The organism is Alteromonas genovensis (assembly GCF_010500895.1).
Taxonomy (GTDB): Bacteria; Pseudomonadota; Gammaproteobacteria; order Enterobacterales; family Alteromonadaceae; genus Alteromonas; species Alteromonas genovensis.
The window spans coordinates 1-115,343 of the sequence record NZ_JAAAWO010000003.1; the positions used below are offsets into that span (position 1 = coordinate 1).

The window sequence follows — 115,343 nt, forward strand, 5'->3', positions numbered from 1 at the left end:
CAACGACCTCAAGGTATTCGAGTATGTGATGACCTGCCTTGATGAACTCAGTCGGCCCGACGCCGATATCGAGCAACTACTACCATGGCAATTTGCTAAGCGCTAGGTGAGATTGCCGGACGGATACGATTAACGTTCAAACTTACTATACCCGACGTCGCGATATTCGGCTTCAACGAACAAGCAGCAAGTTTGTTCAGGTGAAACGTGAAGTCACGAAGGTTGAATCCTACACCGAAGCAATGGGTGGCGACCTCCTCCTGAAATTGGGAAACGCTCAACTTAGCGTGCCAACCAATATTAACCCTCACTGGGTTGCTACTGTGATGAAGGCATTGGCCGAATGAAGATGTTCGTAGAGCCTGCCGACATTTACCTGTACATGGATATCGTCGACATCCGCAAATCGATTAATGGCTTAATTGTCGTGGTTGAGCAGGATATGAACCTGAAACCGTTTCGCGATGCGCTGTTCGTCTTCTGCAACAAAAAGCGCGATAAGGTCAAAATACTCTATTGGGATAAAACGGGCTTCGCACTCTGGTATAAACGCCTCGAAAAACATCGCTTTAAATGGCCTGTCGATGCGAACTTAAAACAGATGCATATGAGTGAACAGCAGCTACAATGGCTGTTATCGGGCTACGATGTCATAGGGCATCAGCCGTTGCACTACAACGCATCCGGCTTATAACCTGTGATCATAAGTAGCGATTAACGATCACGAAATAGTCTTAATAATGTAAGGTAATCAGCAGCTTAATACGGGATAATAGCGGTATGAACGAGAAAGAATACCAATCCCGCATCGCTGAACTTGAAGCTCTTCTTGAAGAGAAGAGCGCGCGGATTGCCTATTTAGAAGAACAGTTCCGTGTTGCCCAGCACAAGCAGTTCGGAAAAAGTACCGAAGGCCACCCTGGGCAAGGTGAGTTGTTTAACGAAGCGGAAGAACTGGTTGTTGAATCTGAAACAGCCGAAGAAACGATTAGCTATACCCGCAAAAAGCCCACACGTAAACCGCTACCTAAAGACCTGCCTCGTGAAGTTATCGTTCACGATATTAGCGACGAAGAAAAAATCTGTGGCTGTTGTGCGGGCGAATTACATCGCATTGGTGAAGATAAGTTAGAGAAGCTTCAGTTTATTCCTGCACAGGTTAAAGTGATAGAGCATGTTCGCCCTAAATATGCGTGCCGTACCTGTGAAAAGGACGGTATCAACAACACGATTAAAAAAGCGCCCGTACCTCACAGCGTGATTCCAAAAGGCTACGCAACGCCAAGCTTGTTAAGTCAAATCATCACCAGCAAATATCAGTATGGGTTACCGCTTTATCGACAAGAAGCGATGTTCAAACAGCACGGTATTGAATTAAGCCGTAAGACGATGGCGGACTGGATAATCCGCTGTGCTGAGTTGTTTAAACCGCTTTACGAGCAGCTTTATCAATACCTGTTAAAGCAACCTGTTATAACGGCAGATGAAACCACGCTAAAAGTGGTTGAGTTGAAAAAGCGAACAGCTATATGTGGTTGTACGCCAGTGGCGCTGATTCACCTAGCGGTAATATCACCGATACAGCGACATCCAATATCGTGTTGTACGACTACCACAATAGTCGGGCTGGGCAATGCGCAGTAGACTTCCTGCAAGGCTATAGCGGCTACCTGCAAGTGGATGGCTATCAAGGCTACGAGCAAACGCAAGCCACACTCATTGGTTGTTGGGCACATGCACGCCGTAAGTTTATCGAAGCCAAAAAAGGTGCAGGAAAGAAAGGCAGTGGCAAAGCAGATTGGGCGCTCAATCACATCCAAAAACTCTACCGCATCGAAACACAGCTAAAAGATAAAACGGTGGAAACGCGCTATCTCACCAGACAAGAAAAAAGCCTGCCGCTACTTAGTCAGCTTTATACTTGGCTAACCAAATCAGCACAACAAGTGTTACCCAAAACAAAACTGGGTGAGGCGATACAATACTGCTTGAACCAATGGGAAAAGCTGGCACGTTATACCCTTGATGGGCTACTGAGTATTGACAATAATCGCGCTGAGCGCGCGATTAAACCGTTCGTCATAGGCAGAAAAAACTGGCTGTTTAGCCAAACTGCCACAGGCGCAAACGCCAGTGCCGTGCTCTACAGTGTTATCGAAACTGCAAAAGCCAACGACCTCAATGTGTTCAAGTATGCGATGACTTGTCTTGATGAACTGAGCAAGCCTAACGTCGATGTTGAGCAACTGCTACCATGGCAGTTTGCTAAGCGCTAGGTGGAATTGCCGGACGCTTACCTTTAAAGAACATCGATTGCAGCTCTTTTAACTGACGAACTGTATGTGTAAAGAAGAAAATAAATGAAATTGTTACATACGCTGCTAGACCTACTAAGATGCTCGCAAATAATATTAATAGTTGGGCACCGAAATAATCTTCGAAAGAGGACTTCAGTAAAGCAACAATGGTAAACATTCCCAAAGCGCTTAAGAAAGAGGGTATTAACGAATAAAATAACTTTTTAATATCTATATAAATGTGCTTTCTTAGTATAGCCAACCTAATCGGGGTAGCTAAAAAATTCCCGATAACGAGACTATAAAGCATTACTGTAATACCGAACCAGATTGTGCAGCTAGCGATTATCACATTACAGAATATATTAACTAGCACTATATTAAACGCATCTTTTGTCTTAGCTTGCGAAATCAACAAATTCGGTATAAAGTTCGCAACCACCAATGGAAATATACTAAATGCAGAAATTGCCATATAAGTTGCGCTTTGTTCAAATTTCTCACCAAACGCTATCACAACAAAGGGGTCGGCAATTGCTGCCAGCCCCATAAAAATAGGTGTAATTATTGTCGAGGCAATTGTTACCAATTTAATAAATAAGCCCCCGATATCTGAATCTCTCCCAACTCTCGAAAAGCTAGGCACAATCATCGAATTAATCGAACTAGTAGTAACTTGATTTATCACATCCCCACCTTTATGAGCAGCTGCAAGAAGGGCGAAACTCACTGGGCCTAACGCAATCCCAGTCAAAAGGTTACTTGCTTTTTTACCTAAAAATCGCAAAACAACCATCCAGAATAGCGGAAGGCAAAATGTAATAAGCTCCTTAAAGTCATCTTTATTAATATTAAAAGAAGGCTTGTATTTAGAAACATAGAGTAAAAAGAGATATTGAAAAGCATTATTGGCGAGTTTTCCAAATATTAAAGCCCAAATTCCGTAGCCTATCTCAGCTAATATTATTATAATAAGCGCGGAAAAAACCGAAGCAGTGAGCTTTGCTAAGCCCATTTTCTTATTTTCAAACTCTCTTAATAGCTTTCCTGTGACAACAACTTGTAAGCTTGTGATTAAGGTAATTGGTGCTAGGCTTGCAATAACATAGGCAGCCAATTCTGAATATGTGTAATAAGCTATAGGCGCTCCGACAACTAATAATGCGCCAGAAACAGTCAATCCCATTAAGAATACGAAGGTCATCGTACTTGCGGCATACTTTGTTTCCCACTTTTCTCTTTGAACTAAATTTTGATTCACGCCCGCATTAACTAACGTATTAGCAAATTCAACAAAAAGAAAACAAAAGCCTGCTAGCCCAAACTCTTCTAATGTAAGTATTCTAGCCAAGTACGCATAAACAAAAAAATCTGTAAGATTAATGCCAGTACGCGTTAATGATATCCATATGCTACCTTTCGTAGCTTTTTTCTTAATAGACATTAATTTTGAGATCCATAATAAGATTCAGAACTGTAGTAAGATAACTTCGAATTTAAAGCTAAGGCAATTATTCTCTATTTGTTTCTTTACCAAGCTGTAATTTAATAAACTCTGAAACACTTGTATAAAATATTAAAAGTAACAGCCAAATTAATTTAAATTTGTGGCTAAAAGATATATCTGAACAATAGAGAGTTTTCTTGGTTCTTCCTAAAAGCATTTTTACTAGACCTACGCAAAACCTAAGCTTCCGTTTAGTTCCCCCAGTAGATAATTCTGCATCCCAAGTCCCACCGACCACTCGCTTACGCTTGATTAAAAGCTCTTTTTTATTTCGAGAGGGGTGAAGTACTTCAGCATCTTCACAGTAAACAACGCCTCCACCAGCCCTAACTACTCGCTGGCTAAATTCGACGTCGCCGCCAGATTTGAGCTTTTCGTTAAACCCTGTAAATTTATCGAGAAGGGCTTTAGAGCAAAAAAAGTTCGCTGTAATACATTTTCCTTTAACGGCATTTTCATCTTGTTTCATCGAAAAATTATTTTCGAAATCGAGAGCGCTTTGCTCTGTTAACTTATCATTAGCTGAAAAGAATGCGACTTTTCCAGCGATAATAGTGTCGCCTCTGTGCTCTGCCCATTTTGCCGATAAGCTTGACAGCCAGTTTGTTGATACTAAACAATCAGAATCCGTAAATGCTATAAAGTCCCCTCTGGCAACTTTAAGACCTGCATTTCTTGCAGCATAAGATCCAGGTTTGGCGCATTTAATTAGTTGCATTGTCGGTAGGGTGACTTTTTTTAGCCTGCTTGATAGGTAATCATAAGTTCCGTCAGAAGAGCAATTGTCGACAATAATAACCTCATAGTCTGAAGTTGGATGAGACAATGTTATTAGTTTGTCAATACATTGACCTACTCTATTTAAATCGTTGTACACAGGAACAATTATACTTATAGAGGGGAACCGTGATGGCATATCACTGTTTAAATTCATTTTATACTCACTTGAATAGTATCTTCGCCTTTTTCCCAATTATGGAGTTGCACCAATATTTTCTTAACAATTTTAACCTTACGCGTAATGTGAAAAATCATGGCTTAGGTTTTTAGTCAGAGTAAGTTACATAAAAGGTAGTTTTGTATCAAATATGATAAAAAGCTATACACTTCATTTGATATACACTATTCAAATATATAACCACCTCACTAATCAAACTTAAATTAACATTGGCTTTTTTAATACCTTCCTTCTAAGTGCTCTAAAAAAAAAACTTATCGTCGCTCTAACACCTGCAAGTTTTACTGACAAAAATAACCACTTTATTTTATTTCTTTTATGTTTTAGTGAAAAAAGCACTTGCTCACTCACACGCTTTTTAAACCAGTAATCGCCTAAAAACTCCTTGTGCTTGTATGCAGAAGCTAGCCTAGGATAAATATCTTTTGGGGATAGTTTACGTACTTTAGCTCCAATTCCATCTTCATTTTGAAAGCGATATAAAAACAGTGCTTCCGGAATGTTCTTAAAATCCATTCCTTCTGTGAATAACCTCACAAACATATCCCAGTCTTGTCCATTGGGTAGAGTTTCATCAAATTGCAGCTTTTCTACAACTTTCCTGCGGCAACTAAACCCAGACATTCCACAATATGTATTTCCTCTTACCAATGATGTTTTCGTTACTTCTACATCACTGTTAATAACAACAACATTTTCATTTCCTAGCTGCCTAAAACCAGTAACCACTGAATCAGCCCCATCTTGATACTGACGATAAATTTCACTTAAATAGTTAGGCAACCAAATATCGTCATCATCAAGGAAGGCAATGATTCCACCAGAACACTCACGAATACCAATGTTTCTAGCTCTGTTAGCGCCACTTCTTTCTTTCAAAAGAATATGTCTAGCATTTACCTTTTTTATTGTATCTAAAACTAGATTATATGAAATATCAGAGCAGTCATTGACTATAACGACTTCTTTTGGTTTGAATGTTTGCGCTGCTATACCTTCTAACGCTTCCTTTAAGAAAGCCGGTCGATTGCACGTAGTTATTACAACTGAAATGTCCAAATAGATTCCCTTCTAAGATCATGGAATAAATATATTAACTCACGTTATGATACCAAACTTTCAGCATGACCGAACGTTGTTGTGGCTATACTTCCCCAGTCATACTTATTTAAAAATTCTTCTCTATCTAGACTTAGGTTTAGACTCAGTAAGGTAGATAATTTGACTGAGAGCTCTTGAACATTGCCTACTCTGAAGTAGCTGTCGCTTGGTGCTTCTATGTCAATATTGGGTGAAATATCGCTCAACAACACATTACTACCAGCACTTATCGCCTCTAACGCTACAATTGGAAGACCCTCATGGTACGATGGTAAAACAAAAACCGAAGCATGCTGGTACAATGCTTTTAATTCGTCTCCTGAGCGCCTGCCGGCAAATATAATGTTTGCACTTGCAGAACGTTTTAAACTTTTCGAATAGTCATCTTCATGGTCTGCATCACCAACAATTACCAATTTTGGTGAAACATTAGATTGCTTGTAAGCTTCTACAAGGTCGTGAAAACCCTTTTCGGGAACTAGCCTACCAACAGTTAAAATATAACTATTTGCGCTAATATCTAAATCTTTTGGTAGGTAGTCGGGCGTTATTTTTCCTGTAAGCGTGGGTAGCATACCATTAGGTACAAAACTAATTTTATCTGAATGTTTGGGAAAGCTATGTTTAAGCTGTTCACTCAAGCTTCGCCCCACTACCAACACTCTATTTCCGTAGGTGATCCCCATCTTTTCGCCAAACCTTAGTACCTTTTTAGCGAATGGACTCCATTTTTGCCTGTCATAGTCCGCACCATGATGAGTAACCATTACCTTCATTCCAAGTAATCGTGCTAATGGCGTAAATAGTGCGGGTCCTATCGCATGCAAATGTACAATATCTGGTTTTACAAAAAGTCTGGCATAAATAATAGCGATGAAAGTATGCAAGAAAGTTTCTAACAATTTATGCCTTAACGCCCAAACACTAATAACTTCTACACCTTCATATTCAAATCGTTTTTGACTTACATAAGGCGAGCGCGCTAAAACCGTAACTTCTGCGCCTTGCCTTACCATTTTAGGGTAAAGCTGTTGGCAATGAGACTCTATCCCTCCCATAACATCTGGAATACCGCGTAGACCTATTGCGCATATCTTCATAAAACTAATCCGTTGTTAATAGTGCTAATTGACTTCTAAAACTGTACCGCGCTTTTGCTGGCGCGGTATTACCCAACGAAACGCCTATCAAAATTGCGAAAAATATTAGCCCTTCTATATTCCATAAAGGCATTGTTGCTAAATTCATTGTTAGAAAGCCAATCAAAGATAATGGCAAAATTTTTGACAAGCGTTTGTCTTGTACACCAGCAGTAATAATCAAAGAATACGAACATAGAAACAGAAATGACAGCAGCCCTATGTATCCATATTCATAAAAATAAGAAACAAAGGTGTTATGGGCGTAATGTTTGAAAACACCGTTCCACGCTTCTGGCCCATAGCCCACCAATTGCCTAAGTAAGTCTGAATTTGTAAGCGCATCTATATATTGGCTCCACAAATATACTCTTGAAGACATAATGTCTTTTTCCGCTTCAGTAAAATACGAAGGTGCTTTAAATATAAGGTCCAAATTCGACGCTAACATGCCAACGTCAGCAAATCTTTCTCTCATCGTAAAAGAAAGTGCCATAAATACAAAAATAAGAAACATAGCCACCACTGTAAGAACCGGGGCTTTTTGTGATGGCTTCAAACGCTGTTCAACCAGCGAATAGTAGAAAATTGCAGCAATGGGTAGAATTGTTAAAACCGCAGTCCGATAATTAACGAGTATAAGTAGTAGAGCCGCTAACGTAAAAAGTGAGGTTCTAAATTTAATAGCACTTCTTTCAGTTAATCCAAGCACAAATATAAAGCTAACGATTATCATAGAAAATGCAGCTTCATGATTATATCCACCAATATAGCTCGCTGATCCGTCATTTTCCGTAGCTTTTACTTCGCCAAGCAAAATTGACAATATCTGCATCATAACGGGCATAAAAAAGCACACTAATAGCTTTTTAAGAGTCTCATTGTGTCCTTGCGCTCTAACTGACAGAAATATTGCACCAGTTAAAACGAGGAAATAACACCATTTAACTAAAACATTAATGGTGCCTGGAATCTCCATGTTCACAAAACCACTTATAGCAATAGCCAAAAATAGAAAGTAGAAAGGAAGCAGTTTACGCAAAGTGAAAACTGTAAACGGCAAAAAGAAAAGCCCTAAACCAGCAACAGATATGCTCGAGAGCGCATTTATCGAAAAACCTGCTACAAGCGAGGGGTAGGTAATAGTGTGAAACGCGGACAAAAAGAATCGTAGCCATATAGCACAAATAGCGAAAGCCAGGTACTTGTTACAGTTCCCCGTTACAGTGCGATACACCATAATCAAACTTATAAGGCCAACGATTACCTTCAATCCTTCAAACATACTTATTTGCAAACCTCTTCGATAATGGCTATAACTTTGTGTTGGAAGGCATTGTAAGAGAATTGCTTTGCACAGCTTTTGCTTTTTGCGGCATAAGAAAGCCGAACAGTTTCATCACTGAATGAGCTTAACGCACTTGCAACGCCTTCAGCGTTATTCAACTCACATAGGATACCGTTTTTTTCCTCACTAGCACCAGAAACATAATAAGGGTATTGTTCAGCAATGATTTCAGCTGGGCCCGACTCACAATTGGTAGCAACTACCGGCTTATCTAAACACATAGCTTCCACTATGGCATTGGGGAACCCTTCTGCATTACTGGTTGAAACAAAGTATTCTGCCTTGGCAACGTAGGGGTAAGGGTTTGGTTTGAAACCTAAAAAATGCACCCTATCTGCAATGCCCAAAGTTTTAGCTAGCGCTTTAAGCATGGCCTCTTCTTCGCCCACACCCAGAATAACTAAGTCTTCAACAATATCGGCTTTGGCATAAGCGTTTAGCAACAGTGAAAAGTTTTTGTTTTTAACTAACCGCCCCACTCCAATAATGTATGGCGCTTTAGGAGTGTCGTTTACTGGTTCGCTTGCAAGTTCGTGAAGTTGAGCAATGTCATAAGGGTTATATAAAAGGGAAACTTTTGATTCTGGTACTGCATAGTTTTTAACTAAATCGGCTTTTACACCTTCAGATACCGCCACAACGCTATTTGCACGTTTGTACAAAAGCTTAACAAGAAGTCGACTGATAGCATCTTTCAAACCACCGGATAAGTGGCTGGTGGTATTTACTCGCTCACTTATAATGGCGCTATAGCCTAACGATTTAGCAAGGGCGACATTTAAAAAGTTACTCCGAGTTAAAAAGCTAAAACAATATGCTGGCTTAATTCTGTTTAAAAGCGGCTTTAACTGTTTATAGCCCTTAACTAAACTGCCCTGTGAATTGAGCACGGTTTTGGTCAAATACGATGGGCACGTTTGAGACTCCGGTAAACTATCTAACAGGATAAGGTGCACAGGGGTTTTATTCGCCGCAAAGTAATTCTCTAAGATGAAAAGAAGTTTCACCATTACTCTCTCAGCGCCGCCGCCCTCTAACGAATTTATAATAAATACAGCAGGGCGTGCTGATTGTTCCATGAAACATCCTTTTCTAGGTTAAATAACTACAAACCGCATTTATTCTAACAGTCTGTATATGAATTGGTAATAAAATTACCAATATCATGAAAAGCCTTTCAAACTTGAACTTCAGTAATTATAAAAAAATACTACTTAGCGCTTGTTGCATGTAAGTCAAATTATTAGTCCATACAACAGTACACAAATCGTGAATACACATATCGTGCCAGTAATTGATGCAGATAAATCTGTTCATTTTGTGTAAAGATCTTTCAAGTTCAGTACAACTTTGTAATGATAAGCGCTTAACCAAGAGCAAAAGTGTATATCAAAAGAATTACGCATTTTTGACATCAACTTTCGTTGCACAAAGTAAGTACGTTTTGCACCAAAAAGACTACACACTCAATGCTTTTATCCATTTAGATAAAACTAAACATCGCGTTTGTGGTGTGTTTAGTCGTGCGCTTCCTATTGTTGCTACGCTGTACTGTCTTAGCACTTTTCCTTCGTTAATTGCGCAGCAAGCCAATGTATTTACTTCTGATGTGTATAAGCGCATTAGCAATGTGTACGGTAAGGATGCATCACACACTGTTGCCGATTGGCGTCAGCTTATTAACGAGCTTCAATCTGAAGATTTAGATGAGAAGCTCTATTCAATAAATCGCTTTTTTAACAGATTCGATTTTGTTGATGACATTGTACATTGGAAAGAAAAAGATTACTGGGCAACGCCTATAGAACTTATAGGTACGGGTGCCGGCGATTGCGAAGATTACGTAATAGCAAAATACTTCTCTCTTATCGAGCTAGGAGTACCCGAAAATAAATTACGCCTTATGTATGTTACTGCTCTAGAGCTAGGTCAACCGCATATGGTGCTTGCCTTTTATGAAACTCCCACTTCTATACCTTTGGTGTTAGACAATATTAGTAGACGTATACTTCCTGCCAATAAACGTCGCGATCTTGCCCCTATTTATAGCTTTAACGGTAATGGGTTGTGGGCAGCAAAAGCAATGGGAACAGGAAAAAAACTAAGAAGCGGTGGCCCCATGAAAATGTGGGACGACATGGTAGAACGGCTAGATACCGTAATGAACGGAGATAAAAAATAACAATGAAATTATCTACCCAACTGAGCACTAGTTTGCTCGTGTTTTTAATATTTGTTTTTGCTGGATCGTTTGTTATTAACGTAAAGCTTACGCGAGAGTATGTTAATGAACAATTAGCTACCCATGCTCAAGATACGGCAACTTCGCTAGGGCTTTCCATCACCCCTTATTTAGCTGAGCCAAACGGTATGGCCATCGCTGAAACAATGGTTAATGCAATTTTCGACAGAGGTTTTTATCAGTACATAACAGTTACCGATATGAAAGGCAACATGCTGATTGAGCGCAGAAACCCAAACACCGTCAGCACGGTACCTAAATGGTTTACCGAGATAGTCAATGTGAACCCTCCTAGTGAGAAAACAGAGTTAAACGACGGTTGGACGCTTGCAGGAGAGCTGATGGTGCAAAGCCACCCAGGTCTTGCAAACGAAACACTCTGGGAAAGTGTAAAACAAAGCGCGTTTATGTTTTTTGCTGCCTTTGTTTTAGCCTATATTGTTCTAATTTTTATTATTAGTGCTATTACTAAGCCACTAAGTACCGTTGTCGCCAAAATTAATGATATTCAAAACCAAAAGTTCTCTCAGATAAATTATACCCCCTTTACTAAAGAACTGAGTTTTATCACTACCGCTGTAAACAAACTGTCACTCTCTGTTGAAGCAATGTTTAAAGAGCTCACTCAAAAAGTTGAGCATTTTAAAGCGCAAGCTTATGAAGATAGCCTAACCGGCTTTTCTAACAGAAGTGCTTTTACAAGGCATATGAATGCACTTCTAAGCAGTACCGTAAATAGTGACGAGGGTTATATTATTATTGCCCGACTAGCCCATTTAAATACGATCAATACCACGCTAGGTGCTCAAGAAGGTGATGTGTATGTATCTGAAGTAGCAGCTGCGTTAAGGAAGACGACTAACGATTTCCCTGAAAAATCCTTTCTATTTCGCGTTTCCGGCGCCGACTTTGTGATTATTACCGAAGCGATTTCACAGGATGAATGCGAACGACGGTTACAACTTTTAAGCGACACCTTTAGTAAGGCCACTCCGCTAAAAGATGGTTCCAAAGCCGTATGGATGGGCGTTACTAAATTTAATGATGAACAGTCTTTTTCACAGATAATGGAAAATGCAGACAGCGCGCTTATGGCTGCAACTAAGCAAGAAAGTGGATGGCAGTTTGCTTCTAAGCTTACTTTCATACACAGTAATACGGCGTGGCGTGAACGTTTAAATAATGTTTTAGAACTAAAATATGCCGACATCTTGATTCAACCCATTATGAACCTGCAAGATAACAGCCCGAGTTATTTTGAGGCCTTTGCTCGCTTTAAAGATAAAGACACCGGAAGCATTATTCCTATGTCGCAGCTTATTCCAGCATCTGAACGCCTTAATCTCATTCCCGAGGTTGATAAGTTGGTCGTAAGCTTAGTACTTCAAAAGCTTTCTGGAACACCTCGTAATATTGCCATTAATATTGCAAATGCTTCACTAGCGAACCAAAACTTTAGAGACTGGCTGGTTGATACGTTGGGGCAACACTCGGAACTATGTGAAAGATTGGTATTTGAAATAGAAGACTCCGCCCTAATTCACCACAAAGCACAGGCGATTAGTTTCGCGAAAGCACTGATTGGTATGAAATGTCGAGTAACTATTGAACACTTTGGTGACAATCTTGCATCACTTGCAGGGTTACGGGCCATTCAGCCTCACTTTGTAAAAATTTCTGGCAAGCTGACAAAGGGAATTCATACCGACAATGATAACTTGTTATTCGTAAGTAGCCTTTTAAGCGTCGCTCGTAGTTTGCATATTTCTGTTATTGCCGAGCTTGTTGAGAATGAAGCTGAATCGGTGGCACTATCGGCAGCCGATGTTCAGTTTCAGCAAGGTTACTATTTTGCCAAACCTACTTTATGGCGAATATGAAAAAGAAAATTAGCAGCAGGCTTAGTGCAATTCATGTACAATAATCAGCTAAGAACGTCAGTTTTTATCGACAGACAAAAATATTAAGGAGTTTTTATGCGAAACAGTGCTTTATTGTCTCTATTTGTGAGCGCACTTTTACTATTGTCGCCTATTTCGCATGCGCAAGAGTCTTCTGTCGCGCCTGGAACTAAGGTAAGAGGATTGCTTGTAAGCGAAGTGGAAGCTGGAAAAGAATTAAGTGCCGCTTCTAGCGAAGTGAGTAGTACCGTACTCAGTGAGGGATTGTATTTTGATGCTACAGGTCGCACGTATTTAGAACAAAACAGGTCGTCTTATGAAAGTATGGTTACCTTGTTGAATGAGAATGCGTCTGGATTTGAAATTACGATAGCGGGCCTAGAAACAATGCCTGAAATACCGGCTCAAGTTGTTACCATTGCCATGATCTTCTTTCCAGAGAGTGCGGATGAAATTTACAGCATTGCATCGCAAATGGGCATGCTGAGCGAAGATGATGCATTACTGGCAGCAATTAACGCGGGAATAGATCCAACGACTCTGACAGCCACTGCTGCAGGTGCGAATGGAAATGATTTTTCCCCTCTTGGTGTTGGTACGGGCGCAGCGGGCGCCGGTGGTGGCGACACTACTGTCTCAGCAAACTGATATAATTAAAGGTGTAATTGAGGCTAAGTAGTCGTTGATAAGTCAGCCCTTTCCGAAAACCGAAAAGTTTCTTTTCGGTTTTCTTTTATTCACGCTTTTTTGGTTGCCTCTTTCTCTGGGAGGAAACCGCCCGTGGGCATGGTCGTTAATGCAGGTGTCTTTTTTCCTGCAGGGGGCATTGCTTGTTCTTACTCAGCCACATTTTTTTCAAAGTTTGTATGCAAAATATAAGTGGTTCATTTTCCTTTGGCTTGGCTTTTTAGCCTGCCAGCTCATCAACACTATTCCACTTCCCCACGCGTTTATTGAATTTTTGCGACCTGAGAGACTTGCTGAGTTGGCTAATGCACCAAAAGGTAGTAAATGGATTGCGTTAAGCTTTGATGTTGGTCAAAGCCAAATTACCTTAATGAAATCTTTTGCCTACTGTGTATTATTTTTTCTTTCTCTATCCCTTATTAACTCACCTCAAAGACTTAAGTTTACGTTAATAACAATTAGCGCCGCAGGTATATGCCAAGGAATCTACGGAAGCTTAGAGGTGCTTTCTGGTATTAAGCAAAGCATTATATTTGAGTTACCAGTAACGCACATTGCCACAGGAAGCTTCGTTTATAAAAACCACTACGCCAACTACTTACTATTAACTTTAAGTGCGGCCATAGGCTACTTGATCGCAACTATGCATATTACTAAAACTGGAACAAAGAGAGAGCGCCTTAGAAGACTTATAAAGTTTTGGCTGAGCAACAAAGTTCTGTTTCGTATTGGCATTATTGTAATGGTATTAGCGTTGGTTATGTCTCGCTCTCGCATGGGGAATAGTGCATTCTTTTTCAGCATGACCCTAACCGCAACCTTGGGTTTGATATATTTTAAACCACGGCAAAAAAGTTATATTACTCTCTTTGTCAGCATGCTAATTATCGACATATTAATTGTAAGTAGTTTATTTGGCTTAAAGCAGGTTCAACAACGTTTAGAGCAAACCAGTTTCACTCAAGAAAGTAGAGATGAGGTTATTGCAGATGCTTTGCCTTTATTAGGTGAGCACCCATTGCTGGGTTTCGGTGGCGGAACTTTTTATACAATTTATCCACACGTTCAAAATCAAACTATTCAGCATTTTTACGACCATGCCCACAATGAATACCTACAGTTTAGCCTTGAGTTTGGGCTTGTTGGGGCACTACTGCTGGCCTTGCTGGTAATTTTATGTGCCAAAAGTAGCATAAGTGCAATTCGCCGGCGGAGGCACCCACTCCCAAGAGGTGTAGCATTTGCAAGTTTCATGGCAATTTTGGGAATGGCTCTGCATGCTACAGTAGATTTCCCGCTGCAGGCGTCGGCTAATGCAGCGTTATTTATAGTTCTCTTGTCATTAGGCGTTATTAGCAACACTATATCTATGCGCTTTCAACACAATAAAGTTTAATTGATACCAATGCAGCTTGTCTCATTGTTTACTGATAGCGTTATCATCTAAAGGATTTTTTGTGGTTCTTAAAATTAAACACCCAGTCGAAGAAGAGCCAAACGTACAGCACATGCTGGACCGAATGCCTAAAAAGGTAGCTCAGTCGTTTTCTAACGAACAACTTACTCATTTAAACACAGTGTTAGCAGGTAGACGCTGGGGGAGTCATAAGGTTGATTTGAGGGGCACTGTAGGCCTTTTCAAAAGCAGATACTATTTTGTATTGCTGGCAGGCAGAGACAAGCGCGATTTATCGAGAACTGAAATGCGCATGGGCAGGCTTGCCATGGCTGCAGCAGTAACTTTGTTTATAAGCACTTCGTTATTACTAGGGTTAGTTTTGCTTTATATTCTTAAAAGCTGGCTTGGCATAAACTTGTTTGAAGACTTTTCACTCGGGTTGTGGGATTTCTTGAAGTCTTTAAAGTAAATGTGAGTGCAGCGTTACCACTCGCCTGATACTTAACATCTAATACTTTAGAAAAAGTGCCGTAAGCGTTAACCGCCCTCAGAAACTAGCCATAACTAACGCAGTTTGAGATTTGCTTTCTTACTGGATAACTTGATGACTTGAGCCATCTACATACCGTTTTTTCTAACGAGTATTTCTCAATGCTCTGTAACACTCTCTCTCGGCTTAATGGATTTTGTAAACCACGATCTAAATGTTTTGCTAGCATGTCTTTTATTTTTACATAGTGAATGCTTTTAGCTTGAAACATACTGAGGCCAAATTCAGCTATAAAGCTATGCAGCAAGGCATCTTGAGGCCCAACTTTTTGAGCGTTAGCCAAATATGAATAAAATTCAGTATCTAGCTGGTTTAACTTCCATTTTGAGGAAGCAAGTCCAACCCAGCTTGCCGACCACTTGGGTCTTAAAATCAGGCTATTGTGATAACTTGCCATTGCGCTCTCTAAAAATTGGTTGCTTTCATTTTTTCTATCTATGAACGCCAACCACTCATACACTTGCCCACGCATTTGAAGGTAAAGTGCATTATTTGGGAAGTACTTTATTGCAGTTTCAATTTTCGTTAACGCTAAGTGTGCTTTATCTATGCTTGCTCTACTTGGCTGCTCTTGCCATTGCTCTACACTGTTTTTAACGTTGTAATATGCGTTTCCTGCAATAAAGAATTGCCCGCTCCAAAATACGCCCCAAAATAGCAAACCAATTAACGAGAACTTAATAATATTGATGGATAAGGCTTTATTATGCATGATTGACATTTATTACTTCGCTGAGCCAACGATGGCACCCGGCGTTTTTACAAACAGATGTTCTGCATAATCTTCGTCAAACTTGGATACTAACTCGAACGCCTCTTTCATATCGTTTGGACGTCTCAATGTGTCATGAGTATCGGAAGCGACAACGTGAAACGCCCTTTCTCTCAATAGAGTGGTTGCAAATTGTTGAATATTTTCGCCGAACCTACCCGTTAGCGCTCCGGCAGTGGCCTGAAATTTACAACCTAAACGCTGAAGCCATAGAAACTTGTGCTGCTCGCTTAATAATTCCCTATTTCTTTCTGGGTGAGCTATCAGTGGTTGAACATTGTTTTTAAGCAGCCATTTCACAAGTAAATCTAAGCCCTGTGGTAGATGACTATGAGGCATTTCAAGAAGGAGTATTCGCTTATCATCAAGCGTACCTAAAAATGGCAGCTCATTTTGTTTATGCCAGATTGGAATTAACTCATTTACCCGAACCTCTGCGGCAAATGAGAGAGTAATAGGAATATTGTGAAGAACCACATTTTGCTCAAACGTTTTGAAAGTGCTTTCAATAGATGCGTAGGTATTGTCGAAATACCCTTTATGCATGTGAGGTGTGCACACCATATGGGTAACGCCGTTATCCACGGCTTGCCTAGCCATTTCTAGGGCAATATCTAAAGACCTGGCACCATCGTCGATGCCAGGAAGTATATGACTATGAAGGTCTATCAAATAATACTGTTAGCTATTTTTATGACTGGTATATCCGTATTGGTCATAAAAACCTGCATACCTTTGTGCTACATCAGATTTGCGTAAGTCTACTTGATTTAGTACCACTCCATCAAGACGATGACCCACTTGTAAGAACCTTGATAGTCCTGTGTTGATCACTTTCTCGCTTGTGCTGTCGGCTCTCACAACGTAGATAACAGAGTCACAAGAGTTGGCAACTACCATAGAATCACTAACGGCCTGCGTTGGTGCTGTATCGATAACTACGTACCTGTATTGGGTTTTAAGCTCTTCTATAAGTGCTTCAAACCCTTTATCAGACAACAGCTCCTGTGGGTTTGACGGAATAGTGCCCGCAGAAAGAATGTCTATCTTCGACTCTTCATCTCTTATCAAACATTCTTCAAACGTATGAGTTTTCAAAATGAGATTAGCAACGCCTGGCTGGTAGTTAGGAACATTAAACTGCTTCCCAACAGTAGGGCGACGCAAATCAGCATCAATTAATATAGTCTTATCTAACTGCCCTAATGCAAAAGCTAAGTTTATCGAAACCGTAGTTTTACCTTCTTTTGGCACACTGGAGGTTACCATTATAGCCTGTTGCTCTTTGTCTAAATTGAGCAAAGATAAACTGGTACGCAATGTTCTAACCGACTCAGCAAATTGATGTTTCTTCCCATCAAAGAAAGAGCGTATCGGCAAATCTGTTTTTTTCTTGTGCGGCAGCCATGGAATAAGCCCCAACATTCGCTGGCCTAATTTTCGCTCTACATCTTCTACTGAGCGAATACCGCTATTAAGCGTTTCCATTACAATGGCTAAAAACACCCCAAAACCTATACTAAACACAAAAGCAGCACCAATAAGGAGCTTTTTGTTTGGCTTTGACGGTACGTAATTTGGCATAGCTGTATCGAGCACCCTCGCGTTCGCCGACTCAAAACCGCCTAACTCGTCAGTTTCTTTCAATCGCGTAAAGAAGGAGTTATAGAGCTGTTGGTTAATATCGACTTCTCGTTGCAAACCTTTACGCTGAGTGTCTAAAGTGGATAGAGCGCGATATTCTGACTTTGCTTTTTCAACTTCTTGTTGTAGTTGTTTTACGCGTTCTTCAGATACTTCATACTGCGTAGTAATACTTGTTATCAAATCGCTAATTTGGCTATTGAGGGTTTCTTTAACTGAGGAAAGTTCTGCGTTTGCCGCAATCATTTTAGGGTGCTTAGGGCCATACACTTTACTAAGCTCATTAACCCGAGTCATTGCCCGAGCCTCATCTCTGCGAACGCCTTGGATAGTAGGGTGATTGAGTACTTCGGGTAGTTTAGACACGTCATCAAGTGACGTATCATTACGAGTTTGGCGATAGATGACACCATTTAATTTTAACGCAGTTTGTGCATCTAACAGCTGGCTACTTAAGCGTTCTAATTCATCAGCAGCTAAGCCAACTACGCCGTCAATATTTACCACCTGATTTTGCTCATAGAATTTTTCAAGGTTACGCTCTGCAGCGTCTAATTTATCCTTTAGACCCTCTAGGCTCTCTGTCAAAAACGACGTAGCTTTCGCTGTCATATCAAGCTTAGCTTGTAAATAGTTTTCGATATAAACATCAGCAATAGTATTGGCTATTTCAGCAGAAAGCGTTGGAGATTCAGTTGTAACTGAAATTTCCATTACCTGAGTATTTTCTACCATGGATATCGTAACGGCTCTCATCAGGATTGAGACTGCCTTACGCTTTTTCCTAGCCAAAATTTCGGCTTCTGTAAGTACGACAGCCTCTTCTTGAGGAAGAAATGGTAAGAACTCTGATGCAAGGGATTTAAGGCTATCAATCATCCCTGGCCCTTCATCGGCGGGCATGAAGTCAGCGTTATTGTAAAGTGAAATACTTTCTACCGTTCGCTCTGCAATTTGACGAGAACGCAATATTTCATATTGCGTTTGCATATAGTCTTTGCGCTTTGTGTCTAAGCCATAAACTTCTTCTATTGAAACTATATTGGCTTTTTCAGACTCGACCAGAATAGTTGTGGCCGACGTGTACATTGGCGTCATACGTAATACTAATAGTGCTACCAGAACGGTGAAAGCAATTGCCAATGAAACAATTCTAAATGCGTAACGCTTTATAATTCCGAAATAATGAGCGATATCAATGGTTTCATCTTCGAACACATTATTATTCAGCTCTTCCCTGTTGTTAACTGCCATTTTTTATTCCCAAAAAACTACTCAATTAGAAAAAGCGTTGGTTTATAGTGATGATGTCACCAGGCTGTATCATGTCACTTACCGTAACTGTAAATTCGAAAGTTTGACCATCTTTTTCTCTTACAATAGTAATTTTGTCTCTAGCCGCTCTCTCGGTATAGCCTCCAGCGAGTGCCGCTGCTTTGTTGACCGACAGCCCTGGCTGATAAGGGTATCCCCCAGGCCTTTTCACTTCACCATCAATGAAAAAAGGGCGATACTCTATAATTGATACAGACACAGAAGGATTGATTAAGTAGTCACCCAATAATCCGTCGTAGATGAGTTGCTCTACTTCAGCAGCCGTCATTCCAACAAGCTTAATCTCACCTAGGAATGGATAGTTTATGGTACCCACATCTGGCAACCTTACTTCCATCGACAAATCGTCTTGTCCGAACACACTTATACTTACTCTGTCCCCTGAGCCAAGCTGATACTGGCTCATACTTAAATTACCTTGCTGCGCTGCCAATGAGGAACACATTAAAGCAAAAAAGATAAAAGAGAACATCGTTACTAAATGACGTTTCACAGCGTTACCTCAGCAGAAATTCCAACTACATTTCTATCGTACCCTATTAAAGCACGATTACTATCCCGGTCATCTAGTTGATAAAATAAAGAAAAACTCAACCAGCGTCTTGCATCATAATTTAGAGATGCAGAGTATCGCATTAGTTCATCATCTCGGTTAGCGACAACGCTATCTGTAAGCACATACTCATCGGTTAATTTAGATACTGTGAACGAACTGCTCAAACGCTGAAGCCACTCGTGGTTCCACGAAGCGGAATAGTCTCTACCCCGAATGAAGTTACCTTCACCATTGGTTTCGCGAGTATCTGCACTTGTTGTAAATCTGAATGTGGAATAAGACACTGGTTGCCATTCAACACCCACTTCCCAGTCTGTGCCGTAAAAGGTGTTTCTAGTCTCAGCTTTAAAATCTTTTTCTTTATACCCTACTTTCGCAAAACCCGTAGTTGCCGCAGTACTTTCCCAAGTTAAACCAACAAGCACACGTGTTTCATCACTGTCTCTTGTTGTAATACCTAATTGATTATCGTATCTAATAAAGGATTGAGTTACATCTAAGACAATATTGGTTGCAGACCCAACTCGGTAGGCCAATTCAGCGCCTACTCTATTTTTAGCGCGGTCGCGGATTAAATAAGCTTGCTCACTTCTATCGTAATCAAGTGTTTGTCTACCAGCCTTAAGGGTAATCATGCCGTCAGAGGTAACCGCACCATAAGAATAATCTGCTCCTATTGCAGTGCTTTTATACCTATCTGGAGTTGCAATATTATTCCCGAGCCCTAGTGAGAAACCAGTGCCCCGGTCTTCGTGACCATCTTCATATTGCGCTATAGCATTCACGCGATGACGACTGTTAAGTTCAAAATCGCCAGAGGCTTCAAGGAAATGATCAGTGTAGTCGTCAGCACTACTTGAAAAATAAACGCCGCGCTCAAGGCGATAGCCAATTTGCACTGGATTCCCGTCGAGTTCAGTTGCCGCTATAAGTTCAGGAGAGAATATTGACCGCCAACTATAGATTTCTGGTAAGTCATCACGTGCGTACGCAACGTTATCAACATAGCTTATTGAAGAATTTAGGATAGGAATAATATCAAACTGCCCTACTTCTATGCGGCCCGCTTCCTGCGCGTAAACATTCATTGGTACTGTGGCGCAAATCGCCGACACTACTGCTATGTTTCGTGTCCATTTCAACATTTCATTTCCTCTGATTTCGACTCAACTGATTCATTTTTGTGCAAAGCACGAATTTCGTTGCCTTTTAAAGCCGCAAACGCCGTAGAAAAGGGCCTTACATCGTTCACAACTATTTCATTAGCGTAAGTGATGCAAGCTGCACGCCCATTTATCACTTTAAACTTAAATAAAATATCCTTGAGTGCTTTAACCCCGTCGCGTGGCAAATTCATTTTGCTTTATATCTAGGGTTTCAATCTCATTTTAAAAACCAGCTTTAACTTGCGCGCCATGCTATCTCATTTGTGACATAGATGGAAAGAATTAAGAAGTAAAGAAGTCGTTATTGAGTAATTTTACAATAAATTTTGTAATAAAATTACATGAAAGTTATAATAAATATTAAACAAGTACAGTGTATAAAACTATTCATCTTTTCCCTATTCATCATTTCAATTGTTTAATCCGATTTTTCTTTTTTTCGATAGTTACAATTAAAGGCCCAGTTTTTGCTTTAAATAATATTGCAGAGCCTTTCCTTAACATAATTTCTCTTGCAGTTAGCAAGCGCCTTTGATTTCAACTAAGCATTCCGAGATATTTAAAAATGGATAATAAAGTAGACCCAAACAAAGCGATTAAATCTCACCCAGTGGAGTCATCGAGTAGCGGCGGCCTAGTGGTAAGAAACCAAAGTGGGTTTTCTACGTTTTACAGACTGATCGACCTCTCAATCGTTACTTTCTTCTATTATGCTAGCGCTTATTTTTATGGAGTCACTGTAGACGCGACCAGTCTTCTACTGCTATTCATCAATGTAGTCTGTTTCCAAATTTCAGCAGAAGGTGTTGAGCTTTACCGCTCTTGGCGTGGACACAGAACACCAGAGATGCTGCGAGCGGCGGCCATTACGTGGGCAATTACTATATTTGCAACGCTCACGTTAGGGTATTTTTTCGTTTCAAATATTAGTCTTCCAGCTCCAGCCATTTTACTTTGGTTCGCTTCATCTTTTATTGCTCTCATCATATGGCGATATGTAATGCGAAAGTTTTTGTTCAGGATTAGAAAAAGTGGTCTTAACTCGAGACGTTCGATCATTATCGGCGCCACACCACTAGGTGCGAATGTCGCTTTACAGATACAGAAAAACGAACACTTGGGTATTCGGTTCAACGGAATTTTCGACGATAGAGGAAGCGACCGCCTTCCCCATGAGCTGCAAAATACGGTACTAGGTAAAATTGACAATGCCATTGAAATGGCAAAACGCAACGAAGTAGACTATATCTACATTGCATTGCCAATGAGTGCCGAAAACCGCATACGTACTATTTTAGAACAGTGCAGCGATACCACAGCGAACGTTTATGTTATTCCAAACTTCTTTATGTACAACTTACTCAATGCACGCTGGCAAACCGTAGGCAATGTGCAAGCATTGAGTGTTTACGACACGCCTTTTCAAGGCGCGAGTGATGTACTTAAACGCATTGAAGACGTGGTGCTGAGCATTGCTATTCTTACACTAATTTCAATCCCTATGCTTTGCATTGCCGCAGCAGTGAAAATGACGTCTAAAGGCTCTGTTATTTTTAAACAAAAACGCTATGGGTTAGATGGTAAGCAAATTACTGTTTATAAGTTTCGGTCGATGACAACTCAAGATAACGGAGCGGTAGTAAAACAAGCGACAAAGAATGACGTCCGTTTAACAAAGATTGGTGGTTTTTTGCGACGCACCTCGCTCGATGAGCTACCTCAGTTTATCAATGTTTTACAGGGGAGGATGTCTATTGTCGGTCCCCGTCCTCATGCTGTGGCTCATAATGAAGAATACCGAAAAATAATTACAGGCTACATGCTGCGTCATAAAGTTAAACCAGGCATTACTGGTTGGGCACAAGTAAACGGTTTACGTGGCGAAACAGAAACCACTAACAAAATGGTTCAGCGGGTTGAATACGACCTAGATTACATTCACCGCTGGTCTATTTGGTTCGACATGAAAATTGTATTTATGACTGTGTTTAACGGTTTCCTAAATAAAAACGCTTACTAGCTAGTGGGCTGTATTTAGCGCAGAGAGGTAATTTCTGCGCTTTATTCTCTTCACTCTTTCTTAGAGTAGAGTATTTTATTGTAGTGCAGTCTCGTAACTTCTCTGGTTCAAATCTTGTTCATAGCTAATCCCGCTTAAATTTGCTCCTTGTAGGCTTATACAAGCCTCGAATATGAGTCATGCGTAAAGCCGACCTCCCACTACAAAAAATTAGTTTTTATAAACTATTCAGTGCCGTAATTTTTCTATCACCACTAAATTGAATTATGCATATGAGATGGTTGGCGTGACCAAGTTGTGTATTGATAGAAGTGAAACACACTAAAGAATTAGCAACAAACCATTGGGAAACGTCTACAGAACGTTCCGAAGATATGTTTGCAGTTGATGACCTTTTGCGTCAAAAGCTGAATATTAGGAAATCTGGAATTTGAGTGTATTAGAGTTTGGGTCTGCTAGAGCTTGGGGATATTGGAGTTTTGGTGTGCTGGAGTTTAGGTTTACTATATTTTAAGTTTACTGGAGCTTAGGTGCACTGAAGTTAAGGTGTTTTAGAGTTCAGGAGTTTACAACAGTAACTAACCTGTGAAGCCTTCCAACTTCTACAGAATATTCTTGTAGAAAAGAAAAAGGCGAGCATCCTGCTCGCCTTTCCCCGAAAGAACTTAAACTTAATTAGTTAATAATTAAGCTAATGCGCCTTTAGCCGCTTCGACTAATGCGCTAAAAGCTGATTTGTCATGAACTGCGATGTCGGCAAGGATCTTACGATCGATTTCAACAGACGCTTTCTTCAAACCGTTAATGAAACGGCTGTATGACAAACCATTTTGACGTGACGCAGCATTAATACGTGCAATCCATAACTGACGGAATTGACGTTTACGCTGACGACGGTCGCGGTAAGCATATTGACCAGCTTTAGTTACAGCTTGTACCGCTACGCGATAAACTCGTGAACGAGCGCCATAATACCCTTTTGCCTGCTTGAGGACTTTTTTGTGACGAGCACGTGCAATCGTGCCGCGTTTTACTCTAGCCATTCTTTAGTCTCCTAAGTCTTAAACGTACGGCAACATGCGCTGAACTAATTTAGTATCAGAATCATGAACCAATTTTTTGCCACGTAACTGGCGTTTACGCTTAGTACTCTTCTTAGTCAGAATGTGACGTAAGTGAGACTGCTTGCTTTTAAAGCGACCAGAGCCCGTTTTCTTGAAACGCTTGGCGGCACCGCTTACAGATTTCATTTTAGGCATTGCTAAAACTCCGCATTGTTTTGTATCGACATGTTCAGCGTGCAGACGCTTAATTGTCGGTTAATGTTTGCAGCAAGGTGTTTCAGGGTGCAGATTCCTGAAAACTTTAGACCATTACTACTTCTTAGTTGGGGCTAGCACCATAATCATCTGGCGGCCTTCCACGCGACGTGGAAAAGATTCGCAGTTTGCTATCTCTTCTAAATCGGTTTTAACGCGATTTAGAAGGTCTATACCGATGTCTTGGTGCGCCATTTCACGTCCGCGGAAACGGATTGTGACTTTGGCTTTATCACCACCTTCGAGAAAGCGACGCAGGTTGCGCAGTTTTACCTGGTAATCGCCTTCATCAGTGCCAGGGCGAAATTTAATCTCCTTGACCTGAATTTGCTTTTGTTTTTTCTTCTGCTCTTTCTGAGCTTTACTCTTTTCGAAGACGAACTTGCCATAGTCCATAACTTTACAGACTGGCGGCTCAGCATTCGGACTGATTTCTACAAGATCTAAGGTAGCTTCTTCCGCTAGCTGCGTTGCTTCAGCGAGTGAAACTACGCCAACCTGTTCTCCGTCTTTGCCAATTAAACGTACTTCTTTGGCTTTAATCTCATCGTTAATGCGGGCTTTGTCGCCCTGAGCCTTATTGTTAGCGCCTTTAATGTGGTATTCCTCCAAACATTTAATTCTTTCGTTTGTTTTTGTGATGCCGTATTCAGCATAGAATTTGAGTCAAAAACAAACTCCGGTGTGCATTATACACAAATTTTGCTCAACTACTTAATGGTCTTTGCCATAACTTCTTGTTGAGACATGGCAATAAAGTCTTCCAGGCTCATTTTGCCTAGGTCATCGCCGCGACGTGAGCGTACTGCTACTTCGCCCGATTCCATTTCTTTATCGCCTACTACTAGCATATATGGGATACGCTTAAGCGTGTGCTCTCGGATTTTAAAGCCAATCTTCTCATTTCTCAAGTCAGACTTTGCTCTAAACCCTAAATCGTGCAGTTTTTTTACACAATCTTTCGCATAATCTGCCTGTTTGTCAGTAATATTCATTACTACCACCTGTTGTGGTGCTAACCATAACGGGTAAAAACCGGCAAACTCTTCGGTAAGTATACCGATGAAACGCTCTAACGAACCCAAAATCGCTCTGTGGATCATTACAGGTACTTTTCGTTCGCCATCTTCAGCAACGTAAGTAGACCCTAAACGACCAGGCATAGAGAAATCGAGCTGCACAGTACCACATTGCCATGCTCTGTCTAGACAATCGTGCAAAGTAAATTCAATTTTAGGGCCGTAGAACGCACCTTCGCCCGGTTGATATTCAAATTCAATATCATTGGCTTTTAGTGCTTCAGCTAGTGCTGCCTCCGACTTATCCCAAATTTCATCAGCTCCTACTCGCTTTTCAGGTCGAGTAGACAATTTCACTGCCACTTTGTCGAAGCCAAATGCTGCGTAGGTCTCATACACCATTCTTATACAGCCGCTAACCTCTTCTAAGATCTGCTCTTCTGTACAAAAAATATGGGCATCGTCTTGGGTAAACCCACGAACTCGCATTAAGCCGTGCAGTGCGCCTGATGGCTCGTTGCGGTGGCAACAACCAAATTCAGCCATACGCAGCGGCAAATCGCGATACGACTTAAGGCCTTGGTTAAATATTTGAACGTGACCTGGGCAGTTCATCGGTTTAACCGCGTACTCGCGCTTTTCCGACTCAGTAGTAAACATGTTTTCTGCGTACTTGTCCCAGTGTCCACTTTTTTCCCACAAGCTGCGGTCCATCATTAATGGGCCTTTCACTTCGTCGTAGTTGTATTGGCGAAGTTTTGTGCGAATGAAACTTTCTAACTCGGTGTATATAGACCAACCGTCATTGTGCCAAAACACCATACCTGGCGCTTCTTCTTGCCAATGGAATAAGTTTAGTGCTTTACCAATTTTACGGTGGTCGCGCTTTTCAGCTTCTTCAAGTCGTTGTAAGTACGACTTCAATTGTTTTTTGTCTGCCCATGCTGTGCCGTAAATACGCTGCAGCATTTTGTTATCGCTGTCGCCGCGCCAGTAGGCACCAGCTACTTTCATCAGCTTAAAGTGATGGCAAAACTTCATATTTGGTACATGAGGGCCACGGCACATGTCGGTATATTCTTCGTGAATATACAGTGCTGGGCGGTCATCCTTGCTGATGTTTTCATCAAGAATTTCAATTTTGTAGTCTTCACCACGCTCTGCAAAAGCATCGCGAGCCTCTTGCCAACTTACTTTGTTTTTTACAACGTTGTAGTTTGTTTTGGCAAGCTCTAGCATACGCTTTTCAAGCTTGGCTAAATCTTCCTGAGTCAGGCTTTCTTCCATATCAACATCGTAGTAAAACCCGTTGTCGATAATAGGTCCAATGGCCATTTTCGTGTTTGGCCATAGCTGCTTAATGGCGTGGCCTAACAGGTGAGCACAGCTGTGGCGCAGAATATCTAGGCCATCGTCGTCTTTTGCGGTAATAATTTGAAGTTGTGCGTCAGCATCTATCATGTCAACTGCGTCAACAAGCTCGCCGTTTACTTTTCCGGCAATCGTTGCTTTGGCTAAACCAGGGCCAATGTCGTTTGCAACGTCAAGTACAGAAACAGGGTTGTCGAAAGCACGTTGGCTTCCATCAGGAAGGGTAATTACAGGCATGAATGTTCCTTTACAGTGGTGACGCCTACTCTGCGCCACTTGCATATTTAAAGTTTGAGCGTGGAATACGCTATTCGTATTTCTCCAACGTTCGTGTTTATCCCGCTTGCACCATCAATTTTACGCCAGGCTATGTCACTCACAAACCGCAGCGTCAAAAGAGTAAAGCAAAGTACAAAAATTATGCACAACGTTGAATTATTAATATGATTTCGATTGGCGATTATAACGAGTGTATGCACAACTTCAATGATGAAAACAGGTTTCATCAACTAATTGACATTCAATCGCTTAATTTAAGTGCTTCTCCGTAAAGACTCTTGCCATTAACCGTGCATTTTTTGTGATTTGCTCCATACTTTAACTCTGTTCAAAATATAACCACAGGTGTGTTATGTGGCATTTCATCAGCGAACATATTTCTGAAGCAACAGGTCAATTTTTTAATTGCCAGCGCGCAGAGCCCGTAACAGGTGGCCATACTCACGCATGTTTTATTATCAAGGATGAACGCCATCGATACTTTGTCAAAACACGGCTGTACGATGATACACAGCAGCTATTTCATGAGGCTGAAGGGTTAGAAGCGCTTTCACAAACCAACACAATTTTGGTGCCCAAGGTTATTTGCCACGGAGTTACCAAAAACGAAACACCCAATATGGAATATTTAGTGTTATGCCACTGCCGTTTTGTTACGCCTGATTTGAACAGCTATTTTGTGTTGGGAGAAAAACTTGCGCAGCTGCATAGCGTAAATGCACATACAAGCTATGGCTGGCCACACGATAATTTTATTGGTTTAAGTGTTCAAACTAATGGGCGCGCGGCGTCTTGGGCTGATTTTTTTGCTGAACAGCGACTAGGAAGCATGTTTGAGCGCTTGATTGCCAGCAATGTATGGCAAAAAAGTGATGGCAACGCCGATGATATTGTTGAATACGCTCGCAATGTGCTTAGCTTACACCAGCCCCCCCCTTCACTACTGCATGGAGACTTATGGCAGGGTAATGTAGGCTTTACTGCGAAAGGCCCGGTAATATACGACCCTGCTGTTTATGTGGGTGATGCAGAAACAGATCTGGCTATGGCAGAGTTGTTTGGTGGCTTCCCCGATATTTTTTTTAAAGGCTATAACAATACCTCCCCCATTGAAAAAAATTACATTCAAAGAAAACCAATCTATCAGCTTTACCATATTTTAAACCACGGGTTATTATTCGGCGCTCATTATATCGTTCAAGCAAAAGACATTATTAGCGATATTCAGCGTACGAAATACGCATAGCGTAAATACAAAAGTGAGTTTTTATGGAAGACAACGGCCTTGATGCGTTTGCAGCCAACAATGTTAACAAGGAAAGCGTAACGCCTGTTGTATTGGTAACCGGCGCTGCAAAACGCATCGGCGCGACAATAGCTCGTCGACTTCACGCAAGTGGATATGCAGTCATCATTCATTTCTCAACATCTTCAAATGAGGCAAATGCCTTAGTTAACGAACTCAATCAATCTCGCGAAAATTCTGCTGCCTGCCTTCAGGGCGATCTATGCGACAAAGACAGCGTACAAAGTTTAGCTGAGCAGTCAGTGGCTATCTGGGGTCGTTTAGATTTGCTGGTTAACAATGCATCGAGTTTTTATCCCACGCCCCTTGGCGAAATTACTGAAGAAGACTGGTCTTCATTAGTGGGTAGCAATGTGAAAGGCCCCTTATTTTTGTCTCAAGCATTAACACCAGCACTGACAAACAGTAAAGGCAGCGTTATCAATATGATAGATATACACATTGATAGGCCGCTGCCTAAACACAGTGTGTACCTATTGGCAAAGGCTGGGTTGGCATCACTCACGCGCTCTATGGCGATAGATCTTGCACCAAATGTGCGGGTAAATGGTATTGCGCCCGGCGCTATACTGTGGCCAGAGCGGGAGATGAACGAACAAGATAAAAAGCGTTTACTCGACAGCGTTCCACTTCGCCAACTTGGAAACCCAGAAGATATTGCAGAAACGCTGATGTTTCTTGTTTCTGCGCCTTATATAACAGGGCAAATTATCTATGTAGATGGCGGCCGAAGCCTTTATACCAGCGCTGAAATATAAAGCGAAAGAGCTCAATTAAAAGGAGACGCCCAATCTATGATGAAGTTTCAACTTTTTACAAGCGCTAATTCTTTTGCACGCGCTTTGCCTTACACGCCAACTTTCACATCGGCTTGGCGGTATGCGGTCGGTGCAATCGCCATCGTTTTGCTATCAGGGTGTTTTGGGCAAGAAACGGTAAAAGAGAGCCTTGACGATTATCAGGGCCGGCTTTCTCGAGTATTAGACACTCCATTGCCTGCGACGGTTGTGAAACCGCTGCCAAAACTGATAGACGGCTCGCAATTAAAGTACAACATTGAAGGGCTGAGCATAAACTTACGGGAGTTCTACGCTATACAAGACTGTGAGCTTGGCCGAGTAGTTGCTGAAAGAAACACCTCCCTTGGCAAAAGCCAGCTGCCCTCTCAGCGCTTGGTATATGAGAGTAAGCTACTGTCTGTATTTTCAGCCTGTGAAAATTCACTGAGAGAAACTGACACAAAGCTAGCCGATACGCTGGCCGCTTGGAAGAAAGCAAAAGAGGCTGACTACACGCAAAGCTGGGCAAACCTTATCCAAACCAGTAAAGAGTTGCGTTTAGGTTTAAATAGCCCTGAGCGCCTCCTTGCCACTGAGAACAACAAAGATGCGTTAGCGAGTATTAACAGCTTATATTTTCTGGATGAGCTATTAGCCCCCGCGGCGTTAAGCCAAAGTATTGATAGCAGCGAGTTAGAAGCACAGCTAAAGATAATTCTTTCTTCGCGACTCCCGGCGAGTTTATGGCAAACGCAGCAAACCCTTGCCACTACTTTACCAAAGCTCACAGAGTCTCTTGCCCCTCAACTCAATGCCATTGCTTGCCCCGAAGGTCGCGCGAGTGATACCGCCAAAATTCTTCGTAATGTGTTTTATTTGTTTTTTATTGAAGAAATTCAGCCCGTGGGCAGTTTGGTAAACAACTACCACTACAAATTGATGCCGCTGTGGGAAAAGTGGCAAGACAACCCGGTGCTTCACAGTTCATTTAAGCGCTATATTAACCAACAAGCTAACATAGGATTTGCTACTTATAGCAACGCCATGCAGGAACATGTTTCTATGTGGCAGCAGTTTTTAGGTCGCTGTAATTTATCGCCGGTGGCGTAAATGTTCTTTGAAGAGGGGCTTTACTCAATATACCGCCATACTCTGTTATAAATTGCATAAGCAATTGGAATCATGGAATACTCTTATCAAATCACTATTTCTAAAAAATGGCGTTCGCGCTGATGAGCTGTTGCAAAAAAGACCATGACTAAAAAAAGAGCGGATAAAAGCCAAAACGACGTCTTAGAGCAAATAGCACAGCATTATGCAACGCTGTCTCCCGCGGGTAAGGCAATAGCGCACTATCTTCAGAAAAATCCAATTGCAGTGCTATCGCAGTCAACATCGCTGATTGCGGAAAATGTAGGTACATCCAAAGCCACGGTAAGCCGGTTCTTCCGCCAGGTTGGCTTTGAATCCCACCAGCAAGCCAGAGCCTCGCTCACCACACTGCGAGAACAAGGCGTACCTATTGCCTCAGATAACAATGAAAAACACCATTTCGATAGTGAAGTACAAAACCTAGCGGCAAGTTTTGATGGTATCGCTGTTGAAGAGCTAAACTCTATTGCTACATTGCTGGCCAATGCTGGGCAAGTCACACTGATTGGGTTTCGAAACGCCTACCCTATTGCCCTTCACTTTCGCCAACAGTTAAAACAAATACGAGCTTCAGTTCGAGTGCTTCCTCTGCCCGGACAGACACTCAGTGAAGATATTATCGACCTTACTGATAAAGACGTGGTGGTTTTGTTTGGCTTTCGCCGTCGCACTCGCCAGTTCAAGTTTGTGCTCGAGAACATCAAGCACTGCAAAACCGTGTTGATTACCGATCCCACTGGTCAGGGCTATAAACACTTTGTCGACCACCTTTTGGTATCGCATATTGGCAGTGATGCCCCCTTCGACAGCTATGCTGCACCAATGAGCCTGGTTGCCACGCTGTGTAACTTAACGTATACCAAACTTGGCCTAACGGCCTCTAAGCGGGTTGATGTCATTACTGAAATTTACAAGCAAATGGATGAATTAGAAGACTCCGAGCGCTAAGAGGAAGCTCTCCCTTTTTTATCACTCGCTTTTTTCTCTTTCGCTTTTCATCCCGCGCTTTTACAAAAAAGTGGCTTGAATAAGCACGTTGCAAATTGCCTCAATTAAAATCCTGACTCAGCGCTGAAGGAACAACCGTTTCTCTTGACATTATTTTGAAACGATTGTTTCATAGGGTATCGAAAAATTATAATGACTATAACGAAACACGCAGTGAACTCTCCTTTTGTATTAACGCCACCTATTAATGAAGAAAAGCCCCAGTTCGCCCTAGAGGGTTCCTCTAAGGGTCCTCTTGAACATTTAGGGCTGGCGGTGAAAGACTTATTTCATATGGCTAACCTGCCAACAGGTGCAGGCAACCCTGACTATTTGAAGTCGCATGTAAATGCTCGTAAAAATAATACAATTGAGACGAACAGCACAGTAAAGGCACTGCTAAACGCTGGTGCAGTGTTCAAAGGTAAAACAATTACCGATGAGCTTGCCTATAGCCTACACGGGCAAAACAAGCACTTTCCTGTGCTTACCAACCCAGCGGCTGTCGAGCATATTCCAGGCGGGTCATCATCTGGCTCTGCGGTTGCGGTTAGCAGCAGACTAGCAGACATCGGTTTAGGCACCGACACCGGCGGCTCTATTCGAGTTCCTGCCAGTTATCAAGGGCTGTGGGGCATGAGAACAACCCACGGCATTATCGAGTGCGATAAGATGGTCGCCCTGGCGCCTTCTTTCGACACCGTGGGTTGGATGACGCGAGACTTAGCCACCTTTGAATTGGTAAGCAAAGTGTGTATTCCAGCACACACCCAACGTGATATTACAGGCGAGCCTCGCTTTGGCATCGCTCATAATTTGTTTAACAGTGCCCTTCACAAAGAGCTATGCAACGCATGGATAGAAGAAAACCTTCGTCCGCACGTTAACACCAGGGATATCTTTTCTGACAAGCTCGACCTAGCTGCTATGAATACCGCTGCCACATTTAGAGTATTGCAAGGCAATGAAATTTGGCAGCAGCACGGTCAGTGGATAGAAGAAGAAAAGCCAGATATTGCAGAAGATATTATGTCTCGCTTGTTGTGGTGTAAAACCATAACAAACGAGCAAGTGGCCTTTGCAAGGCTGCAGCAACACAACCTGGTTACACACCTTGAAGTACTGTTTCAAGATATCGATGTATTGGTAATACCCACTACGCCAGGCATTGCACCTCGATGTGATGCCGACAGTACCACATTGGCAAATGATAGAAATTCACTCCTCGCGTTAACTTCTCTTGCGGGATTAGCCGGGTTACCACAGCTTCATTTGCCGTTATTTACGCTACACAACGCCCCTTGCGGATTATCGTTTATAGGCAAAAAAGGCAACGACCTTGCGCTTCTAGCGTTAGCTAGGAAATTAGAAAGCCGTTAGCGGGAAAACTAAAGAGCCGTTAGCGAAACAATTTGAAAGTCGTGAGCGGGAAAACTAAAGAGCCGTTAGCAAAGCATTACTCCATAAAAACTCACTTTGCTAACACAACAGGTACAAACACATAGCAACAAGTGCATGCACAATAAAAAACTCACTATGTGAATGTCGAAGCACGCGATGCCTGAAATCAAAGGAAAGAATGATGACAAAAAAATCTAATATTGCATTTACCGCCCCGCATTTTGCGGCATCTCAGGTAGGTTTGAACATTTTGGAAAAAGGCGGCACGGCCATTGAAGCTATGGTAGCTGCGGCAGCGTCAATTGCCGTGGAATACCCTCATATGAACGGTCTTGGCGGCGACGGCTTTTGGCTTATCAGCGAGCCCGGTAAAGCACCGGTGGGTATTGATGCGTCAGGTGTTGCCGCAAAAGGTGCCACCCCGTCATTTTATAAAAACCATGATGCTATTCCAAGTCGCGGCGGTATGTCTGCGCTCACAATGGCAGGCGCGGTAGCGGGCTGGAGCGAAGCACTAAAAATAAGTAAAGAGTGGCAGGGTGGCAAAGCAGGCCTTCCGCTTACCACCTTACTAGATACAGCTATAAGCCAAGCTAACTGGGGAATTGAAGTTACTCAAAGCTTAACCGATGCAAGTAACAAAACCTTTGATGACCTCGCCGGTGATGAAAATTTTGATCAATTTTTGATTAAAGGCAAGGCACTTAAAAAGGGAAAAATCCTTAAGCTAACAGCCCTTTCAAAAACCCTCGCTCATTTGGCAGAAAAAGGCCTAGACGACTTTTACCACGGTGAGTTGGCGCAAAAGTTAGCCGCTGATTTAGAAGCAGCTGGTTCTCCTATTCGCTTAGAAGACTTTGAGAACTATAAGGCGCAGCGGGTAACCCCGCTAAGTGTTACTACGTCAAAAGGTAAACTCTATAATTTACCGGCTCCAACCCAAGGTGTTGCATCACTAATTATTCTAGCGCTTTACGATAAAGTACAGCACTTGGGCAGCAGCGATGCTGACATGGTGCACCTACTTATCGAATGCACTAAGCAAGCGTTTATTGCACGCAACAACAATGTGACCGACCCATCTCGTACGCCAGTTGATTTACAACAGCTACTTACAGATGAGTCGTTAAATGAAATGGCACACCATATTTCGTTAGATACAGCACAACCTTGGCCTCATGTGGCTAAGCCTGGCGATACAATCTGGATGGGTTGCTGCGATAGTGAAGGCCGCATGGTGAGCTACATTCAGTCGCTTTATTGGGAGTTTGGTTCGGGCATTGTAAGCCCGCAAACCGGTATTGTGTGGAATAACCGCGGAACTTCGTTTTCGCTAGACCCATCAAGCAATCAATATTTAGCGCCAGGGCTAAAGCCATTTCATACACTAAACCCTGCGTTTGCAGAGCTTAGCGACGGTCGCCGCATGAGTTACGGCACTATGGGCGGTGAAGGTCAGCCACAAACTCAAGCCGCGCTTTTCGCCCGCCACGTCTACCACAATCAGCCAATCGACAAAGCGATATGGCTGGGTCGATGGTTATTAGGTCGCACCTGGGGTGATGAAAGCCATAATTTAAAAGCCGAGCGTGACCTTGTTGAATACGTAGGTGAAAGTTTAGTGGCTCGCGGCCACGACTTAGTAACCGTAGACCCATGTAATGAATTAATGGGCCATGCTGGCGCTATTATTCGTCAAGAAACAGGTGATGTAACTGGGGCAAGCGATCCGCGCAGCGACGGCAAAGTCTATCTGGGCAATGTGTAGCAGTTAGTTTTAGCGGTTATTTGTAGCAGTTATTTACGGCCGCTGCTTAATACTTTTTTTCAAGGCCGTTACTAATAGCAGCATATTATACGGGCCTTTCAATGGCCATTTATCCGGCACGCTACCCGGACTTTTACCCAGCTTTTATATAACAGCTCGGTATAGCGCAGCGACAAACGCACATCGGCATTAGCGTATAAAATTAAGCGCATAAAATTTAGATTAATAAGAGATAACACAAACATGCAGTTTTTAATGGATAACATAACGGTAATTTTATCGTTAATTGGCACCGGCGTTTTTGCCGGATTACTAGCAGGCTTGCTCGGCGTTGGGGGCGGCATCGTTATTGTGCCTGTACTCTTTTTCTTGTTTCAGGCACTTGGTGTATCCTCAGAAAGCGCCATGGTTATTGCTACCGCTACCTCGTTAGCTACCATAGTGCCAACCTCGCTGAGCTCAATTAAAGCCCACCATGGCAAGGGTAATGTAGACTTTGCCCTGCTTAAATCATGGGCGCTGTTTATACTTGTTGGTGTTCTTGTGGGAAGCTATGCCGTTACCGCAGTTAACCCCACCTTATTAACATTAATGTTTGGCGTTATCGCCACGTTATCGGCAATAAACATGCTAATTGGCAGAAAAGAAGCCTTATTCAACAGCCTACCTGGTAAGGGCGGGCAATCAGTCATGGCCACCTGCATCGGTTTATTTAGCTCTATGGTGGGTATTGGCGGTGGAACACTTACCGTACCAACCCTTACCTTTTGCAATTACCCCGCGCACAAAGCCGTAGGCACTGCCGCCGCTGTGGGGCTGATTATTTCACTGCCAGCGGCTATTACGCTGCTGTTTGTGGGCACAACACCACCTGATGCACCATTTGCAACCTACGGTTACGTTAACCTGCTTGGCTTTGCCTGCATTGTGCCACTTACCGTTCTTTTTGCGCCTATTGGTGCAAACATTGCCAGTAAGCTAGATGCTGGACTGCTCAAAAAAATATTTGCCGTCGTTCTTATCATTACAGGCCTGCGCATGCTTGCGCAGGTACTCATTTAGGAGTTTTCTTTTATGCAAGGTTTTACACCGCTTTCTCCTCCACCTCGTCTTCTTATGGGCCCAGGGCCCATTAACTGTTACCCGCGGGTGCTATCGGCAATGGCAACACAGCTAGTGGGCCAATACGACCCTGTAATGACGGGCTACATGAACGAAACTATGGCCTTGTATCGCGATGTGTTTAATACTAAAAATCAGCAAACGTTTTTGGTAGACGGCACCTCACGTGCAGGTATTGAAGCCGTGCTCGTGTCGGCTATTGAGCCCGGTGATAAAGTACTTATTCCTATTTTTGGCCGCTTTGGCCACCTATTGGCTGAGATTGCTGAACGTGCCGATGCCGAAGTACATACCATTGAAGTGCCGTGGGGAGAAGTCTTTACCCCTGAACAAATAGAAACGGCGATCAAATCAGTTAAACCAAAATTACTGGCCACTGTGCAAGGTGATACTTCCACCACCATGCTACAGCCTCTGGCTGACATTGGCGCAATTTGTGAAGCCCACGACGTGCTTTTTTACTGTGACGCCACTGCATCAATTGGCGGAAACCCGCTAGAGGTAGACGCTTGGAAACTCGATGCAGTATCAGTAGGTCTACAAAAGTGTTTAGGCGGCCCATCTGGCAGTGCGCCTATTACCCTTAGCGACAAGTTTGTCAAAACCGTTCGCACTCGTCATCACGTTGAAGCGGGCATTCGCGATGCCCACCACCAGGCGGCAACAGGCCCTAAAATTCGCTCTAACTACTTCGACTTGCCAATGATCATGGATTATTGGGGTGATGAGCGCCTCAATCACCATACCGAAGCCGCCAGCATGCTGTACTGCGCGAGAGAGTGCGCCCGAGTGCACTTAGAAGAAGGTCAGCAACAGGTTATTGCTCGTCATAAAGTGGCGGGTGACGCCATGCTTGCAGGCATTCAAGCAATGGGGCTGGCTCCTTTTGGTGACTTAAGGCACAAAATGTATAACGTGGTGGGTGTGTACATTCCAGATGATGTTGAAGGTGAAGAGGTTCGAGAAACCCTATTGCTGCGTTTTAACATTGAAATTGGCACCAGCTTTGGGCCATTAAAAGGGAAGATTTGGCGTATTGGCACAATGGGCTACAACGCCCGCGAAGACGCCGTGCTTCATACGTTGCAGTCACTAGAAACCGTACTTCGCATGCAGGGGCATCACTGCCCTGCTGGTGCGGGCGTTGAAGCCGCACTTAGCGTATATACCCAAGCAAAGAATGCAGTTAACAAGGCGGGTAGCGCGAATGAGTGAGTTCGCTGAACTAGCTACACAGGTAATGGCGCGATGTGAAATACTAGGCACGCTAAGTCAAAACCCCAACTGCCTAGATAGACGCTACCTCAGTGAGCAACACAGGCTTGCCAATCAACTCGCTTCTGGTTGGATGATTGAAGCGGGAATGACCACCTGGCAAGACGCCGTTGGCAATATTTGGGGCCACTATACGTCAACAGTGCCGAATGCCCCTCGCCTTATTTTAGGCAGCCATTTAGATACCGTACCAAACGGCGGAAAATACGACGGTATGCTAGGCGTGGTTGCCGCTATTTCAATGGTTGCCATGTTCGACGGTCTACAGCGTAAATTTCCTTTCCACATTGACATTGTGGGCTTTTGCGATGAGGAAGGTACACGCTTTGGCACAACGCTTTTAGGCAGTCGTGCCCTGACAGGAAATTGGCAAGAAAGCTGGCGTCATTTAAAAGATGAAAACGGCATGAGTTTAGCCGAAGCAATGGAGCAATTTGGACTTCATTTTGATGAAGTGTCCAGCGCCAGTATTTCACCTACTGATATATTAGGCTACTTAGAACTTCACATAGAGCAAGGCCCGGTTCTTGAACAAGAGAATCTGCCTGTAGGCGTGGTGAGTGCCATTGCCGGCGCAAAGCGTTTTACTATTACCATTGAAGGAGTGGCCGGTCACGCTGGAACCGTACCTATGTCTATGCGTTACGATGCCCTTGCTGCCAGCGCAGAAATGATTTTGGCGGTAGAGCGCACAAGCCATCAGCGACCAGGTGTTGTCGCAACCGTGGGCAAGATAGATAACATGCCAAACGGTGTAAACGTGATATCGGGAAGAACGCTCTTCTCACTAGATGTGAGAAGTGAGGATGACACGCTGCGAGATGAGGCATTAGCAGAAATAATGCAGCAATTTGGCGAGATTGGCGCGAAGCGAAATGTAAAGCTAAGTGTAGAGCAAACTCACGCTGCTCCTGCAGTGCAGTGCGACGAAGACCTAAAGCAAGCCTTAGTGCGTGGGGTTGAACTGAGCGACATAAAGCCAAGAATATTGGCATCCGGCGCGGGGCATGACGCTATGGCAATGGCTGATATATGCCCAGTAGCTATGCTATTCACCCGCTGTAAAGGCGGCATTAGCCATCACCCTGGTGAGTCAATAAAGGAAAGTGACGTAGAGGCAAGTTTATCGGTGTTATTCAAAAGCATCGAAAACCTTCAGCATGCCTAGCGCCCCCAGTGGCGCTTGTGCACTTCAGTGCTGCAATTCGTAGCCGTTATTAAGGGCTATTCTTAAGAGTCATTCATCAGGGTCGTTCTTGAGAACCGATCCTCAGGGCCGGGCTTCGGACTTCAGAGTTGCAGCGCTCACAGGCTTTAAAAGTAAAGATTAATAGTTCAAAAGATAAAGGGAAAGGGCTAATGAAAATAAGCAGAATTTATAACGATGACGAAGGGAAAAGCCACTTTGGTGAAGCCCATGTCGACCTTAAAGACGGCGGCCCCATTGGGCGACTTTCTGAAAAGTTTGGGGTTGATAAAATAATATTTCGAGAAACGCCTGCCGACTATGATTTTAAATGGCACCCTGCCCCCGCCAGACAGCTATTGTTTATCATTAAAGGTCGCGCTGAATTCACTGTTTCAAATGGGGAAAGCCGAGTATTAGGAGCGGGCGACGTATTGCTTCTTGAAGATACCGAAGGACAAGGACATTGCTCAAAAGCGTTATTCAATGAAGTACGGCATTCTATCTTTGTCACCCTAGACGATGACACTACGTTTTGAGATGTTCGAATTAGGGCGGATTGATCTTTACTGTTCATCTGTGCAGAAAAAGTCAACTGCCCTCATACAGACACTTTAAAATGACCTCAGGGTCATTTTTTTTTGCACTATTACCACTCAGTTGCACAGCTAAAGTGCACATTCCCCTCCCCGTTTTCACAGCTTTCCTCACATCTTATTTTTACATTTACTTTTCAGTTACTTAAATAGATATAAATTCGAGAATAACAATGACCAATTGGTCAGCTAATTGCTTTATTTACTTTTTATTCTACTTACTTTTTATTCTACTTACTTTTTATTCTACTTACTTTTTGTTGCTCACTTTTTATTGCTCACTTTTGTTGCTCGCTCTTGAGTAAGAAGCGCGAGTACGAAGCACGATTCATTTGGAAATATAATGCACAATAGCGATCTACTTTTTAATCTTCACGACAAGCCTAGTGCACTCACGTCACTTATCGCTGCCTTTCAACATATGTTAGCCAGCTTTGTAGGCGTAATTACACCTACGCTTATTATCGCTTCAACATTAGAGTTAGCAGAATACACTCCCTATCTCATTAGTATGGCTTTGTTTGTAAGTGGTATTGGTACGGCGGTTCAAACGAAACGAATTGGCCCTATTGGCAGCGGTCTCGTGGCTATTCAGGGAACTAGTTTTGCATTTATCAGCGCCCTGTTACTTGCTGGTAACCAAGTGAAAAATAATGGCGGCTCGCCTGAGGATATTCTTGCCCTATTGTTCGGGCTTACCATGGCTGGCGCGGTGGTTGAAATTGTATTTAGCTTATTTATTTCCCAGCTAAAACGCATTATTACGCCACTCACCACGGGGATTGTTATTACGGCAATTGGGTTGTCGTTAATCAACGTGGGTATGACGGATTTGGCAGGTGGGTTCAACGCTGAGGGGTTTGGTAATGTATCTAATTTAGGCGTTGGAGCCGCGGTTTTACTTGTTATTGTTTTTTGTAACGCCTCGTCTAATCACTGGCTTAGATTGTCAGCTATTTTTATCGGTATGTTTTTAGGAACGCTTTATATTGCATTTACTCATGGCATAAACCTTCAACATTTATCGGTTTTGCCGGTTATCGCCATTCCAAAACCCTTCGCATTTGGTATCGACTTCGACATTTCACTGTTTTTGCCTATCGCACTCATTTATCTCTTTAGTGCTATCGAAACCGCGGGCGATCTCACTGCCAATAGTCTTTTTTGTAAGCAACCCACAAGCGGGCCGCTTTATCTTGCTCGAATTAAGGGTGGGATTCTCGGTGACGGCATAAGCTCACTGCTAGCAGGTACATTTAACACGTTCCCAAATACTACATTTGGTCAAAATAATGGGGTTATTCAGCTAACCGGCATCGCTAGTAGAAAAGTAGGGTTTTATGTTGCTGGTCTATTTGTCGCTGTAGGTTTTTTTCCTGTTGTTGGCGGCATACTTCAAGCCATTCCAAAGCCTGTGTTAGGAGGAGCAACACTGGTTATGTTTGCCATGGTTGCGGTTGGCGGGCTTAAGCTACTAGCCAGTCACGCGTTAGATAGACGAAGCAGTTTGGTAACCGCTTGCTCACTTGGTATGGCTATTGGCGTGATGATGGTTCCCGAAGCGCTATCCCAATTGCCCGTGTGGCTTAAAAACGTACTGTCCTCTCCAGTCACCTCTGCGGGATTAACCGCAATAGCCTTAGATTTAACCCTGCCAAAAATGACTGATACAGATTCTTCTGTACTAATGCGTGGTGATCTTTCAAAGAGCGATGAAAATCAGCCAGTTGCACATGAAAATTAGCCACTTGCGCATGAAGATCGGCCCGCACTTATTGGTGCAATTTGCGGGCAAAACTCCCATTAATGGTGCACTCAATCTCAAGTAGAAAAAGCGTTACATAAATATAACATTATATTTATCGAGGATGACAAAAAACACTCTATTTATCAATATTTTAAATATTTTACACATTAAGACTAAGTGGACAGGAAGTTGGCACTTATTCTGCTCCTCTATCTTCAGCAATCAAGAACTGCGTTAAAAAGCTCTACAAAAGAGCTCAATAAAATAAAAAAAGAGGAAGCCATGAAACACACTACGTTCGCTCTATCTCCACTATCTCGGGCTCTCATTGTTGGGATTGGTGCTATGGCATCAGTATCTACCAGCGCGATTGCGCAAGAGGAAACGCCTAAAGAAGCCGATGTTGAAAAAATTGAAGTTACAGGCTCGCTGGGCAGCTTACCAGGGCAAGACGTTGAATCGGTTTTTGGATTCGGAAAGTCTATCTTGGAGACCCCTCGCTCTGCTTCAACCATTTCACAAGAGCAAATGGAACGATTTAACGTCACGGATATAGACGAACTGGTTGCCTTTGCACCGGGTACATTTACACAATCTTTCTTTGGTGTGGCAGGCTCTTTGGATGTTCGAGGAACACCAGGTGAAAACTATTTTAGAGGGGTTAAGCGTCTTGATAACCCAGGCAACTACCCTACCCCTATTGGTGCATCTAGCCGAATAGATATTGTACGTGGCCCCGCTTCTCCTATTTACGGCCCATCCAAAATTGGGGGTTACCTTAACTTTAACCCTAAATCTGCTCGTGCGTCATCGGGCCAATACTTAGATTCTCCTACAGGTAGACTTTCTTACACTGCAGGTTCGTGGGACAAAAGTATTCTTACCGCTGAAGTGGGCGGTCCTGCTGAAGTGGGTGGTAAAGAGATGGGTTACTACCTTTACGGCGAAGTAGAAAATTCAGATAGCTACTACGACAATACCCAAACCGACCAAACCATTTTACAAGCCTCTTTTAATATCGACATTACTGATAACCTACGCTTTGAATTTGGCGGAATGTATCACGATTATGATGGCAACCAGGTGGCTGGTTGGAATCGCCTCACTCAAGAGTTAGTTGACGATGGAACCTACATTACCGGTACAGCCCTACCATTGGATACTGATGGCGACGGACAAATAAGCCATGAAGAATACGGCGCTGTAAACATTGGTGGGAATAGCTTTTTCTACGTGCCTGCTGCTGCATTTACTGACGACGAAGCAACCGACTTGATGAAGCTTCAAAATGTGGGTACAACAACATTAAGCGGTAACCAAGTACTCGTTGCTCCTGACGATCAACTCGGTAACGAAGCTATTACCCTTTATTTTGACACCATTTTTTACGCCGATGAGTGGGAAATTCGCAACCAGCTTTTCTATGATTATTACGATAACATCAATGAAAACGCCTATGGATTTTCTCAGTTTCACGAAAGTTGGGTAGTAGAAGACAAGCTAATTTTTGCTACTGAATACGAGAAAGACAGTTTACTCGCGCAGTTCCAGTTCTCCCCTTCTATTCGCTACACCGACTTTGAGCACGGTGATGACTTTACTTTTGAGTACTTTAATCGTCGCGACCTTACTATGGCTTCATCTCCATTAGACCGCCGCTTATTGTCAACTCGCTCAGGTAAAAATTACGATAACTACGATGTCGGTAATTACCTAGATTTAGGCATCGCAGCCATGACCGATTTAACCTGGGATTGGGGGCTGAACCTCGTTTTAGGTTTACGTTACGACACGATAGACATTGAAAGTACTTCTCGCAGCGACTTATTACTTTTTGCTACGGGTGATGAGACGCCGGTTTATGCAGAAGAAACCGTAGACGGTTGGTCTTGGAATGCTAGTATTTCCTACGAGTTTGATTTTGGTCTTATTCCTTACTTCACCGCTGCCGAACAGGCAACGCTTGTTGCTGGTCAAGGTGCAGAGATTGGCGTTGGTCAGTTAAACCAACCTGGCTCTAGCGGCGCTTTTGATACCTCAGAACTTATTGAGTATGGTGTTAAAGGATCGCTTTTAGACGACACCCTTTACTTTGCCCTATCTGCCTTTGAGCAAGAGCGTACAGACTTCAACACGCAAAATGTTGTCACCAATAACACGACTAATAACGAAGGTATTGAGTTTGAACTTCGCTGGGTGGTTAACGAAAACCTTGTGGTTTCAGCAGGCTACACTAACATTGAAGTTATAAACCTAACTGCACTTGAGAATGGCAATCAGTTTGGATTCTTGGGCGCTGAAGATTTGGTCAACCTTACCGATCCGTCTCTCGTGTTTGGCGGAAACGTTATCGGCCTTAATCTTATTGGTGAAGGATTTGCTAACTCAGACGGCCGCAAGGCAGGTATACCTGAAAATATTTACACCCTGACAGCGACATACGACTTTCAAAATGGATATGCAGCCAATGTAAGTGTTGTTGATGTAGAAGAGGTTGCCTCTGGCTTTTCTGCTGCCGTTACACTTCCTGCTTACACCTTAGTGAATGCTGGTCTGTCTTATGAAGCTGAAGATTGGACGGTTAATGTGACGGTTAAGAACTTAACCGATGAACGTTATTTCCGTGCTAACTTCCCAGACTTGTTTGGTAGTCAAATTGTATTGCCAGAATTACCACGTCACTGGAACGCAACGTTTGCCTACAAGTTTTAATCCTGTTATTTAAGCGATAAGCAAAGGTGATACCAGTTCGCGTAGATAATTGCCCACTCAGAAGGCGCTGGCCAGTTTAAAATGCCCGTACTCTTTGTTGTGTCACCTTGATGTAGAACCACTGCACCTGCGGTAACACGCCGCGATTCCGAACATTTTAAGTCTCGCTGAGTGGGTAACTATCTACGCGGACTGGTATAAACCCAGTTCGCTGGGTTTACCTTTTTTATTGGAGACACTTATGTATTTACGCGTTTCATCCCTACTACGACCCACTTTGTCGTTGAGCGTTTCAATTGCTAACACAGTCTTGAACGGCGCGAGGGTCTTGAACGGCGCAAGAGTCTTGAACGGCGCGAGGGCCATGAACGGCGCGCGAGTCTTCAACGCTGGGACAGTCTTGAACGCTGGGACAGTCTTTAACGCTCTGAGAGTGTTAAACACTGTGAGAGTCTTGACCGTTGTAAGCATATTGAGCGCAATGAGCTTTATATCATTGGCACAGAACTCCAACCCCCAAGCTAATACTGTATCATTGACATCATCGAGTTCTACATCAGCACCGGCCCATGAACAAACGAAGTTAAAAGTAAAAGTGGTCGTTGTGAGTATGTTTGAAATTGGAGAAGATACTGGGGATGCACCGGGAGAGTTTCAGCTTTGGCGTGAACGGGAGTCGTTAGACACAGTTTACCCTATGCCCCATGCTCATCATGATGTGTTTGCAAATGAGCAAAAAGGCATCATTGGTCTTGTAACAGGAATGGGTATTGCCAGAGCGTCAGCTGCCATTATGGCGTTAGGGCTAGACCAGCGTTTTGACTTATCACAAGCGTATTGGATAGTGGCGGGCATTGCCGGTATCGACCCATTAGATAGCACCATTGGCAGTGCCGTTTGGACTGACTATGTGGTAGACGGCGACCTTGCTCATCATATTGATGCGCGAGAAATTCCGGATAGCTGGAACACGGGTTACTTTCCTCTATTCACCCACGCACCATACGCAAATGCCGAAAATGTTAATGTTGAAGACAGCCCAAATGGAGAGGTTTATCAGCTCAACGAAAGCTTAGCAAAGTGGGCATATTCTCTTACTAAAAATTCCGAGCTACCGAATACCCCTGCTATGGATGCATTGCGCTCTAAATACCAAGGGTTTCCCAACGCGCTGCAACAACCTGTTGTTACCTATGGCTCTCACCTATCAGCCTCTACGTTTTGGCATGGCGACAAGCTAAATACTTGGGCCAATGACTGGGTTTCTTACTGGACTCGTTCAAAGGGCAATTTTATGACGTCGGGCATGGAAGACTCGGCAACGCTACAGAGTATGAGCTATTTGCACAATGCAGGTCTGGTAGACAAAAACCGCTTAGTGATATTGCGTACGGCTAGCAACTTTACTATGCAACCACCGGGGCTTACCGCAGCAGAAAATTTAGAAAAAGAAAGCTCAGGCGATGGGTATGCGGCAATGAGAAGTGCCATTGAATCAGCCTATTTAGTGGGAAGCCAATTCAGCGACTATATTCTTGCCCATTGGGATGAAGTGAAGACTGCACCGCCATCTCTTGAAAAGTAATGTGCTGTAGCCTGCGGTAGTAGTCCTAGTTGAGGAAAGCAAAAGCAGCAGCTCGGCCACTTTTCGCTTTACACCGCCCTGTCAATCGATTAAAAATAAACCATCAAGGAAAGACAATAATAATCGTTGAGACACAAAATGAACAAATTGCCCTATAGCGGCCTTATCTACTGGCTTGCCATGCTCAGCTGTTTTCTTTTTATTTTCGGTGGTTTCACTGTGGTGTTGGCACTTGCTGCCTTAATACTATCGATAAAGTCTCAACGAACTTATGCGCAAGCCCCTGATGAATACAACAACATTGGTAAAGTTAACAAAGCAAAAATCATCGCCATTATTGGTTTAGTACTCAATGTGATCATTCTTGGCGTTACCATTTGGACACTGTCAACTATCGGCTGGGATGCATGGTCAGATGAATTTGTTCGCAAGTGGAATGAAGGGTTAGAAAACGGTCGCGACTATTAGCTTAAAGGCTGCAGTCTCTAAGCTAATAAATGCTTACACAACGATTTAGGCAAAAGTCAATTTGCTAATTAGCGTTTGTTTCACATGAGATAACACGTCGTTTTTGGCAACTGGCTTGCTCAAGAAGCCAGTCATACCAGCCTCAAAGCACGCTTTTCTATCACCAGGTGCTGTATGCGCAGTTACCGCTACTATACGACCAACTTCAGACAGTAGCTTTTCAGAAAGGATCCCGTTAGTTGCGCCATAGCCATCAAGCACCGGCATGGCTAAATCCATCAATATGAGGTCGTACTGCTTGTCTCTAGCCTTCTCAAGCGCAATTTGCCCATTTTCAGCCATATCTACAACAAAATGAAAGTCTTCAAACATAGATGACAGCACAAGCCTGTTGATATCGTTGTCGTCAACAATGAGCACGTTAATCGTAGTGCGCAACAAATCTGAAGAGAACACGACTTCTGACTCAATAACATCTTGGGTGTTTTGCACAACTTGAACAGGCATAACAATATCGAAACACGTACCCCGATGTTCAACTGAGCTAACGCTAAGTTCGCCTTCCATTTTAGTTACCAATTGCTTAGCTGTGGATAATGCCAAACCATTGTCATTACGCGATTCTGAAGATTCCTGGGGGGCACTCATTAGGGGTTTAAAGAGTTCCCGCATTGCAGGTTCGCTCATTGCCGGCCCTGAACCTTCAATAGAGGCATGAAAAACCGCGTTATCTTTTTTGTGCAATAAGGCTACGTGTATAGTGAGGCCATTAAGCTCTGAGCGCTTAATGATAAATGAGGCAACATTTTTAACCACTTGTGCCATTCGCGCCGCATCACCCTGAATGTAGGTTTCTGACCCAAATTCTAAAGACGTATTAAAACTTATGCCCCGCTCTTCGCAGCGCATTTCAAGTATACCTACCACGTCATCAAGAAGCGCTTTAATACAAAACGGAGTAGTCTCCAGCGTGAAATCCTGATTGATGATGGCAGTATAATCCACCACATCATTAATTAGATTACCTAATCGGTCTGCACTGCGAAGGGCAAAGTCTGCTTTTTTCTCGCGTCGACCACCATGCTGCTCGTGCTTCAGTGCTTCTAGCATACCGACTATGCCGTTTAATGGCGTTTTTAGCTCGTGGCTGACTCTGGCAAGCAGTGCGCCTTTCTCAGCTGCAACGGCCTCTGCTTCTTTGCGCTTTTGGTCCAATGCAAGTCGCAGTTCCACGGCTTTATTCACGTTCTGGCAAGTTCCAAATAATCGCAGGCACTCGCCATTTTGCATTTCGGCCATACCGTGGGTTTCAATCCATACGGTATTTCCTTTTGCAGTAACCAGCCTCAAGGTAGAGCTCCAAGGTTCGCCAGTTTCTACGGTATGAGCCACAATACGAGAAATTTCGTCCCGGTCGAAACCTTCCCTATAAAACTCGATGGCAGAATCTAATGTGGGGGTAAAGTCACTGTCAACTTCGTGGATCTTTCTCGTTTGTGACGACCAACTGAGTGTATTCGTCGCAAACTCAACTTCCCACGTGCCTATATTGGCAACGCTTTGAAGTTTTTCATATAGGGTGTTTTGTTTATTATCTGCTTTTTCGATATCAAACTTAGACAGTTCTGTGCTTAACCATTCATCGAGAAGCAAGAGCTTATCAGCGTCATCCTTGCGTTTGGGATCAACGTTTATTGCCACAACAAAAATGCATTTATCATCTAATATGTGTGCTTTACCGCGAATGAACGTATTTGCGTCGAAGTAGGTTTTTACCCACTGCTTAAACACGATAGTGGCCTCTATACTGGACGAGGGGAAATTACTGTCTACTGGAAAACGGCTGTTTGGTGAAAAACCACCTGCAAAAGAGGGAATAACTGAAAACGAGGGTGCGTGAGCTGATGAGGCTTTTGCGACAACCTCTACCGTGTCTTTATCTAAACACACAATTGCGCACTGAAAGACATTCATTGTTTTCGCTGCAATTTTAACAATTCGCTGGAACGTTTCTTTTAACTGCTCTCCTAATAACGCATTTAGATTAGACTGCTCGTCGTAAAAAATCATTTAAGTAAACCTTTAAACCACTCGTTAAACACCCGCAACGCAGTAATCTGCACAATGACATTTTCCTTTGTCAGGTGACCAAATAATATTTCATACAGAAGCCTAGGTTACTAGCAAACACCCACCGTTAATATTAAACAATAGGATAGATATAAAGCTTTTAGAAGGCGTGATTTTATACCGCTAATTACGTTAATTTGCAGGCGGAAACATTACAGTGAGGGTGAAAAACCCTTCGCTTGATTCCGCCCCGTATCTTTAGCTTCAAATAGCGCCATATCGGCTTCCTTAATCAAGGAAGTTGCGCTTGAATCAATAAATTCACGGGCGGGTTTTGTGGCATACCCGGCGCTGATAGTCACTATGCCATCAAGGCCATATTCATGAGTAATTTTAGCTTTGCTTACAGCCTTCACGATTTGCTCGGCAACAAAGCCAGCACCGGTTTCATCGACATAGGGCAATATCACCAAGAACTCTTCACCGCCAAAACGTATAACCGCATCTTTCGGTCGTTTAACCGTGTTTTCAATGATAGAAGCAACACGTTGCAAGCAAATATCACCATCAAGGTGACCGTAGTTATCGTTAAACAGCTTAAAACGGTCGATATCAATAACGATAATGCCAATACTGTCCTTATCTCTTGCCACTTGTTTTATCGTTTTCGGAATCTCTTTTGCTAAGTACGAACGATTATACAGCCCAGTAAGCTGGTCGTGATAAACCATACTTTCCAAATATTCAGTACGAGTTTTGTTCTCTAGATGAGTTTTAATGCGGTGAGTCAACGTTGACGCATTTACGGGCTTCATTACAAAATCGGAAGCGCCTACTTCCCAGCAGGCATTTTCAACTTGCACGTCCATGGTCGCGGTAACAAAAATAATTGGAACAGAAGCGGTCTCAGGAAAAACTCTGAGCGCTTGGCATACTTCCAAGCCATTTTTATCCGGCATGTTCATATCAAGTAGCACTAGATCCGGCACGTCTTGTCGGCATTTTTGTATTGCCTCACGACCACTACTTGCGGTTTGGCACACCACGAAGCTCTCCAGAATAGATTCTAGCAATATACGGCTTGCAATCTCATCATCGACGATTAAGACCTTACACTCTGAAAAGGATTTTATTTTTGCTAACATTATGTATTTGAACAGCAGTATGTTGGAATAATAGATAAAATAAAATGCGTCACAAAAAGCCCTGTTCTGAAATTGATAAAATAAAGACATTCAACTCATATTATACATAAGTCTAACAATAATGCTCGGCTAACGCAGTAGAGCTCACCCACATTAACTCTTCTCTCATCGTACTGCGACGTTACGTTATTGAAAATAATATAAAACTGTGAAGGGTATAAAAGGAAATAACAAAAAATTACAACAACAAATACGTGACGTATTTAACTTGACGTAACAGGCAAGCAAAAGCCTTTTGTTGTATCTAAATGATAGATACTCTTAAAATTTATTCTTATTTCTATTTGCTAACTAGGGCGTGCTGATCTTTACTGCAACTCTTCAAATCTTCTGCAATTTCTTCTTTTTTTTGCTATCGTCATCTCATCAAAGTACTACTAGACACATGAAAGGTTTTGCAATGACCGCAGATACTCAAGCAAATTTATGGAACGCAGAAGAGGCCTTAGCCAGATTAGGAGGAAATGAAACTCTCCTAAATCGTATTGTTGGTATGTATTTAGACCAAGTGAATCTGAAACAACAGCAGCTTGTTGCCGCCATCAACGCAATGAATTTGGATGAGATTCGTTTGCAAAGCCACTCCCTAAAAGGTTTATCCGGTGATGTGGGCGCGGATGCCGTGCGAGAGAAAGCATCCAACATCGAGCTATTCGCCAAGGAAAATGCTATGGATAAAGTGGCTAGCGAAGCTGAAAACCTGGACGCGGTAATAAAAGCAACCATTGCGAAAATGGAAAAGGGCCTGTAATACCAGTCCGTCAATCCCAGTCCGCATAGATAGTTACCCACCGAGTGAGCAATTATCTAAACGCACTGGTATAAAAGACCTGCTTATTTTCTAAAATCGTCATCATCAACCTTATTAATGTACTGACGCTTTTTATCCTCTGGTAAAAAGCTAGCGATAAAGCTATTTTTCGCCAGTGCTTTCACGTGCTCTTCATTAATGCCAAGAGATTCGCTAAGGGCGATAAAATTATCGTTTAAGAACCCGCCAAAATAAGTAGGGTCATCTGAGTTCACAGTTACCAGCAATCCCTCTTCAAGCAGCGTAAGTATATTGTGCTGCTTCATATCATCAATCACGCACAGTTTAAGGTTACTTAAAGGGCAAACAGTAAGCGGTATTTGCTTTTCTTTTAAGTAAGTCATCAACTCTGCGTCTTCTTGACACCTCACGCCGTGATCTATTCTATCCACCTCAAGCAAATTAATGGCTTCCCAGATATAGGAAGCAGGCCCTTCTTCACCCGCATGAGCCACTATTTTAAAGCCATGTTGCTTGGCCTGCTTAAAAACGCGCTCAAACTTTGATGGCGGATGGCCTAATTCGGAACTATCGAGCCCAACGGCGTGAATATCCGAAAAATACGGCTTTGCCTGTTCTAAGGTTGCAAACGCCGAGGACTCAGGCAAATGACGTAAGAAAGACATAATAAGGTAACTAGAGATACCAAATTGTTCCTCAGCATCCTTCATAGCGCGCAGAAAGCCCGCCATGAAAGTTGCGAACTCTATTCCGCGCTCTGTGTGAGTTTGAGGGTCGAACATTATTTCGGTGTGAACGATATTTTCTTCATGGCAGCGAGATAAGTAGGCCCACATCAGCTGATAAAAATCATCTTCATCTATCAATACGCCCGCACCTGCGTAATAGAGGTCTAGGAAACTCTGTAAATCGGAGAAATTGTATGCCGCGGCTATCTCTTCCACGCTATTGTAGGGAAGTGATACACTGTGCTTAGCAGCAAGATCCCACATCAGTTCTGGCGTTAAACTTCCTTCTATATGAAGGTGTAACTCTGCCTTGGGGGTCTTTTTTATAGTATCGATTAACGACATGGCACCTCACTTTACCGCACCAAATAAATGCAAACTAACAATAATGGTGCATTATAGTTTATATCTGATTGTGTCTTTGTAGAAATTTATTAACAAATTCAGGTTTTTGATGAGAAACAGAGCTACATAAATAGAAGCTAGCACGAAACGCACCAACACATTGACTAGTTGGTCAGTTAATTGCTTGTGCATGTGATATCAACAAAGAAAATAATAACAGACACAACACAGAGATTATTAGATGTTCAATCAACTCCTAGAGCGGCTTTTCAAACTTCAGCAGCATGGCACAACTATTAGAACAGAAGTCATTGCTGGCCTCACCACCTTTGCCGCAATGTCTTATATATTAGTGGTTAACCCGGGCATTTTAGGCCTAAGCGGCATGCCTGTAGAAGGGCTTATTACCGTTACGGCAATAGCGGCCTGCCTAGGCACTTTGCTAATGGCGCTAATGACCAATTACCCTATTGCTTTAGCACCAGGGATGGGCTTGAATGCTTTTTTTGCCTTTACTATTTGCCTAGGTAGAGAGGTTCCCTGGGAGGCTGCCCTCGGTATCGTTTTTTACAACGGTATACTGTTTTTAATATTATCGCTAACTGGAGTACGAACAAAAATTGCCGAATCTATCCCGCCAGCACTTAAAATAGGTGTTCAGTGCGGCATTGGGCTTTTCATCGCATTTATCGGTTTGAAAAATGCAGAGCTTATTGTTGATAACCCCGCCACCTTTGTGCAACTCGGCGACTTATCAAACCCCGCTGTATTGTTGGCGTTAATGGGCATTATTTTCACCATTGTGCTAATGATTAAAAAAATCACGGGCGGCATACTTATTTCCATTGTCACATTGACCGTTATTGGTGCGTTTATTCCCACTGAATCTGGCACCCTGACTCAAACACCTTCAGCTATTGTGGGTATGCCCGAATCAATTTCAAACACTTTTTTCGCCATGGATTTCTGGTATCCCATCGACCATTTAGCACAAACATGGGATCTTATTTTTGCACTTATGTTCGTCAACATGTTTGATACCATCGGAACGCTCATTGGCGTGTCGCGCAAAGCTAACCTACTTACCGACGATGGAAGGCTCCCTAAAATAGGACCCGCAATGACAGCGGATGCATCTGCCAGTGTCGTGGGTGCATTAGTAGGCACTTCACCGGTGACAAGCTATGTGGAATCTGCCACCGGTGTTTCTGCTGGCGGTCGTACCGGTTTGACTGCCGTGGTTGTGTCGGCCTGTTTTGTGCTGTCGCTATTTCTTACGCCATTGATGAAAGTTATTCCTCTGATGGCGACTACCCCTGCGCTTCTCATGGTGGGTATTCTTATGATGGAGTCCATTCGACAGCTAGATTTTGACGACCTCGGGGATTTGGCGACAGCGTCGGTAGCACTTATCGCAATGCCTCTTACCTTTAGCATCAGCGAGGGGATAGCACTAGGGTTTATCACCTATGTGGGGATAAAAATAGGCACGGGCAAGTTTAAAGAAGTGACCTGGCTCACCTATTGTCTTGCGGCGGTCTTTGTACTCAGATACGTGTTAGATTTAAAATAGTCCGAGTGTGAGAAACAGCCTGAGCGCAGAAAACAGCCTGAGCGCGGTAAACAGCGGCGAGAAGTACGTGTTACTTCAAGCCGCTATAATTAAATGTCACTGCTTTATCTGCCATAAATACAATCTTTATGTAGCTAGACTCCTCATTTCCCCAAGTACACGCCATAGTACCCATGGTTTTACCGCATTTATCCGCAGAGCCTATGATGCTTTCCACTTCCTTTTGCGTCATACCCATTTCCAAACTGTCGTAGTTCTCTTTCGACAGTTTAGAGCACGCAGTGAGAGCGAGCATACCTACAACCAAAGCTATCGTTTTAAGTTTCATATTGGTGTCCTCTTTTATTAAAGATAGCGTAAAAGCGTTAAACGTAAAGCCTAGTGGCTGCTTTTACGCCCCCGATATACCTAATACCACTTTCTGCCATACGATGTTTTTATCACAGAGTTTCTGTCACGGTAGTTTTTGCCATATCGCTCACTGTCATATGGCGTTTTGTCGAATCTATGAGTTTGCTTACTGAGAAGTGTCTGGATGCTCACTGAGCCAGTGTTTTGCAATATCCTCTCTAGTGGCAATCCATACTTTGTCGTGGGATTTCACGTATTCAATAAACCGTTTCAACGCCGCCAGTCTAGCTGGACGCCCAATAATTCGATTGTGCAAACCAATGGACAGCATTTTGGGGGATTCACTGCCCTCTTCCCACAACACGTCGAACGCATCTTTTAAATAGGTAAAAAACTGCTCACCGCTGTTAAAGCCCTGGGGTGAAGCAAAGCGCATGTCATTGGTATCTAACGTGTATGGCACCATCAGCAAGGGTTTGCTGTAGTGATGGTCGAAATACGGCAAGTCATCGGCGTAAGAATCGGCGCAGTAAAGAATGTCGTCTCGCTCAGCAATAAGCTTTAGCGTATTAGGACTTGTACGACCGGTATACCAACCAACAGGCTTTTTGCCGGTTAATTGCTCGTGCAAAACAATAGCTTCGTCAATTTCCTTGCGCTCTTGCTCTTCACTCATATCCTGATAATGAATCCAGCGCATTCCGTGACTAGCAATTTCCCAGCCAGCGTCTAGCATTGCCTTAACCGCTTCGGGGTGACGCTGCATTGCCATGGTAACGCCAAATACCGTTACAGGTATATCATGCTGAGTAAACAATCGATGCAAACGCCAAAATCCGGCCCTGCTTCCGTATTCGTATAGTGATTCCATACTAAGATGGCGGTCTTGATACGCTTGTGCACCAATTATTTCCGATAGAAACACTTCTGATGATTCGTCCCCATGAAGCACACAGTTTTCACCGCCTTCTTCATAGTTAATGACAAACTGAAGGGCGATTTTGCCATCACCTGGCCAGTTTGCTTTCGGTGTGTGCTGCCCATAACCAATGAGATCTCGAGGGTAAGTAGATGTTGTCATATGCTAGTGTGTAAACTCTTCAGGTACTGACAAACCGCAACCGCCAAGCACGAGGTGCACGACCTCTTTTGTCGCTTGCTCAAAATCGGCTTTATTCATTTTTTTACCTCGCAAGCGAGTAATTTGCGCAGAAAAATCAGCATAGTGCTGAGTACTCGCCCAGATACTGTAGAGTAAATACTCAGGGTTCAACTTTCTAAGCTTTCCAGCATTTATCCATGCGTTAATAAGCTCTACTCGCCCTTCCATCCAACGTGCATGCTCTTCATCAAAGTAACCGCTTAGGTTTTGAGCGCCGTTGATAATTTCCATTGCAAATATCTTTGAAGCCAATGGGTGGAGACGAGAAACTTCCATCTTTTCAGCGATGTATACTGACAATACATCAGCAGGGTCGTCCTCTACTGTCGCCTTATCGAAATGAGAGTTCCACAGCGACAATGTTTCTTCTAATACCGCTACGTAGAGGTCTTGCTTAGTTTTAAAATAGTAGAGAACGTTGGTCTTCGGTAAGCCTGCTTCATCAGCTATTTTCTGTACAGCAGTACCTTTAAAACCAAATTGAGCGAAGCACTTTTCAGCAGCCTGAAGTATTTTTCTTCGATTAGCAGCCCCAACTCCCGCCTCGGAGCTTCTTACCTTTATCATTATTATTAATTTCCTTTGCAAAACATTATGCAAGCGCAATTCGCGTCATCAATGTACACCGCTAGCGTACTTACCGATAACGCGTGTACCCTAACGATATAAATGTTACTGCGAATTTTTGCACTTTAATAGGCTTACGTTAGCATGAATTAACGCTAGTCCTAAGCAAATATCAGCCCAAAAAGCACCTTGTAGATCGATATAAACAAACACAGCCCGCTATAAATATTGATAGCTCGAAACAAAAATAGCCCTATATAACTGCCAGTGTATTAACCCATTTATTGTTTGTAGCCTGTCGCTTTATACCAGTTTGCATAGATAATTACCCGTCTATTGCATGTTCATCATGTTGGAGCACGCACTGTTTCTGGCCATGTCGACTATTCTCTTCAAGCTAGCACTAAACTAGCATGAATCTTGCTGCAATCACCTTGCATTCATAGCTGCCCTTTTATCTAGCAACTGTCGAAAAGCGTTAAGCGCAGATATTACTAACTAAAAACTGCCTCAATCCGAATAATAATAGCCAATGACTAGAACGCCTTAGTCTGGCTTTTTTTATAAGCAAAAAATTGACCACATGGTCTACTTTTTTACTAAAAAGACAGCTATATTAAGGGGAGCTGTATTCAAAGGCAGTTTTGTTGAAAAGCGGGCCTTACTAAAAAGCTTATAAGAAGCCGTGTTTGCGATAAATACAGCTAGTGGGAAAATATTATGAAAACAATAACAAGGTGTACGTATGATTCGCTTCCTCATTAACCAAGAAAGTGTTGAGATAGAGGACGTAAGAGCCGATCTTACGCTGCTTCAATTCATACGTGAATATCGACATAAAACCGGTACAAAAGAAGGCTGTGCCGCAGGTGATTGCGGTGCTTGCACCGTTGTTCTTGCCGAGCCCAACGCCGATTTTTCGGCGCTTCATTACAGAACCGTAAATAGCTGTATAACGCTTATGAGCGCGGTGCATGCTAAACAACTTATTTTTGTTGAACACCTAAGTAATGGCGCTGCTCTGCACCGGGTGCAACAGGCCCTTGTTGATCATCACGGCTCACAATGTGGTTTTTGTACACCCGGCTTTATTATGTCAATGTTCGCGCTCTATCATACAAACAGCTTACCGAATAGAGACGATGTGCTACATGCCCTATCGGGTAATTTGTGTCGCTGCACCGGCTATCGCCCCATTATTGACGCAACACTAGCAGTCTGTGAACAGCAAGCTGATGATGAGTTTACGCGCAATACGTCTTCAACATTAAGCACCTTAAAGGCGATAGTTACTAGAGATAGCGCAGGCGGTGATCATGCAGGCAACGATCACGCAGGTACTAGGAACCTGATCATGCCTCGAAATCGTAAATCTTTAGCAAAGGCGATAAAAGACAATCCAACGGCTATGTTAGTGTCTGGCAGTACAGATTTAAGTTTAACCTTCACCCAGCAGTTAAAAAGTATCGATACGCTAATAAGTTTATCGCACATGGATGAATTAAAAGCTTGCACCACAACGTCGCATTCTCTCATTATTGGTGCAGCCAATCCCATCAAGGACATCACGCCGGCGCTGTTAAAACACTTTCCGCAGCTGGCAGAATTGATCACTCGCTTTGCTTCGCTGCCAATCAGAAATCAGGCAACCTTGGGTGGTAATGTTGCTAACGCATCTCCCATTGGCGATATGCCGCCCGCATTGATTGCGCTTAACGCAGCAATTTTGGTCGATAACGGAATACAAAAACGCACAATCCCTGTAACAGAGTTTTTTGTGGGCTACAGAGAAACCGCTCTAAAAAGTGATGAATGGATTGCTGCCATTGAAATTCCCTTTCTGAACGCAAACCAGCGTCTTGCCGCGTATAAAATATCGAAACGTTTTGAAGATGACATCTCAGCAGTATGCGCCGTTTTTAACATCACTATTAACCACGGCATTATTGAGCAAGTCGATGCGGGGTTTGGCGGCGTAGCTGCAACTCCCGCAGGCTGTAACGCATTGCATGATGCGCTGGTGGGCAAGAACTTCTCAAGTAAAGCATGCGTAGATTTAGGAAAAACAGTGTTGATGAATGCGTTTACGCCTATTGATGATGTTCGCGCTACAGCAGAGTACCGCAAGACTGTGCTGGCAAATTTATGGCATCGGTTTTGGTTAGAAAATCAATCAGACACAACAATAACGACACGGGTGATGAACCATGCGTAAACTCATTGATTCACTTTCTCTTGAACAGTCGTCTCACGCCTTGTCGTCAACGGGCCAGCCATCAGGTCGTGTTCACACGTCTCAAAAACATGAGAGCGCCATTCGCCAAGTGCAAGGCTCTGCAAATTACGTTGATGATATCACTGAACCCCAAGGTACCCTTTACGCCGCGATTGGGCTTAGCCAGTGCGCAAGGGGTAAAATTACAGCAATAGACTTAAGCGCGGTTCGGGCCAGCGAAGGCGTTATAGACGTAGTAACCATAGACGACGTGCCAGGCCATAAAGATATAGGGCCAGTTTTTAAAGGCGACCCGTTACTTGCCAATGGCGAAATAAAATTCTATGGCCAGCCTGTGTTTGCAGTGTTAGCCACCTCAGTATTTGCAGCCCGCCAAGCCGCCTTGAAAGGCCAAGTAACGGTAGACGGCGAAACGGCTATCCTTAGCGCACAAGAGGCTCACCAACACAGTGCATTTGTACGCCCTTCACACCGTTTTGGTCAGGGTAACCCTGACACCATCCTTCAGCATGCTGAAAACACCGTAAGCGGTGCGTTAGATATAGGCGGTCAAGAGCATATGTATCTTGAGGGGCAGGTGAGTCTTGCCGTACCTTGCGAAGAAAACCGCATGAATATTTACACCTCAAGTCAGCACCCTAGTGAAGTGCAAAAGCTTGTTGCTGAAGTGCTTGATGTGCGCCTTCACCATGTCATGGTAGATATGCGCAGAATGGGTGGTGGATTTGGCGGTAAAGAAACACAGGCTGCTCAATGGGCGTGTATTGCCGCGCTATTAGCACACAGAAATCAGCGAGCGGTAAAATTAAGGCTGCCCCGTTTTGTTGATATGCATGTAACCGGTAAGCGCCATCCATTTAGTAACGCCTTTGACGTAGCGTTTGACGACAAAGGTAAAATTATGGCGACACGCATGGAAGTAAACGGTATCTGTGGACATTCGCCGGACCTTTCTGACGCTATTGTTGATAGAGCCATGTTTCATGTCGACAACGGATACTTTTTAGGCGACAGCGATATTGTAGGCCATCGGCTGCAAACCAATATGGTATCACATACCGCTTACCGAGGTTTTGGCGGCCCTCAGGGCATGATCATGGCAGAAGCTATAATGGATAAAATTGCTCGTCATGCCGGCATAGACCCACTGTTAGTGCGAAAAAGAAACCTCTATGGTGCATCAACGGGCACCAAAACACCTTACGGTATGGAAGTAGAACACAACCTGCTTCCTGAAATGATTGACGCCCTTGAGCGCAAAGCAAACTACTGGCAGCGACGAGAAGATACCGCTAAGTTTAATCGCAACAGCCCAATAGTAAAAAAAGGGCTGGCCTTAACACCAGTGAAGTTTGGTATTTCATTTACCGCTAAACACCTTAATCAAGCTGGCGCTCTCGTGCATATTTATACCGATGGCAGCATACAAGTTAACCACGGTGGCACAGAGATGGGCCAAGGCCTGCACACCAAGATAGGTCAAATTGCAGCAAACGAGTTTGGTATCGACTTGTCCATGATTGAGGTGACCTCTACGCGTACTGATAAAGTACCGAACACATCGCCTACCGCGGCATCAAGTGGCACAGACCTTAACGGAAAAGCAGTTCAAAACGCCTGTATTACGCTTAAAAAACGCTTAGCAGCATGTTTTGCGAAAAAACTGGGGCAAGATGAATCTGCAGAGCAAGTGACTTTTGAAAATGGACACGTGGTGTTGGGCGATGAAAAAATAACGTTTCCCGACCTTATTCAAGCCGCTTACTTTGAGCGCGTATCGCTATCGACAAGCGGTTTTTATCAAACTCCAAAACTTGCCTACAACCGAGATACGGGCGAGGGCCGTCCTTTTTTCTATTTTGCCTATGGCGTCTCCATGTCCGAGGTATCCATTGATACCTTAACCGGCGAATACACCGTAGATAGGGTAGATATTATTCACGACGTAGGAAATAGCCTCAATCCGGCTATCGATATTGGACAAATAGAAGGTGCGTTTATTCAGGGAATGGGCTGGCTCACCACCGAAGACTTAAAATGGAACGAGAGCGGAAAGCTCATCAGTGAAAATATGGCGACCTATAAGATACCGGCCATCGGCGATACGCCAGCGGTATTTAACGTTGAGCTATATGGTAAAGAAAACGCCGAGGACAGTATTTATCACTCTAAAGCAGTTGGCGAGCCCCCTTTTATGTTGGCAATTTCAGTATGGTGTGCACTTAAAGACGCCATTGCTAGCTTATCTTATTACGCTATTGACCCACAGCTTGATACTCCAGCCACACCAGAAAGAGTGCTCAATGCAATTAATGAAATGCAAAAGCACGCTGTAACGTCACCCACAGATTTAGTCGCTGAATTAAACAAATCGTCGGAGGCCTAATGCAGAATCTTACTTGGCGCGCAAAAACGTGGCATGAAGGGATAGCCCAATGCCAACAGCACAATGTGTCATACGTATTGGTTACCGTTGTCAGCGTTGCAGGCTCAGCGCCAAGGGAGACTGGCAGCAAAATGGTCGTTACCGCCTCTGAGAGCATCGATACTATTGGCGGTGGAAACTTAGAGCACCATGCCATCGCAACTGCGCGAGAGTTTCTTTTAAGCAACCAGCCTCTCACTGAACTGCGCAGCTACCCCCTAAGCAGTAAATTAGGTCAGTGCTGCGGGGGCGCGGTAAAAGTGCTATTTGATGTGTGTAATAGCTACCAGCAGCACATCGCCGTATTTGGCGCGGGTCACGTTGCAAAAGCACTGGTACCGATACTTTCGCAGCTGCCTGTTAACATTACGTGGATAGACAGCCGTGAATCACTTTTCAGCAACAGTGGAATAAATAACGCTGATACTTCGGCGCTTAATTACAGCGGTTTGCCAGACAATGTGAACATTGTTGTTGAGCAAGAGCCTGAAACTGAGGTTGCCCAATTAGCCCCCGGTTCATGGCTGGTTATCCTTACCCATGACCACCAATTAGATTATCGAATCACGGAGCAAGCCCTTAAATATCCGTCGCTTCCGTTTGTTGGTCTTATTGGGTCACAGACCAAAGCCAAACGATTTATCACTAAGCTGTCCCATCGTGGTTTTGACGATGCAGCTTTGGCGCGGCTTTACACTCCAATTGGCAACCCATCGATTCCGGGAAAACGGCCTATTGAGGTGGCAGTTTCTATAAGCGCCCAATTGATTGCGCTGTTACACTGCCAATCTGACAAAGACAGTACTCAAACAGCTGATAGTGCATCTACGTTCACCACTATCAGGGCAGCGACTAATATAAGAGCCAATACAAGTGCCGATACAAGAGCCACTGCAACAGCCAATGCAGAAAATACAGCCGGCAAAAAAGAGAAAACTAATGACATTTGATGAGCTTAATAGTCTAGAAGATGGAAAAGCAGCTAAGTGGTTTGAACAATGCTGCGCCGCTACTACATGGGTTAATAGCATGGTAAATGCTCGTCCGTATGCAGATATCAATGCTTTAGAGAGTCAAGCCAAAAAAGCCTGGGCTGCCTGTGATAGAGATAATGTATTAGCCGCATTCAAAGCGCATCCCATGATTGGCAATATAGAGTCGCTTCGTAAGAAGTTTGAAAATACAAAAGCCATAGCCGCAGGTGAACAATCTGGTGCACACACAGCCTCTGAAGAAACCCTTCATGAATTAAAAAATGAGAATATTGCGTATCTTAATAAACACGGCTTTATTTTCATCATTTGCGCTACCGGGCTAGCGGCCGAAACTATGTTGAATGCGCTCAAAAAACGACTTCCCAACAGCACAGAAGAAGAGATCAGCATTGCCGCGGACGAGCAATTAAAGATCACCCTTCTTCGACTTTACAAAGCGCTGAGCTAAATAGGATTAATTATGAATACACTATCAAGTCATGTACTCGATACCACATTGGGAAAACCCGCCAAGGGCATACCATTAACCCTTACATACCCAAATGGCGATAAGGCTGAGGGAGTAACTAATGACGATGGCCGCTTTAATGGCTGGGCAGAGAATGGCGCATCAGGTTTTAAGCCTGGGATCTATACGTTGCGTTTTCACTGTCAGCCGTTTCTAAAGGAGAATCACGGCAAAAGTTTTTATCCTCATATCGATATTACCTTTGAGCTAGAGCAACAAGGTGGGCACTACCACGTTCCCCTTCTTATATCACCGTTTGGTTTCAGCAGTTACAGGGGCAGCTAGATTTAATGCCGTTAAATTCTTTAATTTCAGAAGCTGGCTCTTTAAAAAAGTCACCTTTAAAAGCGACAGCGTCAAATACTGCAGTGCCAAAAAGAAAGCAGTTACTTCGCGCAAGTATTGCGCATTACCCGAAGAGTAAGCCTGCCAACAAGAGTGCTGATGAGCGCTCTTGTGAAAGCTTATATCAACGCTTTTATGAACGCTTTTATAAAGAGAACATCGAGATATTCACCGATGGTGCGCTAGTTATAGAAGACGGCATAATTCGAGATATCGGTGACTACGCCACTGTCGTTCAGAAATACCCCGATGCCGCTATCAGTGATTATTCGGGCAAATGGATATTACCCGGGTTGATCGACAGTCACCTGCATTATCCGCAAACACAGAGCATTGCCAACTATGGCGATCAGCTTCTAAGCTGGCTAGAAAACTACACGTTCCCAGCGGAAATGGCCTTTGCCGATGAAGAACACGCCAAAAGTATCGCTAAGGTATTTATCAATCAGCTTCTTAGAAACGGCACAACTACCGGGTTTGTTTTTACCACTGTGCACGCGTCGAGTTGCCAGGCGTTATTTAGCGCAGCCAGCGACATCAACATGGCGATTGTGGCGGGCAAAGTGTGCATGGATCGCAACTGCCCTGCACAGCTGCAAGATACCCCTGAACTCGCACAGCGTGAAAGTGCCGACTTAATTGACCAGTGGCACAATAAGGGACGCAATAAATATGCGCTCACGCCGCGATTTGCACCAACAAGCAGTGATGCTCAGTTAGCGGCGCTTGGCGAATTAGCAACGCAATATAAAGACGTTTTTATACAAACGCATCTTTCAGAAAACCGCGATGAAATTGCATGGGTAAATTCACTTTTTCCACATGCCGATGGCTACCTGGATGTTTACGACAAACACCACCTTGTGAGAGAACGTTCGGTTTTTGGGCACGGTATTCACCTTAAGCAGGACGAATGGGTGAGGTTAGGCGAAGCAAATGCCACCTTGGCGTTTTGCCCTACCTCAAACCTATTTTTAGGCAGTGGCCTTTTTAATATTGAGCAGGCAAATGCGAATAACGTGCACGTTGCCTTAGCCACCGATGTGGGCGCAGGCACCACATTTAATATGTTTAAAACCTATGGTGATGCCTACAAAGTGAGTCAACTTCGCAATGCCCCAATAAGCCCCTTCGAAGGCTTTTACTTAATGACTCAGGGCGCTGCAGCTGCACACCAGTTAGATGACGAGATTGGAAATTTAAACCCCAATACTACGGCAGATTTTATTATTGTTGAACCACGGTATGACGAACTTACCGCATTGCGAATTAGTGAAAACGCCGCTTTTGAAGATGTGTTTTTCGCTCTCAGTATTCTTGGCGATGACCGCATGATTGAGCAAACCTGGATCAGCGGTCAATGTTGTTACAATAAAAAGGAGAATCAACATGCCTTGGCTTGACTGGTTTAGTTTATTTGTTCGATGGTTTCACGTTATTGCTGGCGTAGCGTGGATTGGTGCGTCTTTCTATTTTATCTGGCTGGATAATAACCTTCGCGCACCTGCCCAATGGAAAGTGGATAAAGGGATAAAAGGTGATTTGTGGGCGATACACGGCGGCGGCTTTTACGAAGTGGCTAAGTATGCCTATGGCCCTGAGCAAATGCCTACTACCCTGCATTGGTTTAAGTGGGAAGCCTATACAACCTGGCTTTCTGGCTTTGCCCTATTGATTATAGTGTATTACTTTGGCGCGTCAGCTTATCTTATCGACCCTCGGGTAAATGCCATTTCACCGACTGTCGCCATCGGCCTAGGTTTAGGGCTTATCTTTGGCGGCTTAGCACTATATGAACTTGCCTGTCGTAGCCGACTTGCAAACTACCCCGTAGCCTTTGGCGTTTGTCTTGTTACACTCATTTGTGTTGTTACCTTTTTCGCCACTCAGTGGTTTAGCGGCCGAGGCGCTTATATTCACGTGGGGGCGCTTATTGGCACCATCATGGCTGGTAATGTATTTCTCAACATTATGCCTAATCAGCGCAAAATGGTCGCTGCCGTGGCAGCAAAAAAAGACATCGACCCACAGTGGGGAGCAAGTGCAAAACTACGTTCATTGCACAATAACTACTTTACGCTTCCCTTGCTGTTTATCATGATTTCTAACCACTACCCTATGACCTATCAACATCAGCACAACTACCTAGTGCTTATTGCTATTATGATAGCGGCAGCGTGGATAAGACACTTCTTCAACTTACGTCATAAAGGGCAAACTAAACCAAGCATACTCATTACCGGCACTATCGCTATGCTGGCCATAACCTTGTGGGTCTCATGGCCTCAAGCTGCAGCCGTGAACCCTGCTGCAAGCTCTGGTTCAAGCCCCGCTCTAAGCCATGAAAGCGCTGCTGAATTAAAGCAAACAGCGTCTATGGATACGAATGGGGCTGTTTTAAATCAAGCCGCTTCAAATACAGGCAGTGACTCGTTACCTACAGCGACCGCAGCGATAAGTAACGAGCACATAGAGGGCCTAATTAATAAACACTGCGTTAGCTGTCATTCGCGTAACCCAACCGATGATATTTTTAACGTTACGCCTGTGGGGGTCATACTAGATACATGGCAAGATATAGAGCGCTATGCCCCGCAAATAGTGAGACGAACATCGGTAACAAAAGATATGCCCTTTATGAATAAAACAGGCATGACTGAAAAAGAGCGCCAGGACATTGCGCGCTGGTTTGCACAGCGCTAACAATTTAAGAGCTAAGCACTTCTTCACTACGTCAATAGCTGATAAGAACAGTGTTCACGTAGTGAAGAAATAACGTTGCTCTGGCATATTTAATACCAGTCCGCATAGATAATTGCCCACTCAGAAGGCGCTGGCAAGTTTTCTAGCAAAGCGTGGGAATGCAGGAATGGCTGTTCCCTTTCAAATTCCCAGAATGAAGCTAGGAAACTTGCCAGACCTTCCCGAAGGGCGAGTTTAAAATGTCCGTACTCTTTGTTGTGTCACCTTGATGTAGAACCACTGCACCTGCGGTAACACGCCGCGATTACGAACATTTTAAGTCTCGCTGAGTGGGTAACTATTTATGCGGACGGGTATAAGACTGTTTGTTTATTTGCACGACCTCATTCCCATGGGGCTTTTTCTTTATGGTGTACATAGCGTGGTCTGCAGCATCAAGCCATTCCTGTACCGACGATAACTCGTCGCTCCACTCTTTCCAGCCTACGGTATAACGAATAGGAATAGAGATATTGTCTTGTGCTAATACTACAAACGCGAGTTCATCAATTCGGGCAAAAAAGCGTTCTACTTCCTTCTCTTTAGTGCCGTAAAGAAGCACAACGAACTCATCACCGCCAATACGACCCATTCTGTCGGTGTCTCGTAACAATGCCTGCATTTTTTCAGAAAAAACTTGTAGCGCTTTGTCACCCACTTGGTGGCCGTAGTTATCGTTTATTTGTTTAAACTCGTTTAAATCGATGTACACCAATGTGGAAACGTGGCGGTCTCTTTTCATCCGCTCAATTTCTTTAGAAAGTTGCTCAAATATTTCTCGGCGATTTATAAGGCCGGTTAACGGGTCGGTCTGAGACAGAAAAGCGAGTTCATTGACCGCTTGCTCTAGTGCCTGCTGCTGCTCTTTCTCTTTGGTGATATCGTCGGCCGCCCCCAAAATGAGGGTTTGTTGTTCTTTCGAATCATAAATGAGGCTGCCTCTATCATGTAGATAACGAATTTGGCCGCTTACATCATAAATACGATATTGAAGCTCCCAACTTTTTAGAGGGCGCTGGTTAAATACCTCGATAACTTTGGCTTTATCATCTTCATGCACGTGGTCGATGAATGCTAACGGCTTGGCGTACAGCTCATATTCACTGCGCCCGAAAATGCTCTGATAACCATCGTTGAGATAATGCATTTTTTTAAAATCTGGGCTAGCAACCCAAATAAACGTGCGGGAAGAAAATTCATTAACAATTTTACTGAATAGCGCTTCAACCTGAAATAACTCACCCTCTATTCGCTTTTTATCATCGATGTCTTCAACAACTGAGATAAAAAAATCGGGATTATCGTTAGCATCTCTCACTAAGGAGACCGTTAACTTTCCCCATACCGCCACCCCGTCTTTTCGAAGGTATTGCTTCTCCATAGCATAACTATCGATTTTTCCAGCAAGCAGTTGCTCTAGGTTGGAAAGATCAGTGTTAAGATACTCGGCAACCGTTATTTCCTGAAACGTCATGTTTTTGAGTATATGTCGCTCGTAACCTAAAAAATCACAAAGCTTCTGGTTTACTTTGATAAAGGTTCCATGCGGACTCACATGAGCCAACCCCACAGCACAAAATTCAAAGGTTTTATCGATCATGAGATTCCCTCACTATAAAAAAATGCATTCCTTGCCCTCTAGTGTTAGCTTTTTTTAATTGGCTTTATTGAAATTGACTACTCATAAATTAGCTATGTACAGATAGCTTTGTAAAAATATCGCTATGAAAATAGCCCATTATGAATATATTAAGGTAAACTTTTGCCCTTGTTAAACTTTAGTCTAAATTAGCAATTTTGTGGGCAGTATAGAAAATATATTAATTGGCTTGCTTTAGTAACCTGCTTGATGAGTCCGCTCAAGTTGCCGGTTTACGTGGCCGACTTTTTTGGAGCACAGGAATGAGTAAATGAAAAATGATAGTTATCCAACATCAGCCTTAGCGAATTACACTAAACGTATTCTTGTGCTGTTTGCTCATCCTGTACCCCAGCAATCTGAAGTCAACATTTTCTTATTTGAAGACGCGCAGCAGTTACCAAACGTAACGGCCGTTGATGTTTATGCCGAATATCCCGACTTTAATATCAACGTGATTAAAGAGCAGGAGCGTCTGGTAAATCATGATGTCATTATTTTTCAGTACCCACTGTACTGGTATTCCACACCATCTATATTAAAGGAGTATCAAGACTTGGTGCTTGAATACGGTTTTGCTTATGGTAAGGGTGGTACTGCATTAAAAGATAAACTCTTTTTTTGTGCCATCAGCGCCGGAGGAAAAGAAGAAGCCTATCAAACCGATGGATTCAATCATTTTACTATACGTCAGCTGCTGCAACCTCTCGAACAAATGGCGAGTATTACCAATATGACTTATCTAGCGCCCTTTGCGCTTTTTGGCTCTCGGTCCGCATCTCGAGAGGACAGAATATCGACGCACAGGGAAAAGTGGACAACACTGTTAAATGCCCTTGCTACAGAACACATTAATTTGGACCGAGCAAAAAATATAGAAAATCTCGCTAATCTAACCATAAGTGGGGCTAATGAATAAATGACCGCCTACTTTCTTTATATTTTCATTTATTTGGCTGCCGCCGTTATCGCTGTCCCTATAGCAAAGCGTCTGGGGTTAGGCAGTGTATTAGGTTATTTAATAGCCGGGCTCATTATCGGACCCACACTAGGGTTGGTAGGCGATGAAACCACTACCATTCAGCATTTTGCCGAATTCGGTGTCGTTATGATGCTATTTCTTGTCGGGTTAGAGCTTGAGCCTAAATCGCTGTGGGCAATGAAGTCTCGGCTTATCGGACTTGGCGGCCTTCAGTTAGGTATCACTACGGCGCTTATTACCATTATTGCCATGCTGTTTGAACAACCCTTTAGTATTTCCCTTACCATAGGTCTCATTTTTGCCCTGTCATCCACCGCTATTGTCTTACAGACGTTTCAAGAAAAGGGATTGCAAAAAACCGAAGGTGGGAAAGGCGCCTTTTCCGTTTTGCTATTTCAAGATATTGCTGTAATTCCCATGCTGGCGCTTATTCCTTTACTAGCGCTGCCGGAATTAGTTGCCAGTGCGGCAGATGCTTCCGGTGATGCCACGCACTCAGACAGCTTTAATCTTGTGAGTGAATTAGCACCTTGGGCATATGGCTTAGTTATTATTGGCTCGGTGGCTTTTGTGACCGTAGGGGGCCATTACCTTAGCCGTCCGTTATTTAAGTTCGTTTCCTCATCGGGTTTGCGGGAGATATTTACTGCAACAGCGTTAATGCTTGTTATCGGTATTGCAGCGTTGATGGGCTTGGTGGGGTTATCGCCAGCCTTAGGAGCCTTTTTGGCCGGTGTAGTACTGGCTAATAGCGAGTTTCGCCACGAGTTAGAGGCCAATATCGAGCCTTTCAAAGGGCTGCTTCTTGGTTTGTTTTTTATTACCGTAGGCGCTGGCATTAATTTTTCGGTGTTAGCATCAAATACCCTGTTAATTATTGCACTAACCTTATCGGTGATTGTTTTAAAAGCAGCAGTACTGTTTGCCATCTCGCTTATATTTACTTTTAAAGGCAGCAGCAAATGGCTGCTAACACTTAGCCTAGCTCAAGCCGGTGAGTTTGGCTTTGTACTCCTTAGTTTTGCATCTCAAAACTACGTGTTACCACAAGATATTATTGCTATTTTATCTCTAGTGGTGGCCCTTTCCATGTTCTTAACGCCGGGGTTATTTATCTTCTTTGACAAAGTCATTCTCCCTCGTTATCAACGTCGGGGGACGCAAAATAAAGAAGACACCATAGATGATAAAGGCACCGTGATCATTGCAGGCATTGGTCGCTTCGGGCAAATCATCAATCGACTGCTCGTGGCAAATGATGTTCACACCGTGGTATTAGATATACGTGCCGAGCAGGTAGAACTTATTCGTAAGATAGGTACAAAAGCGTATTTCGGGGATGCCTCGAAACCGGATATCTTACACACTGCGGGGGCAGAAGACGCCTCGCTGCTCATTGTTGCTATTGATAATAGAGAAACCGCAGCAGAGATGGTGAAATATGCAAAGCACGCTTACCCCAATATGCAAATTTTAGCTCGGGCTTTTGACCGTGGTCACGGCTACCGATTACGTCAGTTAGGTGCACACTACGTGGTATCTGAAACTTACCACTCAGCGCTTGAAATGGGGGCCCATGCACTTCGCTCTCTTCACTCTCACCCGTTTCAGGTTGAGCGACAAAAAATGGCCTATAAAGATATTGAAGATCAGCAAAATGACGTGCTTTACAATGCATGGCTTGATGATGCCAGCGGCGAACGTATTGACAATAATTACCTTAAGCTTTTTGTTGAGCTAGAATCTTTGATAGGTGAAGCCCTAAATACTGGCCTTCACGATACGCATTCAAAAATGAAAGGGTGGACACCACCGCCCAAAGATCATGCCGATTCATTCTCTAGTGCAGAAGCAGCCTCAGATGTGGATAAGAAGCTAGCTGGGGGTATTGATAGAAAGCTCAGAGAAAGCGATGCAGAGAAGCACCCCGAGGTAAAAGGTGACTGATTTAATAGGTTCGCACGCTCCCCGGAAACAACAGGTGACAGTAAACAACAGATGACAGTCACTCTTTTGCGTTTAACTGCTGAACAATAAATACACTACCTGATGGGGCTTCTTACTGATATCATGCTAATATAATCAAAGAGATATGCGGTCTTTTTAATACAAGGCTACAGTTAATAGCTGGTAGTCCGCGGTTAACAATCCTGATGGTAGTGAACGATTCGAGCCATGGAGCGTCGAGCACCGAATAAGCTTCTATCCAAATATGCGGTGGGGCTGATAAGCAATAGGGAGTGCACAAAATAAAATGAAATTATCTACTCAAATTAATTTGGGCCTTTTCTTTATTATACTGTTGGCCGGGGTTGGCGCAGGATCAATTGAGGTATATCAAACCAAAACTCATGTTGAGCGCTCTGCAAATGCCTTAGCAGAAAAAACAGTATCACAAATTGCTGGCCAGCTGTCCGCGTTACTTTCACGACAGAGTCCTCAGCAGCGCTCTGAGATAGATGAAAATCAACTTTCTGAAGACAGTTTAGTATCATCTATTTTAACTACTGCATTAACCAACGATAAACTCTCCACTATTAGCATAGAGAACACTGACGGTATTGAGCTGGTTAAAAAAGAAAGCGCAAGTGAGTCATCTTCAAAAAGCATATTATCCAATGTTATCGAACTCTCTGTGGCACAGACACAAGCAGTTATTGGCTCAACGTCAACGGTTATTAAAGTAACGAGCAGCCCTAAAACGCACTACCATTTTCTGTGGCAACAGCTACTTAAAATTGCGGTTTTTTGCGTAGCGGTTTATCTGCTCTCGGTAATCGCTGTTATGGTTATAGCAAACTTTGCCACTCGCCCTTTGAGTAAAGTTGCTAAGAAGCTAAATGAAATACAGAACAACGATTTCACGCCATCTTCAATAAAATCTGCCACCGCTGACTTTCGCTATCTTGTCAGTGCGGCCAACAATCTGTCCCTAGCATTAGAAAGTAAGTTTCAAGAATTGACCCGCCAAGCAGAGCAGTTCAAATCTGTGGCCAGTAGGGACACGCTGACTAAAATCGCTAATAGAAATGCTTTCGACAGGCATATGAAGGCCCTAATTGGTGGTATTTCTGGCCCGAAAGAGCATTCACTGACACTTGTAAGGCTAGCTCAGCTTACCACTATTAATCATAAGCTTGGCATGTTGGCGGGCGACAATTATGTGTGTGGTGTTGCAGATGTTTTAAAGAAAGCCGGTCAAGATAATTTTAACGGAGCTTTTGTTTTTAGAATTTCGGGCGGCGACTTTGCCATTATTAGTGAGGTGCAACCCAACGACGTGCACGAAGAGAACTTGGCATTGATAAGTAAAAGCTTTACTACCATCAACCCGCTTCGCGACGGCAACAAAGCCGCATGGATTGGTGTAGCACGATTTACTAATAGTATGTCGATGAAAGAAATTATGGAAAGTGCAGACAGCGCTCTCATGGCCGCAACAAAAAGGCCTCAGGGATGGCAATTTGCGTCAGATATCGCGCAAGTTCACAGCAATTCGCAATGGCGTCAACGCCTTGAATATGTAGTTTCACAGCAGTACGCCGACATATTGATTCAGCCGGTTATGAACTTAGAACGCAATACCCCTTCGTACTACGAAACATTTGCTCGCTTCAAAGACAAGCAGACTAACGACGTTATTCCAATGTCACAGCTTATTCCAGCCTCTGAACGCCTCGACCTTATCCCTCAGGTAGATAAACTGGTAACCAGTATTGTATTTAAAAAGCTAAAAGTAACGTCACACCAAGTTGCTATTAATATTTCAAATGCCTCCATAGCAAATACAGAATTTCGAGAATGGCTAATACAGCAGCTATCTGAACATGAAGCCCTGTGCCACCGAATTATTTTCGAAATTCAAGATGCGGCCCTTATTCATTATAACGAAGAAGCCATTTCATTTTGTAAGCGGGTAACGCAGTTGGGCTGTCGCATCACCGTTGAGCATTTTGGTGACAACTTTGCTTCGTTATCTGGGTTACGAGCAATTCAGCCTGCATATGTAAAATTATCAGGTCGTCTTACCGAAAGTATTCACACCAACAAAGACAACCAGCTTTTCGTGAGCAGCCTCTTAAATATTGCTCGTAGCTTGAACATAAAAGTTATTGCAGAGAAAGTTGAAAATGAGGCCGAATCGGTGGCATTGAATAACTTAGATATTATTCATCAGCAGGGCTATTACTTTTCTAAACCCGCCCTTTGGACTGTCTACTAGCGCTTGTAGACCTATTGTTGGCACTCTAGCCGCTTTTGGATAACAGAAGCGGCAAGTGGTTTGGCAAATAGGTAGCCTTGGGCGCATTCCGCCCCAAGGCGCTGACAGTAGGTAAGTTGAGTTTGTGTTTCTATGCCCTCGACAACAATTTTAAGATTGAGCTTGTGTCCCAAATGTACGATAGCCTCCATCAATGCACCGTCGTAATCACTCTCAGGCGCATTTTCGAGAAAACTGCGATCAATTTTTAAGTGGCTCACAGGAAAACGCTTTAGGTAGCTCAACGAAGAATAACCCGTTCCAAAATCGTCGATAGACACCTCTACACCCATTGCACGCTGCTTTTGCAAGCCTAACAATACTTGTTCATCTGATTTTATTAGCATATTTTCAGTAAGTTCAAGTCCAATGGCTTCAGGGGGTAAAGCATACTTTTCACGGCATCGGGCTAGACGCTCAAAAAAACCATCTTGCTCTAACTCTCTGCCCGACACATTAATGTGAATACAAATCTCAATACCTATATTGCGCCACGCTCGTGCTTGTTCACAGGCTTTCTCCATTACCCAAGAGCCAATAGAGATAATTAAATCTGTACGCTCGGCAATAGGGATGAATATATCTGGTGGCACGCTGTGTTCAGTAATCTCAGGAGTCCAGCGAAGCAGCGCTTCACAGGAAATGATATTGCCACTTCTCAAGTCTACCTGTGGCTGGTAGAGCAACGTAAACTCATTGTTTTCCAGAGATACTCTCAATCGAGATGCGATGTTTCTTTGTTGATGCAGCAGCACACTTAAGTCGTTACTGAAGATGCTGTAGCGGTTTCTCCCCTGCTCTTTTGCTTCGTACATAGCCGCATCGGCATTTTTAAGTAATGTATCAACCTCTGTACCGTCATTAGGAAAAAGGCACACACCGACGCTGGACGTAACAAACACGTTTTCTGTCCCCAAAGAAAAGCTTTCTTTGCAGCAATCAACTATTTCTTCAGCCAAATCCTCTAACGATTTATTATCGTCAATATCGTCGATAAGCACGACAAATTCATCACCACCAAAACGGGCCAAGAAAGACGTTTCACCCACACATTTTATGAGTCTATCGGCAAAGGATCGCAGCAGCTTGTCGCCCCACGTATGGCCTAAGGTATCGTTGATATCTTTAAACATATCGAGGTCGATAAAAAAGACTGCCAATGATGTTGAATCACGCTCGGCTTTTTCGACTCGTTCTTTTAATGCCATCTCAAGACAGCGTCTATTAGGAAGACCTGTGAGTAAGTCAGTTGTGGCAAGTTTTTCTAGCTCGCAGCGTATGGCGTGCTGTTCGCTTAAATCAATATCAACGCAATACATCTCGGGTGAATCGGTGTGTTCACTGAGCATAACGTGGGATGAGAAAACATAAACGGTGTCGCCGCTTTTGCGTTGAAGTGCAAGTTCACCGCTTGGAATAGAAACGCCTTCTGACAGCCATTTCTCATGAGCGGATACCACTTCGTCTCGCATCAATGCGGGGATAATAAGATCTTCAAGACACTTTCCAAGCGCCTCTTCTTGAGTGTAACCATAAATATCTTCGCTAGACGCATTCCAATAAATAACACGCCGCTCTTTGTCGTAGCCTTGAACCGATACTTTAGGTAACGCACTAATGAGCTTAAGGAAACGAGCCTCAGCAGATGCGCAGTCTGTGCCTAATGTATTTACGTGGTTTTTATTCAAAGCCATTCTACTTCCTCATGATTAGCCAAACCTTGTCGATAAGCAGTTTACCTTGTCGAGGGCGTATTAATCGAAAATCAGCTCTAATTTAAGTGTAGTTGAAAAAATATAATTGTCTTAGTAGTGCAACATTAACGCGGGCTACACCCGCGTTAAAAACAATATTGTTTTACAAGTTACTGTAGTCTAAGGCCCAATTAACGTAGAGCTCGGTACCGACTTTGAGCGAAGATTCATCAGCATAAAAATACGGAGAGTGGTTACTAGGTGCCGACTTTGCATCCTGCCCCTCAGGCGTAACGCCTAAAAACACAAATAACCCCGGGACCTTCAAGGCAAAGAAAGAAAAATCCTCTGCGCCGGTAACAAGGTCGTTCACATGTACCTTATCTTTACCCGCCACACGCTCCATAGTGGGCAGCATTTGTTGAGTAAGTTCAACATTATTAATGGTAACTGGATAACCTTCATCAATGTGCACGTGTGCCTCGGCGCCAGTGGCTTTTGCTGTCATTTCTGCTGTGGTTGTTAAGTTTTCGAAGATTTGAGCGCGGTTATCCATATCGAAATTGCGAATAGTGCCCTCTAGGTAAACTTCATCGGGAATAATATTGTTGCGAATGCCTCCATCTACAATGCCAAAACTCACCACCGCTGGTGCTTTAGTTATATTAACTTGCCGACTAATAACCGTTTGAGTACTGCCAATAATCTGACCGGCGGCTACAATAGGATCTACGCCGCCCCAAGGCCTAGAGCCATGAGTTTGCTTGCCTTTCACGGTTATCTCAAATCGATCTGACGATGCCATAAGCGGACCTTCTCGGTAACCAATATGTCCTGCAGTACCTGCTGACCATACGTGTATACCAAAAACAGCTTCCGGCTTATAACGCTCAAAAAGCCCCTCTTTTAACATCAGCTCTGCGCCGCCTTCCTCGCCTTTAGGGGCGCCCTCTTCGGCGGGTTGGAAGATAAATACAACGCTGCCTTTAAGCTCGTCTTTCATGCTAGCAAGCTTCTCTGCAGCACCCATCAGCATTGACATATGTAGGTCATGGCCGCAGGCATGCATTACCCCGACTTCTTTGCCTCGGTATTCCGATTTGGCTTCAGATTTAAACGGTACGTCGGCTTTCTCTACAACAGGCAGTGCGTCCATGTCAGCGCGCATTGCAATGACAGGGCCAGGCTGTCCACCTTCTAACACCCCAATGACTCCCGTGTGAGCAACACCAGTCTCTACCTTCATACCTAACGCATTAAGATGTTCGGCGAGAACTTTTGACGTTCTAAATTCTCGGTTGCTTAGCTCGGGATGTTGATGAAGGTCTCGGCGCCACTCGATAACTTTTTGCTCAAGCTCAGCAGAAATAGAAATAGGCGCTTGAGCCAAAGTAAGTGGACTAAATGCCAAAGTGGCAAGGAGTGAAAAAGCAGTGGTAGCGGCTCTCATGGGCGTTCCTCGTTATTATCGTTGAATAACCAGTATGCCTATGTCGCCGCCCGACCACAAATTGATTACAAGAGATGATTCAACGCTAATGGTTGAGACTGTCGCTTAAGACCGTCGCTTAAGAGCATTGATCAACAACTTCGACTAAAAGCGTCGATAGAGGACATCACTGAACGCTAGAGGTCACAGCGGCTGCCACGAGCCCCGCCTTATTCTAAAAAAGCGTGCTCAATAACAAAGTGCCCTTTCTCTCTTGATGTCGCTTTTTTGAACCCAAGACCGGAAAGTATCTCCATAGTGTCATCTAACATAGACTGGTTGCCACACAGCATAAACCGATCTTCCTCAATATTGAGCGCTGGAAGGTTGAAGTGAGCGCATAATTCGCCACTTTTAAGTAGCTCGGTTAATCTGCGTTGATGAATGTCATCTTTAAACGGCTCTCGGGTTACAATAGGAAAATACAACAGCTTCTCTGACACAAGGTCGCCGAAGTACTCATTTCTAGGGAGCTCGTTGCAAATTTGCTCTTGGTAAGCCAGTTCGCTTTTGTAGCGCACGCTGTGAACTAGAATGACTTTGTCATAACGCTCGTAAATGTCCGGGTCCTTGATGATCGACATAAAAGGCGCAAGCCCAGTGCCTGTTGCTAGAAGAAAAAGGTTTTTCCCTTCAATTAAGAAGTCGGCCACAAGGGTACCCGCTGGCCTGGTAGACAGAAGCAACTGCTCCCCTACCTGTATATCTTTTAGTCGAGAGGTAAGTGCACCGTCAGGTACTTTTATACTGAAGAACTCAAGCTCTTCTTCGTAATTGGCACTCGCAATGCTGTAAGCACGCATTAACGGCTTATTATCAACTTCTAAACCCAGCATAACAAACTGCCCATTTTCAAAGGTATAGCTTGGGCTACGTGTAGTCTTGATAGAAAATAGTGATTCATTCCAGTGATGGACATGGGTAACTGTTTCTGACGTTAAATTTCGCATTTTCTCCCCAATTTATGACTTACTGTGTTTGAGCCCTGCGAGCAATAATTCGGCGCATAACAGACTAACTTCTACTGCTTTTTCTGCTGGTTTCTAAGAAACCAATTCATACGCTTTTATGCGTGAGTGTGCGCTGAGCTTTACGCGTTAATAATATCCCAATAATACCCGAGTAAATTACTCAGGTAAATAACCTATTAAAACACTCAAGTATTATTGGCGCATAAACTCTCAGCCTAAAAGCTTCTTAATGCCCAGTAACGGGTTAAATAGTTTGTCATAGCTACTTGGGAAGAACTTATATAGCCAGTGAACAAGCTTGGCATCAGAACCAATTAAAATGCGAGGGCTCTTTTTTCTCATTCCTCTTTCAATAACCTTAGCCGCCTCTGAGGCTGAGGTGCGGGCCACAGCGTCAAAATGCGCCACAATTTTGTCTTTTATATCCTGATTATTGACATGGGCTTCGCCGGTGTTCACATGCTTGTCTAAAGCCTGCTTTTCACTATGAGTTGATAACACTTCGCTGGACCTAGCAATATTCGTTTTAATTCCCCCCGGTAACACACACAACACATCAATAGTTTTCTTTTGATACGCCATGTCCTGACGCAATGCCTCACTAAACCCACGAATAGCAAATTTAGACGTATGATATGGAGTCAGCATAGGAATTGTGATCAAACCAAAAATTGACGCCACATTAACAATGAGGCCTCGCTGCGACTTTTCTAATAACGGCATCATTTCTCTGCATCCTGTTAAAGCGCCATGTAAATTCACGTCTAACACTTTATTAAATTGCGCCTCAGACGTTTCATCAAAGTAGCCAAATGTGCTGATCCCCGCATTATTCACAAGCACATCGAGACTACCTATGTCTTTCTCAATAAGCTGAGCAAGCTTTTGCCAATCTGCTTTATTGCTTACATCAGCGACTTGAGCAATGAGTACTGAATTCCCCAGTTCATCAGTGATTGCTGACAGGTTTTCTTTATTGATATCAGTAAGGATAAGACTGGCACCCAGTTTAGCCAACAGCGTTGCTAAGGCATGGCCTATTCCCGAGCCAGCTCCAGTAATAAGAATACGTTTATTTTTCCACGTCAGTGCTTGAGATTGCTTCATTATATCTTCTCTAACCATCTAAAAATGTGGTTGCTTACCGCAGGTAAATGACTTCCACCAATAGTCCAATGGCACGCCTCATCAATAACCTTTAATGTGACGTTTTCGGCCTCTTGAGAGGAGTCTTTTGCCGCACATTGAGTGCTGTATTTCTTTGCGATTTTTCGCTGCACTGAAACGGGTGTAATGCGGTCTTGTGCGCCACACACTAACAGTATCGGGCAATGTATATCTTTGGCATTGACACGTGTCGGCGGGCGTGGAAACAAGAACCACATGCCAATTTCCATCGATGCCCTGCCCGATTCAAATGTAGCTTTGCGTAAAATATCGTGCTGAACCTGGGCTGTCTGGGTGTTAGCAATGCCGTACTTTACGTTCTTAAGCAGTAAGTGAGTCGTTTTCTTGTACAGCGGAAACTTAAATAGGTTATGACCGAACGTGCGTATTACCGACCACGACCAACTGTTTATGCCAGCTGGCGAAGCGCTTGAAATTAAGACCATTTTATTAACGGCGGTACGTGCTGCAACAAGCTGTGCCAATAGTCCTCCCATAGAATGACCGACCAAAATAGGAGGCGCGTCAAGTGTGTTAATAAACGACAAAAGAGACTCAACATAGTCGTTGATACTAGCTTGAGCAAGAGCATTTTGCTTTGCCTTATCGCTAAGCTCGGCTTTTGAAAAATGAAAGGGCAAACGGGGTGAATACACTTGGTAACCGCAGTGTTCAAACTGGGTTTTCAATTCTATCAGTGTCTCTGGTGTGCTCCACATGCCGTGAATAAGCACAACCTCAGGCGAACTACTGGATTGCTGCAGATTAGGGTGTTTCATAATTTGCGCTCTTTGCATATGAGCGCTTGTGTAAAAGGACTAAACATCATGAGCTGTGTACGTCAGCAGCCGGTTTATGAAAATCGGCAAGAGGTTTATTATCGTCAAACCGCAATACGTTGTCCGCCAGCTTACTGTGCTTTATGGCAAGTAAATCTTTTACGTATAAATCTTTGTTACACCATGGAAACTCTGAGCCTTGTGAGGGTAATTCATCCAGCTTACGCAAAATATAGCCAGACTTGAGCCCCACAATATTTTCTCTCGGCGCGTCTGGGTTAAGGTATGGATAAACGCTGTCGTGGCCGTTTTGCTCCATGTAATCAAGTAATCGACACACATAATCAAAAGTCAGTTCAGCTTTGAGCGTCCACGATGAGTTGGTATAGCCAAACACCCAAACAAAATTGGGAAGCTGACTGAACATCATACCTTTGTAGTTGGTGAGTTTGTTGCCGTGTACTTTATGCCCATCAACAGATAAGTTGATATTGCCCCATAGCTGCAAATCGAGGCCGGTGGCTGGCACTATAATATCCGCATCGATATGCGTGCCATTTTTAGTTAGCACGCCGGTTGGTGTAAAACGGTCGATGTGGTCGGTGACGATGGTGCTTTTCCCTGTACGCACAGAATTAAACAAGTCTGCATCGGGTACCAGCGCCATACGCTGATCCCAAGGCTGATAGCTTGGGTTAAAATGCGTGTCGACATCAGCGGTGCCATTTAGGTCTTTAATATTCATTTTGCGTATTATTTTACGCACGAAGTTTGGAAATTTTTTCGACAACACAAAGGACATCTGCTGCAAAGTAGTGTATTTGAGGCGCATTATTCGGTTGGTTAACCCAGCAGGCAACACGCGAGATAACGCGCGAAACAGTACGTCAGAGGCAGGGCGAGACACGATATAGCTGGGAGAGCGCTGTAGCATGGTAACGTGCGCTGCCTTTTTCGCCATGGCAGGTACAATGGTAACCGCTGTGGCTCCACTTCCAATAACAATCACTTTTTTATTACTATAATCTAGTTCTTGTGGCCATTTTTGAGGGTGAGCAATGGTGCCTTTGAAATCATCAAACCCATCAAAATCAGGCAAATAGCCTTTATCGTAATTATAGTAGCCCGAGCAGCAGGTAAAAAACTTTGCCGCAATATGATACTCAGAACCATCTGCTCGCGAAATAGTAACCAACCAGCGATTTTTAGTTGAATCCCAATTAGCAGCTTTTACTTTTTGTTGAAAACGAATGTACTGGTTAAGGCCTTCATCTCGCACCAATTCGCCTAGGTAATTTTGAATTCGTTCGGCAGTGGCAATGTACTCTCTGTCAGTCCATGGCTTAAAGGAGAAAGCAAACGTGTACATATCAGAGTCTGAGCGTATGCCCGGATATTTAAATAAGTCCCAGGTTCCACCGAAATTCTCACGACTTTCGATAACAGCAAACGAATTATGTGGGCGCTTTTTCTTAAGTGTATAGCTCATTCCTAAGCCAGAGATCCCAGCTCCAACGATAAGTACATCAAGTGCTTCATACTCAATGTGTTGTTCTTCGCTTGCTTTCATCACGTGCCACCAGATTTTATTATTATCGACTGTCACCACAATAAAGAGCGGTGACAACATAAACTATGACACAGGCTGTCAATCATTGACCTAAACGGCCATTCTGGCAATATGTGTATATGAAAAAATAGGCAAAGCTGAGAATATTATGACGGCCAACACATCTCAATTAAGTGAGTCTGTAAATATATTCGAGAATAAGCACCCTTCTGGTGCTAATCAGCCGTTCAAGCGAAAGCGCTCTATTTTGGGGTTACTTCCTCTTTTTAAAGCATTGGAAGAACAAGGGCGCAGCCCACAATCAATACTGGCTGCTCGTGGGTTATCTTTAGATAACCTTACAGGCGCCGCAATGATTGATACTAACTTAGAACTAGACATTGTGGGCGATGCTATTGAATTACTTAACGATCCTATTTTAGGCGTTAAAGTGGGTAGCCAAGTGTCGTTTACCTCATATGGCACTTACGCCATGCTGCTAATGACAGCCGATACCTTTTTGGAATCGGCTCGCGTTGGTGCACAGTTCCAACATCTTTCACTACTTTTTTCCCACATGACGTTGCACTTCGACTCTCAAGGCCTTGAGGTGCGCTATACCGTGCCCGATGCACCTAGAAAGTTAAGAGATTTTATTGCTGATAGAGATCTTATGGGCACCTATATCTTTATGCGGGAGTTTTTGGCAGAGGCGCCACATGTATTAGTGGGAGGTACGGTGCGTTCGAAGCCAGAACGACATCATATAGCGACTTATAAAAAATATTTGAATTTTGATGTGAGCTTTGACCAACCCTACAACTGGTTTCGCATTCCAGCATCCATGCTAAGGCTCAGCCAACAGCACAGTAATGTCTGGGCCCATAAATTATACAAAGCCCAGGCCTATGAGTTGCTTAACACCTTTTACCCCGCTCAGCAGGACGTGGTACCCCAGGTAAAAACCCTAATTGCCGGTTACCAGTCGGGCTACCCTTCTGCGTCAGAATTGGCAAACATAATTGGCGTAAGTGAGCGAACCCTTCGGCGAAAACTTGATGCAGCAGGCGCTAGCTATCGCAATATTATTGATGCACAGCAGCAGAAACGGGCTCTTGATATGCTGTCATCACAGCGTTTACCCATTGCAGCCATAGCCAGCCAACTCGGCTACGCCGAGCCTGCCAGCTTTTTAAGAGCATTTAAGCGATGGACGGGGCTCACGCCCAAGCGCTTTCTACAGCAGCAAAATACGCCTTAATGCTCTTTAGATAAACAGCAAATTAGCTAAGTAGCTTGTGACCTTTATTCACCAGCATCTGCAAGCAAGCTGTAAAAGTAACTCACCGCTTGCAGGTAATCATTTACCGCGAGTTGCTCGTTAACACCGTGGAATCGCTTCAGGCTTTCTTTATCTAGCCTAACCATCATGAATCGATAGACGTTATCGGATAAGCCATAGAAATGCTTTGCATCCGTGCCTCCCATAACCAGATATGGCGCAACTAACACGTTGTCGTCCATGCGACGAATGTTAGACTCGATGAGCTTATACCCAGTACTGTTAAGCGGCGAAAGTTGTGATGGTTCATTTTCCATAAAGGTCTCAACGCTCACCCTAGAATCATCAATTGCCTCAACAATGTGCTGCTTCACACTGGCTATGCTGTCACCGGGCAGAATACGTACGTTCACCACTGCACTGGCTATTGTAGGTAGTATGTTCGACTTACTGCTGCCTTCCAGCATGGTGGCTGCAATGGTAGTACGAATACCAGCGGCGCTGCTTGGCGCTGACAGCATAGACTGCTCTACAATGGGCGAGAACAACCATAAATTTGCCATGGGTAACTGCAAAGACAGCGGCGCATAAGCTGCTACGTGAGAAAAAGTGTTGTAGCTGTAGCTTAGATTAGTATCAAACTGGCTATTTTCTATATTAACAATGGCCTGGCTTAACACGCCTGCTGCTGTGTGATCAGGAGGCTGAGAAGAATGCCCACCTTCTGAGGCAACAGTCAGTCGCAGGTTAACAAACCCTTTTTCAGCCACGCCAACCATAGCAACCGGCTGCTCGACGCCTTTCATAAGCCCGTCTGTTATTGCACCACCTTCATCAAGCACAAACTCAAAACTAAGACCTTGTTGTTCAAAATGTTCTGCAATCTTTGCGGCGCCCTGTTTGCCACCAATTTCTTCATCGTGACCAAAGGCAAAATAAATACTTCGCTGTGGAGAAAAGCCCTCTCTTAGACGGGTCTCCATTGCCTCAAGCAAAGCCATTACCGTTACTTTGTCGTCAATGGTTCCTCTACCCCAAACAACATCGTCGACAATGGCGCCACTAAAGGGTGCCTGCTTCCACTGCTCTGCCGTGCCTTCATCAACAGGCACTACATCCATATGCCCCATAAACAGTGCCGGTTTAAGAGCGGGATTGCTGCCTTTTATGTGATAAACGAGACTGTATTGGTTAATGGTGTAATGTTCGGCCTGCTGATGAACAAGGGGAAAACTAGCGCGTATGTGTTCATGAAGTCCTAAAAATGCCTCAGGGCTTAACCTTGACGGATCATCATATGAAATGGTCTCAAACTGAATCGCTTTAGCAAATCGCGCTACCGCCGCGTCTTCGTTAAGCGGTGCTTTAGGTAGTGGACTGTCTACCTGTAACTGGGTGTCTTCAAAACTCAGTAACGTATTCACGTACAACACTATAGTAAGAACAAGAACGACTGACACTAAGACAGTTATTATTTTAATTCGGGACTTTTTCATTATTCATTTACCCAAAAATAGTAAAGTAGAAAGTTTAAAATAGTAGTAGCACGATGAAGTGATAAAGTCTTGTTTTGACAAAACCTTAAAATCAATTTTTTTAAAAATTTCCAGCAAAAATAGAAAATGTAAATCACTGTGTTTAGCTCAGCCACTAAACGAGTAGGTTTACTCATCGCTGAAAATTTGACTTGATGAAAGCATGACACTCGACTACGTTTAAAACGCGGGTAGACAGCTGTAACCATTTTTCTCTGGGTTTTCTTATATCTACCCGTAGTTTTTACACCTATTGTGCGCGCTTTCAATAACGCCCAGTGCAACACTAAACGCTCTTAAAACTAAAGCAAGAGCTTCCATTACCAATACGACATTGGTTATAACTGTTTATTTGAGCGCTGTTTACACTCGCTATTTGTACACGCGACTCATATATAAAAGCTGTCCTTTAATGGCTAAATTTAGGTGATAACTAAGTATAGATAGGAACAAAAAGAGCACTGGCTGTTACGGAATAACACGTTTAACTATTGGAGGATTTGCTGTGTTTGATTTTTTTGCAAAAAGTAATGAGAAAATGGATTTAGCATCAGAAGCAAAAACTAGCGCCAGCTTGCTTTCTGATAATATAGTTCAGAATATAAAACAACATGTAGCGTGGATAGAATTTGATGCGCGGGGCAATATTATTGATGTGAACTCGTTGTTTACCGCTGTAGTTGGTTATAAAGCTTCAGACATAAAAGGAAAGCATCACAGAATTTTTTGCGATGAAAAGTATAGATCCTCAGCGGAGTACAGGGGGTTTTGGGAAAGGCTAGAGCGGGGAGAATCTTTTGACGGTACTTTTCCAAGAATAGATAAAGCCGGCCGACGGTTATGGCTAGAGGCAACCTATATACCCATTACGGAGAATGATCAGGTTATAAAAGTGATAAAGCTAGCCCATGACGTTACTGAAGCCAAAGAATTACAAAGGGCGCTAGAGAATATCCAACTAGCTCTCGCCCGCTCACTGGCCATCATTGAGTTTACACCTCAAGGAAATATTCAATCGGCTAATGACAACTTTCTCTCTGCTGTTGGATATCAAAGGGATGAAATTTTAGGGAAACATCACCGCATTTTTTGTGACAACGAGTTTTACCAGGCCCACCCTCACTTCTGGAACGAGCTTTCAAATGGAGACTTCAAACAAGGCCTTTATAAGCGATTTGATAAACACGGTAAAATACTGTGGCTAGAGGCTACCTACAACCCTATTTATGATGAGTCTGGAAAGGTTTTCAAAATCATAAAATTTGCGAGTAACGTTACGTCTCGCGTTGAAAGAGAGCAATCCATTCAAGAAGTTGTGCTCTCCACGTCAGAAGAAACAGCGCAAATTGCAAGCCGAGGGAAGCAAGTGCTAGAGAACGCGGTCAAACAAGCAGAACTAATATCTGCAAGTGTCGAAAGTGCATCAGACCTATTAGGTCAACTATTGGCTCAGTCTAAGCAAATCTCTTCTATCGTAACAACAATAGACAGCATAGCCGACCAAACAAACTTACTTGCACTCAACGCAGCAATTGAAGCCGCAAGAGCTGGCGAGCACGGTAGAGGGTTTGCGGTAGTTGCTGATGAGGTTCGCTCACTTGCAGCGAGAACGAGTAAGTCTACAATTGAAATTGAGGGTCTTGTTAAAGAGAATGAAAGACTCAATGGCGAAGCTACTTCTAAAATGAGATCCATACAACTGCAAGCAGTAGAGAGCAAAGACGGAATAACTGAAACAAAAAGCATTATTGAAGAGGTGAGCCAGGGAGCGATTAGCGTGGCAAAAGAACTTTCTGAAAAATAATACTTTTAAATCGGACAGCGTCAAACGCTACACTTATTTTTTCGGTTTTCGGCGCTTTTTATAAGCAGGCTTCACCGTTGATTTTATGCCTTTCAGTGACACAGGCACGTTGCTTGACGCAATATCGATAAGCTCGTGTAGGGTGTTTTGCAGTGGCTGCATAAAACTTTTATAGTTTGTCTGTTGCTCGGCAATGTTGTTTAACGTTGCCTCCCACTTGGCCGTCATATCGGGTGTTGTGCACATTTCAGGAAGGGCTCCTACTAAGCCAATTCCTGCGGGTGTAGCATTAATAATTTTGCCCTGTCGCTTCAAAAAACCACGCTTAAACAACAGTTCAATTATTCCGGCCCGCGTGGCCTCAGTGCCCAAACCGTCCGTATCTTTTAATATTGCTTTTAGAGCTCGGTCTTTAACGAAGCGATTTATTCCCGTCATGGCAGCAAGTAATGTAGCGTCGGTAAAGTGCTTAGGGGGCTGAGTTTGCTTTTCTAGCAACTCTCCTTTTTCGCAATGCAGGCTGTCGTTTTTGCTCAGTTCTGGCAGCGAGCCTTTTTGCCATGGGCTATCAGAGTTCGACTTGCTCTCTCCGCCTTTTTCGTTATTTTTTTCGCTTCCTTTATCACTGATCTTTTCAAAGAGCACCTTCCATCCCAGTTGCTCGGTAACATTGGCAGTTGTGGCAAATTTGCCACCCGCGATGGTTAGCGCAACATGAGTTTGTTGATAGATAAAGGCAGGATAAAACTGAGCGAGATACTGCCTAACAATAAGGCCATACACATTTTTTTCTAGATGACTTAAGGACAGCCCTAAAGGTGATTTTTCTGTCGGAATAATGGCATGGTGAGCGCTAACTTTTGCATTATTCCAAGCTTTGGACTTAATTGAAGTATCTGCTTGTTGAGCCGCATTAGAAAATGGTAACTCTGCTTTACCAAGCATAGCCACAATGGACTTCGCTAAGGAGAATTGTTCGCTAGGAAGGTATCGGCAGTCTGAGCGAGGATAGGTAATGAGCTTGTGTTTTTCGTACAAAGACTGACACACATCAAGCACCAGCTTGGCGTTCATATTAAATTGCTTAGCCGCATCAATTTGTAGGGTTGAAAGATTGTAGGGTAAAGGTGCATTCAGCTTTTTTTGCTGCTTTTTAATATCATCAACGGTTGCAGGTTGGTTCGATATCCTTCCTACCACATTTTCAGCTAACCCCTTTGAAAGTACACGCCCCTCATCATCCATATAAGCCTGACACGCCTCGCTCGGCTGCCACTTTGCAGTAAACTGTTGCTGTGAAGGAGTGAATATGTGAGCCAACACCTCATAAAACGGCTTAGAGGTGAAATTGTTAATTTCCTTATCTCTATTCACCACCAGTCCCAATATGGGTGTTTGCACTCGCCCTACAGAAAGCACCCCTTGATAACCAACTTTACCACCTTGAATAGTATAGGCTCGCGTTAAGTTGATACCATATAACCAGTCGGCGCGGCTTCTTGCCAATGCTGACACCGAAAGAGGAATAAAATGCTTATTAGGTTGCAGCTGGTTTAAAGAACGTTTTACCGCGGGTAAGTTCAAATCGCTGATAAGTAAGCGCTGCATACTGTCACGCTTTTGCGAAGTAACGTTGAGATAATCGATTACCTCATCAACCAGAAGTTGCCCTTCCCTGTCTGGGTCGCCAGCATGAATAATTTGACTACACTGCTTCACAAATTTACGGATAATCGCTAGCTGGCTTTTTGTTTTATATTTTGGTTTTAGCTGCCACTGATTAGGGATAATAGGTAGGTGTTCTAACTGCCATTTCTTAAACTTTTCATCGTAACTATCGGGGTCTGCTTGCTCGAGAATATGGCCCACACACCACGTAACTACATCGCCACCAGCTATTTCGATATAACCTTGATGCTTTTTTTGAGGTTTAGGTAAGGCCTCTGCGATGGCTCTTCCTAGGCTAGGCTTCTCGGCAATGTATAACTTCATCGGCTCTATTTAGCATATTATTTTGAGTGGATGGTGCATGCTAGACTTCATGCGAAAACGTTTTATAAAAGCTGCATGCGAGGCTACAACTGAAATTTTTTCTGTAGCTATATATAACTTCGTTCAACTACCTTTAACTACTAACATGACAACTCGTTTAACGAGTGCTTCATTATGTCTATCGTCATAATAAATAACCACTGTCATTATATCCAGTTATTTCTATCAGGCAGCGTTTTAGTAGCCTAATTTAGTCGCATTAGTTTAGAAGCTTGGTTTAATCGCCTAGTTTTGAAGCATAGTATTGAAGCAAATAAGTTCACAGCTTGCCCATACACCATTTTGCTACAAGGCCCGTCGCGATTGTAATAACCACACTGGTCAGCGTACCTAACAACACGTACTCAGTAAGCTTTTTGTCTTCACTCTTTGTTAAATCGCCAAACCTAAAGATAGACTTTGCCGCAATCAAAAAGCCAATTGCTGCAAATTGGTTCAACAACACAAAAGTAAGAATAAGTAGTCGCTCTAAGTAGCCAATACGCTGACCCGCCATGGCTAAGGTGCGCTGTACGGGAAGTTGTACTAATCCGCTGGTGCGTTTAGGGTTGGTCAGCTCATCTAGCTCTTTGGTCCATGGCGAAAGCAGCTGTTTTATAAAAATAGAAGTAGGACTTAAAATAATTAAATAAGCGAGCAGCAGTACCAAATGGTGATAGTTTATGGCGTAGATATGCTGCAGTAATGGCGTGAACTGTTGTGTTAACAGCGCCCACAATATGATCGCAGCGATAATATGCGCAGCTTGATCGATAACAAAAGCAAAGGTGGTTGGGCTAGCGTAAGACTTAACGGCGTCAATAATGAAATGAGTCACCATTACGCCAATAGCCACTAAAAATAGGGGTGTAAGCTCTATTGCCGTTATACTTGCTGCAGATAGACCTGTTGTAGAAACACCTGTTGCTGCAGCGCCAGTCTCTTTTGTCGCAAGCGTGGCAAATAAAGATAAAATCAATAAAGCGAAAAATGCCAGCACGCCGTGAAGTAAAGCATGTAAGTACAATGCCGGAGACAGCAGATGTTTAGTATTGCGGCTTTTTACCCAGCCAGCAGGCTGAAAATAGAAGTCTCCCAACACGTGGGCTACCAAAAGCCCGGCTATCAGGGCTAGCTGTTGTAACTGCAGCTGCTCTGCACCTATTTCACCCATATTCAACACCTCTATGCTGGGCACCTCTATACCAATAGCTTCCATACTAAATCTCCTAAACCTGCCATCACGAGCTAACTTCAGTTGCCATGTGCTCAAGATATTCATTCACCAAGTGATATCCACTGGCATTTAAAATTCGGGTAACGTTGCTTCTCGTTTTACCCAGCGTATTTGCAATGTGTTCATGGGCTTTATCTTTTGCACAAATATAGGCAAGCAGCGTTTCTGATTGAGTTTGAGTTAACGCCGTAATATGGCTATCTAAAAATGCGGTTAGCAGTGCTGAATGTTTATTGAAAGCTTCATCATCGCTAGTAAACACCAAGTATTGCGATTTCAGAGTATCTAATGCCCTACCCGAACGAACGAAGGCATCCCCACTCCCTGTTTTTACCTGTCCGTCAGTAACGTTAACCTCGCCAAGCCCTACGCTAATACGAATATCGGTTGAGGGCGTGCAAGCTTTTAAAGCAAGCCTTATGCATATCGCAGTTTGCATGGCATTTTGCGGTGAGGGTATTACGGCCTGAAACGCATCGCCACGAAACACATCATACTCGCCATGATACATTGCCGTTTGCGCTTTAAGCGTTGTGGTGAGTACTGCCAGTACATGCTTTAAGTCTTCATCACTTAAGTGCTGTGAGTTGGCAATGTCTCCAGTGATCACTGCCGCCCGCTGTTTAATCGTGTCCATTAGCCACTCTCGTTATAATGAGTTTTGCTGAAAGGTCGAGTGATAAATACTCTGAAACTAGATTGCCTGTATTTTTATACATATGCAATGCAACCTACTATAGTGCGCATACACACTCGGGTAACCGTTTATCAACACTTTTCAAAAAGAGCCCATAAACAATCACTTTTAACAAAGTTACCATAAACAGTCACACAAAAATACAGCTGTTTTACGGCAGATACCGCCTGATGTTTATCCCTGATGCTTCCGCCTGATGGGCACGCCTTATGCTCTCGCGTAAAGATCGTGATAAAAGCTCACATTTACTATTTACTCAACGGATGCATGCGACAGTTTTTGTCGCATGTTGTGGGTATGCTATTGTGCTTACACGTAAAGGGTTTAGGTTATTTAATCCTATGAGCGCATTTCAACGCAAATTAGACATTTTACAGTTTGTGCCTACGGCACCGCGAAAAGTATCAAGCCGCCAAATATTTGATAACCTGCAGAACTGCGGCCATCACCACATCGATATGCGAACGATACAACGGGATTTGGTTAATCTAGAAACCGTTGGGCTTTTTGGTCTTGAAGTAGACAAACGCTCTAAACCCTACGGCTGGTTTATCAATGCCAACTTTAAAAAGTTGAATCTTAGCTTGATGGATGGCAATACCGCGCTTGCATTTAAAGTGCTCGAACAATCTGGCGCTACACTGCCCAATACCACGCTTAACGAATTGCAGCCCTACTTCACCAAGGCAACGCAAGTCCTTCAACAAGACAGCGACTCTCTACTGAGCAACTGGTTAAAGTCGGTAGCAGACTCGCACATTTCTCAACCTCTTCTACCGCCAGAAATAGATGCAGTGTCTTTTGGAAGACTAAAAAACGCCATCTATTTTAAAAAACAAATATCAGCTGATATAAAACGTATTTTTAATGGTGGTAATCAAATGGTATGGAAACACTACGACCGAATAAATCCCATGGGGTTGGTTAAACAGGATGGTCGTCAGCTATTCGTGTGTACATTTGGAGAGCTTCACAAAAGGCGCTATGCATTGCCCTTGCACTTTATTAGAAACGTAATGGAAACCCAGGATGACTGCCAGCAAACTTTTGGCGAACTTGAAAGCGTTCAGTTACTCAACAACAATAGAAAGCAAAATATTGAACTGAAACTACTGGTTAAAAACAACGCGCTCTTCCTGCTCCACGGTTATAAGCTTTCTGAAGATCAGATCATTAGCCCGTCTGCACACACCGACAAATCGTTTTTAACGGCAACCGTGAAAGATACGAATAAGCTAAGAGCCTTTTTGAGAGGGCTTGGCGACAATATTGAAGTTATTGAGCCCAAAAAGTTAAGAGACTACTTTTTGGCAATGTCGCAGAAATTATTCGCAACATATAGCCCATAAAAGGCTACATCACAGATGGTAATTATAGCCTTGCGCGCCGCACACGAATGGCGGCTAATGAGTCATTGCTTCATTTGCTGGCGAATAAATGCAGGAATATTAAAATACTTCGACTCAAGGTTTGAGCTTATACGGGAGCCGTTTATTTTCATCGGTACCATCTCTCCTATCAACTCGCGGTATTCTTCTAATTCCCTGCTTTGTTCTATCATATCCATTTCTTCTAACAGGCTGTATTGCTCTAACTTACTGTATTCGTCTGACACAGTACTGTTTTCTAATTCGCCTTCCTTTTCTTTTTCATTATGTTGCTCTTTTTCACTATGTTGCTGGGGAACAGGAATGCCCGTTGCGATAACTAGCACTTCACCGAATTGGGGTAGTTCTGGGGATACCGTTACGCCGGTTATTATTAGCGCACGGGCACTCTCAATTAAATTTTGCAGTGTTGCTAGCATTTCCTCATACATCACTAAGCTAGGCTCTTCCTTGCACGTAAGCTGCACAATAACGCCCTGCGCTCCAACAATGCTTTGATCATCAACCAAGGGGTTATTAAGAGCATGGGTTAACGCATCGCACAGCAAGCCTCCATCTTCGGCAATACCAACGCCTAATGCCGTATTCCCTTCTAACGACAGAATGTGGCTAAAGTCATTAATATCCACATTGATGTAACCGGTTTTGGTCAACATGGTAATAATAGCTTCGACAATGCGGTGCATCTGCGTATCGCAATGACGAAATGCCGACAGTAACCCAACCGTTTCATTAAGCGCCGACACCAGCGAATCATTCGACAATACTAAGGTGGCATTTGCGACTGCTTTTATCGCTTGAAGAGCATCTAGGGCAATTTGGTGGCGCTGACTTCCTTCCGACTTGAACGGCAATGTCACAAAGCACATCGCGTTTATGCCCTTTTTCTTAGCCATGTCTAAAAGTACAGGCGTAGCCCCGCTGCCAGTGCCACCGCCTAGTCCTGCAATAACAATGATAATAGTGTCGTGTTCTATAAGCGTACTTAGCGCCTCTTCACTTTGACGAGCAGCACTATGTGCCACCAAAGGGTCAGCCCCCGCTCCATACCCTTTGGTGGTGGACTCTCCTATAAGAAGAACTTCATGATTATCACATTGGTGCAACGCAGATATATCGGTATTAATAGAGGTAAGTCGAATATTGGTATGCTGACATAAACCGGCCATAGTAGTGATGGCATTGCCGCCACACCCGCCTACGCCTATTACGTGAATATTAATATCTTTAGATTCTGTCTCTTTGAGTATTACGTTATGCATGCTGTGCCCCTCAATGTCATCATTCGCGGTAAGTGGGGTTAAAAAGGATGTTAAGCATGCATTGCCCTTACGACAAAAGTTGACGCACTTCGACACAGACACGTTATTATGCTCACTCTTTTTTTTGATAGTAAGCGCTAATCCCTTTACTCTAAGGTTAATAAAATACAAAAATCGTGACATAAACACGGACACCGACGGATAAAAAATGCAGCCTCATGATCAATTGCCCTTACATGATTTTATAGAATATTCAGAACCCACCATGAAGTCGCGAAGCGCTGACTTTCTACAAACAATGCAACGCCGACACAGTATTCGTCACTTTAGCGACCGCTCGGTAGATAAAAGCATTATAGAAAATTGCTTGTTAACAGCGGGCACTGCACCAAGCGGCGCTAATCATCAGCCTTGGCACTTTGCTGCCATTAACTCTCCATCAATGAAACAAAAAATACGTGAGCACGCCGAAGCCCATGAACGTGGCTTTTATAAAGGGCGCGCTGGGCAACAATGGCTCAACGACTTGAAACCCTTAGGGACAGACGCCGCTAAACCGTATTTGGAAATAGCGCCCTGGCTTATTGCTGTATTTAGTCAAAAGTTTGGTGAAACCGAAGATGGAGAAAAACAGCAAAATTACTACGTGCATGAGTCGGTAGGCATTGCCGTGGGCATGCTGATTACCGCCCTACACAACGCCGGGTTAGCAACGCTTACCCATACGCCTAAGCCTATGAACTTTTTAACCGACGTGTGTGGTAGGCCCGATAACGAAAGAGCGTACATGCTGATAATTGCAGGATACCCGGCGATTAATGCGACTATACCGGCTCACGCCACACAGAAAAAATCCCTGAATGATATTGCGAGCTTTTTATAATCACTGGAGGCTGGGTTTGCAGGTTGGTGTGTTAACTGGGGCAGTAAATTTGGTTCTGACCCCATTTATTTCTGTGCTACTCTGCGCGCCGACATTCAATTCACGCAATATATACGGTTAAAAGGACACGTCTTCACATGGTTCCATGGGTTAAATTGGGTACAGCTAAAATTCCAAACAATGGTGGCGAGTTAACCTTTTCTCAGCGAGATCAGGAGTTTAGCATTAGACTTTCTGGCATTCGTGGCGAATTAATGAATAGCCGAGTATTTAACTCAGAAAAAGAGTTGTCTCAAATGGGGTGTGCGCATCTCAAAACGACACCAAACGCACATGTTTTAGTGGGCGGTTTAGGCATGGGATACACACTAAGAGCCGCACTCAATGAAGTGACGCCAAGCTCTAAGGTTACCGTTGCCGAACTCATCCCTGAAGTTGTAGAGTGGAATAAAGGCCCCCTCGGCAACTGCGCTAAAAACCCACTTCAAGACCCTAGAACTCATGTTGTGCTTGGTGATGTTAAACACCTTTTAAATACCGGGAAGCCAACTTTTGATGCGATATTGCTCGATGTGGATAATGGACCAGAAGGCCTAACACACTCTGACAATAACTGGATTTATTCAATAGCCGGTTTAGAAGAAATTTATAATGTGCTCAAACCTGGTGGCATGCTTGCCATATGGTCTGCTGGGCCTGATTATTTATTTTCCGTTCGCTTAAAAAATGCAGGCTACAAAGTGTCTACACGTATTGCCAGAGCTCGCAAAGGAAAAGGAAGTAAGCACACTATTTTCCTAGCTAAAAAACCCATGGACTAAAGCATTAATGCGTTTAGGCTAAACGCTGTTCATTGCCATCTACCTCTTTTATTCACGCCTTACATTTACCTCTCGTATTGGTTTTCAATAACCTGACGGTTAGCAGAAACTCAGTAATGAGCCTTTAAAAAAGTATGTGTTAAAGTGAAGAGTTTCGGTAATTTTTTCATTATTACGCCCGAATCATACGAGCAGACGGTGATGTTAGAAGTGAATCTTTAGTTTCATTTTAGCGTAAAAACTCTTCCTAATCAGGGCTGTAGCGCTTTTACGAATCATTAAATTAAACTGGCTTGTTTCGTGCTGCTAATCTTTGTACCTAGCAATAAATGCTAATAACGTTGAATGTGAAGATAAGGAGAACATCATGAAGAAACGTCTACAATTTACCCTTGCAGGGTCAATATCATTACTACTAAGTGCAGGTTGTATCGCGGGCCATCACCAAGATGATGGCAAAGTGGTTATGATGAAAAATCTAGAAACTGGCAAGAGTATTGGCAGCGTGATGGTGAGTAGTTATGACGATGACGGCGTTGTGTTTACGCCCAGCCTTTCAGGATTAACGCCTGGTGTTCACGGTTTTCACGTGCATCAGAATGGCGATTGCTCACCTTCAATGAAAGATGGCAAAAAGGTATTGGGCGGTGCAGCTGGTGGACACTTTGACCCCGAAGACACAGGCAAACACAGAACCCCTTGGTCTGAAAAGGGTCACGAAGGCGACCTTCCTGTTATTTATGTTGACGAAAACGGACATGCCGACCAACCTATTTTCGCGCCAGAACTAGAACTTGAAGACATTAAAGGTAGAGCGTTAATGATTCACGCAGGCGGAGATAACTATTCGGACACCCCCAAAAAGCTCGGCGGCGGAGGCGAACGTGTGGCCTGCGGTGTCATCGGTCAATAAGAGTACCAAATATAAATACAGGCAGAAAGCAAATCCGCAGTACCAACCATTTTGGCACTGCTTACCTACAAGAAAAGCGGCAATGTGCCGCTTTTCTTGTATGCTATTCTAGTCAATGGTTATTATTGAACTTCTAACAATTAACCCTTTAACCATTTAACCGCATTAATTCGCCAGCTTGTACTCTAGCGTAATCTTAGTATTTAAAAGCTGTGACACTGGGCAATTTTCCTTTGCTCCCTGAGCAATTTCCTCAAATTTATCCTCAGTAATACCTTTTACGCTAGCATCTAAAGTAAGCGCTGATTGCGTAATTTCAAATCCATCACCACTTTTCTCTAAACTAATTTTGGCTGTGGTATTTAATTCACCGTCATCAAAACCAGCATCTGACAGTGCAAAAGAAAGGGCCATGGTGAAACAGCTTGCATGGGCTGCGCCAATGAGCTCTTCTGGGTTAGTCCCTTTTCCATCTTCAAAACGGGTATTAAAACCGTAGGGGTGGTTAGACAAAGCTCCCGTTTCTGTAGAAACACTGCCTTTACCGTCTTTTCCTAACGATTGATAAATTGCGCTACCTGATTTTACTATTGTCATTTCATCTATCCTTATCTGGTGATCGCACTTTTGCCAAACCAAGCTCCAATAACTGTCGTGCTTCAAACCCAGTTATTTTCAATCGAACTACTTGGCTTGATTGCTAGACAAAGACGCTGCAAGTATTCTGCCAACGGCTTGGCTTTGCTCCAGCCCCTACCATGCATGGGCTTAGCAAACTATGTTCGCCAAATAGCGCTAACGCTTTTACGTAAAATGTAAGCGAAATACAGAGATGGCTGAAAATTTTACCTATGCTTATCCAGCTCTAGCTTTAGACACATGAAATGACTTCTGGCCATTGCTGAAATCATCGAGTCGCTTTGCCTTTCTTTTTAAAAAGTTCTGAACATTCAAGTACAAAGGCAAACTACGACACAACATTCGCATCAATCTAGAATTGTGGTTTTTAAAGAAGCTTTAAAGAAACTCGAGAAGAAAAATAGATGGTGCGTCTACCCTGATTCGAACAGGGGACCTCTACCATGTCAAGGTAGCGCTCTAACCAACTGAGCTATAGACGCATTGTGTATCTGGGCGTTGATAAATAACAAATGGGCATTTGTTTGCTCAACGGCGCGTATAATACTGAGGCAGAATGAAAGCTGCAAGAAAAACTTAACAAATCGCGCTTAAGTGTTTATTTTACCAGCAACTTCATCTAACGTTGATTGAAAGGAAGGGGTTTAATGCTGTCTACCAATCTTCCGTCGTTCACCGCTTCCATAAAGTACTCCCCCAACCTATCGGTTTCGCTTAGTACCGTTTGCCAGTATTTTATGCGCGTGGGCGCATCGAGTACTTCAAAATCTTTTCTATCAGGTATCTTGCCGTAAGGCAGTTTTGCGACAAACGATGGCGAGGGCACTAGCATCACTACATTGTCGTAGCTCGAACGGTGAGGTACTCTGCGCTTTAAGCCTTTATCGAACCATCCAGGAATAGGTTTGTTGTAGAAGTGTGGGTATAACACTAAACCTTCATCGGGGCCAAAAGACACGTCAAAATGATAGTCGATAATACCGCCGTCTCTGTACATACCCACAGGCGCGCCCTCAATCTCTTTCACCCCTTCAATGACAATGGGGATAGACCCTGAAGCTAAAAGTGCGCTATGAATATTACCTTCAGTAAGAGAATGGAAATGAGATGGCATACCGTATGGGTCGGAAATGGTTAAATGACTGTTGGGCGAAGAGAACACGTACCGTTCGTAAAGCTTTGCTAAGTTCTTGCGACTGACCGTATTGGCCGCTGCGCTCATGGCAAGGCCCGAGAGCTGTTGCAATTTACTTTCAAACCGTGTGGCACCCAAGCATTTAGCCACAATTAAGTGCGCTTTGAATCGCTCATTGGCCAGCACTTCTTGCTTGCCCTTGTCGCTGACCATTTCCTTTAAAAGATCTTCTGCTTTCGCCGTAATCTCTCTAGCCGTTGGCTTATTGCTGCTGTAAGTAGTGGTAGAGTATGACTGTGCCAGCCTATTTATGGCGGCAAGCGGATCGTTTTGTACTGCACAAATTGCGCGAAACGCACCTGCTGAAGAACCTATAACATGAATTTGGTGCTGAACGTTGGCAAACCATTCAGGGAATAAAACTCTGTCTAAACCAGCTAGCGAAAACCATTTTGGGCCGCCTGAAGCGCCTAAAAAGTAACTAAACAATTCAGGACTGAAACCATTTTTTAAAATTGTTTCGTGTGCTTTTTTACCTGCATATACTTCTAATGGTGCCACTGGTTTTCCTGTTTTGATTTTTACAGCTACCGCACTGTATTTTGTGCTGCGCTTTTTGCCATATTTCGTGCTGCGCTTTTTGTCGTGTTTAGTGAGTGCTGTGCTGTATTTTTTGCTTTATTGTATTTTGGACACAAATTACCAGTTAACCTGTTAAAAGTAACCGTTTTACCTCACAGAATATCACTTGTCTTACCACGCTATTTGGGCACCAAGCCTTTACTTTTGTTGGCTTAAGCTATTTATCACTTTTAAAAATATGTGGTACTCATCATCAGTGATATTTTCTAATCTGTCTGTTTGCCACTTCGTAACTAATGGCGTAAGCGCGTTGTAAGTGCGCACTCCTTCTGCAGACAACGATATGTTGATAGCTCGCTTATCATTTTCATTCGTTTCGCGAACAATCAGCTGCTTACTCGCTAATTGCTGAAGCGCTCTACTGGTTTTTACTTTGTCTAACCGAGTGGCCACTGCAATATACTTTGATGTTAGCGACGTCGCATTACCAAGCGTAGCGAGCACGCGCCATTCTGGCATTGTTAACCCATAGGACTTGTAGACCGTAGCGAGTGAATCACTTAAATCACTAGATAACATAGCGACCTTATAAGCGAGCATGTCGTTAAGCTGCATTAATAATTCCTTCGTCAAATCGCCTTAAAAAAGTCTATGGCGTGATTGTTTTGTAAACTAATCAGCACAATTTGCGGTTAAGTCCAGGCGCTAATCTGCATTCACATTTGATTTACATTGTTGTACGTTCTAGCCTAAACAAATTAGTTTCATTTGTAACTACTTTCGTAAACAGTTTCTTTAGAAAGCGTTAAGCGCAATAAATTAACAGCAAAGCCTTTTTTGAAAGCGCTTTTGATAAGAGAGAAAGGGCAAGGATTGATATTGATGCAAGAATTAATACAAAATCTGGAATACATGAGTGGGTTTAATAACGAGCACGAAACCGAAGCGCTCGTTGATGCACTGCCAAAAGGTCAATTTAGCCCGCAAAAGGTAAATTATAAACTTTATACAGAGCAATTTAGCAGTACGGCGTTTACAGCGCCGCGCCACTCTAATAGACGTAGTTGGACCTACAGAATTCGCCCCTCTATTGCGATGGGCGACTTCCTGCCCTACTCACAGTCATTAATTAAAACCGCGCCCGAAACAGACATTCCCTGTCCGCCAAATGTGTTGAGGTGGGATCCACTTCCGCTACCAGAAACACAGACCGATTTTATCGACGGGCTTATAACCTTAGGCACTAATGGCGATGCAAAGGTGCAAACCGGCATGGGTATCCACTGCTATTGTGCCAACGCATCTATGGGTAATCGCGTCTTCTACTCTTCAGACGGCGAAATGTTGTTTGTTCCTCAACAGGGAACTCTGTATGTAAAGACTGAGTTTGGTAGGCTAACGGCGGCTCCAGGAGAGATAATGGTTATCCCCCGCGGCGTGCGTTTTTCGGTGGATGTAGCCGAAAACGACCCGGTTCGTGGCTACATTTGCGAAAACTACGGGCACCCGTTTGTATTGCCTGAGCGTGGACCGGTGGGCGCAAATGGATATTCAAATCAAAGAGACTTCTTATATCCAACCGCATGGTTTGAAGATAAAGACGCACCACATACTGTGATCAATAAGTTTTGCGGTAACTTATTTGCTGCCGAGCTCGACCATTCTCCCTTTGATGTGGTTGCTTGGGTTGGCAACTCTGCCCCCTATAAGTACGACCTTGCTAATTTCAATGTGATGAACACGGTAAGTTTCGATCATCCAGACCCGTCTATTTTTACCGTGCTTACCTCACCCTCTGAATTAGAGGGCACGGCAAATGTAGATTTCGTTATCTTTCCACCGCGCTGGATGGTGGCAGAGCACACGTTCAGACCCCCTTATTACCACAGAAATGTGATGAGTGAATTTATGGGGTTAATTGAAGGAACCTACGACGCCAAAGAACATGGTTTTGTGCCTGGAGGTATGAGCCTTCACAACTGTATGACGCCACATGGTCCTGAGGCAGAAGTCTTCGAAAAAGCCTCTAATGCCGAGTTGTCACCCCAACAATATAAAGACACCTTGGCATTTATGTTCGAGTCTCGATTCCCCATGGCGCCTTCAGCTTATGCGATGCAAACTCCTCTACGTCAAAAAGACTACATAGGGTGTTGGAAAGGGCTAAAGAAATACTTTGACGGCACACGCTAGATGTTAGTGGGTAAGAGTGTGGTGTGACTTTTCTGTGCTGTTCATTTTCTAATAGTCCAACGCTGTATCAGAAAATGAACACCACCCGCCTGTACCTAAAGTTTAATTTATAATTAAAAATCAATATCTTGATAGGTTACAGCTAGTTGCCACACCTCTTTTCCAACTCAGTGAAAACTTATCGTTACAACCTTGCTTTCCAATAAGAATCGGTGTCTGTCGCCCCTCTATTGCTTGTCTTTTAACGTCGCGCTTACAATCGAGTCACAATTACAGTAACACTTTGCTAAAGGAAAACACCCATGGCAGATTTATTTGAAAACCCAGTTGGTTTAGACGGGTTCGAATTTTTAGAATTTACTGCACCAGAGAAAGGTATTCTGGAGCCGATGTTTGAAGCAATGGGCTTTACCCTTGTCGCTCGTCACAAGTCAAAAGACGTAGAGTTATGGCGCCAGGGTGACATTAACCTTTTAAGCAACTACGAAAAAGATTGCCACGCTGCTTACTACGCTGAAGAGCATGGCCCGTCTGCATGCGGAATGGCCTTTAGAGTAAAAGACTCACAAGTAGCATACAACGAGGTGCTAGAGCGCGGTGCGCAGCCCATGGATACTTACACAGGTCCAATGGAGCTTAAGTTACCAGCCATTAAAGGTATTGGCGGCGCGATGCTGTATTTAATAGACCGCTATGAAGGCGAGAACACAATCTACGACATTGACTTCAATTGGATTGAAGGCGTCGATCGCCACCCAGTAGGTTGCGGTTTTCATACGCTAGATCACCTTACCCATAATGTGTATCGCGGTCGCATGGACTTTTGGGCAAACTTCTACGAGAAGTTATTTAACTTCCGTGAAATCCGTTATTTTGACATCAAAGGCGAATACACAGGATTGTTATCTAAAGCCATGACGGCTCCAGACGGAAAAATTCGTATTCCGTTAAATGAAGAAGCTGTTGGCGGCGGTGGTCAAATTGAAGAATTCTTGATGAAGTACAACGGCGAAGGCATTCAGCACATCGCTTTTGCATGTGATGATCTTGAAGTGTGCCTTGATAGGCTAAAAGCGCGAGGCATGAAATTTATGACGCCTCCGCCAAACACTTACTATGAAATGTTAGAAGAGCGATTACCCGGCCATGGTGAGAACGTAGAAGAACTGCAAAAACGCGGGATCTTACTCGACGGCACCACAAAAGACGGTGAACCTCGCCTGCTGCTACAAATATTTTCTGAGACCGTATTTGGACCAGTGTTCTTTGAGTTTATTCAACGAAAAGAAGACGATGGCTTTGGCGAAGGTAACTTTAAAGCGCTCTTTGAGTCTATTGAACGTGACCAAGTCAGCCGTGGTGCGCTGAGTAAATAAGCGCGGTTAAACAGCAAGAAAGAAGTGTAAAAGAACAACAATAAATAAGTGGGCGAGCGACACATAATCAAATAAAGGCTCAATGCTCACAATAAAAAGCATGTGTTAAACACATGCTTTAGCTGACCTTTAAAACGGCGACTGAAGAAATTTCATTCGCCGTTTTTTTCATAAAGTGCACAAGCTGCACCTGAAGGGTCTAGAATTGTGCAAAACCGATCCTCTCCGTGATGCTTTATCTCTCCTACTTGCTTGCCACCTTTTGTTTGAACGTTAGCTAACGACTGTGTTAAATCATCCACCGTGAAGTAGTTTATCCAGCCTCCTGGTAAGTCGCTATTCACCCCTTTCTTGTGGCAAATTCCGCCAATGGGCGTGCCGTCAGAACTCATCATAACGTAGTCATTGTACCCGCCCATATCAATAGGCTCTTTTTTCCACCCCATTACTGATTCGTAAAAACTCACTAAATTCTCTGCGTGCTCTGTTGTAATATCACACCAACTAGACATAGATGTTCCTTATACATTATCGCCACTGTTTTTTAGGACACTGCTTTCTAGAAACAGAACCCTAGCGACGAGGTCTAAATACTTATCAATAAGTGTAGCTTAGTTATGCCGTTTTTTTTGTGCGTGTTTTCAACAACGATCATTAATGAGGTATCTGATGAAAACCACACAAAATCATAATGAAGAGGGACAATGTCAAGCTAAGAAATTGCAAAATATATAAACATTTTTGATTTTGCTTGTAGACATAGCCTGTGGAAAATGCTTGTAAAACCTATAATGTTATCCACTGCACATTGTTTGTACAGTTTATTTTGTTATTTATAATCAACAAGTTAAGACAAGACCCCAAACTACTCAACAAACTTATCCACAGATTAAGTGGATAACACGTGACACTTAATCACAGTTAGTGGTTTAATGTGGATATGTTGGAAGCATTCACGTTTTTTGATTATTCATGCCTAAACAAACACTTTTAGTACACGACTCCTTATTCACTATTCACAGCTTAGATCCCGACACGAGCATTCCGTCTTCCGTGCTAAATAGTCCATTGTTCTTTCTTGGAAAGACCGAAGATGAACTGTCTATTGTTGTTCCTGAATCGGTGGAAGTTGACTCCGTCGATAGCGATGAAAATTGGCGTGCACTAGAATTACTCGGCCCACTTCACCTTTCAATGGTAGGTATTATGGCTGAGTTGGGACACGTGTTGGCGGCTGTAAAAGTTGCTATTTTTGTTGTTTCTACCTTCGACACCGACTTCTTTTTAGTAAAAGACAACAAACTCAATGATGCGGTAAAAGCATTAAAGAAAGCAGGCTATACCGTAAACGGAATTCAATAACCGTGAAGAAAGGTCAGCTACTTTCTTCTCCCCCCGACACGTTTAGAAAGTCCTTCGACATTGCTTCTCCAGTGAGCGGGCAAGTACAACCACTCAACGCTATTGATGGTACGCTTTATACGCAGGGTTACTTTGGGCCCGGCGCCGTAATCAATGCGCCATCATCGAGTATAAAAGCGCCTTTTAATGGTATTTGCACACACGTTACGCCCCTAGATTACGCCATAGAAATTAAATCAAGCGTAGGGTTGAAGTGCTTGATAAAGTTCGGAGAAAGCACTCAGCATCTTCACGGTGCTCAATTTAATTGTCACGTAAAGCGCGGTTCAACATTTAAAGCAGGTGCGGTATTATTTACCGTAAATACGGGCTGGCTTAAGCAGCAGGGCGTAAACAATGTTTGCATTATGACGTTGCTCAACGCGAATGCGTTGCTAGGTGTTATGCCCACCACAAGAAAATATGTAGAAGCTGTTGAAGACCCATTACTCACCTTATTTGTGTGATGAATTATTTTACTTTGCTCTTATCAATGAGCTTAGTGACGGTCTTAGTCCATCCATTATATTCAGAAGTACGGAATTAATATTATGAGCACAGTTATGTATGGTATTCCTAACTGCGACACCATTAAAAAAGCGAAAAAATGGTTAGCTGAAAAGGACATCGACTTTACTTTTCACGATTACCGAAAAGACGGTGTTGATGCAGAGTTCTTGGCTCTTGCTGAGTCTCACCTTGGTTGGGAAGCGATGGTCAACAAACGCGGCACAACTTACAGACAGCTAGATGAGTCAGAAAAAGCGACTATCGACAAAGATAAAGCGCTGGCGCTTCTAGAACTTCATCCCGCAATGATTAAGCGCCCTATTTTAGTCACGAACAATACGTTTCACATTGGTTTTAAACCTGCTCAGTACGAGGAAATATTTTGCTAAACGACTCCGTTATTGATATTGCTAAAAACCTGATTAATCGGCGCTCGGTTACACCAGATGACGCAGGCTGTCAGGACGCAATGAAAGCATTTTTGGGCGAACTTGGTTTTGATAATGAAACTATGGTGTTCGACGATACCACTAATTTGTGGTCTAGACGCAACACTGAGGGGCCGCTATTTTGCTTCGCAGGACATACCGATGTAGTGCCGAGCGGGCCTGAAAGCGCGTGGAAAACATCGCCCTTTGTTGCCACTGAAATAGATGGCTATCTTCACGGGCGCGGCGCGGCAGACATGAAAGGAAGCCTTGCGGCTATGCTCGTCGCCACTCGGGAGTTTGTTAACAAGTACCCTGATCACAAGGGAAGTATTGCGTTTTTAATTACCAGTGATGAAGAAGGCCCCTTTATCAACGGTACAACCCGCGTCATTGATACCCTTGAAGCCCGCAATGAAAAAATTGACTGGTGTTTAGTCGGCGAGCCATCCTCAACGGATCATGTGGGTGATATCGTGAAAAACGGACGCCGTGGTTCTCTCACTGGCGATCTTATCGTAAAAGGTATTCAAGGCCACGTTGCCTACCCTCACCTTGCGAAAAACCCGGTGCACCTTGCAGCGGCGGCGCTTGATGAACTGGCTAAGTCCCATTGGGATAACGGCAATGCATTTTTCCCACCCACTAGCTTTCAAATCTCAAATATTCACGGCGGTACAGGCGCCGGTAATGTGATACCCGGTGAGCTTCACGTTTGCTTTAACTTCCGTTTTTCTACAGAAGTGACAAACGACATACTCATTGAGCGTACCAGAGCCATATTGGACAAACACGAGTTAGACTATGACATTAAGTGGACCTTTAACGGACAGCCGTTTCTTACCGACTCAGGTGCCCTGCTTGAAGCCACTGAAGGCGCTATTGAATCAGTAAAAGGTAGCCCCACGGTGTTATCAACCGCAGGCGGCACATCAGACGGTCGATTTATTGCGCCAACAGGCGCGCAAGTGATTGAGCTAGGCCCCGTTAACGCTACTATCCATAAGATAGATGAGTGCGTAAAAATGTCTGACCTTGAGCAACTCGCCGATATGTATTTCGGCATTCTCGAACGCCTGCTTGCCAACTAATGACTCGCAGCATCACAGACCAACAGTGGCTAGGCCAGCAAAATCACGACTTGGTTGATGCTGGTCATGGCCATTTGCTTCACCCTGCCGTGAAGTTGGCTTTTACCGCTATGCAACAAAAAGCCCATAGCGACGGTATCGACCTACAAATAGTCAGCAGCTTTCGCAGCTTTGAGCGCCAGCTTGCTATATTTAATAAAAAGTGGCGTGGTGAGGCAATACTGCGAAATGCAAACGGCGAAGTACTCGATAACACGGCGTTATCTAGTATCGATAAGCTGCACGCTATTTTGACATGGTCAGCATTACCTGGCGCCAGTCGCCATCATTGGGGTACCGATTTAGATGTATACGATAGAGAGTCGGTTCATCAATGGAACGGCTCCTTTGAGTTAGTAGAGCAAGAGTACCTGCCGAAAGGACCTTGTTATGCACTTGCCTGCTGGCTTGAAGATAATATGGCTGAGTTTGGCTTTTTTCGACCTTTTAGCGAAAACAAAGGAGGGGTCGCGCGAGAGCCTTGGCATTTAAGTCACAAAGCTGTTGCGACTGACTTTGAGCAGTCAAGAAGCATTGAAGCTTTCGCTAGCACCCTAAAACAAAGCGACATGCTAGGTAAAGATACGGTATTAGCTAATTTGCCTTATTTATATAATCGTTATGTGCTTAATAACGGTTCATAACGATGTTAAGCATCTCATTCTGATACAAGCACTTTTCAATTCCACATTCACTACATAACTGAGAACTAGCATGGACACAATTTGGGTAATCGTTATCGTTGTATTGGTATTAGGGGTGGTGGTTGGCAATATTACGTTATTAAAGTACAGCGCTAAATTTAAATTCCCCACACCGCCTAAGCCTGTTGATGATGACAAAACTCGTAAAGGGCCGGCCGATAAATCAGAGGGTAAGAAAACGTCTAATGGATTTGATGATGAAGACGACGACTGGTAGCAAAAACGCTGCTTTTCAAGCAGCGTTTTTTTCAAATTAACGCGTTAATTTTCAGTTTAAAGCGGGGTTGTTTTTACCGCAGTGCCGCTGATGCTCACCATCAGCATACTGCCTTTATCGCCAATGACCTGATAATCTAAATCTATACCCACTACCGCATTTGCGCCCATTGCACGAGCTTCATGCTCAAGTTCACTAAACGCGAGCTTTCGCGCAGTAGTGAGCTCTTCTTCGTATGAACCAGAGCGCCCACCCACAATATCTCTGATAGAAGCAAATAGATCTTTAAAAACATTGGCTCCCATGACAGCTTCGCCAACAACGATGCCGTAGTAGCCTTCAATTTTGTGACCTTCAAGTGTCGGCGTGGTAGAGATGATCATAATAACTCCATTTAAGTGTGTTGTTTTTATAGATGGCGCTTTTTGCTAATTGTTATTCGCTTAGCGCCTGTTTTAATGTTGCTAGTATCGCACTCGCTTCGCCGTCGTCGTAGGCCACGGGCGCTTGATTACCCCAAACGGGTTTGGGCCAAGCCACGTCATTTTCAAAGCGCGCAACATGATGAACATGAAGCTGCCTAACCACATTGCCTAAAGCCCCTACATTCAGTTTGTATGGCGAAAATACCTGCTGTAACACTGTCGACACCTTGGCTGATTCTGCAAGCAACGTCTGTTGCTCTTGCTCCGACAAATCAATAATTTCAGCGATGTTATTGCGCATGGGCACTAAAATAAGCCACGGAAACTGCTTGTCATTCATTAACAGTACACGACAAAGCGTTAAGTCGCAGACAAAAAATGTATCATTGTGTAAACGGCTGTCTAACTCAAACATCTTGCTTTTCCTATGCATCAAGGCTTTCCAAGGTGGTTGGTACAACAGTCAGCAGCGCTCGCTGTCCAATAGCCACCTTTGCATTTGGAAATACTATGGCTTCACCATCTTCTTGTGCGATATATCGCGTATTTGGCTCGGACGCTAACACCGTGCCTTTTGCATAATCGGTAAAATTTGGCGTGTCATCGTCGAAGTGCAGACTAAACTGCTCTTCCTGTCGGTTAATAACTTGGTTAACTCGGTAGATATCAAGCTCTTCAATCTCAACCGTTGGTGCATAATCCTCTTCAGTAATAAGGCTTATTAACGCGGCTTTAGCGTCAGCAAAGCGAGCCATATCGTTGTGCCCAAACGGCTGAACCTTTCCAAGTTCCACGGTGAAAGCGTGAGCATTATGGTAATACGAAGAGTAATAGCTAAACGTCGTCGTAGCACTTTCAGATAGCAGTATGGTTTTTACCCCACAGGCGGCTAAAAAAGCAAGCTGGCCTTTACTGTGCTTACGTTCATGTAAAAACGGATATACCGCAAACTTTTCGTTTTTCGAAGCTCGAATCGCTGTATGCAGGTCGTAATGGAATCGCTCGCCACTGTTCTCATTAAAGAAATTGGCAACGGCATCTTCTAGCGCTTTTGCTCGCTTGCGCTCACTGTTTACTAATCCTTCGCCTTTTGAGTGTGCACCACTAAATAAGCGGTTCATGTTTTCTTCAACAAAGCGCTCTGCAATATCCATAGCAGGTAAGTTGCCGAACAAGAACAATACATTGTGTGAGAGCGTGAGTTTGCCCGTTAAAATATGCTGTACCAGCTCATCGCAAATTTCGATAGGCGCGGTTTCATTGCCGTGAACACCGCAAGATAAAACGACGTTTTTCTTATTAGGCGTGTCCGTTTGAGGATAAAAGCTAATGATCCCTGGCGCTGTAATAACAACGCGTACAACACCGCTACTATTTTGCAGTTCAAACGTGATTGGTGTTGAAAATAACGAAGGTGAGCGTCTGGATAACGCGAGAAAATTTCCACTATCAATGAGTTGTTGCATAGTTCAACCGTACTTACCAAGAATGGATATAGTGTAACTATCCGTTAGTTTAAAAGCACGTTTTCGAGGATAAAACCCGGCATTTGGTTAATTAAGAGCGTAAAGCACGCCAAGCGCTATCAATTGGCAATTCGCTTATGTAATAACCACAAACAAGCGCATGGTGTGCTGTGTTTTGCTTTAGCTTACGTGCTGGATTTTACTGTATTCGGTTTTACTGTATTTGATTTTACCTATTTATTTTTACGATCAAGCTTCCCACTTCCACATCTTCAATAACCACCTGAGTGCCAGCGGGTAGCATCTCGCTACACTTTACCTTCCACGTTACCCCAGAGTAATGCACCGTTGATGGATGAGTTGGCCCGGTATCTTGGGTGAGCTCAATGACATTACCCACCAGATCGCTTTTTACAGATTGTGGGGCCTTATCTCGCTGAAGGTACTTCATTGGCTTCCATAGCAGAACCATTAACAGCGTATCTAACACAGACACCGCGATAAATAGGTTCAATAGGCTCGACTCAAAGACATCTAAAAATACCAACCCTGAGGTTATCAACAAAGATACGCCCAAAGTGAATAGTAAAATAATTGAAAAGCCAAGGAGTAGCTCAGCAATCATTAAGACCAAACCTAACGCAAGCAGGTAACTTTCAATATTCTCGATATTTTCTAAGCTCGCCATCATATTAATCGACCTTTTGCCCTATTTTATTTGCTATGGCCATGGCCTGGGCAACCACATTTCCAATTTCAGTTGAACCGTCTGGCAACAATATGAGTGAACCTTCTTTGGCAATTTGCTCTTTGGCTTTAATAGCGCTCTTAGCTAGGTCTAACTGTACGGCTTTTTGTCCATCTTCAGTCGCCGCCGCTTTACCTACAGTTTCGATGGCCTCGGCATCAGCTTTTGCCACTTGAATAATCGCTTCTGCCTCACCTTGGGCTTTTAAAATTTGTTCTTCTTTTTCAGCCTGAGCGGCCAATACTATTGACTGTTTCTCACCTTCAGCGCGGTTGATTGCAGCTTGTCTGTCACCTTCAGATTCTAATATTTGCGCACGCTTCAAACGCTCAGCCTTCATCTGCTGCTCCATGGCATCTAGCACAGAGTTTGGCGGGTTGATGTCTTTAAGCTCATAGCGCAATACCTGAACGCCCCAAGGAGCCGCTGCATCGTTTAGCGCCGATACAATATTGGTGTTTAACAAATCACGCTCTTCGAAGGTTTTATCTAGCTCCATTTTACCTAGTTCAGAACGCATGGTGGTTTGCGCTAACTGCTTTACCGCAAAGGTATAATTTTCTACGCCATAAGTGGCTTTGTAAGGGTCTACAACACGAAAATACAATACGCCATCAACACTTAAGGTAATGTTGTCTTTTGTAATTGCAGATTGCTCTGGCACATCTTCAGCCTGCTCTTTTAGAGAGCGATCAGCTGCCACAGTATCGATAAACGGGAGTATAAAATTGAGACCGGCTTCTAAGGTTGTATTGTATTTTCCGAAGCGTGAAATAATGTATGCTCTGTTTTGAGGCACAAATTTAATAGACGTCTTCAGTAATACAACAACCAGAATTAGTAAAAACGCCTGATACGAAAACAAGTAATTTAACGCAATATCCATATTTTTATCCCTTTAGTCATTCAGATGCACAACACAATTATAAAACGACGCGGCTCTTCTACCAGTACGCTTCTGTTCTTATCGATAGTCATTGTTATACCACAGAATTTGCGTGTGTTTTTGAATTGCGGAAAAAGAGGTAATCAAAAAATGGTTACAAAAGGTGTATAGCAAACTGATTTGCCAGCACTTATCTAAGCACTTATCTAAATGCTACGCCTGTTTGCGGGTGGGAGAACTGCCGATAATAATTTCTTGTTGCGCCAAAGATACAAAGTCTTCAAAAGGCACGGCTTTAGAGAACAAGTACCCCTGCCCTTCACTAATGCCGATTTCTCTTAAGATATGCAGCTGCTCAACAGTTTCAACACCTTCTGCCACTACGCTACAGCCTTTTGCCACACCAATAATCTTAACCGCTTCGATAATGGCTCTGTTTATATCGCCACTTTCTAACTCCATCACAAACGCCTTATCTATTTTAAGCGCATCGAGCTGCAGGTCGCGTATGTAAGCAAGGTTGGAATAGCCTTTACCAAAATCATCCACCGATATTGAGATACCAAGGCATCGTAGCTCGTCTAACTGCTTTTTCACCATCAGTGAATTTGACAGAGCAATATCTTCTGTCAGCTCTAATTCAAGACGCGTCATGGGAATTGAGTACGACTGACTAAGCATATGCAGCGTAGGAATAAGCTGATTATCATAAAGCTGGGTGGGTGATATGTTTACCGATAGTGATAGTGAAAGACGCTGAGCATCGAACTCGGCAAGGGTTCTAAACGCTTGCTCTAGTGTCCAGTAGCCTAACTCGTTCATCATGTTGTAAGACTCAGCCGCTTCAATAAGCGGACCGGGGAACAGTATGCCATCAAGAGGGTGGTTCCATCTCAGCAAACATTCGGCGCCAACAACACTCAAATTATCTAAATTCACTTTGGGTTGGTAGTAAAGCTCTAACTCATTTTGCGCCAGCGCCCGCTTAAGGTCGGCCTTTAACGCTAAACTTCTGCCTGTATCCGTTTTATCTTTTAGAGCAAGGGAGAAGTAATTTTCATATTTATTTTCTTTGGCTTGCTTTAACGCAGCCTCAGCGCGGGAAACGAAGGCGGTAATATCAAAACTAGGCTTGTCAGTAACGTTATTTACCCAGTGAGTTTCGTTGCTACACACTACGCCTACATTGAAGTCTGCCATAAAGGCATTGTCTTCATGGTACATGGGCACTTTGAAGTGCTCTACCAAATGATCAAATGAACTGCGAAGCGTTGCCTCATTACTTACACTGGGAAATACAACACCAAACACATCGCCACTGATGCGGCCAAGCGCCACCTCTTTACCAAACAGTGTTTGTATTCTATTGGCAATCTCTAGGAGGAACTCATCGCCTACGTTTATTCCTAAACTTGTAGTGACATCAGAGAATCTCACTACATCAACCAACATGAGGGAAAGCTCTGAACACTGGGACGCAACTTTAGATACACCATCGATAAATGCAAATCGGTTGGGAATGGTGGCCAGTGAAGTGTGGGGTCGACTCATGTATTTCCTTGCGCTCTTTAGCTACGAGGTACTAAAACAACTACTAGGTCTATAGAAACACTCAGAACCCAATGTAGCAATAACGCAGGCGTATAAAAAAGCATACCCAGTTATATAAATGCATAGCATTCACGCACTGCTCGCGCTTTTATTACCGTTAAACCGACCAGCTAAGTGTTTAAACGATGCCCGCTTTGCTTAACTATAGTGGAATTACCTAGGGCGTGTTGATCTTTGTTGTACGAGTTTTGGGCTAAATGGAAGCATTTTATCCTGTGTTCAATGGTTTCGATTTAGCCTGCTAGACCTTCAACCATTCGCCTTGTCTAAATAGCTCACAGACCGCTGCAAAAATGTACAGCAAAGATCAACACGCGCTTAAAAAATAATTTCCAATAAAAAGCCCGAAAACGATACCATTTTCGGGCTTTTTTGCGAGTTAGATTGCGATTAGCTTTCGATCTTACACGGTGAAAGTTTCCATACGCGCTCAACATAGTCTTTTATTGAGCGATCTGAGGTAAATTTACCCATTTTCGCCGTATTGATGATAGCCATTTCAGCCCAGCGCTCTTTGTCTCTGTATGCGGCATCGACTTTAATTTGCGCATCAGAGTATGCTCTGAAGTCTGCTAGCACCATGTACGGGTCGCCATGATCAAGCAAGCTTTGCTTAATGGAAACAAGCGCTCCGGGTTTGCCTGGCGTGAAGTAATCTGTTTCCAACCAGTCAAGCACCGCTTTAATCTCTGCATCTTTATAGTAGTAATCGTATGGGTTGTAACCCGCGGCTTTACGCTCGTTCACTTCTTCTACTGTAAGACCAAAGATAAAGATGTTGTCATCGCCCACTTCTTCAGCAATTTCAACGTTCGCGCCATCGAGCGTACCAATGGTAACCGCGCCGTTAAGCGCCAGCTTCATGTTACCTGTACCAGACGCTTCTTTACCAGCAGTACTTATTTGCTCAGAGACATCTGCTGCAGGGATCATTTTCTCAGCTAGCGACACTCGATAGTTTGGTAAAAACGCAATTTTAAGCTTTTCGTTTACACGAGGATCATTATTGATTTTATCTGCAACCTTATTGATGGCAAAGATAATATCTTTCGCAAGCTTATAACCCGGTGCCGCTTTAGCACCAAAAATAAACACGCGCGGGTGCATATCGTAATCTGGGTTTTCAAGCATTCTGCGATACAGCGCCATAATATAAATAAGGGCAAGATGCTGACGCTTATATTCGTGTAGACGTTTAATTTGCACATCGAAAATGGCGTTAACATCAACTTCAATATCCAAAGATTTACGAATTTCTTCTGCTAATAACTCTTTATTTTCCAATTTCACTTTCATGAATTGCTTTTGGAAAGTCTTGTTTTTAGCAAACTTTGCTAAGCCCTGTAACTTATCGAGATCTTTTGGCCAATCTTCACCAATTTTCTTATCAATAAGCTTAGATAGCCCAGGATTACACGCTTTTAGCCAACGGCGTGGAGTAATTCCGTTGGTTACGTTTGTCAGCTTGCCAGGGTAAAGCTCATCAAATTCTGGGAACAATGTTGTTTTAACAAGACGAGAATGCATTTCAGCCACACCGTTAACAGCGAATGAACCGATAACTGATAGGTTACCCATTCTTACCATTTTCTCGCTGCCTTCTTCGATAATAGAAAGCTTTTCTTTCATCGCATTGTCGCCAGGCCACTGCTTATCAACTTCAGCCATAAAGCGGTGGTTGATTTCATATATGATTTCTAAGTGACGCGGAAGGATTTTTTCAATCATTCGTGCAGGCCACTTTTCTAGCGCTTCAGGTAATAATGTGTGATTTGTGTAGGCAAATACTTTCGTGCAGATAGCCCATGCGTCATCCCAATTAAGCTCTGCGCGGTCTACAAGAATACGCATCAATTCAGGAATTGAAATAGCCGGGTGGGTGTCGTTTAGTTGAATGACCACTTGGTCTGCAAAACGGCTCCAATCATCGCCATGAGCACGCTTATATCGACGGATAATGTCTTTTAACGAGCACGACGAGAAGAAGTACTGCTGAATAAGGCGAAGTTCTTTACCTGCTTCAGTCTCATCGTTTGGATACAGTACTTTAGATATGGTTTCAGCCTGTACGTTTTCACGTTGAGCATCCACATAGCCACCGGCGTTAAATACATCCCAGTTAAAATAACCTGATGCTTCAGACTGCCACAAACGCAGTACGTTTACGGTTTTACCTTCGTAACCAACGACTGGAATATCCCACGGCACACCTTTAACAATTGAGCCTGGGTGCCACTCTTTCACAACGCGTCCGTTTTCGCCGTATTTGGTTTCTACGTAACCGTAAAGTGATATTTCCTGCGTAGATTCTGGGCGACAAATTTCCCAAGGGTTGCCGTAATCGCGCCAGCTGTCTGGACGTTCAATTTGCGCACCGCTTTTTATTTCCTGACGGAAAAGGCCGTGCTCGTAATGAATACCATAGCCAATTGCAGGCATTTCCATAGTGGCTAAAGAGTCGATGAAACATGCGGCAAGACGGCCTAAACCACCATTACCTAGCGCCATGTCGGGCTCTTCCTCAAGCACATCTGAAATTTCTACACCAAGCTCTTTGAGCGCTTCACTAGCCACTTCAAATAAACCAAAATTTTGAAGGTTATTTGATAATAGGCGACCCATAAGGAATTCCGCCGAGAAATAGTGCACTGCACGCGTATCGTTTAGATAGTGGGTCTTTTGCGTCTTGCGCAGCCCTTCTAGTACTTGTTGCTGCATAGCTGCACACGTGGCTTTCCACCAAGCATGGCTATTTGCTTTGTTTTCGTCGGTACCCAACGAACAATGAAGATGATTGATAACAGCAGCCTTGAATTCGGCCTTGTCGATCTTTGGAGAGGTTGGCGTTTTTGCCGCTTTTGCGTTCATGTAGCGTCTCGCTCTTAGGTTAAACGGTGCGGATGCACCCTCTAAAACGTAATTTAATTACAACATACGTCAACAATATTGCATTAATATAACAACCCTTAAACGATTATGTTGTTATTGTTTTGTTAAAATAACGAAAAATCGCATGAATTCGTATGCATTCATGCGATTTTTAACATTATCGTTACAAAATGAGCGATGTGCTGTTTGCTTTTTAAGCTTTAGCCGATAATTTTACCGACTAGCGCCTCTGCCTCTTGAATTAAATCTTGTAAGTGAGTTTCACCTTTGAAGCTTTCAGCATAAATTTTATAAATTTGCTCTGTGCCAGAAGGACGCGCTGCAAACCATCCATTTTCAGTTGATACCTTTACGCCGCCTATCGCCGCATTATTACCGGGCGCATGAGTTTGTATGGCTGTGATCGGCTCACCGGCCAATGTGTCACTAGTCACCACAGAGGCATCCATTGCTGAGAGCTTCTGTTTTTGCTCTAGCGTAGCGGCCACGTCCACGCGGTTATAAACAGGAGAGGCAAATTTTTCAGTCAGTGCAATATAATGCTCCCCCGGATCTTTGCCGGTTACCGCTAAAATTTCGGCGGCAAGTAGACACAAAATAAAGCCGTCTTTGTCGGTAGCCCATGTATCGCCATTTCTTTCTAGGAAAATACCACCAGCGCTCTCTTCACCCGCAAAGCCTATTTCGCTATTTGCCAGTCCGTCTACAAACCATTTAAAACCAACAGGCATCTCTGCTAGAGGCTTCTCAAGACTTTTGGCTACGCGGTCTATCATGCTGCTTGAGACCAGCGTTTTACCAATTTTTAGCGTGTTTGGCCACTCGGTGCGATAGGTGTACAGATAGTTGATGGCCACTGCTAGGTAGTGGTTAGGATTCATCAGCCCAACGCTTTTGCACACAATGCCGTGTCTGTCGAAATCTGGGTCGTTGCCCCATGCAAGGTCAAAGTTGTCTTTAAGCTCTATAAGCCCCGCCATTGCATAGGCCGACGAACAATCCATTCGCAGCTTGCCGTCTTTGTCTCTGCGCATAAATCCAAACTGAGGGTCTACGTTGTCATTGACGACCTGAATGGTAATACCGTATTTCTCACTGATACGCGACCAATAGCCTACCCCGGCGCCGCCAAGTGGATCGGTGCCCAGTGTTAAATTCGCTTTTGCTATCGCCTCCATATCGATAACCTTGGCTAGGTCGTCGATATAGGGTTCCATAAAATCTTCTTCACGCACGAGTTTACGCTCGCGAGCTTGAAGAATATCAATTCGTTTGACGTCTTTATTACCGTCAGCAATAAAGGTATTCGCTCTGTCTTGAATTTGCTTTGTTACATCGCTATCTGCCGGCCCGCCGTGTGGAGGGTTATACTTAAATCCACCGTCTGATGGTGGATTATGAGAGGGAGTAATAACAATACCGTCTGCTTTTTGCTCCACATTCTCTCTGTTGTAACGAATGATGGTTCGTGAAATAACCGGTGTTGGCGTGTAGCCTAAGCTTTCGTTATCGCTGCGCTGAATAACAACGTCTACCCCATTTGCACAAAGCACTTCTATTGCGGTAACCATGGCGGGTTCCGATAGCGCATGGGTATCTTTCCCTATGTACAACGGCCCTGTTATCCCCTCTTGCTGCCTGTACTCCACCAACGCTTGGCAAATTGCACTTATATGAGTGTCTGTGAACGTGCAGTTAGAGGCTGTACCTCTGTGGCCCGACGTGCCAAACGACACAGCGTGCCCCTCATCACGAATATCGGGTTTGTAGCTGTAGTACTGACTAACAAGTTCTGCAACGTTTATGAGCTGCTCTTTCGCCGCAGGTTGTCCAGCTTGAGGATGTAGTGCCATGAATTAGTCCTTTATGAAATAGAGTCGATTATTTGCCTTCAGAAGAAAAACGCGCAACAACGCTAGCAATAACTTCAGGGGTATAACCCAGTTGACGCAAAACCTGTTCCAACATACTGACTTTCTTTGCAGTATTGTTGTTAGTCACCACCCAATAAGCGCTATCTGGTATAGCCTTGGGGTTGGTGCTGCTTCCGTTTTCAAGCAATGCCTCTTTACTGGTTGCAAAATACGTTCGGTTTTTGCCTTTAATTGATTCAACGCGCTCGAAGCTGTCTGCATTAAGTTTGTGCGCTGCACTTAAAACGAACAAAAACTGATCTACCCGCTTGGTAAATGTCGATAATGCACTTGTAGACACTAAGTCTAAAATATCGTTTTTATCGTGAGATAACGCATCCGCACTCGCCCCAGCAGCACTTTGGTTCTGACTAGTGGAACTCGCTTGCTTATTTTCAGCCGTTTTTACGGCCGTCACTTTGGAAGCTGGTGCTTTTGAAACAGCGGGCTTGGCTGCGGCTTTTACCGAATGCTTCGCCTTTGCTGCGATATTGCTTTGTGCTGCGCTATTTTTTTGCGCTGCGCTATTTTTTTGCGCTGCGCTGGGCGATGCAGCTACTGGAGACGTTTTTTCTTCTGAGTGACTAGCGTTGGTCTGCTGCGACTCGCCCTCTTTAGAAGCTGAGCTATCAGAGGAGGCTGGACTATTAGTAGAAGCGCCCCCGGCTGGTTTATCGCTTGTAGACACTACGGTTAAATCAGGAGCGTCAGAAGCGGTTTTTGCGGCATGTATTACCTCGCCGTCTTCTGGCAACAGTAACCGTCTTAAAATTTGTGATGCACTTTCACCAATATGCTTTGTTTGACTGGCGATGAAGGCATATAAATCATCATCTATTTCAATGCTTTTCATAACTACTTCCTTTTTTAGATGCACCATTATAGACAACCCAGATTGACTACGCAGCACAAAATGACACTTGATTTGCGCTAATTGATAAGCATTTGGGTAATCAGAGAATATACCTTGGTATTAAAGCACAGCAGAAAGCAAATACACGACATTGCTACTATGCTCATGAAAGAAACTTTCAATGCGCCGAAATAAAGGGAAAACCGTAACAACATATTAATGTCTTCGCGTTTATAACGCACAGGCGCTTATAACCCATAATAACCAACAAATAGTGACACATTATGCGTTCAGAAATTGAAAAGAGTTTACATGCTTTAGGAGAGAAGATTCTCGGCAAAGAACACCAACTAAAACTGGCTCTGACCTGCTTGCTTTCAAACGGACACTTGCTGATAGAGGATTTGCCAGGCATGGGGAAAACCACGCTATCACATGCGCTTTCTCAGGTGTTTGGATTGCAGTATTCGCGTATTCAATTCACCTCCGACCTACTGCCCTCAGATATGCTCGGGGTTAACATTTTTCACAGCGGTGAAACCAACACCGATAAACAGTTTTCGTTTCGTCACGGCCCCATTTTTAGTCAAGTTGTTCTTGCCGATGAACTCAATAGAGCTAGCCCTAAAACACAAAGTGCGCTGTTAGAAGCAATGGAAGAACGTCAGGTGAGTATTGATGGGACAACTCACGCGCTGCCATCGCCGTTTTTTGTTATTGCGACACAGAATCCCAGTTCGCAGTCGGGCACCTATCCACTGCCAGAATCGCAGCTCGATAGATTTTTTATGCGTATATCCCTTGGCTATCCTCAATGGGATGCAGAAAAGGCAATGCTAAAACAAACAAACTCAACAACACCGCTTGAGCAAATCATTGATGAAACACGCTTAAAAACCATGCAGCAGGAAGTGAATAACATACACGCCAGTGATGCGCTTATTCATTATATCCTTATGTTGGTAAATGAAAGTCGCAACAACGGGACTTATCCTAACCCGCTATCACCTAGAGCTAGCCGCGCGTTATTACAAGGCGCCAAGGCATGGGCGTTTATTTCAAACAAAGCCTTTGCCACGCCAGAAGATGTACAGGCTGTATTTACAGCGATAACGGCCCATCGTCTTTCATCATCACAACACAATGAGGGTGCAACCTTTGGCGACAATGCTTCATCAATTGTATTGAGTAGACAGTTGCTTGAAAGTGTTGATCCACTTGCTGCCTAATAGAGCATTGCCGTCGTGATATCGATATTTAAACGAACTGTAAAACAGCGTTTTTCCCACCGTTGGTTGTCCTTAGTCACGCGATGGTTAGACAAGCGTATTCCGCCCGCTTCTCAGCACCGTTTAACAATGAACAATATTTTTGTACTGCCCACCGGCTTTGGGTGGGCATTTATTATAATGTCTCTGTGTTTATTCTTACTCGGTACGAATTACCAAAACAATTTAATGGTTCTTCTTAGCTATATACTTTTGAGTGTCATGCTGCTCACTTTATTCTATACACATCAAAATTTTGCGCGATTAGCGGTAAAATCGATGCCGTTAGCGCCTTTTCATTGTCATCAGTCAGGCACTTTTTACCTAGCGGTTGTTCAACAGGATATGTCGGGAGGCAAAGACAATCTGAGCAAGCAGAGCAGAGGAAATATTGTGGCCAGCTGGTTTGGTCACAAAACTCAATATCCATTCATTCTTGGTGCGAAAGACAACGGCAACGCTCAACATACAACGCAGCGACTTCCCATTCCTATTACACACAGAACCCGTGGCGTGTATACGCTGCCGCGGCTCACTCTGGCATGCGACTTTCCACTTGGCCTTTACAAATGCTGGACTCACCTCGATTTTAGCGCCGAGGTTGTGGTGTATGCTAAGCCCCTTAAAGGTGAGGTGATCAAGGTTAGCGCTTCTAACGATGAGTCAGAGCAAAACACACACAATACAGCATCGTCTGCTCAAAGTAGTTCAGACTTTCACAGTTTAACCGACTACAAAGAAGGCCTACCTCTAAATAGAGTAGTATGGAAACAGGTTGCGAAAAGTGGCGACTGGGTAGTAAAAGAATTTGCAGATCCGTTGCAGCTTAAGCAGTTGCTGTCTGTTGATGCAAACGTGGAAACAGAAACTGCCATCAGTCTGCTTACCTTTCAAGTATTGGAACAAAGCCAACAAGGCAATCATTTCGGGTTGAAATATCAGTCTATCGATATTGAACCTTCAAGCGGTGAGACACACACTCATCAATGCTTAACAGCGCTGGCATGTTTGCGCAATACAAGCTCGCCCTTTGAGAACAATGCTTATATCAACAGAACTGGAAATAATGCCCAAGAGGTTAGCCATACTAAAAAGACTAGCCCGGCTAAAAAGATGAGTAAGGCTGCAAGGTCATGATAGCTTTTCTTAAACGCCAGGGAGCATTCTTCAATCCGTCGCATTCAACTAGCAGGCCTCTGTCATCTCATAGCCTCATGTCATCTCACAAGTCCACCTCGTATCTGATGCTCGCCATTGCCTATGGCGTATTGCTGTTCACGCTCACCGATGAACTCATGGCGTGGGTGATAGTGTTAGGCATGTGCGCCCTTGTTGTGCGAGTGCTTGTATTTTTGAGAAGCAGTCAGCTGCCCCACTCTCGAACCATAAACCTTTTAGCGGTGCTATCGCTTTTTGCGCTAACCTGGTTTGGCTTCTCCATCGGGTTACTTAATAGCATGATAAATTTGCTGGCAGTGGCCTTTGCACTCAAACTTATATTGCTAGACAGTAAGCGAGATTTTCACCTACTTTTTTGTACCAGCCTTTTTCTCATTGGCTGCGGATTTATTTCTGCGCTTAGCATGGTTGCATGGGTGGGCTATCTTGGCGTGCTTATATTTTTACTGCTTGCCCTAGCCTACTACCATGGCCCAGTTACGCCCTTTAGCAGTAGTGCAAAGTTTGTCGCTACTTTGGTCGTTCAAGCCATCCCCATCGCTGCACTACTTTTTTTAGTGATGCCACAATTGCCTCCCCTTTGGCAAATGCCCACGTCTAAATCTCAGCAAACGGGTCTTTCTGATACCGTCACGCCAGGCGACATTGCATCTTTAGCTAAATCATCAGACCTTGCCTTTACAGCCAC

The 115,343-nt window shown here is 43.6% G+C and carries 96 protein-coding genes, 1 tRNA gene and 1 pseudogene (1 of these 98 running past the window's edge); 51 read left to right on the forward strand and 47 right to left on the reverse strand.

The window, feature by feature from the left end:
* Nucleotides 1-343 precede the first annotated feature (343 nt).
* Both tnpB and tnpC read left to right on the forward strand, forming a co-directional pair.
* Complete coding sequence (tnpB, locus tag GTQ48_RS05085) at nucleotides 344-694, forward strand: IS66 family insertion sequence element accessory protein TnpB (RefSeq protein WP_163105469.1); 351 nt, start codon at nucleotides 344-346, stop codon at nucleotides 692-694.
* 86 nt (nucleotides 695-780) lie between these two features.
* Nucleotides 781-2,276: pseudogene (gene tnpC, locus GTQ48_RS05090) on the forward strand (IS66 family transposase).
* Here the strand turns inward: tnpC and GTQ48_RS05095 are convergent.
* The 6 genes from GTQ48_RS05095 to GTQ48_RS05120 form a co-directional block, all read right to left on the reverse strand.
* Entirely contained in the window at nucleotides 2,266-3,741 is a 1,476-nt protein-coding gene (locus GTQ48_RS05095; RefSeq protein ID WP_163105470.1) for an oligosaccharide flippase family protein, read from the reverse strand. The pseudogene tnpC and the gene GTQ48_RS05095 sit on opposite strands and share 11 nt — an antisense overlap.
* Nucleotides 3,742-3,808: 67 nt before the next feature.
* Nucleotides 3,809-4,738, reverse strand: coding sequence for a glycosyltransferase family 2 protein (locus tag GTQ48_RS05100; RefSeq protein WP_163105471.1), 930 nt, complete (start codon nucleotides 4,736-4,738; stop codon nucleotides 3,809-3,811).
* 222 nt (nucleotides 4,739-4,960) lie between these two features.
* Nucleotides 4,961-5,821: a glycosyltransferase family 2 protein gene (locus tag GTQ48_RS05105; protein ID WP_163105472.1), complete on the reverse strand. Its 861-nt coding sequence runs from the start codon at nucleotides 5,819-5,821 to the stop codon at nucleotides 4,961-4,963.
* 44 nt (nucleotides 5,822-5,865) lie between these two features.
* Nucleotides 5,866-6,963, reverse strand: a complete 1,098-nt coding sequence (locus GTQ48_RS05110) for a glycosyltransferase family 4 protein (protein ID WP_163105473.1) — start codon at nucleotides 6,961-6,963, stop codon at nucleotides 5,866-5,868.
* 4 nt (nucleotides 6,964-6,967) lie between these two features.
* On the reverse strand, nucleotides 6,968-8,287 hold the full coding sequence (locus tag GTQ48_RS05115; RefSeq protein WP_163105474.1) for an O-antigen ligase family protein: 1,320 nt from the start codon (nucleotides 8,285-8,287) through the stop codon (nucleotides 6,968-6,970).
* 2 nt (nucleotides 8,288-8,289) lie between these two features.
* Nucleotides 8,290-9,429 carry a glycosyltransferase gene (locus GTQ48_RS05120; protein WP_163105475.1) on the reverse strand — a complete coding sequence of 380 codons (1,140 nt, stop codon included), beginning with the start codon at nucleotides 9,427-9,429 and terminating at the stop codon, nucleotides 8,290-8,292.
* A 455-nt stretch (nucleotides 9,430-9,884) separates the two neighbouring features.
* Here GTQ48_RS05120 and GTQ48_RS05125 point away from each other — a divergent pair, with 455 nt between their 5' ends.
* The 5 genes from GTQ48_RS05125 (at nucleotide 9,885) to GTQ48_RS05145 (ending at nucleotide 15,048) form a co-directional block, all read left to right on the forward strand.
* Nucleotides 9,885-10,532, forward strand: a complete 648-nt coding sequence (locus GTQ48_RS05125) for a transglutaminase-like cysteine peptidase (protein ID WP_420837595.1) — start codon at nucleotides 9,885-9,887, stop codon at nucleotides 10,530-10,532.
* 2 nt (nucleotides 10,533-10,534) lie between these two features.
* Nucleotides 10,535-12,472 (forward strand): bifunctional diguanylate cyclase/phosphodiesterase, encoded by a 1,938-nt coding sequence (locus GTQ48_RS05130; protein ID WP_163105476.1) that lies wholly within the window; start codon nucleotides 10,535-10,537, stop codon nucleotides 12,470-12,472.
* A 96-nt stretch (nucleotides 12,473-12,568) separates the two neighbouring features.
* Nucleotides 12,569-13,141, forward strand: coding sequence for a hypothetical protein (locus GTQ48_RS05135; RefSeq protein WP_163105477.1), 573 nt, complete (start codon nucleotides 12,569-12,571; stop codon nucleotides 13,139-13,141).
* 409 nt (nucleotides 13,142-13,550) lie between these two features.
* Entirely contained in the window at nucleotides 13,551-14,576 is a 1,026-nt protein-coding gene (locus GTQ48_RS05140; RefSeq protein ID WP_239060007.1) for an O-antigen ligase family protein, read from the forward strand.
* A gap of 61 nt (nucleotides 14,577-14,637) precedes the next feature.
* Nucleotides 14,638-15,048, forward strand: coding sequence for a 3-phosphoshikimate 1-carboxyvinyltransferase (locus tag GTQ48_RS05145; RefSeq protein ID WP_163105478.1), 411 nt, complete (start codon nucleotides 14,638-14,640; stop codon nucleotides 15,046-15,048).
* 85 nt (nucleotides 15,049-15,133) lie between these two features.
* On the opposite strand, the gene GTQ48_RS05150 is transcribed toward GTQ48_RS05145, so the two are convergent.
* From GTQ48_RS05150 to GTQ48_RS05170, 5 genes are read right to left on the reverse strand one after another with little or no spacing between them, the layout of a single operon-like run.
* Nucleotides 15,134-15,850, reverse strand: coding sequence for a VpsP family polysaccharide biosynthesis protein (locus GTQ48_RS05150; protein WP_163105479.1), 717 nt, complete (start codon nucleotides 15,848-15,850; stop codon nucleotides 15,134-15,136).
* A 3-nt stretch (nucleotides 15,851-15,853) separates the two neighbouring features.
* Entirely contained in the window at nucleotides 15,854-16,573 is a 720-nt protein-coding gene (locus GTQ48_RS05155) for a tyrosine-protein phosphatase (RefSeq protein WP_163105480.1), read from the reverse strand.
* 9 nt (nucleotides 16,574-16,582) lie between these two features.
* Complete coding sequence (locus GTQ48_RS05160; RefSeq protein ID WP_163105481.1) at nucleotides 16,583-18,799, reverse strand: GumC family protein; 2,217 nt, start codon at nucleotides 18,797-18,799, stop codon at nucleotides 16,583-16,585.
* 25 nt (nucleotides 18,800-18,824) lie between these two features.
* A complete protein-coding gene (locus GTQ48_RS05165; RefSeq protein WP_203565121.1) occupies nucleotides 18,825-19,352 on the reverse strand; it encodes a polysaccharide biosynthesis/export family protein in 528 nt (175 codons plus the stop codon).
* A 17-nt stretch (nucleotides 19,353-19,369) separates the two neighbouring features.
* The gene (locus tag GTQ48_RS05170; RefSeq protein WP_163105483.1) at nucleotides 19,370-20,581 is read right to left on the reverse strand and encodes an outer membrane beta-barrel protein; all 1,212 of its coding nucleotides are present in this window, start codon (nucleotides 20,579-20,581) and stop codon (nucleotides 19,370-19,372) included.
* A 586-nt stretch (nucleotides 20,582-21,167) separates the two neighbouring features.
* Between GTQ48_RS05170 and GTQ48_RS05175 the strand changes: the two genes are divergently transcribed.
* A complete protein-coding gene (locus tag GTQ48_RS05175; RefSeq protein WP_163105484.1) occupies nucleotides 21,168-22,622 on the forward strand; it encodes an undecaprenyl-phosphate glucose phosphotransferase in 1,455 nt (484 codons plus the stop codon).
* 686 nt (nucleotides 22,623-23,308) lie between these two features.
* Here GTQ48_RS05175 and rplT read toward each other — a convergent pair.
* The 4 genes from rplT to thrS all read right to left on the reverse strand — a co-directional run bounded on the left by rplT (nucleotide 23,309) and on the right by thrS (nucleotide 26,568).
* Complete coding sequence (gene rplT / locus GTQ48_RS05180) at nucleotides 23,309-23,665, reverse strand: 50S ribosomal protein L20 (protein ID WP_163105485.1); 357 nt, start codon at nucleotides 23,663-23,665, stop codon at nucleotides 23,309-23,311.
* An 18-nt stretch (nucleotides 23,666-23,683) separates the two neighbouring features.
* Complete coding sequence (gene rpmI / locus GTQ48_RS05185) at nucleotides 23,684-23,881, reverse strand: 50S ribosomal protein L35 (protein WP_032095095.1); 198 nt, start codon at nucleotides 23,879-23,881, stop codon at nucleotides 23,684-23,686.
* Nucleotides 23,882-23,998: 117 nt separating this feature from the next.
* Nucleotides 23,999-24,553 (reverse strand): translation initiation factor IF-3, encoded by a 555-nt coding sequence (gene infC, locus GTQ48_RS05190; RefSeq protein ID WP_163105486.1) that lies wholly within the window; start codon nucleotides 24,551-24,553, stop codon nucleotides 23,999-24,001.
* Between the two features lie 98 nt (nucleotides 24,554-24,651).
* Complete coding sequence (gene thrS / locus GTQ48_RS05195; protein ID WP_163105487.1) at nucleotides 24,652-26,568, reverse strand: threonine--tRNA ligase; 1,917 nt, start codon at nucleotides 26,566-26,568, stop codon at nucleotides 24,652-24,654.
* Between the two features lie 394 nt (nucleotides 26,569-26,962).
* Here thrS and GTQ48_RS05200 point away from each other — a divergent pair, with 394 nt between their 5' ends.
* The 14 genes from GTQ48_RS05200 (at nucleotide 26,963) to GTQ48_RS05265 (ending at nucleotide 44,694) form a co-directional block, all read left to right on the forward strand.
* A complete protein-coding gene (locus tag GTQ48_RS05200; protein ID WP_163105488.1) occupies nucleotides 26,963-27,856 on the forward strand; it encodes a fructosamine kinase family protein in 894 nt (297 codons plus the stop codon).
* Between the two features lie 23 nt (nucleotides 27,857-27,879).
* Nucleotides 27,880-28,674, forward strand: a complete 795-nt coding sequence (locus GTQ48_RS05205) for a pteridine reductase (protein WP_163105489.1) — start codon at nucleotides 27,880-27,882, stop codon at nucleotides 28,672-28,674.
* Nucleotides 28,675-28,710: 36 nt separating this feature from the next.
* Entirely contained in the window at nucleotides 28,711-29,805 is a 1,095-nt protein-coding gene (locus GTQ48_RS05210; RefSeq protein ID WP_239060008.1) for a DUF3080 family protein, read from the forward strand.
* Between the two features lie 144 nt (nucleotides 29,806-29,949).
* Entirely contained in the window at nucleotides 29,950-30,795 is an 846-nt protein-coding gene (locus GTQ48_RS05215) for a MurR/RpiR family transcriptional regulator (RefSeq protein ID WP_163105490.1), read from the forward strand.
* 192 nt (nucleotides 30,796-30,987) lie between these two features.
* The gene (locus GTQ48_RS05220; RefSeq protein WP_163105491.1) at nucleotides 30,988-32,214 is read left to right on the forward strand and encodes an amidase; all 1,227 of its coding nucleotides are present in this window, start codon (nucleotides 30,988-30,990) and stop codon (nucleotides 32,212-32,214) included.
* A 202-nt stretch (nucleotides 32,215-32,416) separates the two neighbouring features.
* Nucleotides 32,417-34,003: a gamma-glutamyltransferase family protein gene (locus tag GTQ48_RS05225; protein ID WP_163105736.1), complete on the forward strand. Its 1,587-nt coding sequence runs from the start codon at nucleotides 32,417-32,419 to the stop codon at nucleotides 34,001-34,003.
* 243 nt (nucleotides 34,004-34,246) lie between these two features.
* Nucleotides 34,247-35,065 (forward strand): sulfite exporter TauE/SafE family protein, encoded by an 819-nt coding sequence (locus tag GTQ48_RS05230; protein ID WP_163105492.1) that lies wholly within the window; start codon nucleotides 34,247-34,249, stop codon nucleotides 35,063-35,065.
* A 12-nt stretch (nucleotides 35,066-35,077) separates the two neighbouring features.
* Nucleotides 35,078-36,340: a pyridoxal-phosphate-dependent aminotransferase family protein gene (locus GTQ48_RS05235; RefSeq protein ID WP_163105493.1), complete on the forward strand. Its 1,263-nt coding sequence runs from the start codon at nucleotides 35,078-35,080 to the stop codon at nucleotides 36,338-36,340.
* Nucleotides 36,333-37,568 carry an allantoate amidohydrolase gene (locus GTQ48_RS05240; RefSeq protein ID WP_163105494.1) on the forward strand — a complete coding sequence of 412 codons (1,236 nt, stop codon included), beginning with the start codon at nucleotides 36,333-36,335 and terminating at the stop codon, nucleotides 37,566-37,568. Before GTQ48_RS05235 ends, GTQ48_RS05240 begins: the two co-directional genes overlap by 8 nt.
* 191 nt (nucleotides 37,569-37,759) lie before the next feature.
* Nucleotides 37,760-38,125, forward strand: a complete 366-nt coding sequence (locus tag GTQ48_RS05245) for an AraC family ligand binding domain-containing protein (protein WP_163105495.1) — start codon at nucleotides 37,760-37,762, stop codon at nucleotides 38,123-38,125.
* A 400-nt stretch (nucleotides 38,126-38,525) separates the two neighbouring features.
* Nucleotides 38,526-39,926: a uracil-xanthine permease family protein gene (locus tag GTQ48_RS05250; RefSeq protein ID WP_163105496.1), complete on the forward strand. Its 1,401-nt coding sequence runs from the start codon at nucleotides 38,526-38,528 to the stop codon at nucleotides 39,924-39,926.
* 285 nt (nucleotides 39,927-40,211) lie between these two features.
* On the forward strand, nucleotides 40,212-42,641 hold the full coding sequence (locus tag GTQ48_RS05255; RefSeq protein ID WP_163105497.1) for a TonB-dependent siderophore receptor: 2,430 nt from the start codon (nucleotides 40,212-40,214) through the stop codon (nucleotides 42,639-42,641).
* A gap of 481 nt (nucleotides 42,642-43,122) precedes the next feature.
* On the forward strand, nucleotides 43,123-44,226 hold the full coding sequence (locus GTQ48_RS05260) for a purine nucleoside permease (protein WP_163105498.1): 1,104 nt from the start codon (nucleotides 43,123-43,125) through the stop codon (nucleotides 44,224-44,226).
* Nucleotides 44,227-44,364: 138 nt separating this feature from the next.
* Nucleotides 44,365-44,694 (forward strand): CCC motif membrane protein, encoded by a 330-nt coding sequence (locus GTQ48_RS05265; protein ID WP_163105499.1) that lies wholly within the window; start codon nucleotides 44,365-44,367, stop codon nucleotides 44,692-44,694.
* Between the two features lie 45 nt (nucleotides 44,695-44,739).
* Here the strand turns inward: GTQ48_RS05265 and GTQ48_RS05270 are convergent, their stop codons facing one another.
* Entirely contained in the window at nucleotides 44,740-46,764 is a 2,025-nt protein-coding gene (locus GTQ48_RS05270) for a response regulator (protein ID WP_163105500.1), read from the reverse strand.
* A gap of 212 nt (nucleotides 46,765-46,976) precedes the next feature.
* Complete coding sequence (locus GTQ48_RS05275; protein ID WP_163105501.1) at nucleotides 46,977-47,909, reverse strand: GGDEF domain-containing response regulator; 933 nt, start codon at nucleotides 47,907-47,909, stop codon at nucleotides 46,977-46,979.
* 460 nt (nucleotides 47,910-48,369) lie between these two features.
* On the opposite strand from GTQ48_RS05275, the gene GTQ48_RS05280 reads away from it, so the two are divergent.
* Nucleotides 48,370-48,720 carry an Hpt domain-containing protein gene (locus tag GTQ48_RS05280; protein WP_239060009.1) on the forward strand — a complete coding sequence of 117 codons (351 nt, stop codon included), beginning with the start codon at nucleotides 48,370-48,372 and terminating at the stop codon, nucleotides 48,718-48,720.
* Between the two features lie 83 nt (nucleotides 48,721-48,803).
* Here the strand turns inward: GTQ48_RS05280 and GTQ48_RS05285 are convergent, their stop codons facing one another.
* Complete coding sequence (locus GTQ48_RS05285) at nucleotides 48,804-49,814, reverse strand: adenosine deaminase (protein WP_163105503.1); 1,011 nt, start codon at nucleotides 49,812-49,814, stop codon at nucleotides 48,804-48,806.
* A gap of 241 nt (nucleotides 49,815-50,055) precedes the next feature.
* Here GTQ48_RS05285 and GTQ48_RS05290 point away from each other — a divergent pair, with 241 nt between their 5' ends.
* The gene (locus GTQ48_RS05290) at nucleotides 50,056-51,387 is read left to right on the forward strand and encodes an NCS2 family permease (RefSeq protein WP_163105504.1); all 1,332 of its coding nucleotides are present in this window, start codon (nucleotides 50,056-50,058) and stop codon (nucleotides 51,385-51,387) included.
* Nucleotides 51,388-51,457: 70 nt separating this feature from the next.
* Here the strand turns inward: GTQ48_RS05290 and GTQ48_RS05295 are convergent, their stop codons facing one another.
* The 3 genes from GTQ48_RS05295 to GTQ48_RS05305 form a co-directional block, all read right to left on the reverse strand.
* On the reverse strand, nucleotides 51,458-51,715 hold the full coding sequence (locus tag GTQ48_RS05295) for a DUF3862 domain-containing protein (RefSeq protein WP_163105505.1): 258 nt from the start codon (nucleotides 51,713-51,715) through the stop codon (nucleotides 51,458-51,460).
* 189 nt (nucleotides 51,716-51,904) lie between these two features.
* Nucleotides 51,905-52,819 carry an allantoinase PuuE gene (gene puuE / locus GTQ48_RS05300; protein WP_163105506.1) on the reverse strand — a complete coding sequence of 305 codons (915 nt, stop codon included), beginning with the start codon at nucleotides 52,817-52,819 and terminating at the stop codon, nucleotides 51,905-51,907.
* A 3-nt stretch (nucleotides 52,820-52,822) separates the two neighbouring features.
* Complete coding sequence (locus GTQ48_RS05305; protein ID WP_163105507.1) at nucleotides 52,823-53,467, reverse strand: TetR/AcrR family transcriptional regulator; 645 nt, start codon at nucleotides 53,465-53,467, stop codon at nucleotides 52,823-52,825.
* A gap of 745 nt (nucleotides 53,468-54,212) precedes the next feature.
* On the opposite strand from GTQ48_RS05305, the gene xdhA reads away from it, so the two are divergent.
* Genes xdhA through GTQ48_RS05340 form a run of 7 tightly spaced genes read left to right on the forward strand, consistent with a single transcriptional unit; the run spans nucleotide 54,213 to nucleotide 62,679 of the window.
* Nucleotides 54,213-55,682 (forward strand): xanthine dehydrogenase small subunit, encoded by a 1,470-nt coding sequence (gene xdhA, locus GTQ48_RS05310; protein WP_163105508.1) that lies wholly within the window; start codon nucleotides 54,213-54,215, stop codon nucleotides 55,680-55,682.
* On the forward strand, nucleotides 55,675-58,089 hold the full coding sequence (gene xdhB / locus GTQ48_RS05315) for a xanthine dehydrogenase molybdopterin binding subunit (RefSeq protein WP_163105509.1): 2,415 nt from the start codon (nucleotides 55,675-55,677) through the stop codon (nucleotides 58,087-58,089). Before xdhA ends, xdhB begins: the two co-directional genes overlap by 8 nt.
* Nucleotides 58,089-59,078 (forward strand): xanthine dehydrogenase accessory protein XdhC, encoded by a 990-nt coding sequence (gene xdhC, locus GTQ48_RS05320; RefSeq protein ID WP_163105510.1) that lies wholly within the window; start codon nucleotides 58,089-58,091, stop codon nucleotides 59,076-59,078. Before xdhB ends, xdhC begins: the two co-directional genes overlap by 1 nt.
* On the forward strand, nucleotides 59,068-59,571 hold the full coding sequence (uraD, locus tag GTQ48_RS05325) for a 2-oxo-4-hydroxy-4-carboxy-5-ureidoimidazoline decarboxylase (protein ID WP_163105511.1): 504 nt from the start codon (nucleotides 59,068-59,070) through the stop codon (nucleotides 59,569-59,571). The genes xdhC and uraD overlap by 11 nt, the downstream gene beginning before the upstream one ends.
* 12 nt (nucleotides 59,572-59,583) lie before the next feature.
* Nucleotides 59,584-59,916 carry a hydroxyisourate hydrolase gene (uraH, locus tag GTQ48_RS05330; protein WP_163105512.1) on the forward strand — a complete coding sequence of 111 codons (333 nt, stop codon included), beginning with the start codon at nucleotides 59,584-59,586 and terminating at the stop codon, nucleotides 59,914-59,916.
* Nucleotides 59,917-59,921: 5 nt separating this feature from the next.
* A complete protein-coding gene (gene guaD, locus GTQ48_RS05335) occupies nucleotides 59,922-61,379 on the forward strand; it encodes a guanine deaminase (protein ID WP_163105513.1) in 1,458 nt (485 codons plus the stop codon).
* A complete protein-coding gene (locus GTQ48_RS05340; RefSeq protein WP_163105514.1) occupies nucleotides 61,366-62,679 on the forward strand; it encodes a urate hydroxylase PuuD in 1,314 nt (437 codons plus the stop codon). The genes guaD and GTQ48_RS05340 overlap by 14 nt, the downstream gene beginning before the upstream one ends.
* A 337-nt stretch (nucleotides 62,680-63,016) precedes the next feature.
* Here GTQ48_RS05340 and GTQ48_RS05345 read toward each other — a convergent pair whose 3' ends face one another.
* The gene (locus GTQ48_RS05345; protein WP_163105515.1) at nucleotides 63,017-64,318 is read right to left on the reverse strand and encodes a diguanylate cyclase; all 1,302 of its coding nucleotides are present in this window, start codon (nucleotides 64,316-64,318) and stop codon (nucleotides 63,017-63,019) included.
* Nucleotides 64,319-64,628: 310 nt separating this feature from the next.
* Here GTQ48_RS05345 and GTQ48_RS05350 point away from each other — a divergent pair, with 310 nt between their 5' ends.
* From GTQ48_RS05350 to GTQ48_RS05360, 3 genes are all read left to right on the forward strand, one after another.
* A complete protein-coding gene (locus GTQ48_RS05350) occupies nucleotides 64,629-65,276 on the forward strand; it encodes an NAD(P)H-dependent oxidoreductase (RefSeq protein ID WP_163105516.1) in 648 nt (215 codons plus the stop codon).
* Entirely contained in the window at nucleotides 65,277-67,286 is a 2,010-nt protein-coding gene (locus tag GTQ48_RS05355) for a monovalent cation:proton antiporter-2 (CPA2) family protein (RefSeq protein ID WP_163105517.1), read from the forward strand.
* Between the two features lie 307 nt (nucleotides 67,287-67,593).
* A complete protein-coding gene (locus GTQ48_RS05360; RefSeq protein WP_163105518.1) occupies nucleotides 67,594-69,561 on the forward strand; it encodes an EAL domain-containing protein in 1,968 nt (655 codons plus the stop codon).
* Between the two features lie 11 nt (nucleotides 69,562-69,572).
* Here GTQ48_RS05360 and GTQ48_RS05365 read toward each other — a convergent pair whose 3' ends face one another.
* The 6 genes from GTQ48_RS05365 to GTQ48_RS05390 form a co-directional block, all read right to left on the reverse strand.
* Nucleotides 69,573-71,294, reverse strand: a complete 1,722-nt coding sequence (locus GTQ48_RS05365; RefSeq protein WP_163105519.1) for a sensor domain-containing protein — start codon at nucleotides 71,292-71,294, stop codon at nucleotides 69,573-69,575.
* 163 nt (nucleotides 71,295-71,457) lie between these two features.
* Entirely contained in the window at nucleotides 71,458-72,744 is a 1,287-nt protein-coding gene (locus GTQ48_RS05370) for an amidohydrolase (protein ID WP_163105520.1), read from the reverse strand.
* 209 nt (nucleotides 72,745-72,953) lie between these two features.
* Nucleotides 72,954-73,733 (reverse strand): ferredoxin--NADP reductase, encoded by a 780-nt coding sequence (locus GTQ48_RS05375; RefSeq protein ID WP_163105521.1) that lies wholly within the window; start codon nucleotides 73,731-73,733, stop codon nucleotides 72,954-72,956.
* Between the two features lie 231 nt (nucleotides 73,734-73,964).
* Nucleotides 73,965-74,861, reverse strand: coding sequence for an SDR family NAD(P)-dependent oxidoreductase (locus GTQ48_RS05380; RefSeq protein ID WP_163105522.1), 897 nt, complete (start codon nucleotides 74,859-74,861; stop codon nucleotides 73,965-73,967).
* A complete protein-coding gene (locus GTQ48_RS05385) occupies nucleotides 74,861-75,700 on the reverse strand; it encodes an alpha/beta hydrolase (RefSeq protein WP_163105523.1) in 840 nt (279 codons plus the stop codon). Before GTQ48_RS05385 ends, GTQ48_RS05380 begins: the two co-directional genes overlap by 1 nt.
* 46 nt (nucleotides 75,701-75,746) lie before the next feature.
* Complete coding sequence (locus GTQ48_RS05390; RefSeq protein WP_163105524.1) at nucleotides 75,747-77,270, reverse strand: flavin-containing monooxygenase; 1,524 nt, start codon at nucleotides 77,268-77,270, stop codon at nucleotides 75,747-75,749.
* 148 nt (nucleotides 77,271-77,418) lie between these two features.
* Between GTQ48_RS05390 and GTQ48_RS05395 the strand changes: the two genes are divergently transcribed.
* A complete protein-coding gene (locus GTQ48_RS05395; RefSeq protein WP_163105525.1) occupies nucleotides 77,419-78,510 on the forward strand; it encodes a helix-turn-helix domain-containing protein in 1,092 nt (363 codons plus the stop codon).
* 44 nt (nucleotides 78,511-78,554) lie between these two features.
* Here the strand turns inward: GTQ48_RS05395 and GTQ48_RS05400 are convergent, their stop codons facing one another.
* A complete protein-coding gene (locus GTQ48_RS05400; RefSeq protein WP_338023286.1) occupies nucleotides 78,555-79,955 on the reverse strand; it encodes a M20 family peptidase in 1,401 nt (466 codons plus the stop codon).
* A gap of 616 nt (nucleotides 79,956-80,571) precedes the next feature.
* Between GTQ48_RS05400 and GTQ48_RS17805 the strand changes: the two genes are divergently transcribed.
* The gene (locus GTQ48_RS17805) at nucleotides 80,572-81,870 is read left to right on the forward strand and encodes a methyl-accepting chemotaxis protein (RefSeq protein WP_338023287.1); all 1,299 of its coding nucleotides are present in this window, start codon (nucleotides 80,572-80,574) and stop codon (nucleotides 81,868-81,870) included.
* 33 nt (nucleotides 81,871-81,903) lie between these two features.
* On the opposite strand, the gene GTQ48_RS05410 is transcribed toward GTQ48_RS17805, so the two are convergent.
* The 3 genes from GTQ48_RS05410 to GTQ48_RS05420 all read right to left on the reverse strand — a co-directional run bounded on the left by GTQ48_RS05410 (nucleotide 81,904) and on the right by GTQ48_RS05420 (nucleotide 85,775).
* Nucleotides 81,904-83,862: a DNA topoisomerase III gene (locus GTQ48_RS05410; RefSeq protein WP_163105527.1), complete on the reverse strand. Its 1,959-nt coding sequence runs from the start codon at nucleotides 83,860-83,862 to the stop codon at nucleotides 81,904-81,906.
* 319 nt (nucleotides 83,863-84,181) lie between these two features.
* Nucleotides 84,182-85,120: a DUF3307 domain-containing protein gene (locus GTQ48_RS05415; RefSeq protein WP_239060010.1), complete on the reverse strand. Its 939-nt coding sequence runs from the start codon at nucleotides 85,118-85,120 to the stop codon at nucleotides 84,182-84,184.
* A gap of 22 nt (nucleotides 85,121-85,142) precedes the next feature.
* Nucleotides 85,143-85,775, reverse strand: a complete 633-nt coding sequence (locus GTQ48_RS05420; RefSeq protein ID WP_163105528.1) for a hypothetical protein — start codon at nucleotides 85,773-85,775, stop codon at nucleotides 85,143-85,145.
* A gap of 401 nt (nucleotides 85,776-86,176) precedes the next feature.
* On the opposite strand from GTQ48_RS05420, the gene GTQ48_RS05425 reads away from it, so the two are divergent.
* Nucleotides 86,177-87,184 carry a helix-turn-helix transcriptional regulator gene (locus tag GTQ48_RS05425; RefSeq protein WP_163105529.1) on the forward strand — a complete coding sequence of 336 codons (1,008 nt, stop codon included), beginning with the start codon at nucleotides 86,177-86,179 and terminating at the stop codon, nucleotides 87,182-87,184.
* 62 nt (nucleotides 87,185-87,246) lie between these two features.
* On the opposite strand, the gene GTQ48_RS05430 is transcribed toward GTQ48_RS05425, so the two are convergent.
* Complete coding sequence (locus GTQ48_RS05430; protein ID WP_163105530.1) at nucleotides 87,247-88,485, reverse strand: cell division protein FtsZ; 1,239 nt, start codon at nucleotides 88,483-88,485, stop codon at nucleotides 87,247-87,249.
* Between the two features lie 208 nt (nucleotides 88,486-88,693).
* Here GTQ48_RS05430 and GTQ48_RS05435 point away from each other — a divergent pair, with 208 nt between their 5' ends.
* The 3 genes from GTQ48_RS05435 (at nucleotide 88,694) to sodC (ending at nucleotide 91,102) form a co-directional block, all read left to right on the forward strand.
* Entirely contained in the window at nucleotides 88,694-89,368 is a 675-nt protein-coding gene (locus tag GTQ48_RS05435) for a nitroreductase family protein (RefSeq protein WP_163105531.1), read from the forward strand.
* Between the two features lie 137 nt (nucleotides 89,369-89,505).
* A complete protein-coding gene (locus tag GTQ48_RS05440; RefSeq protein ID WP_163105532.1) occupies nucleotides 89,506-90,189 on the forward strand; it encodes a spermidine synthase in 684 nt (227 codons plus the stop codon).
* Nucleotides 90,190-90,556: 367 nt separating this feature from the next.
* On the forward strand, nucleotides 90,557-91,102 hold the full coding sequence (sodC, locus tag GTQ48_RS05445) for a superoxide dismutase family protein (protein WP_163105533.1): 546 nt from the start codon (nucleotides 90,557-90,559) through the stop codon (nucleotides 91,100-91,102).
* 165 nt (nucleotides 91,103-91,267) lie between these two features.
* Here the strand turns inward: sodC and GTQ48_RS05450 are convergent, their stop codons facing one another.
* The 4 genes from GTQ48_RS05450 to GTQ48_RS05465 form a co-directional block, all read right to left on the reverse strand.
* Complete coding sequence (locus GTQ48_RS05450) at nucleotides 91,268-91,699, reverse strand: OsmC family protein (RefSeq protein ID WP_163105534.1); 432 nt, start codon at nucleotides 91,697-91,699, stop codon at nucleotides 91,268-91,270.
* Nucleotides 91,700-92,146: 447 nt separating this feature from the next.
* Nucleotides 92,147-92,223, reverse strand: a tRNA-Val gene (locus GTQ48_RS05455).
* 137 nt (nucleotides 92,224-92,360) lie between these two features.
* Entirely contained in the window at nucleotides 92,361-93,437 is a 1,077-nt protein-coding gene (locus tag GTQ48_RS05460; protein WP_163105535.1) for a patatin-like phospholipase domain-containing protein, read from the reverse strand.
* Nucleotides 93,438-93,656: 219 nt separating this feature from the next.
* Nucleotides 93,657-94,073, reverse strand: a complete 417-nt coding sequence (locus GTQ48_RS05465; RefSeq protein ID WP_163105536.1) for a MarR family winged helix-turn-helix transcriptional regulator — start codon at nucleotides 94,071-94,073, stop codon at nucleotides 93,657-93,659.
* 267 nt (nucleotides 94,074-94,340) lie between these two features.
* Between GTQ48_RS05465 and hmgA the strand changes: the two genes are divergently transcribed.
* A complete protein-coding gene (hmgA, locus tag GTQ48_RS05470) occupies nucleotides 94,341-95,651 on the forward strand; it encodes a homogentisate 1,2-dioxygenase (protein WP_163105537.1) in 1,311 nt (436 codons plus the stop codon).
* Nucleotides 95,652-95,953: 302 nt separating this feature from the next.
* A complete protein-coding gene (gene hppD, locus GTQ48_RS05475; RefSeq protein WP_163105538.1) occupies nucleotides 95,954-97,027 on the forward strand; it encodes a 4-hydroxyphenylpyruvate dioxygenase in 1,074 nt (357 codons plus the stop codon).
* A 152-nt stretch (nucleotides 97,028-97,179) separates the two neighbouring features.
* Here hppD and GTQ48_RS05480 read toward each other — a convergent pair whose 3' ends face one another.
* The gene (locus GTQ48_RS05480) at nucleotides 97,180-97,539 is read right to left on the reverse strand and encodes a VOC family protein (RefSeq protein ID WP_163105539.1); all 360 of its coding nucleotides are present in this window, start codon (nucleotides 97,537-97,539) and stop codon (nucleotides 97,180-97,182) included.
* A 460-nt stretch (nucleotides 97,540-97,999) separates the two neighbouring features.
* On the opposite strand from GTQ48_RS05480, the gene GTQ48_RS05485 reads away from it, so the two are divergent.
* The 6 genes from GTQ48_RS05485 (at nucleotide 98,000) to GTQ48_RS05510 (ending at nucleotide 101,417) form a co-directional block, all read left to right on the forward strand.
* A complete protein-coding gene (locus GTQ48_RS05485) occupies nucleotides 98,000-98,389 on the forward strand; it encodes an ACT domain-containing protein (protein ID WP_163105540.1) in 390 nt (129 codons plus the stop codon).
* Between the two features lie 2 nt (nucleotides 98,390-98,391).
* The gene (locus tag GTQ48_RS05490; RefSeq protein ID WP_338023288.1) at nucleotides 98,392-98,895 is read left to right on the forward strand and encodes a PTS sugar transporter subunit IIA; all 504 of its coding nucleotides are present in this window, start codon (nucleotides 98,392-98,394) and stop codon (nucleotides 98,893-98,895) included.
* Between the two features lie 84 nt (nucleotides 98,896-98,979).
* A complete protein-coding gene (locus GTQ48_RS05495) occupies nucleotides 98,980-99,327 on the forward strand; it encodes an ArsC family reductase (RefSeq protein WP_163105541.1) in 348 nt (115 codons plus the stop codon).
* Nucleotides 99,321-100,457 (forward strand): succinyl-diaminopimelate desuccinylase, encoded by a 1,137-nt coding sequence (dapE, locus tag GTQ48_RS05500; RefSeq protein WP_163105542.1) that lies wholly within the window; start codon nucleotides 99,321-99,323, stop codon nucleotides 100,455-100,457. Before GTQ48_RS05495 ends, dapE begins: the two co-directional genes overlap by 7 nt.
* The gene (locus tag GTQ48_RS05505; RefSeq protein WP_163105543.1) at nucleotides 100,457-101,140 is read left to right on the forward strand and encodes a M15 family metallopeptidase; all 684 of its coding nucleotides are present in this window, start codon (nucleotides 100,457-100,459) and stop codon (nucleotides 101,138-101,140) included. The genes dapE and GTQ48_RS05505 overlap by 1 nt, the downstream gene beginning before the upstream one ends.
* 70 nt (nucleotides 101,141-101,210) lie before the next feature.
* Nucleotides 101,211-101,417, forward strand: coding sequence for a DUF2897 family protein (locus GTQ48_RS05510; RefSeq protein ID WP_163105544.1), 207 nt, complete (start codon nucleotides 101,211-101,213; stop codon nucleotides 101,415-101,417).
* Nucleotides 101,418-101,473: 56 nt separating this feature from the next.
* Here GTQ48_RS05510 and GTQ48_RS05515 read toward each other — a convergent pair whose 3' ends face one another.
* The 9 genes from GTQ48_RS05515 to GTQ48_RS05555 all read right to left on the reverse strand — a co-directional run bounded on the left by GTQ48_RS05515 (nucleotide 101,474) and on the right by GTQ48_RS05555 (nucleotide 112,208).
* Complete coding sequence (locus GTQ48_RS05515) at nucleotides 101,474-101,800, reverse strand: heavy metal-binding domain-containing protein (RefSeq protein ID WP_032095025.1); 327 nt, start codon at nucleotides 101,798-101,800, stop codon at nucleotides 101,474-101,476.
* 52 nt (nucleotides 101,801-101,852) lie between these two features.
* Nucleotides 101,853-102,257 carry an HIT domain-containing protein gene (locus GTQ48_RS05520; protein WP_163105545.1) on the reverse strand — a complete coding sequence of 135 codons (405 nt, stop codon included), beginning with the start codon at nucleotides 102,255-102,257 and terminating at the stop codon, nucleotides 101,853-101,855.
* Between the two features lie 10 nt (nucleotides 102,258-102,267).
* Nucleotides 102,268-103,308, reverse strand: coding sequence for a succinylglutamate desuccinylase (gene astE, locus GTQ48_RS05525; protein ID WP_163105546.1), 1,041 nt, complete (start codon nucleotides 103,306-103,308; stop codon nucleotides 102,268-102,270).
* A 229-nt stretch (nucleotides 103,309-103,537) separates the two neighbouring features.
* Nucleotides 103,538-103,999, reverse strand: coding sequence for an NfeD family protein (locus tag GTQ48_RS05530; RefSeq protein WP_163105547.1), 462 nt, complete (start codon nucleotides 103,997-103,999; stop codon nucleotides 103,538-103,540).
* A gap of 1 nt (nucleotide 104,000) precedes the next feature.
* A complete protein-coding gene (locus GTQ48_RS05535; protein WP_163105548.1) occupies nucleotides 104,001-104,942 on the reverse strand; it encodes an SPFH domain-containing protein in 942 nt (313 codons plus the stop codon).
* A gap of 213 nt (nucleotides 104,943-105,155) precedes the next feature.
* Entirely contained in the window at nucleotides 105,156-106,493 is a 1,338-nt protein-coding gene (locus GTQ48_RS05540; protein WP_163105549.1) for a putative bifunctional diguanylate cyclase/phosphodiesterase, read from the reverse strand.
* 450 nt (nucleotides 106,494-106,943) lie between these two features.
* Nucleotides 106,944-109,421: a glycogen/starch/alpha-glucan phosphorylase gene (locus GTQ48_RS05545; protein ID WP_163105550.1), complete on the reverse strand. Its 2,478-nt coding sequence runs from the start codon at nucleotides 109,419-109,421 to the stop codon at nucleotides 106,944-106,946.
* A gap of 221 nt (nucleotides 109,422-109,642) precedes the next feature.
* Nucleotides 109,643-111,295, reverse strand: a complete 1,653-nt coding sequence (gene pgm, locus GTQ48_RS05550) for a phosphoglucomutase (alpha-D-glucose-1,6-bisphosphate-dependent) (RefSeq protein WP_163105551.1) — start codon at nucleotides 111,293-111,295, stop codon at nucleotides 109,643-109,645.
* 28 nt (nucleotides 111,296-111,323) lie between these two features.
* Entirely contained in the window at nucleotides 111,324-112,208 is an 885-nt protein-coding gene (locus tag GTQ48_RS05555) for a SeqA protein (RefSeq protein ID WP_163105552.1), read from the reverse strand.
* A 284-nt stretch (nucleotides 112,209-112,492) separates the two neighbouring features.
* On the opposite strand from GTQ48_RS05555, the gene GTQ48_RS05560 reads away from it, so the two are divergent.
* The 3 genes in view from GTQ48_RS05560 to GTQ48_RS05570 are tightly spaced (at most 15 nt apart) and all read left to right on the forward strand, a layout consistent with a single transcriptional unit that may run on beyond the window.
* Complete coding sequence (locus GTQ48_RS05560; RefSeq protein ID WP_163105553.1) at nucleotides 112,493-113,437, forward strand: AAA family ATPase; 945 nt, start codon at nucleotides 112,493-112,495, stop codon at nucleotides 113,435-113,437.
* A 15-nt stretch (nucleotides 113,438-113,452) separates the two neighbouring features.
* The gene (locus tag GTQ48_RS05565; RefSeq protein WP_338023289.1) at nucleotides 113,453-114,613 is read left to right on the forward strand and encodes a DUF58 domain-containing protein; all 1,161 of its coding nucleotides are present in this window, start codon (nucleotides 113,453-113,455) and stop codon (nucleotides 114,611-114,613) included.
* Nucleotides 114,610-115,343, forward strand: the 5' portion of a protein-coding gene (locus GTQ48_RS05570) for a transglutaminase TgpA family protein (protein ID WP_163105554.1). 1,381 nt of this gene lie beyond the right edge of the window; only the first 734 of its 2,115 coding nucleotides appear in the window; its start codon is at nucleotides 114,610-114,612; its stop codon lies off the right edge, out of view. The genes GTQ48_RS05565 and GTQ48_RS05570 overlap by 4 nt, the downstream gene beginning before the upstream one ends.

Coding starts and splice junctions, on each gene's coding strand:
- tnpB (WP_163105469.1), top strand. CDS start 344: ATGAAGATGTTCGTAGAGCCTGCCGACATTTACCTGTACATGGATATC.
- GTQ48_RS05095 (WP_163105470.1), bottom strand. CDS start 3,741: ATGTCTATTAAGAAAAAAGCTACGAAAGGTAGCATATGGATATCATTA.
- GTQ48_RS05100 (WP_163105471.1), bottom strand. CDS start 4,738: ATGAATTTAAACAGTGATATGCCATCACGGTTCCCCTCTATAAGTATA.
- GTQ48_RS05110 (WP_163105473.1), bottom strand. CDS start 6,963: ATGAAGATATGCGCAATAGGTCTACGCGGTATTCCAGATGTTATGGGA.
- GTQ48_RS05115 (WP_163105474.1), bottom strand. CDS start 8,287: ATGTTTGAAGGATTGAAGGTAATCGTTGGCCTTATAAGTTTGATTATG.
- GTQ48_RS05120 (WP_163105475.1), bottom strand. CDS start 9,429: ATGGAACAATCAGCACGCCCTGCTGTATTTATTATAAATTCGTTAGAG.
- GTQ48_RS05130 (WP_163105476.1), top strand. CDS start 10,535: ATGAAATTATCTACCCAACTGAGCACTAGTTTGCTCGTGTTTTTAATA.
- GTQ48_RS05135 (WP_163105477.1), top strand. CDS start 12,569: ATGCGAAACAGTGCTTTATTGTCTCTATTTGTGAGCGCACTTTTACTA.
- GTQ48_RS05140 (WP_239060007.1), top strand. CDS start 13,551: ATGAAATCTTTTGCCTACTGTGTATTATTTTTTCTTTCTCTATCCCTT.
- GTQ48_RS05150 (WP_163105479.1), bottom strand. CDS start 15,850: ATGTCAATCATGCATAATAAAGCCTTATCCATCAATATTATTAAGTTC.
- GTQ48_RS05160 (WP_163105481.1), bottom strand. CDS start 18,799: ATGGCAGTTAACAACAGGGAAGAGCTGAATAATAATGTGTTCGAAGAT.
- GTQ48_RS05165 (WP_203565121.1), bottom strand. CDS start 19,352: ATGTTCTCTTTTATCTTTTTTGCTTTAATGTGTTCCTCATTGGCAGCG.
- GTQ48_RS05170 (WP_163105483.1), bottom strand. CDS start 20,581: ATGTTGAAATGGACACGAAACATAGCAGTAGTGTCGGCGATTTGCGCC.
- GTQ48_RS05175 (WP_163105484.1), top strand. CDS start 21,168: ATGGATAATAAAGTAGACCCAAACAAAGCGATTAAATCTCACCCAGTG.
- rplT (WP_163105485.1), bottom strand. CDS start 23,665: ATGGCTAGAGTAAAACGCGGCACGATTGCACGTGCTCGTCACAAAAAA.
- rpmI (WP_032095095.1), bottom strand. CDS start 23,881: ATGCCTAAAATGAAATCTGTAAGCGGTGCCGCCAAGCGTTTCAAGAAA.
- thrS (WP_163105487.1), bottom strand. CDS start 26,568: ATGCCTGTAATTACCCTTCCTGATGGAAGCCAACGTGCTTTCGACAAC.
- GTQ48_RS05200 (WP_163105488.1), top strand. CDS start 26,963: ATGTGGCATTTCATCAGCGAACATATTTCTGAAGCAACAGGTCAATTT.
- GTQ48_RS05205 (WP_163105489.1), top strand. CDS start 27,880: ATGGAAGACAACGGCCTTGATGCGTTTGCAGCCAACAATGTTAACAAG.
- GTQ48_RS05210 (WP_239060008.1), top strand. CDS start 28,711: ATGATGAAGTTTCAACTTTTTACAAGCGCTAATTCTTTTGCACGCGCT.
- GTQ48_RS05215 (WP_163105490.1), top strand. CDS start 29,950: ATGACTAAAAAAAGAGCGGATAAAAGCCAAAACGACGTCTTAGAGCAA.
- GTQ48_RS05220 (WP_163105491.1), top strand. CDS start 30,988: ATGACTATAACGAAACACGCAGTGAACTCTCCTTTTGTATTAACGCCA.
- GTQ48_RS05225 (WP_163105736.1), top strand. CDS start 32,417: ATGACAAAAAAATCTAATATTGCATTTACCGCCCCGCATTTTGCGGCA.
- GTQ48_RS05230 (WP_163105492.1), top strand. CDS start 34,247: ATGCAGTTTTTAATGGATAACATAACGGTAATTTTATCGTTAATTGGC.
- GTQ48_RS05235 (WP_163105493.1), top strand. CDS start 35,078: ATGCAAGGTTTTACACCGCTTTCTCCTCCACCTCGTCTTCTTATGGGC.
- GTQ48_RS05240 (WP_163105494.1), top strand. CDS start 36,333: ATGAGTGAGTTCGCTGAACTAGCTACACAGGTAATGGCGCGATGTGAA.
- GTQ48_RS05245 (WP_163105495.1), top strand. CDS start 37,760: ATGAAAATAAGCAGAATTTATAACGATGACGAAGGGAAAAGCCACTTT.
- GTQ48_RS05250 (WP_163105496.1), top strand. CDS start 38,526: ATGCACAATAGCGATCTACTTTTTAATCTTCACGACAAGCCTAGTGCA.
- GTQ48_RS05255 (WP_163105497.1), top strand. CDS start 40,212: ATGAAACACACTACGTTCGCTCTATCTCCACTATCTCGGGCTCTCATT.
- GTQ48_RS05260 (WP_163105498.1), top strand. CDS start 43,123: ATGAGCTTTATATCATTGGCACAGAACTCCAACCCCCAAGCTAATACT.
- GTQ48_RS05265 (WP_163105499.1), top strand. CDS start 44,365: ATGAACAAATTGCCCTATAGCGGCCTTATCTACTGGCTTGCCATGCTC.
- GTQ48_RS05270 (WP_163105500.1), bottom strand. CDS start 46,764: ATGATTTTTTACGACGAGCAGTCTAATCTAAATGCGTTATTAGGAGAG.
- GTQ48_RS05275 (WP_163105501.1), bottom strand. CDS start 47,909: ATGTTAGCAAAAATAAAATCCTTTTCAGAGTGTAAGGTCTTAATCGTC.
- GTQ48_RS05280 (WP_239060009.1), top strand. CDS start 48,370: ATGACCGCAGATACTCAAGCAAATTTATGGAACGCAGAAGAGGCCTTA.
- GTQ48_RS05285 (WP_163105503.1), bottom strand. CDS start 49,814: ATGTCGTTAATCGATACTATAAAAAAGACCCCCAAGGCAGAGTTACAC.
- GTQ48_RS05290 (WP_163105504.1), top strand. CDS start 50,056: ATGTTCAATCAACTCCTAGAGCGGCTTTTCAAACTTCAGCAGCATGGC.
- GTQ48_RS05295 (WP_163105505.1), bottom strand. CDS start 51,715: ATGAAACTTAAAACGATAGCTTTGGTTGTAGGTATGCTCGCTCTCACT.
- puuE (WP_163105506.1), bottom strand. CDS start 52,819: ATGACAACATCTACTTACCCTCGAGATCTCATTGGTTATGGGCAGCAC.
- GTQ48_RS05305 (WP_163105507.1), bottom strand. CDS start 53,467: ATGATAAAGGTAAGAAGCTCCGAGGCGGGAGTTGGGGCTGCTAATCGA.
- xdhA (WP_163105508.1), top strand. CDS start 54,213: ATGATTCGCTTCCTCATTAACCAAGAAAGTGTTGAGATAGAGGACGTA.
- xdhB (WP_163105509.1), top strand. CDS start 55,675: ATGCGTAAACTCATTGATTCACTTTCTCTTGAACAGTCGTCTCACGCC.
- xdhC (WP_163105510.1), top strand. CDS start 58,089: ATGCAGAATCTTACTTGGCGCGCAAAAACGTGGCATGAAGGGATAGCC.
- uraD (WP_163105511.1), top strand. CDS start 59,068: ATGACATTTGATGAGCTTAATAGTCTAGAAGATGGAAAAGCAGCTAAG.
- uraH (WP_163105512.1), top strand. CDS start 59,584: ATGAATACACTATCAAGTCATGTACTCGATACCACATTGGGAAAACCC.
- guaD (WP_163105513.1), top strand. CDS start 59,922: ATGCCGTTAAATTCTTTAATTTCAGAAGCTGGCTCTTTAAAAAAGTCA.
- GTQ48_RS05340 (WP_163105514.1), top strand. CDS start 61,366: ATGCCTTGGCTTGACTGGTTTAGTTTATTTGTTCGATGGTTTCACGTT.
- GTQ48_RS05345 (WP_163105515.1), bottom strand. CDS start 64,318: ATGATCGATAAAACCTTTGAATTTTGTGCTGTGGGGTTGGCTCATGTG.
- GTQ48_RS05350 (WP_163105516.1), top strand. CDS start 64,629: ATGAAAAATGATAGTTATCCAACATCAGCCTTAGCGAATTACACTAAA.
- GTQ48_RS05355 (WP_163105517.1), top strand. CDS start 65,277: ATGACCGCCTACTTTCTTTATATTTTCATTTATTTGGCTGCCGCCGTT.
- GTQ48_RS05360 (WP_163105518.1), top strand. CDS start 67,594: ATGAAATTATCTACTCAAATTAATTTGGGCCTTTTCTTTATTATACTG.
- GTQ48_RS05365 (WP_163105519.1), bottom strand. CDS start 71,294: ATGGCTTTGAATAAAAACCACGTAAATACATTAGGCACAGACTGCGCA.
- GTQ48_RS05370 (WP_163105520.1), bottom strand. CDS start 72,744: ATGAGAGCCGCTACCACTGCTTTTTCACTCCTTGCCACTTTGGCATTT.
- GTQ48_RS05375 (WP_163105521.1), bottom strand. CDS start 73,733: ATGCGAAATTTAACGTCAGAAACAGTTACCCATGTCCATCACTGGAAT.
- GTQ48_RS05380 (WP_163105522.1), bottom strand. CDS start 74,861: ATGAAGCAATCTCAAGCACTGACGTGGAAAAATAAACGTATTCTTATT.
- GTQ48_RS05385 (WP_163105523.1), bottom strand. CDS start 75,700: ATGAAACACCCTAATCTGCAGCAATCCAGTAGTTCGCCTGAGGTTGTG.
- GTQ48_RS05390 (WP_163105524.1), bottom strand. CDS start 77,270: ATGAAAGCAAGCGAAGAACAACACATTGAGTATGAAGCACTTGATGTA.
- GTQ48_RS05395 (WP_163105525.1), top strand. CDS start 77,419: ATGACGGCCAACACATCTCAATTAAGTGAGTCTGTAAATATATTCGAG.
- GTQ48_RS05410 (WP_163105527.1), bottom strand. CDS start 83,862: ATGAAGTTATACATTGCCGAGAAGCCTAGCCTAGGAAGAGCCATCGCA.
- GTQ48_RS05415 (WP_239060010.1), bottom strand. CDS start 85,120: ATGGAAGCTATTGGTATAGAGGTGCCCAGCATAGAGGTGTTGAATATG.
- GTQ48_RS05420 (WP_163105528.1), bottom strand. CDS start 85,775: ATGGACACGATTAAACAGCGGGCGGCAGTGATCACTGGAGACATTGCC.
- GTQ48_RS05425 (WP_163105529.1), top strand. CDS start 86,177: ATGAGCGCATTTCAACGCAAATTAGACATTTTACAGTTTGTGCCTACG.
- GTQ48_RS05430 (WP_163105530.1), bottom strand. CDS start 88,485: ATGCATAACGTAATACTCAAAGAGACAGAATCTAAAGATATTAATATT.
- GTQ48_RS05435 (WP_163105531.1), top strand. CDS start 88,694: ATGCAGCCTCATGATCAATTGCCCTTACATGATTTTATAGAATATTCA.
- GTQ48_RS05440 (WP_163105532.1), top strand. CDS start 89,506: ATGGTTCCATGGGTTAAATTGGGTACAGCTAAAATTCCAAACAATGGT.
- sodC (WP_163105533.1), top strand. CDS start 90,557: ATGAAGAAACGTCTACAATTTACCCTTGCAGGGTCAATATCATTACTA.
- GTQ48_RS05450 (WP_163105534.1), bottom strand. CDS start 91,699: ATGACAATAGTAAAATCAGGTAGCGCAATTTATCAATCGTTAGGAAAA.
- GTQ48_RS05465 (WP_163105536.1), bottom strand. CDS start 94,073: ATGCAGCTTAACGACATGCTCGCTTATAAGGTCGCTATGTTATCTAGT.
- hmgA (WP_163105537.1), top strand. CDS start 94,341: ATGCAAGAATTAATACAAAATCTGGAATACATGAGTGGGTTTAATAAC.
- hppD (WP_163105538.1), top strand. CDS start 95,954: ATGGCAGATTTATTTGAAAACCCAGTTGGTTTAGACGGGTTCGAATTT.
- GTQ48_RS05480 (WP_163105539.1), bottom strand. CDS start 97,539: ATGTCTAGTTGGTGTGATATTACAACAGAGCACGCAGAGAATTTAGTG.
- GTQ48_RS05485 (WP_163105540.1), top strand. CDS start 98,000: ATGCCTAAACAAACACTTTTAGTACACGACTCCTTATTCACTATTCAC.
- GTQ48_RS05495 (WP_163105541.1), top strand. CDS start 98,980: ATGAGCACAGTTATGTATGGTATTCCTAACTGCGACACCATTAAAAAA.
- GTQ48_RS05505 (WP_163105543.1), top strand. CDS start 100,457: ATGACTCGCAGCATCACAGACCAACAGTGGCTAGGCCAGCAAAATCAC.
- GTQ48_RS05510 (WP_163105544.1), top strand. CDS start 101,211: ATGGACACAATTTGGGTAATCGTTATCGTTGTATTGGTATTAGGGGTG.
- GTQ48_RS05515 (WP_032095025.1), bottom strand. CDS start 101,800: ATGATCATCTCTACCACGCCGACACTTGAAGGTCACAAAATTGAAGGC.
- GTQ48_RS05520 (WP_163105545.1), bottom strand. CDS start 102,257: ATGTTTGAGTTAGACAGCCGTTTACACAATGATACATTTTTTGTCTGC.
- astE (WP_163105546.1), bottom strand. CDS start 103,308: ATGCAACAACTCATTGATAGTGGAAATTTTCTCGCGTTATCCAGACGC.
- GTQ48_RS05530 (WP_163105547.1), bottom strand. CDS start 103,999: ATGATGGCGAGCTTAGAAAATATCGAGAATATTGAAAGTTACCTGCTT.
- GTQ48_RS05535 (WP_163105548.1), bottom strand. CDS start 104,942: ATGGATATTGCGTTAAATTACTTGTTTTCGTATCAGGCGTTTTTACTA.
- GTQ48_RS05540 (WP_163105549.1), bottom strand. CDS start 106,493: ATGAGTCGACCCCACACTTCACTGGCCACCATTCCCAACCGATTTGCA.
- GTQ48_RS05545 (WP_163105550.1), bottom strand. CDS start 109,421: ATGAACGCAAAAGCGGCAAAAACGCCAACCTCTCCAAAGATCGACAAG.
- pgm (WP_163105551.1), bottom strand. CDS start 111,295: ATGGCACTACATCCTCAAGCTGGACAACCTGCGGCGAAAGAGCAGCTC.
- GTQ48_RS05555 (WP_163105552.1), bottom strand. CDS start 112,208: ATGAAAAGCATTGAAATAGATGATGATTTATATGCCTTCATCGCCAGT.
- GTQ48_RS05560 (WP_163105553.1), top strand. CDS start 112,493: ATGCGTTCAGAAATTGAAAAGAGTTTACATGCTTTAGGAGAGAAGATT.